Here is a 115343-nt window from a genome sequence, read left to right on the forward strand (position 1 = left end):
AGGCCGCAGTCCGAGACCAACCACCAAATCCACCGCCTCAGCCGGAGACACGGACACTCCCGCAACCGGCTACCGCCGCGAATACGCGGTCCGCCATCCCAGCAGGCCGCAGTCCGAGACCAACCACCAAATCCACCGCCTCAGCCGGAGACACGGACACTCCCGCAACCGGCTACCGCCGCGAATACGCGGTCCGCCGCCACAGCAGGCCAGAGTCCGAGGCCAGCCACCAGGTTGGGTCTCGACATCTCCGGATCAGCCGATCGCACGGGTGCTCGCGTAGTCGGCGGCCGCTGTGACGAAACGACCGGTGGCTTCAGGGTTTCCGGCCGGATGGGTGTGCAGGTACGACGCGTGCACGCGGTGGACGAGCGCACCTTCCTTGACCCGAGCACCGTCGCTCCCGTGCCAACCCCACGCAGGCGCATCCGCCGCAGTCGACACCAACCGAGTCCGATGAAACTCGTGCCCCCGCACCCGTTCCCCAGCCCGCCACAACGCGGAATCCGCCAGCGCCACCGCATCCCGGTACCCGAGGGTCAGCCGCGGCCCGAACTCCGCGTCGGCATCGACCACACCCGCCATCGGATGCCCATCGAGCGACCTCGTCAAATACAGCAACCCCGCGCACTCCGCGTGCACCGGCAACCCCTGCCGAGCCTGCTCCGCCACCGCCCGCAACAGCCCGACATTCGCTGCCAGCTCCGCCGCATGCTCTTCCGGAAACCCACCTGGCAACACCAACCCCGCTACCCCGCTTGGCAATTCGTCCCGCAGCGGATCGAACACCACCACCCGAGCCCCCGCCGCCACCAACAACTCCCGATGCTCGGCATACCCGAACGTGAACGCAGCCCCACCGGCCATCGCAATCACCGGCCCCGCATCCGGCTGCTGAGACATCCCCCGAGCGCCCACAGCATCCCCGCCAAGCTGCGACGAATTTCGCTCTGGCACAACAGTACCCGCACCGCGCGCCGCAGCAACCCGCCCAGGTATAGCAGCAGCCGCCCCGCCAGTCTCCGCGCTCTGCCCCGGCACTTCACCCGTCGCCGTCGCACCGACCGGCTCGGGCACAGCAGCATCCACCCCGCCCATCGCAGCGGTCCCCTCCGGCACAACAACCCCCGCCGAACCCATCGCAGCGGGCCCCTCCGGCACAAGCCCCGCCGAACCCATCGCAGTGGTCCGCTCGGGCACAACAGCACCCGCCTCGCCCGTCACGACGGTCCGCATACCCAGAACACCCGCCGCGCGTACCTCGGTGACGGGATCCCAGGCCGGGCCGGTGACCGCGGAGCGGGCCAGGGCGGCGATGGCGTGCAGGTCTACGTGTGCGGCAACGAGATCCGTCATCGCCGCGACGGCGGCGGTGGCGGCAGTACCGTGTTCCACGGCCGGGATGAGGCCGAGGTGGCGGGAGGGGACTTCGAGTTCGGCCATGCGTGGGAGGGAGCCGAGGACCGGGAGCCCGACCCGGTCGCAGGCAGTGCGCAGGACCTGGTCGTGGCGTTCACTGCCGACGCGGTTGAGAATCACGCCGCCGAGGCGGATTCCGCTGTCGAAGGTGGCGAACCCGTGCAGCAGTGCGGCCAGGCTCTGGCTGTGGCCGCGAGCGTCGACCACCAGCACCACGGGCGCACCCAGCAGACTCGCCACCTGCGCGGTCGATCCTTCGGCTACGGGCCCGGCATGGTTCTCGTCGATGCGGCCGTCGAACAACCCCATCACCCCCTCGACCACCGCCAGGTCACACCCGCGCGCACCGTGCTGGTACAGCGGCACAACACGTTCCGCCCCGACGAGCACCGGATCGAGATTGCGCCCAGGCCGCCCCGCCGCCAGCCCGTGGTATCCGGGATCGATGTAATCCGGCCCCACCTTGAAGGGTGCGACCCGATGCCCCACCCGCCGCAGCGCCCCGATCAATCCCGTTGCCACCGTGGTCTTCCCACTCCCCGACGCAGGCGCCGCAATCACCACCGCAGGCACGCCAACCATCAGCACCACCCCCGAACACCAGCACTCCGCCGCACCGCACCACAAGCTCGACATCCCCCGGCCACGACGGCACACACGTCGAGGCCAACCATCAGCCCGCCACGCGCAACCGCCCCCACATCGCACACCTCTTGTGCAACGAGTGGCACATGGTGGAGACCTCTACTCGCACTTTGCCGCAGCCATGTACCACTCGCGCCAGACGGCGCGAGGCAACGGGGCACCAAGTCGGATCCGCACCTGTTCTGTGCAGTCGCACCCGTTCTGGGCTGCCAAAACGGGTGCGGATGCCGAGAAAGGGTGCGGGGGTTCACCAGACGCGCATCGCACACCTTGTGCGCAACGAGCGGCGCATGGTGGAAAGCCCCACTCGCACTTTGCCGCAGCCATGTACCACTCGCGCCAGACGGCGCGACGCGACGAGGCGCAGCGTCGAATCCGCACCTGTTCTGGGCGTCCGCACCCGTTCTGGGCTGCCGGAAGGGGTGCGGATGGTGAGAAAGGGTGCGGGGGGTCACCATTCGATGCCGCGCTGGCCTTTGCGGCCCGCGTCCATCGGGTGCTTGAGTTTGGTCATCTCGGTGACGAGGTCGGCTTCGTCCATCAGGGCTTGCGGCGCGTCACGGCCGGTGATGACGACGTGCTGGTTGCCTGGGCGGCCGCGCAGGGTTTCGACCACCTCGTCGACGTCGACCCAGCCCCACTTGAGCGGGTAGGTGAACTCGTCGAGGACGTAGAACCGGTGCTGTTCGGCCTGCAGCCTGCGGGCGATCTCCTGCCAGCCGGCGAGCGCGGCGGCCGCGTGGTCTTCGTCGGTGCCCTGCTTGCGGGTCCAGGACCACCCTTCGCCCATCTTGTGCCACTCGACCGCGCCGCCGACCCCGGTCTCGTCGTGCAACGTGCCGAGGGTCCGAAAGGCCGCCTCCTCCCCCACCTTCCATTTGGCGCTCTTCACGAACTGGAACACCGCGACATCGAACCCTTGATTCCAGGCCCGCAGCGCCATCCCGAATGCCGCCGTCGACTTCCCCTTGCCCGGCCCGGTATGCACCGCGAGCACCGGCTGATTGCGCCGCTGCCGTGTCGTCAGCCCGTCGTCGGGCACGGTCTCCGGAACACCCTTAGGCATCGAATCTCCTTGTCAGTCCTCGACTCATCGGCGAGCCGACCGCATCATCCCGCAGCACCACCTCATCCGCAGTGCGCCACTGGCACCGACGCAAGCTCGTCGACTGCCTTCGCACAGCAGGCAATACCGCCGCCTCTATCGACGGCGACACCCGCACACGCGGCCCTGCCTCGCGCCGAAGTCGTGACCGCCGCGCATCCCTCTTCAGCCCGACCATCGATCGAGGGACTGAGCGCGCGTGCCCTGCGACACGCGAATCGGGCTGCCGCTGCGGAGCCGGGGTCAAGCGGCGCGCACCGCGGCCGGGCCGCCGAGGCGCCCTGATCCCGCACGCACCACATCCGCGACCGAATCCCCGGTCAGCTCAGACAATCTCAAGTATCCACCGCGCAGTTCACGGGCGAGTTCGGCGGCGAGCCCGAGCCGGATCATGCCGCGTTCGCAGTCGACGACGATCGAGGTGACCGCGTCGTTGGCGAGCAGCGCGGCCGCGGCCCGGGCCCGCGGCAGCGGGTCGACACCGCCGGTGGCGCGACCGTCGGTGAGCAGCACCAGCATCGGCCGCCGACGCGGGTCGCGGACGCGCTCACGCTGGACGATTTCGCGGGCTTTCAACAGACCCGCGGCGAGCGGCGTCTTGCCACCGGTGCGCATGCCGGACAGCCGGCGCACCGCGATATCGACCGAAGAGGTCGGCGGCAGCACCAGTTCGGCGTCCTGCCCGCGCACCGTGATCACGGCGACCTTGTCGCGGCGCTGGTAGGCGTCACGCAGCAAAGCGACGACGGCGCCGGTGACCGCGGAGAGCCGGTCTCGCGCCGCCATCGAGCCGGAGGCGTCGACCACGAAGACGACCAGGTTCCCTTCGCGCCCTTCGCGATACGCACCGCGCAGGTCGTCGGAGACCAGCTTCAATGGTCCGTCGCCACGGCCGCGGGCGCGCTGATGCGGCGCCGCCGCGAAGATGGTGCCGAGCAGGTGCAGGCCGGTGGCGGTATCGGTGCTCGGCCGGACAACGCGACCGTGCCGGGATTCCGCGCGCGAGCGGCGACCGGGCGCGCCTTCGCCGACGCCGGGCACTTCCCAGCGCGGCGGGGTCGCGGCCGCGGAAGTCGGTGCGCCGGTGCGTCCTTCACGCGCGCTCGGCCGCTGGCCGCCGCCGGGTCCGTCGGGCGGCGAGTCCGGGTCGTCGTCAGGACGCGTAGGATCCTCGGGCTGATCGAATTCTTCGGTACGCGTTGCCGACTGGTCCGTATCCGTTGCCGACTCGTTTGCGCCCGACGCCGAATCGTCCGGGCCCTGCGCCGCCTCACCGGTATCCGCCGGGCCGCGCTCCCCTTCGGGATCCCCTGCGCCCGAATCAGATTCGCGCGCCACCTCGTCGGCGGCATCCCGCATCGCGTCGTCGAGCTGTTCCTCGCTGATCCCCGGCTCGTCGAACGGATCACGCCGACGCCGGTGCGGCAGTGCGAGTTCCGCGGCGATCCGCACGTCCTCCTCGGTGACCGCGTCCGCACCACGCCACGCGGCATGCGCCGTCGCGGTCCGCGCCACCACCAGATCGGCACGCATGCCGTCCACGTCGAATGCGGCGCACAGGGCGGCAATTCGGCGCAGCTCCGCGTCATCGAGCAGCACCTGCGCCACCCGGTCGCGGGCACCGAGAATGCGGTCGGCCACCTGACGATCGGCGGGCGCATAGCTCGCCGCGAACCCGGCCGGATCGGCTTCGTAGTCGAGCCGCCGCCGCACCACCGCCATCCGCACGTCCACGTTCCGCGAGGCCGCGACGTCGACGGTGAGCCCGAACCGGTCGAGCAGCTGTGGCCGCAGCTCGCCCTCCTCCGGATTCATCGTGCCGACAAGCACGAATCGCGCCGGATGCGAATGCGAAACACCGTCCCGCTCGATGTGCACCCGCCCCATGGCCGCGGCGTCGAGCAGCACATCGACCAGATGGTCGTGCAGCAGGTTGACCTCGTCCACGTACAGCACACCGTGGTGCGCCGCCGCCAGCAGACCTGGCCGGAACGCCTGCTCGCCGTCGCGCAGCACCCGCTCCAGGTCCAGTGAGCCGACCACCCGGTCCTCGGTCGCGCCGACCGGCAGCTCGACCAGCCGGGCAGGCCTGGCGCCGGTCTCGTCGACGACGGGCGGCAGCAGCTGTGCGAGCGCCCGCACCACGGTCGATTTCGCGGTGCCCTTCTCGCCGCGTACCAGCACACCGCCGATGCCGGGATGCACCGCGCACAGGATCAACGCGAGCTGCAATCGCTCCTGGCCGACGACGGCGGAGAACGGGAAACCGGCCTCGGCGTCGGCACGGGCACGCCCGCCGGTCAGCGACAGTGTTTCGGCATGGGACAACGACACGCCCCAACTCTATGCGTCGCCACTCCAGCTCCCCGACGCCGCCACCCCGAACACGACACCGCCCCCGTCACGACGTCGTGACGGGGGCGGCAAGCGGATCAACGGCGCGCGCTCAGCCCTTGCGCATCGGGGTGTGCAGAATCCCGTCGTCCTCGAATTCCGTACCGTCGGGCTGGAATCCGTGCTTGGCGTACAGGTCGACCAGGTAGCTCTGTGCGTTCAACCGCACCGTCGCCTCACCGGCCTCCGCCAGCGCGGCCTGCAGCAGCCGCGTGGTGTACCCGTGCCCGCGCGCCGGAACGGCGGTGCACAGCCGGCCGATGCGGAAGGTCTTCACACCGTCTTCGTGCTCCTCGAGCAGCCGCAGGGTCGCAATGACCTCACCCTCGTCGTCGAGCCAGAAGTGCCGGGTTTCCGGAAGCAGGTCCAGCCCGTCGAGTTCCGGATACGCGCATTTCTGCTCGACCACAAAGACTTCGACGCGAAGTTTCAACAGCTGATAGAGAGTGGCGGTGTCGAGATCCAACGCCCATGACCGTTTGAGAACAACCGTTGACATCATCGCGTCTTGCTATCACAACTAGCCGTCAACCGCGACTCCGGCATGCTTCGGCGTGTTATCCGTACCCGCAACCAGCCCCAGCGTTTTGGAGGTCCAATCCCACACTTCGTGGAACAACGCCTGGTTGTCCGAGAGCTTCACCCCGAGCGACGGAATCATTTCCTTCAGCTTCGGTGTCCACTCGACGTATTCGCGAGGGAAGCAGCGCTGCATGACATCCAGCATCGCGGTGACACCGGTCGACGCGCCGGGCGAGGCGCCGAGCAGACCCGCGATGGTGCCGTCCTCGGCGGCGACGACGGCGGTGCCGAACTCCAGCACGCCACCTACACCCTTGCGCCGGATCACCTGGACGCGCTGGCCCGCGGTGATCAGCTCCCAGTCGCGGCCGTCGGCACGCGGAATGAACTCCGACAGCGTGTCGACCTTGCCTGCCTCCGACTTCAGCAGCTCGCTGACCAGGTACTTCGTCAGGCCGAGCTCGGTGACGCCGACGCCGAGCAGCGAGAAGATGTTGTTCGGCTTCACCGACTTGAACAGGTCGGTGAGCTTGCCGTCCTTGAGGAACTTCGGCGTCCAACCCGCGTAGGGGCCGAACAGCAGGCCAGGCTGGCCCTTGATCACGCGAGTGTCCAAGTGCGGCACCGACATCGGCGGCGCGCCGACGGCGGCCTTGCCGTACACCTTGGCCTCGTGCTGCTGGATCAGCGCCGGGTTGGTGCAGCGGAAGAACTGGCCGCTCACCGGGAAACCGCCGAAGCCGTCGATCTCCTTGATGCCGGACTTCTGCAGCAGCGGCAGTGCGCCGCCGCCCGCGCCGACGAACACGAATTTGCTGTTGACCGTTCGGGTTTCGCGGGTGCGCAGGTTGCGCACCTTCACCAGCCACGACCCGTCGGACTGCTTGCGCAGGTCGAGCACCTCGTGCCCGAACGCCAAGTCGCCGCCCGAGCGGCCGAGGTAGGCGAGCAGTTCCTGGGTGAGCGCGCCGAAGTCGATGTCGGTGCCGCCGTCGGTCCAGTTCAGCGCGATCGGCTCGGAGAAGTCGCGCCCGCGCGACATCAGCGGCAGCCGCCTGCTGAACTCGTCGGGGCTGTCGATGAACTCCATGCCCTCGAACAGCGGCTGCGGCGCCAGCGCCTCGTACCGCTTGCGCAGGTAGTCCGCGTTGTCCGCGCCGTGCACGAAGCTCACGTGCGGGATCGGGTTGATGAAGGTCGACGGCTCGGCGAGGATGCCTGCCTCCACCGCGTACGACCAGAACTGGCGCGACACCTGGAAGCGCTCGTTGATGTCGATTGCCTTGGTGATGTCCACCGAGCCGTCGGCGTTCTGCGGGCTGTAGTTCAGCTCGCACAGCGCCGAGTGTCCGGTGCCCGCGTTGTTCCACGGGTCGCTGCTCTCCGCCGCGGCGGCGTCGAGTCGCTCGAACAGGGAGATCGACCAGTCGGGCTGCAGCTGCCGCAGCAGCGCGCCGAGGGTGGCACTCATGATGCCTGCACCGATGAGTACTACATCCGTCTTTTCAGTCATGGCAGCGTTCGGCACGGGTAGATCGACTTCCTTGTCCTTCTGGGCTGGTCCACCGGGCGGATGAACCGGCCTGGGCACGATGCTTGCGTGTGTTGCCCCAGTCCTCTGCAACCACGGCGGGCCTTAGGTTACCCGCCGTTCACCTAGCCCCAATTGTGCACCTCACCACCCCGATACCCCGCGCCGAACCCGCCGAATGTGACCTAGATTAGTGGTGTGACAAAGGAAACTCCGCTTGCCGCTCCGCCGACCGAGACGCAGGAACGTGGGCTGTGGAAGGCCGATGTCCTCGGCGAGAACTACCAGCAGCGCACACTGTCGTTCGGGCCAGACCCGGACGGAGAAGGCGAGGCTGTCGCCACTTTGGTGCGGTATACGCCACCGGATAAGGCCGAGGCGACCGCGGGGGCCGTGCTGTATCTGCACGGGTTCACTGACTACTTCTTTCAGGAGCATCTCGCCGAGCATTTCGCGGGGCTCGGGTATCACTTCTATGCGCTGGATCTGCGGAAGTGCGGCCGGTCGTTGCGGGAAGGGCAGACGCCGCACTATGTGACCGATCTCGCACTGTATGACGACGAGCTGAACGAGGCGTTGCGGATTGTGCGGGAGGAGACCGGGGCGCCGGTCGTTTTGAACGCGCACTCAACCGGTGGCTTGATCCTGCCGTTATGGCTGCATCGGCTCAATCGGTCGCGCGGCACGGCCGCCGCAGGCGTGGCGGGCGTCGTGCTCAACAGTCCCTGGTTCGACCTGCACGGGCCCGCGTACTACCGGACGGTCGGCACGCCGATCATCAAGGCGCTCGGCCGGTTCCGGAAGATGATCGAGATCCCGCTCGGCAAGGCCACCACGTACGGCGACAGCCTGCACCACACGGTGGCAGGCGAATGGGACTACAACCTGGACTGGAAACCGTTACACGGCTTCCCGGTTCGATTCGGCTGGCTGCGGGCCATCCGCAACGGGCACGCCCAGCTGCACGCCGGTCTGGATATCGGCGTGCCGTCGCTGATCCTGCGGTCCCGGATGACGAAGTTCGCCCGCGAGTACGGTCCCGCCGTCGACGTGGCCGATGCGGTGTTGGACGTCAAGCAGATTCAGCGCTGGTCGGGCTGCCTCGGCGACCGGACCAACATCGTGCCGATCGACGGCGCGAAGCACGATGTGTTCCTGTCCTCGGCCGAGCCGCTGGCCCACGCTTTCGCCGAACTCGACAGCTGGCTGGACTGGCTGGCGGTCTACCGAGCCAAGTCCGGCAACGGCTCACCAGAGGCTGGTGCGTAGCACGATCTCGGTGACCAGCTCGTGGTCGGCTTCGGTCGCCACGTTGTCCACGTCGATCTCGACCACCCGGAACTCGCCGTAGACGAATCGCCCGGACGCGTCGGCGACGGCGCGTGGCAGGTTCTTGGTCACCAGGACGGTGGTCGGCAACTCGACCGGAGGGACCGTGGCGTCGGCGATGGTCCCGTCCGGGCCGATGGCCGCCGGATGCCCGCGATCGGCCACCACGAGGCTGATGAACCGCCCGAAACCGGTCGCGCACGCGCGCCACGCCAGTTCGGCGCCGGTGCCGCGCGCGGCCACGTTCGCCCACGGCACCCCGATCTCGTCCAGGATCGCCGTGACACCCGCCGGATCGAGCCCCTCGATCGACTCCACCGCGATCGTGCGCAGATCCGAGTTGTGCAATCGAGCACATACCTGGTCGTAGACGTCCACCGGATCGCCCGCATCGGGCAACAGCAGCACGCTGTGCCGGGATTGGGGCCCGTCCACCCGCACGGTCCATGCCCGGTCACCGACCGTGATCTGCCGAGATTTCATGCCGAATCACGCTACACGGGTCACCTGAACAGAGCCCATTTTTCCGGTCAGGCCAGTAGACGCATTCCGGCGCGTTCGCCCGCGCTGTGGTCGAAGGTGACGGTCAGGTCGCATCCCGCCTCGGCGCTGAGCTGCTGGACGAGCGCGTCGGCGAAGTCCGCGCCCTCGGCGGCCTGGCGCAGCGCCTGGCGCACGGTGTCGGCGCGTTCGACCACGATCTCGGTCGAGTCGAGCAGGCCGAGCAGCACGTCGGTGACGGCTTCGGGATCCTGCTGGTAGCCGCGGCGCAGCACCCAGTGGATCTCGGCGAGCACGATCATCGTGACGTAGCCGGGCTTGGATTCGGTGAGCCCCTCGATCACCTGGTTCGCCCTGGCGGACTGTTCGGGGTCGTCCTGAGTGAGGTAGCGGATGAGCACATTGGCGTCCAGACCGATCATTTCTGCTTGCCTTCCACGACGTTGCCCGCGATGGCGTCGTTCATCTGCGCGAGGCTGATCGGCGCGCCGGACCAGCCGACGATGCCCTTGAGCGACTTGATGGTTCGGGTTTCGGGCACCAGTTCGTAGGTGCCTTCGGCGGTGGGCACGAACGCGACCCTGACCCCGGCGCGCAGGCCCATGGCGACCCGGACGTCGATGGGGATGGTGATCTGCCCCTTGCTCGTCACGGTCGCGGACACCACGTTCCCCGCTCTGGTGGGTCTCTTGTCTGCTGCCATAGTGCTCACCGACCATGTTCTTCCGCGTTATCGGCCCGCGCCTTACCCGGAGCCGAATTCCTTACTGCAAGGTAAGGGGCGGTGTACGCCACGTCAACAGTTCAGGTCTGCGAAGCGGCGATCGGCTGGGTGTGCAGGGTCGGCAGGCCCGCGGGCGCACCCTCGGTGAGTAGGCGTTCGATCAGTGTGGTGTCGAGGTGCTGCTCGATGAGATCGGCGAGCAGGTCGAGCTGGGCCGAGCGCACGTCTGCGACGGAAACGTCTTCGGCGACAACGAAACCCGCGCGGCCGGCGGCTGCGGCGACCGAACGCAGCCAGGCCCGGCGGAACTCGTCCGATTCCAGCAGCCCGTGCAGGTGGGTACCCCAGATCGTCGCGCGGGCACTGCCTTCCGGTGCGCCGTCGATCTCCAACCACGCCGGATCGCCGGTGTGGACCACGCGGCCGTGGTGGATCTCGTAGCCCGCCACCGGTATCCCCGCGTCAGCGCGACCGCTGCTGCGGCGCAACACTTTAGGGTCGGCGAATTCGATGTCCAGCTCGAGCAGGCCGAGCCCGTCGACCGACCCGGCACCGGATTCCACCTGATCGACGATCCGCTTGCCCAGCATCTGATAGCCGCCGCAGATGCCGAGGATCGGCCCGCCCGCCCGCGCCCGCGCGTGCAAGGCGTCGGCGATACCGCTGCGCCGCAACCACTCCAGGTCCGACACGGTCGCCTTGCTACCGGGCAGCACCACGAGGTCGGCGTCGGCCAGCCGGGACGGCTCGCTCACCCAGCGCACCGAAACCCCTGGCTCGCAGGCCAATGCCTCGACATCGGTGGAGTTGGAGATGCGGGGCAACCGGATCGCGGCGACGGTCAGCCATTCGGTGCCCACCGGCGGCAGCGGCCTGCCGACCGGCGCGTCCGCCACGGTGCCGAGGGAATCCTCGGCGTCGATCCAGAGGTCGTCGGTGTACGGGATCACGCCGAGGGTGGGGCGTCCGGTCAGCTCGGTGAGCCGGTCCAGCCCGGGCCGGAGCAGCTCGACGTCACCGCGGAACTTGTTGATGACGAACCCGGAAATCAGTTGCTGGTCCTCGGGTTCCAGGATGGCGACGGTCCCGAACAGGTGCGCGAGCACGCCGCCGCGGTCGATGTCGCCGACAAGCAGCACTGGAAGCTCCGCCTCCTGGGCCAGCCCCATGTTCGCCAGATCCGTTGCCCGCAGATTGATTTCGGCAGGTGATCCGGCGCCCTCACAGATCACCACGTCGAATTCGGCACGCAGCGAGGCGAGTTCGGCCGCCACCACGGCGCGCAGCTCCTGCCGATGCTGAAAATAGTCCCGCGCACCAACTGAGCCGACTGCTTTGCCCCGCACCACCAACTGCGAACGCCGATCACTCCCCGGCTTCAGCAGCACCGGGTTGAATCGCACGCTCGGCTCGAGCCCACACGCCTGCGCCTGCAGCGCCTGCGCCCGCCCGATCTCCCCGCCGTCCGCGGTAACCACCGAGTTGTTCGACATATTCTGCGCCTTGAACGGCGCCACCCGCACCCCCCGCCGCGCCAGCATCCGGCACACCCCCGCCACCACCACACTCTTGCCCGCGTCCGACGTGGTGCCCGCGACAAGCAGCGCGCCTTTCACGGCTTCCCGCACACCTTTCGTTGTCCCGCACACGATTTCGCAGGCGATTTCGTGTGCGGGAAGTCAGAAAGGGTGCGACTTGTCGGGCGACCGCCGCTCACGGAAGCGTGAGGATCTCGGCGCCGGTTTCGGTGACCACGAGGGTGTGTTCGAACTGCGCGGTCCACTTGCGGTCCTTGGTGACCACGGTCCAGCCGTCGTTCCAGATCTCGTAGTCGATGCCGCCGAGGTTGATCATCGGCTCGATGGTGAAGGTCATGCCCGGCTCGATGATCGACTCGATCGCAGGCTGGTCGTAGTGCAGGATCACCAGCCCGCTGTGGAACGTCGGGCCGACGCCGTGCCCGGTGAAGTCGCGCACCACGCCGTAGCCGAATCGGTTGGCGTAGGACTCGATCACGCGCCCGATGACGTTCAGCGCCCGGCCCGGCCGGACCGCTTTGATCGCGCGCAGGGTGGCTTCTTCGGTCCGTTCGACGAGCAGCCGGACCTCCTCGTCCACCTCGCCGGCCAGGTAGGTCCGGTTGGTGTCGCCGTGCACGCCGTGGATGTAGGCGGTGACGTCGATGTTGACGATGTCGCCGTCCTCGATCACGGTCGAGTCCGGAATCCCGTGGCAGATCACCTCGTTCAGCGAGGTGCAGCAGGATTTCGGGAAACCCTTGTAGCCCAACGTCGACGGGTAGGCGCCGTGATCGCACATGTACTCGTGCGCGATCCGGTCCAGTTCGTCGGTGGTGACGCCGGGTGCGACCGCCTTGCCCGCCTCCGCAAGCGCCTGCGCCGCGATCTTGCTCGCGATCCGCATCTTGTCGATCGTCTCCGCCGTCTGCACCCAGGGCTCGCTGCCCTCGTTGACGGTCTTCTTCCACGCGTATTCCGGACGCTCGATGGTGCGCGGGACCTCGCGGGTGGGTGAGAGGGTGCCGGGGGTCAGCGGCTTGCGCGTGCGGACAGACATGCGAACAGCGTAATCGGATGTCGCCGAAGGCGTCGTCATCGGACACCGAAGCCGCACCCCGGGGCCAGGCGGAATACTCGTGGACCACGGTCCGTTTACGCTGTTGGTTGACATCGACACTACTGGAAAGAAAGAGGCTCGACCGTGGAACTGGGACTCACGACGTTCGCCGAGCTGTACCCGGTCGGCGACCGGCCCGCACCGAGCGCGGGTGAACGGCTACGGCAGGTCGTCGAGGAGGCCGTCGCCACCGAGCAGGCCGGACTCGACGTCTACGGCGTCGGCGAACATCACCGCAAGGACTTCGCCGCCTCCGCGCCCGCGCTGGTCTTGGCCGCCATCGCCGCGCGGACCGAACGGATTCAACTGACCAGCGCGGTCACCGTGCTGAGCTCCGACGATCCGGTACGGGTGTACCAGGATTTCGCGACGCTGGACGGACTGTCCAACGGACGCGCCGAGCTCATGGCCGGACGCGGCAGCTTCACCGAAAGCTTCCCGCTGTTCGGGTACGACCTGTCCGACTACGACGAGCTCTTCGAGGAGAAGCTGGCGCTGCTGCTGCACGTCCGCGAGGAGGGGCCGGTCACTTGGAACGGCAAGTTCCGTGCGCCACTACGCGACGCGATCATCTACCCGCGCACCGAGAACCGGCCGTTGCCGGTGTGGATCGCGGTGGGCGGCAGCCCCGAGTCGGTGGTCCGCGCCGGACTGCTCGGCCTGCCCCTGGCGATCGCGATCATCGGCGGCCAGCCGGCTCGTTTCAAGCCGCTGGTCGATCTGTACCACCGTGCACTCGCCGAAGGCGGACATGAGAAGCAGCCGGTCGCGGTGCATGCGCACGGCTATATCGCCGACACCGACGAGCAGGCCGTCGCCGACTTCTACGAGCCCTACGCCCTCGCTATGAGCACCATCGGCCGCGAACGCGGCTGGGGCCCGATGACCCGCGCCCAGTTCGAAGGTCTGCGCTCCAAGGAAGGCTCGCTGTTCGTCGGCACCCCGGACTACGTCGCCGAAAAGGTCGCCGACATCCGCGACACCCTCGGCCTGGACCGGTTCATGCTGCACACCAGCGTCGGCACCCTGCCGCACGAAAAGGTGCTGCACAACATCGAACTACTCGGCGAGAAAGTAGCGCCCCAGGTCCGCTGAGCACCAACCGATTTCAGCGCACCGACGGCGCCATACGGCAACCCGCCTCGGATTCGGCACGCTCCGCGAGCAGTTCGGCATAGACCGAGATGAGCGCGGCCGTGTGCCGCGTCTGGCGGGCCTGGTCGGCTTGCCCGACAAGCACTCTGCGCATGTCGACGAGCCGCGCGCGATCCGCGGCGAGCGCGACGAGCGTCGCCGCGATGGCCGCGGCAGACGGATCCGCGGTGCGCAGCCCACCGCCGAGGGGTATGAGCTCGCTCAACTCCGGGTCGCAGTAGACGATGGGCAGCCCGACCGCGACCGCAGCCAGCAGCACCGGTCCCTGCGCACCTGATTCGGAGGCCGGAACGAGCAGCACGTCGTGAATGCGCATGGCTGCCAGGCATTCCGCCTGGCTCACCTCGCCGTGCAGCCGCACCCGGTCGCGCAGTCCGTCGCGCTCGACCATCGACCAGGCCCGGGGCAGTAGTGCTCCCCCACCGCACACGTCGAGGGTGCAGGCGTCGGCGTTGTCACGCAGCGCGAGCCGGACCGCCTCGAGCATGACCACGGGGCGCTCGCGCCGCGACATTCGTCCGCACCAGAGGATGCGCAGAGGTGGAACGGCGGACAACGAATCCGGGCCGGCATCGTCCACCGCGAATATCGGCTCGCGCACCACGTCGAGCAGGTCGTCGTCGATCCCGTTGGGCACCACCCGAATCGGCGTGCGGACCCCGTGTGCGAGCAGCCGATGCGCGACCCGGTTCGTCGGCACCACCACCCGGTCGGCCGCCGGCTGCGGGAGTACCGGCCACCCGGCCCGGCTTTCGCTGCGCTGCAGTGACTTTCCGCGCGGATGCATCAGCAGATCGACCGCAGCGCGCAGCGCGAACCGACAGCGCGACCACGCCGGACACCCGAGCAATGTGTCTTGCGGACTGCGCATGGTCTGGACGACCGGAATGGCGTGCCTGCGGGCGGCCCGCAGCCCAGCAATTCCTGCACCGCCCGCAGTGTGGATGTGCACCACATCGACCGGGCCGCGGCGGGCGAATACCTGATCGATCAGCCTGGCATTTGCCTCGCTGGCACGTGCGATCGGGACGCCGCGCCAGCTGGAGACTGTCTCGAGCGGAGCGAAATCAGTTTCTACCCAGTCATTTCCGCCGGATGGTGCGAAGAGGGTGACGCGGTGTCCCAGGCGCCGCAGCGATCTGCATTGCGCGGACAGTGCCGTCTGGACGCCACCGGCACCGCCTGGCGGCACGTCGAGAAAGACCGCGATATGCAACAGCGCCTCATCCCCCGCCGATCGCGGGCGCGCCGCCCACTCGGCAAGCCCGCTGCACTGTCAACCACATGCGCCGAAAGCTACGCGGCGGCGACGCGGGCGGCCCAGCGCACCGATACGTAGATCGCTACGTATGAACTGTTCAACGCCTGTTCCGACGAAACGGCCCAAGGCGCGGTACGTAGTTCGATAAGTATCCACACGGTCGTCCGCCGACGGATTCTGCAGCAGGCTCGTCAGCATGCCGGACGGTCACACCGCGCCGGCCCGAACGCTGACCGAATTGCTCATTCGGGCCGCGGCAGCGGATCGGGCGGCTCGCGCACTACTGCGGGACCCGACCCTGCCGCCGCTGCCCAAGCCGGTGCTCGCGCCGGTCCTCCGCCTGCTGCACTCGATCCTGCCCGCGCATGTGCGCGGCGATGCGGGGGCGCCTGCCGCGCTATGGCTTTCGGCGGACGACATCAGTCTGCCGCAGGAGCACACGCAGGCTTCATCGACCCGGCCAAGGGCAATAAGTACCCGCCGACTTGGACCCTCGGCAACCCCGCCATGCGCAACGACCACGTCGCAATGATCCACGAACTGGCGCCCAAACTCCTCAGCCGCGAATTCACCGTGGTCCGCGCCTACGAGGAGGTGGTGCAGCACGCCGCACGAATGCGCGCGAAGCACGGATCAGCGGACAAAGTGCACTCCGAACCCGTCCGCCACGCCACACCGTGGTCCCCGCGCGCAGCCCCCGGCTGATGTCCCGATGCTGATGAACGTCGAAGTCGTACCGGCACACCAGAATATGGGCATCATCAGCGGGGCTGACGGTGCGCCATCCGGGCATACGCAAAGCGCTCTTCGTGATCGAGGACAAGGACCTCGACGGCGCCGACTTTCTCGGCAACAACCAGCACATCATCCTGTGCTGGGAACCACAGGAGGTCGAAGCAGTCGGCGAATTGCTCGAACCGCATGCGCGCCGCTGTCGCGTCCGCAGGCCAAGCAACCACCACCTGCTCACATTCGGCGATCGGCAACGCACGCAGCCACTCTCGAACCGCCTCTGGTTCCCATTCACCAACGTCGATGACCGTCTCCGAAGTGCTGAGGAGCTCGCACACGGTGTGCAAACCGCCGACCCGCGCCAGCAAACGATCGAACCCTGTTCGATCCGCTACCGCACCGAGCGTCGCTAAAACCTCAGCCAGCATCGGCGGCACCGGGCCCCCTCCATCGCTTTCCACACAACAGACCGCGCCACATGGGCAGCTGGTCAGGCGACGATGTCGGCGGGGACGGGGCGCATGGTGGCGGTGTCGAAGACGACACTGTCGGCGATGATCTGACCGCGCCGGACCACCAGCCGATCGGCCACCCGCACCGTGCCGTACGCCTCGGTGGCCATGTCGTACAGGATCATCGCCTGGTGGTCGTCGCCGAACGCCGCGATCACCTCGATGTCGGTGACGACCCTCGCGAAGTCGCCGAGCAGGCGCAGGGTGGCGGTGATTCCGCTGACGCGCGCGCACGGGCTCTCGAAGGTGACGTCGTCGGACAGCATCGCCGCAACGGTGCAGATGTCGCGGCGCGCCCACGCGTTGACGAATTCGATGGCGACCCGAACCGGGGTCGAATCCTGGAACATACTTCGGCCCTCCGGCAGCACTGACAATCCCATTCCGATTACCTGCGCCAGTCTGCTCAGCTTCCCATTCCTGGGACACCGCACGGATACGTACGCGGATACGTATCCGGTTATCGGGTCGAGGGCGAGGGCACCCACTGCGCGATGTCGGCACGTGCGGCCGCGAACAGCTTGTGCCGGATGTTTTCGACGTGCTTTTCGACCGTGCGGACCGAGCAGATCCGGCGCCGGGCGATCTGTGTGTTGGTCATGCCTTGCGCCACGAGCACCGCGATCTCTTGCTCGGCGCCGGTGAGGGTGTCCCACGGCGACGCCGAGCGGTCGGCCGGTTCGGGCCGCGTCGTGCGGTGGAAGGCCAGATCGAGGAACTCGTCCTGCGTCAGGTTCCGGCCGTCGGCCAGCGCGGCAGCATAGGCCGCCTCGCCGAGTATGGCGCTGGCCAGTTCCTCGCCGAGGCGATAGGCCTGCTCGATCGGCGCCACCCCCGCCACGTGCATGCCGTGCAGCTCACGCAGCTGCTGCGCGCCGCCGAGCACTCTGGCCAGCGACACCGCGTCGGCCCGGTCGCGGCGTGGATCGTCACCCTGTCGGTTGCACAGCATCCGGGTCATCGCGAACGCTGCCAGATGGGAGGCGTACATCATGGCCCAGTGCGGGACGAGTTCCCGTTGCACCGGGGGCGCCAGCTCGAGCGCCTCGGTGGGATCGCCCGCGCTGATCGCGGCGACGCCCTTGCCGATCATCGCCATGGCCGTTGCCCACTCCGCGCCCGCGGCGTGCGCGTCGTCATAGACCTGTTGCGCGGCGGCGCGAACGTCGTCCGTGGCATACCAGGCGGCAGCCAGCGTCCGGAAGAAGCTTGCCATGTGCTTTTCACCGTGGAATTCGCTTCCCGCACTGTCGAATTCACCCACCGCCGCGGACAGCAGCCGAACCGATCGCGCGGCGCCCTCGGCATAGAAGGCATACAGACCTTCCAGAAAAAGCATTGCCGCAGTATGGGTTTCCGTGGACTCAGCGCGGCAGGCGTCGAGCATTCGCCGTGCGGCGCCGACCCGGCCACTGCTCAGCGCGAGATTGCCTGCCAGCGCCATCGCCAGCCGCCTCGTCTCGCTGGGACGCTGGTCCTGCGTGCGCGCCAAGCCGGTTTCCAACCAGCCGATGGCCTCGGCACCGATGCTCAGAAAGAACGGCATCCGCAAGCGCGCGAGGCACAGCGGCAGTTCCAGTGGCGTCAGGCCCGCCTCGACCACGGTGGCCGACCAGGCCACTGCCGCACGGAGATTCGCGAGTTCGATGCGCGACCACTGCAACCAGGTCACCTCGCGCGGGCTGAACCAATCCTGCGCGGCGCGACGCGCCTCGGACAAGAAGTGCGCGTGGTGGGCCTGCCGCAGTCCCTCGATCTCGCCGAGTTCGACAGCACGCGCGTATCCGTAGTGCCGCAGCGTCTCCAGCAGCCGGTAACGGGTCGACGGACCCTCGGTTTCGGCGACGACGATGGACTTGTCCACCAGTGCGCCGAGCACTCCGACGACGTCCGTGCGCGCGACCCCCGCGCCCGAGGCGACCGCCTCGGCGGCGGCGAGATCCCAGCCGCCTTCGAAGACCGACAGCCGCGCCCACAGCAACCGCTCCGGCGCGGAACACAACTCGTAGCTCCAATCCAGCGCACCGCGCAGGCTGTGATGCAGCGGCGTCGTGCCGTGCTGCGGCCCGCCGGTCAGCATGCCGAACCGAGAATCGGGGGTGCCGCTGTCCAGCCTGGCGACGATCTCGGCCAGCGACTGGGTGCGCAGCCAGGCCGCGGCGAGCTCGATGGCGAGCGGGATGCCATCCAGTCGGCGGCACAGGGTGCCCGCTGTCGCCCGCTCGTCGTCGCCGATCGTGACGCCGATCGCCTTGGCCCGCTCGATCAGCATGTCGACGGCCTCGTAATCGGCCGGATCCGCGGGCCAGGAAGGCACGGGCGTCGGCGCCGGATAGGACAGTGGTGGTATTTGATAGGTGTATTCCCCTGCGCAGCCGAGTAATTCACGACTGGTGACGATCACGCGCAAGCCTCGCACAGCGGCGAGCAGCGCACTGACCAACGCACCGACCTGATCGGCCACGTGCTCGCAATTGTCCAGGACGAGCAGATATCCGCCATGCCGCGAAGGACTTTCGGCCACTCGGGTGCGAAACTCGGCGGCAAGCAACTCGCGCAGCGGACGCGTGGAATCGGTCTGGATCGGCAGACTCTCCGCCAGTCTGTGTGCCACCCAAGTGGGTTCGGCCGCGTGGGCTACGTCCGTAGAGCGCGACAACGTCAACCAGTGCACAGCGGTGGCGCGGTCGATGCGCTGCATGGCGTGCACGAGGCGCACCGCCAACCGCGTCTTGCCGATACCACCGGGTCCGACCAGGGTCACCAACCGCGCCTCGGCCGACAGTCCGAGCAATTCGTGCAGTTGCTCGCGCCTGCCCACAAACGAGGTCAACTCCGGCGGGGTGCCGGTCGAAGGTGCCGCGTTCCCGCGTTCCACCATGCCGAATCTCCTGACGCGAGGGTCCGCAGAGCATAACAATGTCCCACCACGCCATTTCTGGACCATTGACCGGCGAGAGCGAGGGGGAATTGCCCAGCCCCGATTCTCAGGATTGTGACACCCCACGCAGCGATTCCGCGTTCGGAATCCACCGGGCTACCTCGGCACGCGAGACGACGAACAGTTTCGCCCGAATGTGTTCGACGTGCTTCTCCACGGTGCGCACCGAACACACTCTGCTCCTGGCGATCTGCGGGTCGGTCAGCCCCTGCGCGACGAGCAACGCGATCTGTTTCTCGGTCTGGGTGAGCTCGTTCCAGGCATCCACCCGTGCTTGCTGCTCTTTGTCGCCCGGCACTGCGGTGGCTGCCGGCGCGTCCATTGCGAGAGTCAGAATATCGTCGTAGGACAACGCATAACCTTTGGCGAATGCGGCGTCGTACACCGCGCTCCCCAGAATTTCGGTGGCGAGTACCTCGCACTTCCGATCGGCCTCGACGAACGGAACGAGATCGGCCACCTCGACGCCGTACCGCTCGCGCATCCGGGCGGCACCGCCGAGCACCTCCGCGATGTGCCTGGCGTCCGCTGTGTCCCTGCGGACATCGACACCACGGCGAGCGAGCACTACTTCGGTGGCCGCCCACGCCGCGAGATGGGTGGCGTACATCATGCCCCACTGGTCACCGATTTCCCGTTGCCGCCGTTCGGTGTTCATGGCCTGAGTGGGGTCGCCGTGCCAGATTGCGCCGAGACCGCGGGCCATGACGGCCCAGGCCATCGCCCATTCGGATCCGGCCGAAGCTGTCTCCGCGAAGCAAGCCTCGGTGACCGCGAGCGCCTCCTCGTGCGGCGCGTACCAGGCGGCTGCCATGGCCTTGAACAGCAGCGCCATCTGCCGCTCGCCGCGAAAGCCGCTGCCCGCGTTGTCGAAGGCGTCGATGGCGCGGTCGAGCAAGGCCACCGCTCGCGGCGCGCCCTCGACGAAGAAGGCGAAGATGCCCTCGAAATACACCAGCGGCGCGGCGGATTCGGCGGCCGACTCGGTGCGGCACAGTTCGAGCAGTCTGCGGGCCACCGGCACCGAACCAGCGCACAACGCGATATTCCCGGCCAGCGCCATGGCCAGTGTCCGCAGCGACGCCGGAGCCGTGCCGACGGTGCGCGCCAGCCCGGTCTCCAGCCAGGCCACCGCCTCACCGGAGATGCCGAGGAAGAATGGCAGCCGCAGCCGGGCCAGCGAGACGGCCAGGTCGAGGCCGCTTGCCGCCTCGTCCGCGGTGGCGAGCGACCACGCCAGTGCCGCACGCATATTCGGCATTTCGGTCCGAATCCGATAGAGCCAATCCAGTTCCCGCGGGCCGAACCAGTCCTGTGCCGCCGCACGCGCCAGCGCCAGATAACAGTCGCGATGCCGCCGCTGGAGCGTCTCGCGCTCACCGCGCTGTTCCGCCAGCGTGTGACCGTACTGACGCAGCGTTTCGAGCAGCCGATAACGGGTGCGCCCGCCCGTGGTATCAGCGATCACAATCGACTTCTCGACCAGATCGCGCAGCAGGCCGAGGATGTCCGCGGCCGCGATACCGTCGCTGGCACAGACCATCTCGGCCGCCGCCAGGTCCCAGCCGTCCTCGAAGATCGACAGCCGGGCCCACAGCAGCTGCTGCGGGCCCGTGCACAGCCGATAGCTCCAGTCCACCGCGGCCTGCAGGCTGTGGTGCATCGGATGCGCTCCGTAACGCGGTCCGCCGGTGAGTAATCCGAAGCGCGCGTCGGTCGGGCCGCCGGTCAATCGGGCGACGATCTCCGGCAGCGATTGGCTGCGCAGCGCCGCCGCAGCCAGCTCGATGGCGAGCGGGATGCCGTCCAGCCGCTGACACAACACCGCCGCGGCCGCGTGATCTGCCTGGCCGATCACCGTGCCCGCCGCCTTGGCCCGCTCGATCAACAGGTCGACAGCTTCGTACCGTTCGCCGTTCGCGCCGGACTCCGCTCGGCTCGGATAGGTCAGCGGCGGGACGACATAGGTGTGCTCGCCCGCGCAGCCCAGCGGCTCCCGGCTGGTCGCCACGACACGCAAGCCGTCGACAGCAGTCAGGAGTTCGCTCACCAGGGCGCCGAGTTGATCGGTGAGATGCTCGCAGTTGTCCAGCACGAGCAGGTACCCGACTTGCCGCGTGCCCGCGCCTGCCGTCTGGTCCCGCAGATGATCGATCAACAGATCGCGCAGCGCATGCCCGGTGCTGATCTCGACGCCGAGTTGCGCCGCGATCTGGCGCTCCACCAGGGTCGATCCCGGCGAGGACAGCGCATGCTCCAGCACGGACAGGGTCGCCCAGCCGAGCACCATCCCCGAGTCCACCCTGCGCAGCGCCTGCACCAACCGCTGGGCCAGCCGGGTCTTGCCGACGCCACCCGGGCCGACCATGGTCAGCAGGCTCGCCTCGTCGAGCAGCGTGGCCACCTCACGAAGCTGCAGTTCCCGGCCGACGAACGAGGTCAGTTCGAGCGGCACTCCGGCAGGCTGCTCCGCCCGTGCGTTCACCGATGGTCCTCAGGTATCGCCAGGGCGTCGCCGTTCATGATGCGTCGCATTCCACGACACTATCGGCGGATCATGGGCCGAGGCGTGATTCGCGAGCACCGCCAGGTGATCGCCTGTCCAGAATGCCCGGGGAACGGGGTCGAGCTGAATCTCGGCTGGCGCTATCTCTTCCGCGGCTGATCGCGAAGTCGCCCCGACACATCACGGTCTCTTCCCGCAAATGGGGACGTTCACGAGTTCGATGACATGACACAGGACCCGTAGCTTCTATTGGACGTCCGTCCGGTATGGATTCCCTCGTTGGCGGGCGGTTCGGTGGGCGACGGTCCTGCCGGGGACCGGGTATGAGGACGGCCGCATGCGTCAAACCGAGGCACAAGAGCGTGATGCCGTCGCGGCCACCCAGGCCGCCTTGCTGGATCAGCTGGATCGATACCTGCCCGATCCCGACTATCGCGCCTACTTCCGCTGGGCGCTGTCGGAGCAGAATCCACAGCGCGCGCTGTTCACCCGGATCATCGCGCTGACCCAGCTCGGCAATCTCACCGCCGCGATGCTGGCCGACCTGCCCGGACCGGATGATTGGCCGACGCTGGTGCGGCATGCGATTCCGGTCAACGTCTACCAAGTCTTCGAGGTGGTCTCGGACAATCTCGGTATCGGTCTGGCCTTGGTGGCACCGGACGAGCCCTCCGAAACCCGTGACCTGCTCCTGCATTTCAACGCGGTCGCGGCCGCCGACCTACGCACCCCCACGAAACGACCGGCCGTCGAACTGCTCGCGCCGCTGCGCGCACGCAGCGAGCGGATCTCGGCCTTCACCCAGAGCCTGCGTCCGGACGAGCACGCACGCATCGTCGACGCGTACGCCGATTCGACCGGGCACGCATCAGCGCGGCTGGAGCGCTCGGTGTGGAGCGGCCTGGTGGCCAATCTGGAGTCCGGGCGCGACGTCCTGTCCGCGATCGCGGGTACCAGCGCCGAACCTCAGGTGCGGGCGCAGACCATCGAGCGCTATCGGGCGGTCGACCGAACCCTGCGCGAATCACGGCTAGGCCGCGACGATCTCGTCGACATCTGCCGCAACGCGATCCTCGTCACCCCCACCCTCGGCTATTTCGCCGCGGTGTTCGGCGAGCTTTCCCATCTCGACTCCGGCTATCTCGCGGCGGTGGCGGACGGCAGCCTCTTCGCCGCCTTCGACACTGCCGCTGTGCTGGTACGGCTGTTGAACGATATCGGGACACCACTGCTCCAGATGTCGCGGGACCAGCGGCACGTGTTGCTCTCCGAGCTGCTCCTGCGATACCCCGCCGACACGGTGATCACGGTGTTGGCCAAGGCGATCGAGGAGCCCGCGTTGAACAGGTTCCGGAAGGATCTGGCGCACGGGGAGTTCAACGTCTGCTTGCACCCGCTGCTGCGAGTCGATGACCTGGACGAGGGGTTGACCGAGCTCACCGACGGACTCGACCACTTCGCCGAGCTGTACGCCCGCCGCAGCACGCTCCTCGACCAGCAACTCGCCGAACTGGGGCAACGCTTGCACGACGGCAGGATCCTCGAGGTGACCCGACGGTTCGTCGACTTCCATCGACGGCTGTACACCCATCGCTACGACACCTTGGCCGGCGACTATGCGATCTGAATCCGGCACCGCGGCAACACCGTTCGCGCCGGGTCGGCTGCCGCTGCTCGGTCACCTTCCCGCGCTGGCACGGGCACCGCTGCGGTTCGTGCGCTCCTGCGACGAGCATGGGCCGGTGCTCCGGATCGGACTGGCGGGCACCAGCGCCTACCTGGTGACCGACGCGGAATTGGTGCGCACCATGTTGATTGCGCGGAGCACGCATTTCGCCAAAGGTATCCACTACGAGAAACTGGGCGAACTACTCGGCAGTTCGCTCAGCACGGTGACCGGCGTCGAGCACCGCGACCGCAGGCGGCTCATGCAGCCCGCGTTCCACCACCGGTACCTCGACGGATTCGCCGAGGTCGTCCGCAGGGCCACCGTCGAGCTCGTCGACGGGTGGCGCGACGGGCAGGTGATCGCGGTGGATACCGTCATGCGCAGGCTGGCGCTGACGATCGTCGCCGAGGCGATGTGCTCCAGTTCGCTCGATCGACGGATGATCGAAGGGGTCCAGCACGACCTTCCGGTGGTCATGCGCGGTGTGGCCTTGCGGGTCATGCTGTCGTCGGGGCTCATCGACCGCGTGCCCGTCCCGGCCAACCGACGCTTCCACGCGGCCAACCGGCGCCTGCGGGCCACGGTCGCCGAACTCGTCGCGCGGTACCGAGCCGCCGGTCTGGAACACGACGATCTGCTCTCCCTCCTGCTACACGCCCATCATCCCGTAACGGGTAAGGCGTTGAGCGACAACCAGATCTGCGACGAGATGGTGAACCTGCTGTTCGCTGGCACGGAGACCACCGGCAACGCGCTGGCCTGGCTCTGGTACGCCGTCTCCAGGCACCCCGAGGTCGAACAACGGCTGCGCGACGAAGCAAGCACGGACTGTGGCGAATACACGCGACGGGTAGTCCGCGAGACGCTGCGCCTGTATCCGCCACCGTGGCTGGTGTCGCGGCAGGTGCGCCAGCCGGTCCGGCTCGGAACCCACGACCTACCGGTCGGCGCACACGTGCTGTTCAGTCCCTATGCGATCCAACGGAACCCGGCCAACTTCCCGCATCCGGAACGCTTCGACCCGGATCGCTGGCTGCCCCACCGTGCCGCCGAATCCAACAGGCATGCCTATCTCGCCTTCGGCGCAGGGGCGCAGAACTGTATCGGCGAAGGGTTCGCGATGCTCGAGCTGACCACCGTCGCGCGCACCATCGCGTCCCGCTATCGCCTCGTCCCTATCGGCACCACGGTGGAAAAGGCTTCCGCCACTTTGATTCCCAGTCGACTGACGATGCGGATCCACACCGCGCGGTGAGTGCGACGCGAGCGAGAACGCCACGTCGCGTGGCAGAACCTCACCGGCTGCCGCCCACGGCGCGCTGCGCCGACGACGGAAACGTGCCGGTTACCGCGTGAACTCCAGCAACCACGGCCGCCGAAGTCTGCCGAAAACCTCCGGAGGCGATTCACCCAGGATCCGGAGTGTCTGGCAGTGCTGCCGGATCTGGCGGCGGCGCGACGATCTCCTGCTCGGCACCAGCGGGGGGTACGACTTCCAGAATCCGGGCGCCTGCCTGGCTCAGGACATCGTTCAGTTCGTTGTCCAGCTCGGTGACCAACCGATCGCATTCGCCGAGTTCTTTCGCGAGCTCGAAGAATTCCGGTACGCGCAGGGCCTTGTGGGCCTGATCGCGCAGCTCATCGGTGAACGTGGGATCGGCCACTTCGTCGATGGTTTCCTGGAACCAGGCACCGAACCGATCCGGATCTATGTTCCAATCCGCACACCGGGTGCGGAGCTTCTCCCGCTGGGTCATGGCCGCGCCCCATCTTCGGGCGAGGTTGTCCAACGACTCTGCCCACAGGCGCAGTTCACTCAGTGCCGATTCCTCGATCGCAGCGTCGCCCGGAGCTTGATGAAGCGCCGCGTCCAGCGCCCGAATAGTCCACATCCACCTGCTGTACCGATGGAACCGGTGGGCTTTCGATTCCGCCGAATGCAGTACGAGGTAGGCCTTTGCACATATGAGGTCTGCGCCGTCAGAACGGCCGCGGAGTGTATCCAACCTGCGCGCCTTGTCAGGCGTCACTTCATGGGGCGACCAGCCCCGCAGCTCTGCAATTGCCTGCTGGAGGGCCCACCGGTACGTGGCAAGCTCGCGCTGGTCACCTGATTTCGGTGCAACCTGCCAGATCGACACAATCCGGCTCAGCTTGTCCACTGAGCCCAGCCCAGGCATGTTCAGCCCGACTAATTCGATGCCTCGAACTCCGAACGAGTTTTCCATATTGCGGCACTCACGCCACGCCCATTCACACACGGACCACGTCGATCTTCCGATACTTGCAGAACGGCTTCCGACAAATGGAGGGCCTTGCTCGAACAGATTCAGCCCACCGTAGACAGCTCGAACAGCGTTCTGCAGAATACGGCCGACCTCACCCTCCAGACGGTCCATCTCTTTCAGTGAAAGACAAAGCGCCTCCAATTCCCGAAGCTCTGCGAACTTGGAAATCAGCGCCTTCAGACGATTCAGATCTGCATGAGAGAAAGCGACCTCGGTTACCTTTCCAGCTTCCCCGCGTCGCCGTATTTTCGCCTGGTTCGAATCATACAGGTTCGCAACAAACGATTTCAACGCAGCATCGGTGATCGCATTCGTATCAATCTGGAGCTCGGAACCGATACGCAAAGATAGTATATATCTCTGATTTACTATCTCTTGATACTCGGACCCATCCAACCGGATCAGCAGGTTCGGAAATCCGAGCTTCTGACAGAGTTCGGAGAAGCGTGCGTAGCTGCCCCCCTCCGGCAGCGATGGACGCAGTACCCGCAATCGCTGGAGCCGTTCGAAGAACAGACGTACTTTCGCGGCCAAGATATGGGCCGAATTCAATCGAGCGTCGGCCCATTCACGCATATCTCGAAGCGACGACAGCAGCAGATCGACATGCGCTGCCATCAGCTCGACCCGGTCGTGAACACGCTGGAATAGTTCCGCCCGCCGCCCTGCATCCGACAATTCTGCACTCTCAGCGATCAGAGCACGAAGAGAGCGCAGACGATCATTGAGGAGTATTCTCAATTCATATAATAGATCGGATACACTATATTTACCATTGCTACTTCGACCGTCGTCGTGATCATGGACAGGATCCGTGCCGGTTCTGTCCTCGAAAGCACGGATAAGTGCGTCGAAATGTCCGAACGGTAGCTTGAACACCGATTCCGGTGCACGTCCCCCCATAGCCAGAAGGAAGGCCTGGAAACGGATTACATTCGCTTCCAACTCGAGTTTGTCGGCAATCTTGGATATGCCGCTGACCCGACTCAAGCGATGCTCGTAATCGATTTCCGCATCGATCGCCATATCCAGAGCATGCAGCTGCGATTCGAGCACAGCTTCGTCTTCGGTCAACGCGGACGGGTCCCCTTCCCGAAGTTGATCGCGGCGATGGAACAAGTCCGCATGCAAAACCTCTGAGAACTCGTGGCCTAATGGTTCTCGCCACTCGCCTCGCACATCAAGAGCACGCAACGGAGCCCGGAGCCCGAAACGCACGTCATCCGCGTCCTGCTGGCGCCACCGCGCGTCGCGCCAAGCTTCTTTCAGGTTGTTCAGATGCCGGAGCCGCTGACCGAACAGGCTCCGCGTGCTCGCGTCCAGGGGCGCACCGGGATCATTCAGCGCTGCCTGCATGGCAGACCGGATCCAGCGGATACCTGGCCCGAAGAAGTGCGACTCTCCGCTGTCCGATGCAGTCGAGGAGCTCTGCAGCGCCGAGATTTGCAGTCCCCGAGTGACAGCTTCCATTTTGTCGAGAATGCCGTCCAGCTCGCGGTTGAGATCACGAAGTTCGGCGTCGAGTTCGGTGAAGATTTCAGGCCTTGCGTAGGGGTCCGGCACGACACCGGCCGGGTCGGCGCCGACGGACAGAGCACACACCTGTTCGACCAGATCCATGGTCGCCTCCCATTGCGACTGCTCGATCTCGTCGACGCCAACACCCAGTTCGTAGATTCGCTGTCCCCAGCCCGCGACTTGCTCTACGGCTTTTGGTGCCCAGCCAAGCTGGGTGATCTGCCGTTGCCATTTGCCGAACAAGTCCAAGACCAACTCCGCCAAACGCTCTGCGTCGGCGAGAGCACGCCGTCGCAGACTCAGGCGGCCGATCTGATCGACGAGATCGGTCACCTGCAATACTTCGAGGTATTTACTTGCGGCAGCGGCAAACTCGCCGGTCATCTGCCCGGAACCGGCAAGTCGAGACAGCAACACACAGATCACGTTGTCATCGATGGCGGAGTTGTCCGGACCGTTATTCCACGAATCACCAGGCAACAGCCGGATCAGCTGCCCACGCGCGCCGGCGAGCGCGTCGTGCCACAGCGCCGGATCCTCGTCGAGCACCTGGTCCGGATTCACCTCGTACGGAGCCACTGCCCGTCGCAGACACTCCAGTCGATAATCGAACGGATCCAGGCGGCGTCGCCACATCGAGTGCACGGCCATCAGACCGACCAGCCACAATCTTCGCTGCGCCGAGTCCGCCAACCGCTGCATGACGAAATACTCCAGCGCCCACGGCATCGACACGTCCGACCGCGCGGGCGATTCGATCTCCGGCGCAGTCGCCCACACCGGCTCCGCGGTCAGTCGCAAACGCCTCGTGTCCGGTACCGGTTTCCTGAATTCTCGGACGAATTCGGACAGCCGATCTTGCCTTTCCGTAGCGATCCAACGCCGCTCTTGTGCCGGATCCGCTATCGAGAGGTTCCACCGTCTCAGCTTCGCCACCGGAGCCGCTGGATACCAGGCGAAATGCAATGAGCCGATGCGGACCGCCAGGATTCCTACATTCCGACTCACCAATAACTCCAGAGCGCGGTCGTCCGTGCCGGTCACCACGCCCCGGAATGCGTTCAGGTCACTGACCTCGCCGGCGCTGAACCCGCTCTCGTCGGGAAGTTCTCCATACCAACGCTGCACGATATCGTCCGAAAGGTTTCGAGACCGGCAGAATTCGGTATAGATAGGGGCGATGTCTTCCGATTTTCGGAATGCCCAGAAGATCGTGACACCGTACGCAAACAGCGCTTCCGCTACCCGGACGAAATCATCGGCGGGCGTAATCCCGTCGGAAGGGATGTGCATGCGCTCACGAAATTCTTTCCACCAGCGATCGGTGGATCCCCATACATCAAATCTCTCTTTGACCATCCTTGCGACCGCATCCACGATCTTGTCCATCACATGTTCGGATGTGATATCCCACCGCGCCCGTGCCACTCGGTAATCGGCTGCCGAGTCATCTTGGCCCGGATCGGCGATGAGCGCCGCACGTACCGAGACCTCGACCCAGGCCAATACCATGCCGATCGAGTCATAGGCATTACCGCGAAGCTTATCGAGTGCATAGTCGATTATCCGGCGGTGTGCTGTGGCGAAATCGCTGTGTGCATCCTCAGCGACGGAGCCGTCGGCGGCCACACCAACAGCGGATACCGCTTCGCTGGAAAGGGATTGCCGCATTGTCCCGTCAGCTGCGCGGGCACCCCCGTCGACAGAGCCATTCCCGGCACGCTCGAGCACGGGCAAACCCGACCCGTCGGTGTACGACCCGCTCGGCCTCGGCGCGGTCGCGCTCCATGGCACCGGCGCCGCGCCTCCCCCGATGCCAAGGAAGCTGCGCACGTGATCCGACACCTCCTGGCTTTGTACCAGATCCGTCCATCCGATCAGTGATGAGGCATATCCGCGCAGGGCCGCCTCCACGTTTTCGGTGATATCTTCGACCGCCAGCAATGCAGACACGTTGTCAATGTGTATATTGCCGAATTCGTGTTCCCTGATCACGAAGTTCTCCGCCCAGCGCTGGGCCACCTTCCATGCGTATTTACCACAATACGACACCGCGTTTTCGAGGAGCTCAGAAATATTATCCACCCCTGCTCTCCCGGCTTCCAGCATGGCAAGCACGGCAACAATTCCGTACTGTTGCCGTAATGCGACATCCAATTCCAGGTTTCGGTCGTCCCCGGTATGCAGTGGGCTGAAATCCTTGGCATCGAGAACGTTCCCGAGAGCAATCCATATCGCCATGACAAAGTTGTCTTCGCCGTACCAGTTAGGAAAAGGAACCGCGCCGAGCAGCCCGAGGTTGGTCAGCAAGAAAGCACCGCTGGCATCAATGCCACTGTGCAGATAGCTCTGTCCCGCGATTCCGGCGCCGACGGTGGCAGCCGCGTCCTCCACGTGGTTGACGTCCTGTTTACCCGCGTAATGGCCGCTGATCCCGATGAACTTCGCGTCCGGAACAGGAGCCGACAGCAGTTCGGTCACCGCTTGCGAATCGACCGATACGAGTTCCCCTTGAAATATCCCGTCCCGCAACCGGATATCGTCATCGAGCAGCAGCGCGCGGTCCGACGGCGCCCCGCAAACCACCGCCACCCATTGCAACAACGTCAACACGCCCGGCTTGTTCCACTCCGGACGCCCCAGCACCTTGAAGGCCGACTCGGCGAACTGTCTCGCGGCTTCGGAGGGCCATGGCATGCTCGCCAGCAGCGCTGTGCGTCGTTCTTCGTCGATGTACACCACATCGAACGAGGCCTTGTCGATGGCTTGTCTGTTCCGGGCCCGATGCTGCGGATCGACGGAATCGTCGTAGACGAACACCGTGAATGTTCCCGGAACAACGGCGGCGATATCGTCCAGCAGCGCTGCCATGCGTTCCGGTCGGTCCTTGGTGCAGAAATGGATTGTCAGCGGCGGCAGATCCTCGACGAATTCACGGGTTTCCGGCGGAACCGGCTCGTCCCCATCCCGTTTTCGGCCTTCAGTAGAAGCACCCGACCGCACAGACACATCCGCCGTAACCGGCGCCCCGCCACTCGGTCCGTGCGCCGACTGTCGTGGCGGTGGATCTGGACCGCCTGGTTCGGGGGAAGAACTGGCCGACCACGGCGTCGTACCCGCCTGTCCGACACTGGTGTCGGCGTCATGTGTGGCGGCCGGAGGGGTCAATGCTTTCGATGGCCGCACCGGGTGGATCAGCCGCGAAGAGGCGGAATGCCATGGGCTGAGACCGGGGCGGGAACCTATCGGAAAGTCCGGCAATGCGCGCGGGCCAGGAAGGGTGACGATGTTTCCTTGGTGATCGTAGAAGACGACGAACTTATCCATATCCTCGGGCAAATCGAGAGGGGTCGGTCGGCAACCGATCTCGTATACCCATTTCCGGTTGCGGATCGCGTCGAAGAACTCGACCCTGCCGGTACGCCTGCGACTGTGGGCGATCGTGGCGACCTGCGCACCAGGCATGGCGTCGGACAGCGTGACGACGCGAGAAACACGAACTCTCGGCTGGTAGACCACAAGCAACGTCGCACCGGGCGGCATCGAAAGAACGCGCTGCTCCAGTTCGTTCCAGCTCTGCTCCACCAAGCGGAATTCGCCGCCCGCGGCGCGCTGGGCCCGCAACGGAAACTCGCCGAGTTTGCTGACCATCACTCGCTTCGAGTCGCTGAGGATCGCGCTACCGGTATTCGACTGCACGCGCGCGAGCGCACGCCCGAACCCATCGACAACGCGCTCGCGTGTTCCGTAACCGAGCAGTGCCGACGCGGCCGATGTCGCCGCGAACAGCCCGCCGACGAGCCAGCCCGTTGCAGTCGCGCCGGCCGCGGAAAGCAGGTAACCGCCGAGTACCCCGCCGACCATGCCCCCAAGGGAGTTCACCACACTGGTCGCGGCGAGTGCTCCGCCGATCATTTTCTGCGGAACGATCTGCTTCTGGTAGAGGAAGAATCGCTCGCTACTGATCATGCCTGCGACGCCTTGCACGATCGACAACGGCAGTATCAGCCATGGGTTCGTGGCGAGCGCGAACGACGCGGCGAGGACACCTCCCGCAGCCAAGCTGACAGGGTCCGCCACTTTCACGTTGATGCGGTGGCGAATGCGTTCGGGCAGCAGAAGTGCCAGCGCGGTTCCCGTGGCTCCCGCGGCGAGCAGCATGCCGGACGTCAGCGTGTCGAAGCCGGACGTGGCGAGGAGGTCGACCAATTGCATGATCCCGACTGCATTTCCGACGCCCCACGGGAACAGCAGCAACACGCTGCCGCGCAGATAGGAGTGCTGCCAGATCGCGCGCGCTCCATCGAGCATGCGAACAGGGTCTCCCGGTTCCGGCGCCACCGACGGAAGCCCGCGCAGCATCTGTAGATACAGCGCATAGGAAGCGGCATCGGCAAAGAACGGGAGCGCGGGCGAAAGACCGGCCATCGCGGGAGTGAGGAGGTTACCGACCGTGCCGGATCCGCCCCGTTCGATCACTGCCAGTGTCACCGCTCGCGACTGCTGGTCCACTGGCGCCAACCGTCGGCCATAGGTAGTTGTCGCGGCGCTGCCGATTGTGGTCGAGATGGCCAATGCGGCCGCCGAGCTGACGAGCACGGGCGCGCCGCCAGGAAGATCCGACAAGATAAGTCCACCGGTAACCCCGGAGACCGCCAAGCCAACGGTCGACGTCAGCTGTATGGTGCGCCGGTTGTCGTACCGGTCTGCGACGTATCCCGCCGCAGGCCGCGCCAGCAGTCCTGCCGTCTGGACCACCGAACTCGCGAACCCAGCCCATTGCACCGAATTCGTGAGGTGGTTGACCAAGAGCGGAACGTAGCGGGACACCCCGGCGGTGGCCGCAGCGGAAATGATCGAGCCCGTATACAGCCGGCGGAGTTGGACGTTCGCCGCCTTCTGGGACCGGTCATCCTTTCTGCCACGAATCCCTGCCAAGAACCCGCGCGCCGCCGGTTCGTCGGCAGCGGTGCCTGCCGACGCGGCGGGTTTGCCGCCAGTGCTTATCCCTCGCCAACGCTGTTCGAACTGGGCAGCACTCATGCCGAGCACACCGCCGCTCAGCACCACCGCATCGCCCGATATCGTTGAACCCGTTGCCGTGCTATAAATTTCACCTCCCGACCGGATCAATTCATCGCTCCGGCCGATCCGCAAACGTTTCGGCGGTGTCCCCCCATGTGCGCCGGGCAGCACCAACGGGTTGCGGCGCTTGTCATAGGCGACGGCCCACAAGCCGGCCAACTCGGCCGCAGTCGTCGAATAATCGCCGACAACTCCGTCGATCTCTTTACCCGGGTCCTGCAACAAGATTCGGACGTTCTCGCCGCGCTCGTCACACTCGTACTCCAGCCGAAGCGTGTGCGCGTTCACGCCATGTTCGTCCGTCGTCTGCGTGCCTTCGATCACCACGACCGAAACGCCGGAACGCTGACCAAGAGGCAAACTCTCGACCAGCCTCAGAAACGCCTCCACCACGAAACGCAACGGAGATTTCGGGTCGATCGAAAACTCTTGCGGACTACCACCGCCCAAAGCACGCACATAATCCTCGAGGAACACACCACCTAAACCGCCATAGAACTGCACCTCATCCGTCTTGCCGGTTTGCCTCCAATGGACGCCCACCACCAACTTCGCGCATTGATTCAGTGCATGACCATTGATCGGGGTATCGACCGTGGTTGGCGCAGCCTCTTCTATCGCGCCTTGTCGCACCGCGAACTTGTAGGCGGAATGCAGGAGGTTGGCGAATTCCCGGTCGAGGTCGACGGGTCCGCCGAGCGCAGCGTTCGGCTCGGCAGCGGCGATCATCAGGCAGAGTTGCAGGCACCGTTCTGCTCGTTTCAGCCCCACACTTTCGCCCGGATGCTGAGCGTATTCAATGACATGCTCGCTCAACAAGGACGCGATCAGACGGACGTCCAGGTCCTCGGGACGATTCTGGGCCTGCGCGCGCAGCGCCCCGCCCAGGACAACCGCGCGCGCAAAATCGCTGAAGGCGCGCTTCAGCAATCGGCGCAAGTGGAGTGGCCTGTCGGCGGCCCGATGCTGCTGGCGCGGCGCCGTCTCGGCAGCGTCCGCCGAATCTCCGGACAGCCAGCGCAACACATCGAGACGCCGCTTCTCGGGACGCCGGTTCACGGAGTATTCGCCGAGCGCACTCACCAGGGTCTTCAGGTCCTGATACCACCTGACGGACTGGTTTCGTTCGTCGAATGCTTCTTGCAGCTCACACAACCCGAGGTACCGTTCGGCAACACCGACCGTCTGGAACTCACCTGCGTCGACGAGCGTCTGCCGTTGCGCACGTACCAGATCTACCCGCCGCCGCTGCTCATCGAGGCTCGCCGTAATGTCCCACCCCGCAGCGACCAACTGCGAGTCGCACAGAGCGACAGCATCATCCAATGCCTCCGCGTGCTCTCCGGACGTTTCCCGGACAACCCGATAATCCAGCGGGAAGCGCCGCACATGGTCCGCCGACAGGCGCGCGAACTGCCGGGCGGCTCGATCTCGCCGACGCGTCGCCTCATCGAAAGCGGCGGCGACGACATCGATCTCGTCGACGAGCTCGGTCATGCGGATCGCCCCATGCACGAGGTCGAGCGCGGCGTCGAGGCGTCGCCGTCGCGCAGTGTGTTCCGGCGCGGCCAGCTGCCCGCGCATGCGGAGCAGGCGGACCAGTTCGTGCTCACCGTCGTCACTGACGTGCAGTTTCGCCGGATCGATGCCGAACTCCACATTCGGGCCCAAGGCGAGGCGGGTGGCCGCGTTGCGGCGCCGAGCAAGGAATTCGGCGCGCATCGGCACCAAACCGGCCCGCGCATCACCGGAACCAGGCAGCTCCGCAGTCTCCCCTGTCGGCCGCGGCGCCGAAGCGGGCACGCCGGAGAGCTCCAGGCCTATGTCTTCCAGGACTGCGTCCAAATCGACATGCAGCCAATACAATTGGTCTTCCAGCCGAGCGATCATGGTCGATTCCCGGACCAGTTCGCTCAGGTCACGGATCGGCCGGGTGATGCCGGACGTCGGATCGGTCGAGGTCTCATGGAGTGCCACGATCGGCGGCACCGCTGGTCCGGGCCGCCCGACCAGGTGGGACAGCCGTTCGTGCACGAAGAGCATGCCCGACCGTGAGACGGGCGCCTCCAGTCCGTGGTCACGCAACGACGACGTGAACCGTGCGCGGGTCGGCTCGAGCGACCGTAGTTGCCGTTCCGTGTCTTCCACCGCGATTCCGACTCGATAGAGCCGGTCGACCTGCCCCTGCATCTCCTGCAGCGCACGGCCCTTCTGGACCACCGCTGCCAGCAGGCCGTCGATCCCCTGCGGCCACATGGTCGACAAGCGGGAGATGTCGCTGAGGTGCAGTATGCCGCGGGCCTGCGCGACGAGTCCGCGAAATTCGCTCGCCTGTAGCGCCAGCTCTGCTTCCACCGCCTCGATCACGTGTGCCCACCGTTCGAGTCGACCAATCGCGTCGATCAGTGTCGACACCGCCTGCGACTCAGTGAATCGCTGTGTCGCCGTGGCGAGTTCGGGGGTCGCATCGCCTTGCTCGTTTCGCTGTACCGCTACCCGGTGCAGCCACCGGTCGTCCACTCGGCCCCGCTCGATCCCCAACAGCCGAACCAGGTTGTCGCGCGCCTGTTCGTGCTGGGTGGACCACCGCTCCCACACCTCGGAGCCGGTCTGGAGCAGCTGCCCGGGATCGGGACCGTCCGGCCCGAGCTGTGCACTGAGTTCCTTGACCAGCAGGGCGCGCCGCTGGTCGGCTCGGCGGACGGCCTCGCGCCGGGCAGCCGGCGGCAGGTACGCCGGGTTCCGGTCCTCGCCGACCGAGTCGGACGCCGCGCCCGCCCGCACTGCTCGAATCGCGATCTGTGCCGCCATCTCACCGAACAATCGATCGAGATCGCCGTCGAGGGTCACGATGTCGGCGGGGCGCTGCTCGGCATCAGCCGCCGCCCGCGCCGCCGCCACATCATCGAGCAGGTGCGCCCACTCGATCAGGTGACGTGTCCACGCGGCATTCTCCGCGCGCACTGTGTAGTCGGCAGATTCCTCCTCGGCATGGGCCTCGTCCCATCGCGCCTTGTTGACCGACTCGTCCAATGCGTCGATGGCCCGGACCCACGCGTCGTCATGATGGAACTGGCGAGCAGCGTCGACGACCGGCTCGACGCGAGACTCCAGCTGCGCCAGCGTCTCGGAGCCGGGCGCGACCTGCCACACCGACTCGACCCGCAGTCTTCGCCCCGACGAGCGGACGACCCTGGCGGCCTCCGCGCGCCGCTCGACCGCCGAATCGCGCAGTCCGGCAAGGTGGATGCCCAACGCGAACGTCCGCTCGAGCGGACGTGACTGGTGGCCGTCGGCGAATCGCACGCCGCGCAGACCGCGGACAGCGTCGGCCAGGACGGCGTCGAACTCGGCATCCAGCCGCCGGTGCTCCTCGGTCAACTCGGCGAGCTCGGCGATTCGGTGCAGCTCTAGATACCACTGCGCCGAGAACGCCCGCAGGAACAGCAGCACCGGACCGGGTATCGGGACGGTTCCGGCCCGATACAGCACCGCCAGCTCCATGAGCTTGTTCTCGCCGACCGTCTCGACCTCCTGCCCGAGCAGCCGTTCCAAGTCGGCGCGCACCACGCCCAGTGCGCCCCTTGGCCCAATCCAATTGTCCCGGTATTGCTGTGCGAGGCTCTCCAGTGCGTCCACCGCTGCGTCCTGGAGCTCCTGACCGAGAAACGACTCCACGGTGGCCCGCATGCCGACCACGGCGCGGTCGAGTCGTTGTTGCTCCCCCCGACCAGGCCGCAACTGCCAGTGCCGGAACCCGTGCACCTGCGACAGCGACTCGAGTTCCACGGCGTCCATGTCCGGCAGCCGTTTCTTCGCAACGGTCAATCGCTCGAGGCGATTGGTCAGCATGGCAATGCGATCGAACTCCCTGGCAAGGACTTCGACGGGGCGGCCGTGGCTCCTGCCGTCGGCAAGCCACGAGCGGATATCCCGCACCAGCGCACCGAGTGCATCGATCCGCTCGACTCGCCTCGCGCCGCGGTCGATATCTTCGAGGATGCCCAGAACGTCGAATCGAGCGAGGAAATCCTCGAACACCTCGGTGTATTCGGTCGGTAATCGGGTTCCCTTCAGATCCTCCGCCATCGCACGCAGGCGTTCGCTTCTGGGCGCGACCGGGTCCGGCGGGTCGGGCACGAAGCGACCCAGCTCGTCGTAGCGCGCATCGAGCGCACGCGCCCATTCGGCTCGGATCGGCGAGCCGACGCGCAGCAGTTCCGCGAGTTCGGGTCCCGACAGCGAATACCGGCGAAGAAGATCGGACTGCCGCAGAAATTCGGTGACTTCCATGACATCTGACCGGGCAAGCTCGCGCTCGGACGTCAACGAGCGACTCAGGACGGTACGACCGCCATCCACGTACTGGTGCACGATCCTGTCCACGCGGCTGTCGAACGCCGCCTGCTCGTCCCGGAGACGCTCCGCCAGTTCCGATGTCGAGCCACCCCGCGATTGCTCCTCCGCGAATTCCGACCGCGCTGTCCTGACGAGTTCTGCCTGCGTATCGAGCTCGACCAGTTCCCGCTCGAACGCAGCGAGCAGATCCGTGCGGTAGTCGTAGTCGGCGCTCGCATGGACGACAGCGTCCAACTCCTGGAGCCACCCGGTGACATAGGCCAGGTCCATGTCGGTCGCATCCACGTCATATAGCAAGGGCACCAAGCGATTTCGGACAACCTCCCGCAGCCTGGATGCTTCCAGCAGCTGATCTGATCCAGGGCCGACCTCCTGCTCGTCCAAGTCCCGGCATGCGGCGATGCGCGCGGTCAGATCAGCCGTCGCTCGTTGCTGCTGCGCACGCGCCGCGGCCAACGCTGCTGCCAAGGCGTCGATGTGCTCGATCCGGTCGCGCGAACGAGCCAGCGAAACACCGTCCACTTCGAGCGTTGGATCGATGTCGGACAACGCGTCTCGCGCGATCGCCGCCTGACGCTCGAGCTCGGCCGCCGCGTCGGCGCGCAACCGGCTCAGGTGTTCGCCCAACTCGACGTCGGGGTCGGTGGCGGGTGGTCCGCGTTCGGGCGGACGACCGGTCATGCGGTGAATCGGGAATTCGATGCCGGGACGTCCGGCAGGCTTGTCACCGGGCTCGAGCGGAATTTCGGGTTTGCCATCGGATTTGAACGCAAGTCCGTGATAGGTCGCTTTCGGACCAGCGACCACCGACAGGTGCGCGGCCCACAGGTCCACCGCAGCGTCCCCACGCACCTTTCGCACCTCAGACCCGCTCCCGTCGAGTCGCACGACTTGCTCCACGACCACGATCACGCCGTGCTCCATTTTCACCGTGAACGCGTGTGCCCCGGCGTCCCCGAAATCCACTGCGCCGATAACGGTTCCATGGGTGCGTCGCACATGCTCGATGATCGCCGCCGCGTTCGGGTATCCGCCGAGGTGCCAGTTCGCACGGCCCCACCGCGCGGCTTCCCGCCCATGGACCCCCGCCGTCCCTTGCACGATCGCGGCCCGGCGTTCCTGGGGAATGTCGAACCGGGGCCGGGTGCCCGGCCCGGTCACGGCATCGTCAGTCGCATCGTCCGTGGCGATGAAGAAACAGTTCTGTGGCACCTGGGCGATCGAATGCGAAGTGTGGGCGTCGAATTGACCCTCGCCGCGCAAGTATGTTTCGACCAGCTCGATGAACTCGCTCGGCTGCCCGACGATAAGGTCCCCGAAAAAGTTCGTCACAACGTCGTTCATCGGGTGGCCGCTGCCCTGACAGAGGTGCCACCGCTCCGGGGACGAGACGCCTATCTGCCTGTCTCGCTCGAAGTACAGCGTTCCGCGGATGGCATCGCCCAGATTCGTGCCGTATGGCGCAGCCATCATAGGGAGATGACCGGCCGAATTCAGCGACGGTAGCTGTCGAGTGTGCAATCGGTAGAGCACGTGCGCGGGATGGGACTGCGCGATCGTCGGGTCCGCGTCCACCATGCGGTACCCCAAAAGGAGGAGCTTGTCGCCGTCGATCAGTATTCCGGTCGGCTCGTCGTCCACGCCGCGCCGTCCCCACGAGAAGTCGAATGCGTTGGGGCCCAGTTGATTCAGCCAGTCGCGGAACCCTGCGGTGGTCAGGCCTGCCTGTCGATAGATCAAGTAGTGCTGCAGCAGCTGCGCATTGACCTCGCGGGGATCCGGTTTGGGCCGTGTGGCTTCGGCCTCCGCCGCGGAGATCGGCAGTGCCTCGATTCGTCCATCAGGCTGCGCTGTCACCTGTAGGTATCGCAGTGCCAGCCCCTCTCGCCACAGCGCATCGGCGAAACGCGGGCGAGCTGTCGCCAGCCGCGTCAGACTCCTCATGTGCCCACCCGCCGGTGCGGCGACGATCAGCACACCGCCCGTCGCGTTCGGCACGTACCCCACCTGGTCGGTCAGTCGGCGCGCATAGTCCACGCCCGCCAGTTCCACATTGACGACTCGCCTGGTCAGGAATCCGTCACGGGCCCACTGCGTTTCGGACAGGGCGGTAGCGAGTTCGCCGTGCTGGTCCAGAAGTTCGGTGAATTCCGCTATCCGCGAGAGGGTTTCGCTGCGGAGTGCGGCGGGACTGTCCTCGGGCAGCTGGACCGATGCCAATTCCGTCGGATGGACGCCGAGCGTGTCAGCCAAGGCTTCCCGCTCGCGTCTCAGGTAATGCTCCAGTTCTCGCTTGGCCTCGGGCTCGTTGCGTGCACGCACCACGGCTGGGTGCTCGGCACTCAGGGTGCTGGCCAGCGCATCGCATTTCTGGTCCCACGCGCGCCAGCGGTCGTGCGCCGCAGCGGCTTCGAGTATCAGCGTGCGATAGCGGTCGAGCGCATCCGGCGGCAGGACCGTGCCGAAACTTCCTGCCGTCGGCAGGGATCGGTCCGGGGCGGTCCTGGTGAGCTGGGCGCTGATGTCCCGAAGCAGAGGCATCAGCTCCGTATTCACGATATAGGTCGTGTTCGCACCTCTCTTTTCGCGGGACGTGTGCTTCCCGCCCTCGGGGAGCGCCCAGTCGAGCCGTTCGTCGACCCCCTGCTCCGGTGACGCCCACCAATCCGACCCGCCTCGCCAGATGTCGATGACCACCGAACGACCGTGGAAAGACACGATCTGCTGCCAGAAGCCACGCTCCAATCCAGCGGGCAAGTCGGAATCCCCGGCACCGGTGCCAGGCGCCTGCTCCTGGCCCGCGGCAGCGAACTGTTGCGCGACTCGGTGCAGCAACATGCTCGGATCCGGGTCCGACATCCCCTCGAACGATCCGCTCACCACGTCACTCACCGCACCGTGCCCGTCGGGCGGTGCGAGACGCCACTCGTCACCGTCGTTCGTGATCTCGACGACGGCGGTCCGGCGGCCGACCTCGACCGCGGCGCGCAAGACAAGCGATCCGCTGACCGGCCCTGGCCGCTCGGCACCCGGCTCGGCGATATCTGGAAGCACGAACTGCCGGGTGAGGGCTCTGATCAGCACCGCCGTCGGGTGCGCCACGTCCATGTCCACCGCCGTGGTTGTGGACTTCGCCAGCGCGTAACCGAAGGCCTGCAGCGTGCCGTCCTGCTCGAACATGCTTGCCGCCGTATGCGCTCCGTCGGCATCGCTTGCCTGCTCGGTCTTCGGGGCCTGCTTTGTCCTCGCGAAGACGTGTTTCGCCAGTCCGCCGACCCAGTCGCCGAACCCGACGTCGACCAACCCCAGCTGGCGAAAGCGCAGGTACTCCGCCAGCAGAATGCCTTCGATCTCGTCGACGGTCGGTTCCCGGTGCCCCCGCTCCGCTTCGCTCGCGCTACAGATCTCCGCGACCGGAATGCCGTCCGGCCCCGGTGCCACCCGCAAGTATCGCTTCTCGAACTCCGGTCGCCACAGGGCTCCGGCGAACCGCCTGTCGGCCAGTGCCAGGTCGCTCAATACCCGGAAGTGCATACCAGGAGGCGCGGCGACGACCAGGATTCCGCCGCCCGTGCCGTCGGCAGAAAATGCCACGCCCTCGGCGACCCGCTCCGCGAACGGTAGCTCGGGGTCGAGCCATGTCGTGAGCGCGTCATCGACGGCAGCGCGGGGAAGTTCCGTTCGCGGTTGCTCGTTCGACCTCGGCTGATCAGGTTCGGCGATCTCGCGGCCCGTCGGCTCGACCTCGTGAACGAAAACTCGTCCGTTCTCGTCTACGACGAACTCACGGAAATGGAAACGCGCCTGCCGACGTTGCAGATCGGCCCGAACCGCAGGCTCGACGTCGTCGAGCGCCCGATCGAGCCCGGACACCGGACCAGCGACGTACACCTGTGGCGGTTCGCCCTCGACCTCGACGACCGCAACCAGAGATGCGCGCCACTGTCCCCCTTTCTGCTCAATAACGTCACGGCGCAAGGCATCTCGCGCGACAGCGGTCGCGGCCTCCGCGCGGGTCGCGCGCTCGACGGTGTCGGCGGCGAAGAACAGCGGAAAGTAGTGGTCGAGGAGAAGCTCGCTGGTTTCTTTGACCGCGAAGGCGTCGTACCCCTCGTCGGTGAGCTCGTCGTCCTTCGTCGCGTCCCGATAGAAGGTGCCCCAGCTGACCAGGGCATCAATCGCTTCGAGCAGCTCGTGCGGGCGCAGCTCGTCCAGCTGTGCCACCTCGAGCGGTCGTGCTCGGGTCACGATCTCGCTGAATACACGGCGGCGACGGTCCGCGGCCGCCGCGACCCGCTCACCCCATGCGCGGTGCTGCGCCCGAGCCTCCTCGGTCGACTCGAATACGCTTGCCGCGCTGAGCGATACCCATTTCGACGGCCGCGGTGGCACCTCCGATCGATCTAGACCCCAACGCGCCGTCAGGCGTCCCGCGGCATCATAAATCCGCGCGAACGCGGCATCGCATTCCGCGGCAAGCCGATTGCTTTGGTCGATGTAATGGTGCAGGTCGCGCAGTCCCAGGTAGCGCGCGGCATCAGCGCGCCACTGATCGACTTTGGCCAGACGCACGTCTTCCCCTGTGCCACGCAGGTCCAATTGTCGTTGTGCCCACGCTTCATCGGCCCGCCGGACGGCGCCCGGGGTCAGTTCGGTCGGGTGCGGTATGCGGCCGATCTTCACCAGGTGGTCGGCCAGGCCGGCTGTCAGTCCGGCGAGTTCCCTACGCAGACGCCCGAACTCGGACTTCACATCCGCCGGATCCAGGCCACACACGGCCGCCAGTCCGTTACGCAGACCGTGCGCACGAACCAGCACGTCGAGTGTGTCGAGTTCCGCATCGATAGCCGAGGTCACGTCGAAGGGCTCAGCGGCTTCGTGGTCTCCGAGAGCGGGAGCCGACACCCGTTCCTGGTTCGAGGCAACGGCTCTCGCCAGCGCACGGACCCGAATCCGCTCGTCGACCGCCACCGCGTGATCCTCGACAGCCGAGGCCAGCTCTTCGAGTAGTTCGCGCTGGCTGGAGTCGGTTCCCAGCTCCTCGATCCATTGCCGCAATTCCGCGCTCGTGTAGGACGAAACATCCATTTCGAACTTCGCGGCGACCGTTTGGAGGCGTAGCTGGCAATACGCTTCCATGTTCTCGGCACGCTTCACTTCCACGCGAGCGATCTCGACCGCGTCGGCCTGGCGGTCTACCAGCCGCGTCAGCTCGAGCCCGAGCTTGTCGTCACGCAGCCGAGCGATCTCGGTCCGCACATCGATGAGTTGGCTTGGTAGCTCGATCATTCGGCCGAGTTCGAGGTAATCCATGATTACCGTGATCCGCTCGACGACGCGGTCGTCCGACCGCAATTCGCTCAGGAGCCGCAACTCGGCCAAGGGGTCTATGGAGTAGAGGTGCCCGGTGTCGCGCTGCGGCAACCGCTCCGCTGCGGCGAACACGTCGGCCAGTTTCCGATCGAGTAGATGATTCGGCGCGGCGGATGCGTCCGACGTCGCCGCCGAACCTGCGTCGACATCGACGAGTACCGCACCGATGAGGGCGAGCAGGTCGCGGAGACCACCGCCCTCTGACTCCGCCACGAGTGCGCGCCACGTGCCGGCGTCCACCGACTCCAGCCCACGCTGCAGGCGTTCGACCAGCATGACGATCTGCTGGCGCCCTTCCGGTCGGCGCAGCTGCCGAAGTATCTGCTTATCCGTCAGCTCGGACGAGCGAGCCGTCTGGTGTGTCCGCTGGTTGACATCGATCAGCCAGGCCAGCCTCTTGGCCGCTCTCTCGAACTGGTCTGTCCAATCCTCCATTTCGGCGGAGCCTGGCCACAGGTCCTTGGCGCGGGTGCCCTGCATGGCGGCTAGGTGACTCAGCTCGACATTCAACTCTTTCGCACGGGCTTCGGCGATATCGAGCGACGTGGCCAGGTCTCGCAACCTCGTGTCGATGTCCCGCTCAGCGATCTCACCTCCCGGCTCTGCCGGATCCCCGACACCGGCGACCGGACGCACCGGCGACGGTGCGACCAGGTCGATCCCATCCGTCGTCGAGTGATCGGCCGCGGAATACACAGTGCCATCGGAATACACAGTGCCATCGGGCCGGTAGACGACGGCGAACACGTCGAGCCCGGAAGGAAACTGGAAGCCGCCCTCGAACAGCTGCTTCGCGCCGCCGTCGACCAGAGGGTCCCGCCACTTGATCGCTTCAGGTTGCGCAAGGTCGTGAAAGATCAGTCGCGCGTGATCCCTGCCCCCGGCACGGCGGGCGTGCCTGCTTTCGGTCACGACGTAGGCGGCGGCACCGGGGCCCAGATTGTAGAGCAGGTCCACAAGCTGCTGCCAGGTTTCGTATGTGCCCCAGCGCTGGCTGCGAAGGGCGGACAGCAGCTGCTCCGGGTCCGTCCCGCCCAGACCTGCGTCGGGCATCGGCGGCGCATCGGCCAGATACGCGGCGACGTTCGGGTTCTCCTCCTTCAAATACTGGAAGACCAGTGGCGCGCAATCGATCGGCGTAGGCGCGCCCTGCACATCTGGTTCCTGAAATGCCCTGTCGCCGTCCGGATTTCCGGCAATTCCCGGACCGGCGACCGGTGCCGTCGGCCGCCGCGGCGTCGACTCGCGTTGCGTTGCCCCGGCGACCGGCCCGGTCGCGGACGGTCCCCTTTCCGACCGCCGCCCAGGTGGCGCCGACACTGTCTGCTTTGTCGGCGGTGGTGCGATCCCTGGCCCCGACGGCCGGTGCGGCCTTGCTGGTGGTCGCACCAGGTCGCCAGACAGGCCCAGTAGCCGCAGGCGCCTGCGCAGCTCGCCGGGACCTGTCTGCACCAACCGGCCGAGCCCGCTCCGGCCGGAATCGGGTCTTGCGGTAGGGATCCGCGCCGTCAGCTGGCTGAATCGGGTCGCGGCGTCGATCACCGACACGAGAAGCGCACGCGATTCGGCGAGCTCGATCAGGCGCTCGTCCTCCGGCGTCGCCGGGTAGGACCGGTCGTCGATCGCGGCCACGGCCGCGGCGAGCTCTTCCGCGATCCGCCGGGCGCTCACCTCTTCGGGATCGATGCCGAGCAGCTGAACCAATTCGGCGGTCCGCGAGGCTAGTTCGGCGCGCAGTCGGGCCAGCGCCGTTGACTCCGGGCCCGTCCTCCAGTGATCGATGTCGATGCCGTACTGGCGGCGGAGCTGCTCAGCCAGCTTGCCGAGTTCAGAACCCGTCCGAATCCATTGCGGCCGCAACGGAGAGGAGAACCACCACGACTCCCCCAGCGATTGCCGCGGCGCGGTCGAGCTCGTCGGCGGCGCCGGTGCGGTCTGCGGTGAATCCTCCCGATGGTCGGTCGAATCCTGTTGCACCGGTGTTAATTTCGCCACCTCAGCGGTGGTCATCGCATAACGGTCGATGGCCGCCAGCATCTCGTTCAGCGCCGCGGACGGCCCCTCCTCGGCAAGGCGGCGCAATTCCGACCAGCGCTGTTGCTGCGCAACGCTGGTACCGTCCGGCTCCAGTTCTTCCGCACGCAGCCATTCCAGCACCGGGGTCGCCCCGCGGAGCGCTTCGGCCGTTTCGCGCAGCATCGAGCCGAGTAGTTCCGCTGGGTTCTGCAACAAGCCCGCTTGCGCCGCCGGGTCCAGCCGAGCCAACCCGTCCGCGCCGAGCATGGCCAGCCAGGCTTCGAACCGATCGATCACTCGCTCGACCAGCGGCAGGCCCCACAGGCGTATCTCCTGCGGTGCGGCCTGGAACAGCTGGGCAACGTGCGCGGTCGCCGCCGCGTGCGCGTCCCTCAAATCCTGCGGCGACGCCTCCTCGGCGGCCGCAATGCGTGGCACGGTGTCGGCCGGAACCTGGACCGGCTCGGCAATCGGTTCTCCAACGGTCGACTGCGGATCTTGGTGTGGCACTGGCGGATCAGCTACCTCGTCGGCGTTCTCGTCCGAGGAGACGGCGCCGAGGATCGTGGCGCTCGGCCACCCCGCGCCATCTCGAACATCGGGCCCAGACTTGGCAGCGGCAGGCTGCTGAGACACGGGATCGGCCGCATCCGGCCGCGTCTGCGTCGAACCATCCGGCCGCGTCTGCGTCGAGCCAGGCAGTGGCGTCTCCGCCGAACCAGGCAGCGGCGTCTCCGCCGAACCAGGCGGTGTCTCCGCGTGTTCCGCACCGGCCCGCGCAGTCGTCTCGGCACCGGAATCGCCCTGCGGGGAATCGGTTTCCGCTCGCTCGCGTTGCCAGGCCTGGCGCGCTTGCTCCAGCGCCGCCTCCGCTACGGGATCGGTCCGACCCGCCAGCAAATCCGCGATTTCACGCGACTGCACGGCAACCGTCGACGACCCCGCCGCCGACCGCGCACCGGCGACTTCGTGCGGCATCGCCGCCGTCGACGACCCCGGCGCCGACCGCAGGCCGGGCGCGGAATCCGGCGCCGAATATGGCCCTGTCCCATCACCATCGGGCCCACCCGTCCGCAGGGTGGTGCGCGCACCGGACGACCGTGGGTCCGCCGCCGCGCCCACCGCTTCGGTGACCGGCATCGGGCCGGTCGGAACGCGTGGCGCCAGCCCACTTTCCGCGAGCATCGCGGCAGCCTCCGCCGACAGCGCGCTCCTACCCCTGCGGTTCGCCTGCCGTGTCTCGGCCAAGTCCTTGTCCCGCAAGTCCCGCAGCCGTTCCAGCCCAGCGTCCTCGACACGCTGGCGTCCGGAAGCGTTCGACGGCTCCGGAACCGAATACGCACCGGTCCCGTCGACGTCGTACCCACCTCGCTCGGACGACGCCGACCGGCCCGCCTCCGCCGGACCTGCGCCAGCGAGGACCAGTTCGGGTGCCTCCACACGCTTTCCGAACACCAGGTCGTCGACGGCACGTTCGAGTCGTGACACCAGATCAGGGGTGTTCACCACCTGGTCACGCACCGCTGGGGCCGGAACCGGCTCGCTGACAACAGGTTCGAGCCGCAGCATCAGACCAGGAGTCTGCACCATCCGATCGCGTGTCGCGTGCACATCCATCCACCGCTCGACCACCGCGGCATCCTCACCCACCCACTCCCGCAATCTGTTCCGCAGTTCCGCCGGCACCGCCTGCGCCGCATTCACCGCGTCACCGACCGGTACCCGGCCGTTCTCGACCTCGGCGGCCATGTCGCGACGCACGGTGTCACCGATCAATCCGCCCGCGTCCGCGCGTGCCTGCTGCGCCCAGTCGGGCAGCCGCTCGGCCCGCGCCACCTGAAGCTCCACCGCGGCACGCAACTGCGACGGTGACATCCGGTGGAACTCGGTGTCCGACAGCCCCATCCACCGCGCCAACGCCGAGCCCGCCTGGGTCCCCTCCCGCCTCAGCACCGCGAAGTCCGCCGCACGCACCTTCGCCACCGCCTCCGCCGAGGCCGCGGCACCGACTTCCACAATCTCCTTCTGCACCAAGGCATCCCGTTCGGCGTCAGTCATCTGCTCGGCCTCGGCGGCGCGTGGTGCAGGCTCGCCGTGACCGGACGCATCGGCGGTTCGCTCATGCCCATCCGGACTAGCAGTCGGGTCCGCGCCAACGGACTCGACGACCCGGGGTGCGGTCTCGCTATGGCTGGGCGCATCGACAGCCGACCGTGCCCGCTCGGCCGGACCGGTCAGGTCAGCGCCAGTGGCACCGGGTGCGCTGCTCTCGGTGACCCGCACGGCGGCAACGGGATCGGGCTGTTGGTATCGGGGATGAGCGCTGTCCCACGTCCCGTCGGCCGCGCGCGGATCCAACGCCTTGACCCGAGCATCGGCCGTCCGATATCGCTCCAGTTCGTCCAGCAGGCGGCCGACCGACGGCACGCGTTCGGTGGCGGCCGCCGTACGCACCGCCTGCCATTGCTGCTCATTCGAGGAACGTGCCGGTGGCTCTGCAAACTCTTTCTGTCGCAACCACTGCTGCACCGACCCCGACTCGCGCCACGCTGCGACATCGGCTTGCGCCTGATCGCCCACTCGTTTGGGCAGATCCGACACCACCCCTTCGCGCACTTCCGGCGACAGCTGAGCCCAGCCCTGCTCACCCAGCGATCCCACCCAGTTGTCGGACCGTCCCACCGCCCGTTCCAACGGTTCGGGTCCCCATTCACGCACCTCCTGCGGCGACCGCTCCAGCAACCGGGCAAGCTCGGCGCGCGACTCGTCCCGCGCCGCGACGGCCTGGTCGAGTTCGGCTGTGTCGCTCTCGGTTACGGCGGGATCCACTGCGGATTCCGTGCCGTCTCCATCGGCAGGCCGGTCCGCGCTGGGGGGCGGGTCCGCCGGTGCGGAGGGTGCCGCGCCGTCGGACACGGTCGGCGTCTCGGCCACCGTGGGCCCCACGGGTTCACTCGCCGAGGCCTGGGACGCGATCTCGCCGCCCGCGGCGACCGAGCTGTCGACCGTCGCTGGGCGCTCAGCGGGGTTCAGTGCTGCCGTCGGCTCGGGTTGGCGTGCGGCAGCCCTGGTTTCGGCCAGCTCCCGCTCCCGTAGAACGTTGATGCGTTCGTACAGTGCCGCATTCGGATCACCGACCGCCCCTCTCGAAGCCGTGGCGGCCACCTTGTCCGAGGAGCCGGACAGGACCTCGGCGACCGCGGGTTCACCAGTCGCTGTCAGTGCGTGCTCGCGGGTGCTGAGTGCCTCCGGCCGCGTGAGATCCGTAGTGAGCCCGATCTTTTCGTGCTGAGCCGGGTCCGGCAGCGAGGGCGGCGCCTCAGGGTGCGCCCGCGCGTGCAGGTGCGCGCTCGCCAGCCCGATGGCCACACCACTGGCCAACGCCGACATCGGCAGCCGGAACTCGCCGGTGATTCCCGCGGCGGTCGCCGCGCCACCGATGACACCGGAGAGGCCGGACACCACGGCAATCACCGCCCGCCCCAACAGGACCGGCACGTCCGCGCCGGAGACAATGGCATGTGCCGCCCGCCCGCCGAGCGCACCGCTGAGCGCGGACCCGGCGCCCGCCGCAGCGGCTATCCAGATCGCTCGCCAATCCATCGCCGCGCGATGCCCGTCCAGGATCCCCTCGATCTGGCCTTTCTGCACAACGGCCTCGATGCCACCGGCGAACACCGCGAATCCGCCTGCCTGGACGAGCAACGGCCCCGTCCATGCTGCTGCGGCGGCCACCCCGGCGCCGGCCCGTGCGGCGACAAACGCCCGGAACGCGGCCAGATGCTTCGCCCGGGCCTCACTCAAGATCCCGGTAGCGATGACCGGATTCGAACTACCGGCCGCCATCAGCTGCAACGCCGTCATCAAGGCGAAGGCTTTGATCACATACTTCTCGGTGTCGCTGTCGGTGGCACCACGATCGGTGTGGCGCCCCATGCTGTGGCAGAACTTCGCCGAATCATCAGCCACCCCGCACATCGGCGCGGCGTCGGCGACGACGCGGTCCCCGAATTCACCGTTCACCGCGGCAGGCAACCCCGCAACCTCGTCCCGCAGCCGTTGCGCGAGTTCCGCCAACTCCGCTCCGGCCTGCTGCCAGGCCGCACTGACTCGTCGCCCCGCGTCGCCGTCCATCCGCGGATATTCCTGGCCGATCACCAAGGTCCGGATCAGCTCCGGAACGTCAGCGAACGTCTCCTCCGAGGTCGTCGACACAATCAGCATCCCCCGGTGAGCCGCGCAGATTCAGATCCGCAGGATAGAACGCGACGCGATCCGCACGGGTGGACCCGTCCCCACTCTTGGGAGCGCCGCGCCGCCCACCGCATCATGCTCAGTCTCGCTCCCCTTGCCGTCGCCGGTAGCGCTGTTCGAATCCGGCCGCATAGGTCACCGGCGGCGTCGATGACGAGGAGTGCTCGACGACGCCGTCGTCGGCGACGTAGAAGATCGCCCGTCCGATCGCGATCTCCCCGCGCTGCACCGGTACATAGACCATCCAGCCCGCGCTGATGCGGTCGGCCCGCAACTGCGCGAGCGGATAGCCCGTCACGTCCAACTGCCGTTCGGTGATGTACGTACGGACCCGGACGATGGCCTCCGGTCCGGACATCCGGCGCCGGGTCTCCGTGTCCAGCGAACCGGCAATCGAGAACTGATACATCGCACCGTCGATATCGAAACGCTCCGGATCATCGAAGATTTCGCGCACCAGCTCCCTGGTCACCGCGCCGACCTGTGCGGCCGACTCGAGCGCGGCCGCCGCCGCGCGCACCCGGTCACTCGCCCGATCGGGCAGCACACTCGCCACGATGTCGGCCACCGTTTCGGCGGTCCACACCCCCGGGATCGCCGCACCGGACTGCTCCGCCGAGGGCGACTCGCCTCGATACCATCGCCCGGAATCCCACCAGTAGCAGAACGAGAGCAGCCCTGCGGCGGCGCGCGGGTTCAATACCGGGTCGGCCACCCAATCCGGTGCCCCGGCATAGGAATTCGGCATCTCGGCGCCGCCGTTGTACACCGCGTCGAGTGCGGGCGGATTCCACACACCTCCCGACAGCACGGCCCGGCCGCCAGGCAGCACGTACAGCGTTGAGCCTGCCCGCCGGGAGCTTTCGAACCAGCCGAGCGAGGGCAACACGCGCGGTCCGCGCTCGGAGCGGACCGCGACGAACGCCGCCGACAGCATCGCCCACCTGGCCCACATCACCGGCAGGTCCGGCAGTTCGTTCGTCATGGGTGTCGGCCGAACCCCCGCGTCCTGATCGGCGCGTACGGCGGCGACAGCCCGCTGCGGACTGCGAGTTTGCCGATCGGCGTGTTCGAGGTAGGCCGCCAGCCAGATGGGCAGTCGTTCCCTCGGGTAGGCCGCCAGATCGTCCCGGTACGCCTCGGGTGCGAGCAAGTGCTCGTCCGGAAACGGCTCGTCCCCGCGGTCGTAGTCGACGTCGAGCGCACCGTCGGCGCTCGACCACAGGATCAGTCGCCACCACGGTCCGTCGGTGACCCGCGCGGAGATGTCACGGTGTTGCCGCGCCAACGCCGTCATCGCCGCCGTCGGCGGCACCGATACCGGCCGCGCGTCACCGTCGAGGCAGGTGATCTCCGCGACGTCGGCCCCGACGGTCACCGCGAAAATGGCCTGCCACGAAAGGCATTCCGGGGGAACCGCCGCCGAGATCGCCGCAGCGATCTCCCGTACCAGCCGGTGCTGCTCCGCTGGATCGTCCGTCTCCGGACCCTGCACTCGGTGACCTCCTATGCGTCTGTTCGGCGGACCCGTCGGGGTTCGCCGTCGCCCGGGCGTGCCGTGCCTGCCGTCGCCGAGGGCCGCGCGGTGTCGACGAGCAGCCTGCACAACGTCTGCGCCGGTTCGGTGGCACGGTCCCCGTTGAGCATGACGTCGGTGAACGCGGCTGCCAGTGCCGCAGGGGCATCGAAGCGCCCCTTGTCGAAACTGCTGCCGCTCAACTGATCACGCCATTGCAGGTAGCCGCGCACCACCCGGGCGAGCCCTACGCGTCGGTGCCCGCCGTCCGCGAGGTACTCCGCGATCAGCGCCCGTTGCGCCCGAGCACGCGCCTGCCCCGCGCCGGCGAGATCGAAGGCGCGCCCGAACTCTCGAACCGTCGCGGTGTAGACCGGGCGGATATCCGATTGCGCAACAACCGATCCCGGCCTGTCCGCCGCTCTCATCGCCTCGGCCAGCCGAGCGGCATCCGCGAGCAGAGTGGCGTTGAGGTCGGCGGACCAGGTGCTCGCGGCGTTCCCGACTCCGGTCGACCGCCGCTCGACGCGGGCGATGGCGTGATCCCCGAGCGGAGCGATTCCGACGTGGCGCAACGCGATGACCGGAAACTTCGTGAGCACGTCGACGACGGCGGCCAGGAACGCACGGATGTAGGCCTCGTGGATACCCGGCGTATCCAGTCCAGACACCGCGATACCGTGCCGATCGGCGAGTTCTCTTGCAAGCCGCGCGATTTCGCTGTCTGCGTGTAGTTGCCTGCTCGATCGCCGCTGCTGGTCGCGGTCGGCCCGCGGCACGACTGGACGCCCCGCCCGGACGGGGCGCTTCGCTCCGGCGGGCGGGCTGACGGCTGGGCGGTCCGGCCGGGCCACTGGCGGCGGACTTCCGGCGGGCGACCCGGCCGAGGGCGCACCTCCGGACCATGGCGTCCCCGGCGGCCGCCGCGCCGACGGCGCACTGACGGCAGGCGGGCTGGCACCGGCGCGCGGCGGTGCCACGGTGTTGGTCGGCCCACCCGGAGCGGGAGCCGTCGCCGGCTTCTTCTCGCTACCCGCGGGCCTGTCGGCTTGTCGGACACTCGGCGGCACCGCATTCGATGTCGCGATCGGCTCGACCGGCCGGCGTCGGTCCTGGCCGACCGCGCGATCGCCGCTGCCTGCACCGGCCGGCGCAGCCTGCGGATCCGCTCCGCCATCGACCCCACGACTCCCCTGCCGATTCCCGCCATTCGGCGCAGGATCGGGAAAACCGTTGTGCGGCAATGGCTTTGTCGGCAATGGCATGGCTTCAGCAGCGACCTGATCCGCATCCGACTGCGGCGCAACAAGGGGAAGCTGCTCAGGCGAGGAAGGAGTCGCCGCGACATCCGGTGCGCGAACGGGTTCGGCAGGCAGATCCCCACCGAGCGGGGCCCCGGCATCCGTCTCGGTGGCCGCCTCTATCTGCTTGCCGCCCACCTGATCCATGATCTGAAAGTTCTCGGCGGCGATCATCACATCGCGGCCGAAGCCGTCCACCGACGCGGCAAACTCCGCCAATGCGGCAACGGCTTGCCGAGCGTCCGGCTCGTAGGTCTTCTCGAATGCCTTACCGGCCTCGTCGTCGCCCCACCAGCGGCCCTCCGCGTCGAGCGCGGCCCGCAACCGCGCAACGACCTGCCCGATCTCGTCGCCGATCTCCTGCATCGCCGCCCCGCGCGCGTGCAGACCTTCCGGGTCAACCCACAGCGATCGACTCACCGGCGCACTCTCCGGCTCCAGGGCGGCGGTATGGAGCCTGCGCTGCCGCGTACTTCAACGCTGCCCCTTCCTCGCGGTGCGAAAACGTAGAGACAACTGTAGGTCCGACGCCGCCGAACCAGGCCCGTCGGCAACCTCCCAGCGGTGGGAACTCAGCCTCCTGCGCCGGAAGGTTCCGCAGGCCGCAGCGCTCGACTCGGCTCGGCGCTCGAATCCGGATGCCGGAGGCCCGGACTCGACGGGACAGACCAACGACCCGTACGCGCCACCCACTGCAGCACACCGATCATGACGAGGCCGAGCACCGCCGTGGCGATGCCGACCTGCCACCCCGGCGGCCGCCAGGACAAGACCAGTTCGGCGTTGCTGGTGCCCGCCGGAATATCGACGGCGAGGAAAGTCCGCTCCACGGTTGTGAGCGGAATGTCCTTACCGTTCACCGTGATCCGATGCCCAGGCCAGTTCAGCCTGCTGAAGACGATACGGCCTCCGCTGGTCGAGCTCACCCGGCTGACGCTGGTGGCTTCATCGTGTGAAGAAGACGAGGTAGCGGTCACACCGACGGTGTGCGCGATCGCCCCGTTCTTCGTCGAGACGAGACCGTTCTCCCGTTCGAGCACCCAGATGTAGCGTTCGTGGCCCGGGTAGTCGACCCACTTCCAGCCCGCCGGTGCCTGCTGTTCCCTCGTGTTCGGATACTGCGCACGGTGCAGCACCACCCGGTCGACCTTCATCAGATCGACAATCGTTGCGCCGGTGGATGGTTCGGGCGCGAACGCGCGCCGGAACGCGTCGACACAGGTGCTGCCGTCCCATGCCATGCACAGCACCCCGGCAAAGGGCGCATGCCCGATCGGCGTGTACCCGTTCACGTAATCGAGTCCGAGGTTCTTGGCGTAGTTGCCGATGGCGAGTGATCCGTAGGCGCCGGAGATGCTTCGGTCCTCCGGTCGCAAGATCGCACGATCGGCGAGTTGCAGTGTCACGCCGTCGAAGTCGGGGAAGGCCGCCGCCATCTCCGAGCGCCGTTCCGGGAAGTTGTACGGCAGCGCGGTCGGCGGCGCGGCCGCCACCTGGGTGTAGGCGATCGGAAACATCGCGACGATCAACAGCACACACGCAACCGCTACGCCCTTGGTCCGCGCCAGCCACACCGCCGCGGCGCCGAGCGCGCCGACCGCCAACACCGCGAGGAGATGGCGCACCACGATTTCCGGTGCCGCAGAGAAGGATCGGATGAACAACAACCCGATCAACACCCCCGCCGCGATGCCGCGGCGGCGCAGCGACGCCAGCGTGCCGTGTCTGCTCAGCAGCACGCAGACCAGGACGAGCAGCGCGAGCGCGACCATCGGCAGCACGCGGGCAGGCCAGCGCAGCGGCCCGATTGCGCCGGGGCCCGCGGTCCACATCAGCACCGCGACGGCGAAAAGTATTGGCCCGCTGAGCTCCCTGACCGAATCGTAGGCCGCCCGCCAGGCGATGAACGCCAGCGCGGGAATCAGGAACCAGGCGACATAGACCATCGGCAACGGCTGCACATGCCCCCACCATGCGGTGAATGCCGGTGTCGTGCTCGGCAAGCTGGCGTTCAACGATTCCGACCACGGCACCGTCAGGAAGGGATCGTTGTGGATCTTCGCGTTGCCCCGCCAGGTCACCTGCGAGGAGAGGATCCCCGGCAGGTTGGCGCCCGCCGCGACGAGCGCGGCGGCGCCCGCGGCGAGCAGCAACCGCAGCGACGGCCCCCAGCGACGCTGGTAGATGACCTCGCCGACGGCGACCGCGACGATCATCAACCCGGCTTCCACTGCGGGGAAGGCATATTGGACCGTCAGCGCGAGATACAGGAAGAGGAATACCGGAATCGGACCGCCGCGTCCGCGCGCGTACAGCACCGCCGATGCCCACGCATGCACGATCCACGCGGTCGCGGTGTGCGAGGTGAACCAGCTCGCCTCGTCGAAGAACAGGAACCACCCGCTCAACGGAAATCCGATGCCTGCCACCGCCGACCACGGGGCACGTGCGCCGTAGGCCAGGCAGATCCGGAAGACGCCGAGCCCGGCGATGATCGAGAAGACGAGCTTCACCACCGTCGCGTAGACGGCGAGATTGTCGATCGACGGCGCAAGAAGATAGATCAGCAGCTGCGGCGGGTTGTAGATCCCGGCCTCTTCGATGGTGTAGTTGCCCGCCATCCACTCCCAGGGCACGATCCAGGGAAATCGTCCCTCGCGCAACTGCGTACCGAGATGGACCCACATCGGCGCGTACTGCGCCTCGGTGTCGTCGGTGTAGAAGTGCCGCGCGTTCGCCAGCAGCACCGCCGCGTAGCCGACGATCACGCCGATCGCGGTCACCGCCCCCCAGATTCGCGCGTCGCGCCGCGATCCCATTTCCCCGTCAAGCCTCACGAAATCGGGAGCATAAGCGAACCGGGTAAACGCGACAAAACGACCAGTACGGTCCTGGGGCGAACCGTCGCACCGAGGCTATTTGCTGAGGTGCGCCTCGAACGCGATCCGATCGCCACGATAGAGCCCGCGCACCCGTTCGATCGGCTCGCCGTCCGCGTCGAGACTGCGCCGATGCAGCAACAACAGCGGCAGCGCCGTGGTGCATTCGAGCAACGCGGCCTCACGCGGGGATGCGAGGACTGTTTCGATACGTTCAGTGGCCCTGCCGAACACCACCCCGGAGGCACGCACGGCAGCATACAACGAGGTCGTCGGATCGTAGGTGGCACGGAGGCCGGCGAACCGAGCCAGCGGCAGGTAGGTGCTCTCCAAACCGATGCGCTCACCGTCGGCGAGCAACACCCGCTCCAGGTGCATCACCGAAGTGCCCACCGGCACACCGAGATCGCGGGCGATGTCGGCATCGGCGGGCACATCGTCCCAGCCGACGAGCAGCCGGCCCGGCACGCGCCCATAGCTGATGGCGCCCTCGGTGTAGGAGCGCAGCGACAGCGGCTGCACCATCTTGGGACGCGAGACCACGGTGCCCCGGCCTTGCCGCCGAATCCGCCCCTCCACCAGCAGATCTCGCAATGCCTGGCGCACGGTCTCGCGCGCCACCTCGAACCGAACGGCCAGGTCTCGTTCCGAGGGCACCGGATCGCCCTCAGCGAGATCGTCGAGGATCGTCTCGAGTTCGGTGCGCACCCGATACGACTTCGGCAACCGATCGGGCAGCGCGAATTCCGCTCGCCCACTGTGCCTGTCGCCGGTTGTCGGCTCGGCACCGACCCTCGTCACCTCCGCTGCGTCCATGCCGACAGCGTACCCGTAATTGGTCTATACCAATTGTTAACCTAGCGTTCGCACGGGTAACACCCCTTGGTCTAGACCAATGTGCACGATATGTCCCATGCGATTGGTCATCATCGGAGGCGGGATCCTCGGCACCGCACATGCCCTGGCCGCCGTCCGCCGCGGTCACGAGGTCATTCAGCTGGAGCGCGAGACCGAGGCCCGCGGGGCAACGGTACGCAACTTCGGCCTGGTGTGGGTCTCCGGACGGTCCGCCGCGGAGCTCGAGGTGACGCTGCGATCGCGGGAGCTGTGGGAAGAGATCGGCGGCAAGGTCCCCGGCGTCGGATTCCGGCCGAATGGCTCGATCACGCTGGTGCGCACCCCCGCCGAACTCGCCGTCGCCGAGGCCGCCAGCACAGGCCCCACGGCCGAACAGCGCGGGTTCACGCTGCTCGAGCCTGCGCAGATCCAGGCGCTCAACCCCGCGCTGCGCGGGAAATTCCTTGCCGGACTGCACTGTTCGACCGACGCTGCGGTGGAGTCGCGGCAGGCGCTGCCCGCGCTGCGCGCGTACCTGACCGCCACCGGCCGCTACACCTTCCACGCGAGCACCGAGGCCAGGTCGGTCACCGACACCGGCTCCGGCGCAACGGTGCTCGATGATCAAGGCCGCCGGTTCGAGGCCGACCTGGTGCTCGCCTGCCCCGGCGCCGCACACTCCGGCCTGACCCGCGAACTGGCAGGCGTGCTCCCGGTGCGCCGGGTCCGGCTCCAGATGATGCAGACCGCGCCGCTCGACGAGCCGCTCACCACCGCCGTCGCCGACGGCGACAGCTTTCGGTACTACCCCGGCTTCGCGGGCGAGACGCTGGACGCGCTGAACCGGGAACAGTCCCAAACCGCCACCGCCGCCGAGCACAAGATGCAGCTGCTGTGCGTGCAGCGCTTGCACGGCGGGCTCACCATCGGTGACACCCACGAATACGACGAGCCGTTCGCGTTCGACGTGGACGAGGCGCCCTACGAACACCTCATCGCGGTCGCCGAGGAACTGCTCGGACGCAAACTGCCGCAGGTGATCCGGCGCTGGGCCGGCGTGTACAGCCAGACCGTCGACCCGACCGCGGTCGTCACCCGCGCCGAGGCGAGCAAGCACATCTGGGTGATCACCGGCCCAGGCGGCCGCGGCATGACCCTCGGCCCCGTCATCGGCGAAGACACCGCCGAACTGCTGAACCTGTGAGGAAGAACGTGCCAGACAACAGCATTCAACTCGTCGCCCTCGACATGGCGGGCACCACGGTCGCCGACGGCGGGCTCGTCCTGCGCGCCTTCGATGCCGCCGCCACCGCCGCGGGCATCGCGCCCGAAGGGCCCGAACGCGATTCGGCCCGCCAGTACGTCCTCGACACGATGGGCCAGTCGAAGATCGCCGTCTTCCGCGCGCTGCTCGGCGACGAAGACCGCGCCCAGCAAGCCAACCGCGCGTTCGAGAGCGCCTACGAGGCGCTGATCGACGAGGTCGAGATCACCCCGATTCCCGGTGCGGCAGAAGCGATCACCGCGTTGCGCGCCGCGGGCATCCGGGTGGCCCTCACCACCGGGTTCAGCCGCAGCACCCAGGACCGGCTGCTGAAGGCGCTCGGCTGGCAGGACATCGCCGACCTGACCCTCGCGCCCTCGGACGCAGGCCGCGGCCGCCCCTACCCCGACATAGTGCTCACCGCGGTGCTGCGGCTGCAGGCCGACGCGGTCGATCGCGTCGCGGTGCTCGGCGACACCACCAGCGATATCGCCACCGGCCTTGCCGCGGGCGCCCGAATCGTCGCAGGCACGCTCACCGGCGCGCACGACGAAGCACAGCTGCGGGCGGCGGGCGCCACCCATGTCGTGCCCTCGGTCGCCGAGTTCGCCGCGCTCGTGCTCGCCGAGCACCCATGACCCCGTCGCACCAGCGACGGTCAACCGCCCCTTCGACTCCGACACTCCTCACGAACCGAAAGTTGTAGTCATCGTGCGTACTTCGACCACGCGAGCGCGTCTCGCACGCACCCTCTCCCGGACCGCGCTGCTCATGGCCACCGCCACCGCCCTCGCGGCGACGGCGGCCTGCGGCGGCACCGGCGCCGACAGCACGGGCGGCAAGTCCGTCACCGTCTACTCCGCGGACGGCGTCGGCAGCTGGTACAAGGCCCGCTTCGCCGACTTCCAGCAGCAGACCGGCATCGCGGTCAACCTGGTCGAGTCTGGCTCGGGCGAGGTCGTCAACCGAGTCGACAAGGAGCAGGGCAACCCGCAGGCCGACGTGATGGTCACCCTGCCGCCGTTCATCCAGAAGGCGAAAAGCGCAGGGCTGCTCCAGAACAGCGGCATCGACACCAGCGCAGTGCCCGCGTCCGACAAGGACGCCGACGGCAAGTACGTCACCATGGCCAACAACTACCTGTGCTTCATCGCCAACACCTCGGTCGATGCCGGCGCGCTCACCTGGGACGATCTGCTGAAGCCCGAATACAAAGGCAAGCTGCAGTATTCGACGCCGGGCCAGGCCGGTGACGGCACCGCCGTGCTCGTCCTGCTGCAGAAGCTGCTCGGCAAGCAGGGCGCGCTCGACTACCTGACCAAGCTGCAGGCCAACAACGTCGGGCCGTCCCCGTCCACCGGCAAGCTGCAGGCCAAGGTCGACAAGGGCGAACTGAGCGTCGCCAACGGCGATGTGCAGATGAACCTGACCACCATCAAGGAGAAGGGCTCGAAGTTCAGCGTCTTCTTCCCCGCGACCGCCGACGGCAAGAAGTCGACCGTCGCCGTCCCCTACGTGATGGGTCTGGCCAAGGGCGCACCGCATCAGGCCGAGGCGAAGAAGCTGATGGAGTTCCTGCTGTCGGCCGAGGCCCAGAAGACCCTCGGCCCGGACGCTTTCGCGGTGCCTGCGCGCGCCGAGCTGCGCGACACACCGGTCACCGGCTCGGCGCCGTCGCCGAGCTCGGTGCTGAAGGGCGTCGACTTGCTCACGGTCGATTGGAACACCGTGCTCACCGATCTGGATGGCGACCTTGCCGCCTACCAGAAGGTCACCGGTAGCTGAAACCCCGTATCCGACAAGGGAGTCGACAATGCCCACTGGTGACGCGCTGACCAGGTCAGCCGCCAAGACACCGATGCGATCCGCCATCGTCGAACCGGCGATCGTCTTCGATCGCGTCGGCGTCAGCTACCGCAGCGGTCGCAAAACCACTGTCGCGCTGACCGATTTCACGCTGCGCGTCGCCGAGGGCGAGACCGTCGCGCTCCTCGGACCGTCCGGGTCCGGCAAGTCGACCGCGCTCAAGGCACTGGCCGGATTCGTCCGGCCGACCTCGGGCGCGGTCCGGCTGGCCGGGCGCGACGTGACCGACCTGTCGCCCGCCAAGCGCGGCATCGGTGTCGTCGTGCAGTCTTATGCGCTGTTCCCGCACATGTCGGTGCACAGCAACGTCGCCTTCGGGCTGAAGTCACATCGGGTGCCGCGCAGCGAGATCGGCGCGCGGGTCACCGAGGCGCTGGACATGGTCGGCATGGGCGCCTACGCGCAGCGGCTACCGAGGGAACTGTCCGGCGGACAGCAGCAGCGGGTCGCGATCGCCAGGGCATTGGCCATCCGGCCCAAGGTGCTGCTGCTGGACGAGCCGCTCGCCGCGCTCGACGCACAGCTGCGCCAGTCCATGCTCGGCGAGCTGCAACAGCTACGAAAGGCGTTGCCGGACACCGCGATGCTGTACGTCACCCACGACCAGTCCGAGGCGCTTGCCCTGGCCGACCGCATCGCGGTGATGCGCGACGCGCGGCTGCTCGACATCGACACCGCCGAAAACCTGTGGCGGCGACCGCCGTCGGACTTCACCGCTGCGTTCCTCGGCGGCGCGAACCTGCTGCCCTGCATGGTGAATCGGGTGTCCGGCGGATCGGCACTGGTCACCGTCGGCAGCAGGACGCTCCGTGCACAGGCGCCGACCCCCGGCGTCGGCCAGGAAAACTGGGCGATCGACTCCCCTGCCCTGCTGTGCGTGCGGCCGCACACGGTCCGCCTCGGCGGCACCGGCGACCGTGATGCGTTGCGCGGCACCGTCACCGCCGCGGTGTGGCGTGGCGCGACCACCCGCGTGCATCTGGCTGTCGACGGGGTCGCCGACGAGATCACCGCGGATCTGGCAGGTCACGTCGACACCGCCGTCGGCACCGTCGTCGGCGTCCAGTTCCCCGATCCGGCCGGGGTGCTCATCCCGCGCGCGGTAGGTGCGCAGCAGCCATGACCGTTCTAGAGCTGGTCCCCGACCTCGAGCCCGCCGATCGGCCTGCGCCGCAGCGCAACTGGAAGCCGGTGCTGTGGAGCCTGCCGCCGCTGCTTGTCGTCCTGTTCATCGCGGTGTACCCGATCATCCGGGTGCTCGCCGAATCCACGGTCACACCGACCGGCCGCGGCACATCGGTGTGGACCGACGTGCTCGGCTCCGAGCTGTTCCGGAACGCGTTGTGGCGCACCGTGTCCATCGCGGTGACGTCGACACTCGGCTGCCTGGTGCTCGGCACCTTCCTCGCGATCGTGCTGGCCTTCGTGCCGTTTCCCGGCGCACAGGTGGTCGGCAGGCTCATCGATACGGTGCTGACGCTGCCGTCGTTCCTGATCACCCTCGCCTTCACGTTCCTGTACGGCACAGCGGGCGCGGTGAACGTGCTGATCGGGCGGATCACCGGGAACGACAAGCCAGCCCTCGACTTCCTCTATACCCCGCTCGGGATCGTCCTCGCCGAGATCACCTTCTTCACCCCGTTCGTCGTGCGCCCGCTGCTCGCCGCGTTCGCGCAGCTGCCGAGGGAACAGCTCGACGTCGCCGCGAGCCTCGGCGCCTCCCCGTGGCGGGTGCTGCGGCAGGTGGTGCTGCCGGAAGCGTGGCCTGCCCTGGCCGCAGGCGGCAGCCTCACATTGCTGTTGACCCTCAACGAGTTCGGCATCGTGTTGTTCACCGGGGCCAAGGGCGTGCTCACGCTGCCCGCGCTGATCTTCACCCGCGGCATCGTCACCTTCGACCTGCCCGGCGCCGCGGTGCTCGCCACGGTGCAGGTGGTGCTGTCGCTGACGCTGTACATCGGATATCGGCTGGTGTTCGCCCGGTTCACCGGCGCGTCCCGTAAGGAGAGCTGACCCATGCTGGTGTGGACCAGGCGCGGCAAGGCGGTCGTGCTCGCCGTCTTCGCGCTCGTCGTGCTCGTGGTGTTCGTCGCGCCGTTCGCGACCGTCGGCGCGGCCGCCTTCGCCGGGCACTGGACCGGCGCGCTGCCGTCGGACCTCGGCTTCGCCAACCTCGGCCGCGCGCTGTCGGGTGAGCAGGCGGCCAGCCTGTCGGTGAGCCTGCAGACCGCGCTGCTGGCCGGTGCCATTTCCTTGGTGCTCGGCACCTGGGCGGCATTGGCCGCACGGGAGGCGCCGCGCTGGTGGCGGCGCTGCACCGACGCGGTGTTCCATCTGCCGGTCGCGGTGCCGTCGGTCGCCATCGGCCTCGGCGTGCTGATCGCGTTCAACGAGCGGCCGCTGCTGCTCGGCGGCACCAAATGGATTGTCATCCTTGCGCATTCGGTGCTCGTGCTGGCCTACGCGTTCAGCGCGGTCGCCGCCGCGCTCGATCGCATCGACCCCGCGTACCGGCAGGCCGCCGAGTCACTCGGCGCCGGTCCGGTCCGGGTGCTCTGCCAGGTCACCCTGCCGCTGCTGCTGCCTGCGCTCGGCGCGGCCGCCGGGCTCGCGGTCGCGCTGTCCATGGGCGAGCTCGGCGCCACCATCATGGTGTACCCGGCCACCTGGAAGACGCTGCCGGTGAGCATTTTCACGCAGACCGACCGCGGCGAGGTGTTCGACGCCGCCGCGACCACCACCGTGCTCGTCCTGGTCACGCTGACGGCGTTGATCCTGCTCGGACGCCTGCGCGGCCGCGCTGCCCTGCGCTGATGCGACCGCGCCCTAGTATGGCGTCGTGTCAGCACTTCCCCTGATTTTCACCGCGGGCTGGGCGAGCGGGGTCAACGCCTACGCCGTGGTGCTGCTGCTCGGGCTCCTCGGCCGGTTCGGCGTCGCCGACTCGGTGCCGGACGCGCTGCAGCGCACCGACGTGCTGATCGCCGCCGCCGTCCTGTTCGCGATCGAGGCGGTGGCCGACAAGATCCCCTACCTCGACTCGTTCTGGGACGTGCTGCACACCGTGGTGCGCCCCGCCTCGGGCGCGGTCGTCGCGGCACTGATTGCGGGACAGGACGGTTCGCTGCCCGAGCTGGCGGCCGGCGCACTCGGCGGCATCACCGCACTGGTGAGTCACCTGGTCAAGGCCGGGACGCGGATGGCGATCAACACTTCGCCAGAGCCCGCCAGCAACATCGTGATGAGCACCGCCGAGGACAGCGCGGTCGCCGGGATCGTGACGCTCGCCGTCTTCCACCCGCTGCCCGCGGCGCTCGTCGCAGGCACACTGCTGGTACTCGGGGTGGTGCTCGTGTTGTTCCTCGCCACCCGGATCCGCCGCTACCTTCGTCGCCGACGAGAACGCAGAGCGCAGCGCGCGGTCGCGACCTGAGCGCCCCCGCTCCATTCTTCGATTCCGCGAAACCCGGTGTGCCCGAACTATCCTCACACCAGCACGCGGATCCGTGCGAGATCGACGAAAGGCTGGCCGTCGAACCATGGCATCACCGGCGACGAAGCTCCTCAAGGACATCGAGCCGTTGTCCGCGCCACAGCGGCGACGCGCGATCGCGGCGGTCGCCGTGCAGTTGGCAGGCACGGCCGAACTCGGACCGCTGCTGACCGAGCTGGCAGCGCGTGGCCGGTACGAGCGCATCATCTCGATCCACCTCGCCGCGATCGCCGGCGACCGCGATCATCTACTGGCACAGCTCGATTCGGTGGGACAGGAGTTCGTGTCCCGCGCCGCGGTCGCGCTGATCCGAGTCGGCGCCGAACCGCAGGTGCTGGTCGAGCGGGTGCCGCGGCTGGCGCAGCGGACGCGAAAGACGCTGTACCGCGCGATCGGCCGCCGTTCGTGCGGCACCGAGCTGGCCGACGCGCTGCTGCCGGAGGTGCGGCGGCACTTCGGCGACGCCGAGGCGGCACGGGTGCTGCCGAACTGCTCCACCCCGATCGTCGCCGAGTTCCTCCCCGACCTCGCCTATGCGGTCACCGGCTGGCAGGCGTTGGGCCGCAAGCACATCGAGGTGGTGCTCGACTACCTCGAGGGCAGCGCGACGCGGGCGGGCGAGTCGCAGTGGCGCGAGTTGTGGCCGCGCATCGCCGCGACCGCGACGACATCCGCACTGCGCCATCCGGATCGGCTGCTCGCGCTCGCCGCACAGGCGGTCCGGCACGTACCGCTCGCCGGCCTCGACCGGATCCTCGGCGCATTGGCTCGCCACGATGCGGGTGCCGTCGTCTCGCTGATCCTGCATCCGAGCGGGCGGGGCACCGGGTTGGCCGGTCGCGCCCTCTTCACCGCGCTGCGCGAGCTCCCGGACGAGCGGCTGTTGCCGGTGTTCGCCGCCTACGGCGCACATCAGCGGCAGCGCTTCCTGCACACGCTGCCGCCGCATCGGCGCACCGAGGTGGTGCGGGAGGTATTCATCCAGCCAGGGGTCGACCCCGCACGACTGGACCTCGCTGCCCTCGACAGCCTGTCGAAGGACGCACGGGCGACCCTGGCCCGCGAACTTCTTGCCACGCACGGTGGCTCCGAGGACCGCTCGGTGCGCGAGCGACTGATCGCCCGGCTCACCTGGGAGGAGGCCGAACCCATACTGCGCGAGAGCATTCGGCGGCCGACTGCCGACGAGCGTGCGGAGGCCTATCCGCTGCTGGTGGTCGCGGCGATCGGCAGTCGCGATCCCGCGGTGATCGCCACCCTGCTCGAGTCGCTGCGGCGGCTGCGCAACGAGCAGGATCCGGTGCGGCGCAATGCGTTGCACGCGGTCGACAGCATCCCGCCGACGCTGTTGCGCGCCGACCATCTCTCGGCACTGGAGATCCTGGCCACCGACGCGTTACAGGCCCGCGATCGCTCGCCTGCCACCACCGACGCGGTCGGGGTGCTCGCGCGCGGATTGCTGGTGCACGGCGCCCGCGCCGATGACCCGGCGTTCACCGACGCCGCGCTCCGGCTGATCGAAAGCCTTGCGGCACACAGCAGCACGGTGCCGCTGTGGCACCTGGATCGGAATCTGCCGCGCGGCGTGGAGCATCGGCTGTTCGCGGCGCTGCGGCCGCGACTGGACAGCGACGCCGTGCGGGACGAGTGGGATCTCACGCTGCGCCTCGGCCACGGATTGGCCAGGCGCGCCTGGAATGTGGCAGCCCTGCAGCAACTGATCCTTCGGGCCTGCGGCGCCAGGAACGATCACGTCATCCGGGAAGCGGTCGACCTGGCCTTGGCCAACCCGGCCACTCGCGACGAGCACTTGGCCACGTTACTGAACCGAGACCGATCGCTGATCTCGCTACCCCGGGTGCAGCAGCTGATCGGCACGCGCCGTACGGATCTGCTCGACCTGGTGCTCGCCGGAGCCACGCCGGGGCGCTTCCTCGCACCGAAAGTGCGTCTGGTGCTCTCCTTTTCGGGTGGCTTCCATGGCTGGACGCCCCGGCAGCTCGACCTCTACGCCCGATCGCTTGCCGGTCTGGTGCGGGCCAAGGAACCGTCGCCGTGGGAGAAGGCATGGGCGGTACGCCAACTGGGCCAGCTGCCGGGCAGCTTCGAGCGCCTCGTCGGGTACCTCGACCACGCCGAGCTCACGGTGGCCGAGGCCGCGCTCACCGCGCTCGGTCGCAGCGAGGAGGCCGAGGCAGCGGTCCGGGTGCTGAGCCGGTACGTGGATTCCGACCGGGCGCGAGTCGCGGTGAGCGGCATCGCTTCTCGGGCCAGGAGCATCGGCCCCGATCGGCTCGCCGGTGCGCTCACGGCGCTGGTCGACTCCACGAAGATCACCTCGCTGAAGGAGGGCGTGCGACTGCTCGCGTCGTTGCACGCGCCGGAGGCGATGGCCTCGGTGCTGGCGATCTGGGAGCGCCCCAACCAGCATCGCGACGTCAAACGCGCGGTGGTCTTCGCCTGCCGCTGGTTGCTGGATCATGCCGAGGCCTGGCGGATCCTGGCCGAGGCCACCACGGATGCCGCGGTCGCGAGCGAGGCGCTGAATCTCGCGCCTGCACTGTTGCCGATTCCGCAGCGGGATCGGATGGCAGCGCTGGTGCGGGAGCTGGCAGGCAATGCCGATGTGCACCTCGCCGCCCAGGCCATGGGGGTGTTGGGCGCGTGGTTTCCGTGGGCGCCGGAGGACACCGGTGACCTATTGGTGCGCAGGCTCGCCGATCTCGGCGAGGTCGGCCTGTGGCAGCAGGCGGCGCGGGTGCTCGTGGCCAGCGGCTATCGGGAGCATGTTCCCGCGGCGGTCGATCGGCTGCTCGCCGCCGAGGGAGTCGACCTCCCCGGGCGCGATCTGCCTGCCCGGCAACGGCTTTCCGCGCTACTCACCGGCGTCGGCGGGCTCGGTGTCGCGGCAAGGCTTTCCGAAGAGGCGCGCACGATCGCGGTAGCGGTCGCCGAGCGGCTCGGCACCGACCCGGCCTGGCGGCGGCTCGCGATCGAGCTGTTCCTCGCGCAGATCCGCTGGGCGGACGGCGCATCGAGCGTGCGTTCCATCCAGCGGGCCTGTGAGCTCGGCCGAGGTGCGCTGGTGAACTACCCGGCCGAGCAGCTGCGAACACAGTTGACCCGCACCCTGCGGATGGTCGAATCGGACACGATGGCGGCGGTGGCACGCGAACTGTCCGTCAGTGTGGATGTGGCGACCGGCCTGGCGACCGTGGCGTTGATTTCCCAGTGCGGCAGCCATTTCGGCTGGACGCCTACCTGGGTGGACCTGCTCGCCCGCATGCGGACGCATGGGCGCAGTGATGTCCGGGTTGCGGCACACGAGGTTTTCACCGTAGCCGAATGATTGCGAAAGAAGACGAAAACCCCTGCGGGCGTGCCGCGCCAGTCGACCACGCGGCACGCCGGGCGGGGCGCCCCGTTGCGCCCGCCGTCACTGTGCAGGCGACGTGATCGTCCGAGTGCAGCCACTGGTCGGATGACTACGCTCGGGACGTCGCCTTTCGGGCAGCGACGCTGTCGGGCAGTGTCACTATTGCTCGGGCAATCGGCGGCGGCCACCGGCCACGTCGGTTACCAGATCAGTGTACCCGTCAACTAGTTCGGCCAGGTGGTACCAGTGTTTATGGGTGTTGTCACTGCGCGCGCCCTCGGCATCGATGGCCTGATTCGCGTCCACCCAGCTGCGTGCCATCCGGTCGACGACCGCGCCGAGGCTCTCGGTGTGCAGGGAAGCCCCGTTGCGATGCTGTGGAATCTCCTTGCCGATCCAGTCATTGATGTCGTCGACGAGCTCGCTTCGGCGACAATCTATTTCGATAATCATTGCGGTGTCCCGCACCTGCTGACGGCGTGCGTGTAGCTCAGCGAGCGCGTGCGCGGACCTGAGCATTTCTCGGTCCTGAAAACGCCGCCCCTGAAAGGCACACAGTAATTGCGGAGCGGTCGGCAGTACCCCCACCGTTGGAGCACTCATCGCCACACCCCAGGCTCACCCGACACCAACACGCTTTGTCCCAACATAATTGGCTCTCGATTCGGTTATCCCGGTCATCGGATCGGTTGTTCACAACTAGGCTAGCTGGATCATGCTCTTACATTTGCAAGAACGCAAGAGTGCGTCCGCACTGCTGCACCCGCCCATTCACCGGCGTGTCGCCTGCCCCAGAGTGGGCTAGCCGCAACAGAGTAGGCGCCGAACCACCCATCACATCCGTGCACGAATGAAGGCCATCGTGCCCGTCGAGCATCCCTCGAGCAACCCGCCATGCCGTGCGCCGACAAACCGTTCCCAGTTCGATATTCACACTCGATTCACACGACATACTCAGCGCGCTAAAACAATTCCTACCGGTCCGTCAATCCCGAACTGCCAGTGTCTGATAATCGACTGAGAAAACCGGCAAAGAGGACACCATGCGTAGGCTTGCCGCGTTGATGCGGGTAGACGGCCACACGGCCACTAACGAGGAGGTCGGGATGGGTTTGATCGGAGCTCTGCTCGGGTTCGTACTGACGCTGTTCATCCTGGTGATGCTCGCCAGGCTGGTCTTCGACTGGATCGACGCGCTGTCCACCGGACCGAGGCAGCCGTGGGTGAGCCGGGCCCGCGACCTGACCCACGCGGGGACCGAGCCGGTCATCGCACCGGTGCGGCGGGTGCTCAAGCCGGTGCGGACCGGCGGCTTCTCCCTCGACCTGGCGTTCACGGCGGTCTTCATCGTCGCGCTCATCCTGCGCGCGGTCGCCTACAGCCTGTAGTCGCACGAGTGGCACATGACCGAGGCATTTGCCGAGTAAGCCGCTCCACCATGTGCCACTCGTCGAGCTGAGCGGGATTGGCCCGCAAGGTATTCCATCGAAACCGGCGTAGGTCTGGCACAGTGGGCGGATGGGCCGATCCTTGGTCGTGGCGCTCCTCTCGGTGTTCGCCCTGCTGACCTCATGCGCTGCCGACGCCCCCACCTCGGAGTGGCGCGAGCTCCCCCTCCCCTCGTCCGGTGCACGCATTCTCGCGCTGACGCCGGTCGAGGGCGGGCTGCTCGCCGTCGGGTCGGTGCCCGGCCCCGAGGGCCGCGCACCGGCGGCATGGACCACCACCGACGGAAGTGATTGGCGCACAGTCACTGTCGAACCACACAGCCCCTACGCCTTTCAGACGGAACTGATCTCGGTCGGCATCGGGGATCGGATCGTTGTCCTCGGCCAGGCTTTCGGTGGCGCACACAGCAATCCACGTATGACGAGCTGGAGCGGAACCCGCACCACACTCGTCGAATACCCGCAGGCGATGGAGCTCTTCGGCGGCCCGCACGCGATCGCGGTGAACGCCGCCGCCACCCTCGGTGCCACCGATCTGCTGGTCGGCCAATGGGACGGCACGAGTGGACGATACGGCGCGGCGGTGTGGACCTCGACCGACGGCGTGCACTGGGATCGGCAGGCCGACGACCCGGCATTGGCCGCACCGCCCGGCGAGCTGACCGGCGCATCGGGCGTCGCCACCGGGCCTGCCGGTTTCGTCGTCGCGGGCAATACCTTGCGCGGCAGCGCACTGTTCCCGCTGGCATGGACATCGCCCGACGGCCGAACCTGGCAGCGCATCGACCTACCCGGCCAGGATTCGGTGGCCACCCGGGTCGGCTGCGACCGCATCGGCTGCGTCCTGTTCGGCCAAACCATCGCCGCCCCGCCGCAGCTGCTCTGCTGGCCTACCACCACCAGTTCCCCCACCACGGGCCCGTCGGGCGTCACCGTCGAGGTTTCGCAGGTGCTGCTGCGAGATCCGCAGGTATTCACCACCGTTCGCATCGATGGCACCGCCCATCTCATGACGACCAATCGCGACTGCACCGCCTGGCGCGACCTCGGGCTTCCGGTCGCCGCGGCCCAGGCACGGCTCGGCATCCTCGCGGGCGCTCTGCTCGTAGCCACCAGCGACGACGCGACCGCGAGCAGACTCTGGCTGCGCCGAACCGACGGCCTCGGCACTCCCGCATGACACCACCGCTACCCGAAAGCGGAGGTCCCGGCCGGGTGGCAAGATCAAAGACCCTGTCCCGCATATCTGGAACGTCAACTTTGGACCGGACCATTCTGGAAGGTTGTAATCTCTAAGGCTACGACCGCCCTCCCGCTGCGCTATTGCGGCAGGTTGCGGGCTCTTGGCGAACCGAAAGGGATGTTGCCATGGCAGGCAAGCGCACCGTCCTGACCGTGCGGCTGCGCAGACTGGCGGCCATGCTGCACGAGATGCGCGAACATGCCGAGCTCAGTAAAGAAGACGTGAGTTCGAAGACCGGCATCAACGTCACCACGCTGTATCGGATCGAGACCGCGCAGGCCCGCCCGCAGCGACGCACGTTGCAAGCCATGCTCGATCTCTACGGCGTCACCGACGAACAGCGCGACGACGCCATCGAGCTGCTGTCGGATGCGCTCAAGCCCGGCATGTCCCGTGCGTACGAGGGCAGCGTGTCGGAGGTGTACGCGGCCTACATCAACTTCGAGGCCGAGGCGCTGTCCGCCAGGCACTACCAGACCTCCATCATCCCAGGGCTTTTGCAGACGATGGAGTACGCGACGGCGGTGATCGACACCGGGATGCCGAAGGTCGAGGCGTCGGTGATGGAGGACCGTGCGCGAGCCAGGATGGATCGTGCCGCCAACCTGACCAAAGAGGACCCGCTCGAGCTGTGGGTGGTGATGGACGAGGCCGCGATCCGCCGCCATGTCGGCGGCACCGCCGTCATGCGCGGCCAGCTGGATCGCCTGCTCCAGGAAACCAAGCGCAAGAACGTGATCCTGCAGATCCTCCCGTTCGAGGCGGGCGCGCATCCCGGCATGGCAGGGCCCTTCACGCTGCTCGACTTCCACGATCCCGCCGATCCGGAGCTGGTGTACGTGGAGGGCATCGCCGGCGACGAACTGATCGAGGGCCATCCCGAAATCCGGCGCTTCGGCGTCATTTTCGACCAGTTGCGCGCAATGGCGCTGAGCCCGCGCGACTCTGCCGAGCTGATCACCGAGGCCGCCGCGCGATTAGGCTGATCAGGCCGGCTGATCAGGCCCGGCTGGCCCGCCGGTAGCCCACCGCCGCGGGCACCGCGAACACCACGATCGCCCCGACCGACCACGCCACCGTCGCCAGCAGCGGACCGCGGACCGGACCGCCGAGCGACAGCCCGCGCATCGCGTCGATCGCCTGCGTCATGGGCTGATGCGCGACGATCGGCTGCGCCCAGCGCGGATACGCGGCCAGCGGAACGAACCCGGTGCTGAAGAACATCATGATCGCCGAGCCGAGCGAAACCGCCTCCACCAGAGCCGATTTCGCGGCGAACACGGCAATGGCGGTGACCAGCGTGGCAAAGCCGAGCCCGTAGAGCAGCGGCACCCCGAACAGCGCGATCGCGGCAAGCACGCCCTGTTCGAAGCGGAACCCGAGTATCCCGCCCACCGCGAACAACACCATGGTGCACAACAGAATTCGCACACCCTCGGCGAGAATGCGGGACGCGAGCCCGGACGCGCGGTGCACCGGAAGTACCCAGAGCCTGGCGAGCAAGCCTTCATCACGCTCCCGCCCGAGCGTGATCGCACCGGCCAGCGATCCCGACATCACCCCGACCAGCGCGACCATCGGCACCGAGCCGTACAGCGCACTGGCCCCGGCGAACACCGAGATCTGTTTGCCGAGCACGGTATTCAGCACGAGCAGCAGCACCGCGGGAAACAGCAGCGACTGCACCATCGTCAACGGGTCACGCCACCATCGCAGCAACAGCCGCCTGGTCTGAATGACGGTCTGCGGCACCAGCAACCGCCATGTCTCGGTCCGGCCGGGCGCCATCGGCAGCGCTTCGGTCGTCATCCCGACCTCCGCATCGCGACCGCCGCGCCGAGCACACCGAACACCAGCATCATCCCCACGGCCCAGGCCAGCCCCGGCCCGAGCACCGCCCACCCGACCACGCCCGCGTTGCCGGTCGAATCACCGGCCAGCGCACGCATCCCGTAGACGAACTGTGACACCGGCTGATTGCGCGCGAAACCTTGTAACCACGAAGGGAATTGGTTCGCAGGCGCGAGCCCGGTGGAGACCAGGCCGAGAATCAGCTGCGGGAACACCAGCACCTGCGTGATCGCCTCCGGGTTCCCGGTCACGCTGCCGATCAGGTCGGCGCCGAGGCACAGCGCCACCGTCACCAGCACCGAGAACGCCACAAAACCTACTGTGTCCCAAGCACTTCCATAGAACTCGGCGCCGATCAGCCGACCGCACACCAGCGCCATCGCCAGCGAAACGACGGCACGATACAGCGCGGCCGTGATCCGCGCCGCCAGCGGCACCGCTGCGGGCATCGGCAGCGCACCGAACCGCACCGTGAGCCCGTCCTTGGCATCGGTGGCCGCCCGAAACGCCGCCGAGGTCGCGCAGAACGCCACCGCCTGCATCACGATCATCGGCAGGAGGAACTGCGCGTAGCTGCTGAGCCCATGCCCGTACCCGCTCATCACCAGGTTCAACGGCACATAGAAGCCCAGGGTGAACACCACCGGCGCCAGGACGGCGGTCACCAGTTCCCCATTGCGCCACGACGGCCGGATCAGGCGGACCGTCAGCACCCACCACTGGGCGATCGTCCCGGTCCACCCCGGGCCGACCGTCCCGATCCGCGGCCGCGACGCGACCGTCAGCAGGCTCATCTGCACGCTCTCATCCTGCGGAAGCCCGCACCGAATTGCCGGGAACCCAGCACCTGCCGCATGTCGTTGGCGGTTGTCCTAGGAGATACCGAGACAGCGGGCCATTCGGTTCACCGCATTGGTGTTTTCACATCCAAAGTAAGAGCCGGTCGACTAGTTTCAGGGCCGTGTGGGTACTTCAACCATCTGTTGACGAATACGGGAGGGGCAGCCCACATGGCCGACATCACCGCCGAGCGGACCAAAGAACCTGAACTGAAGCGGGTGATGGGCCCGTGGCTGCTGCTGCTCTTCGTGGTCGGCGACATCCTCGGCTCGTCGATCTACGCGCTCACCGGCAAGGTGGCCAATGAGGTCGGCGGCGCGGTGTGGGTGCCGTTCGTCGTCTCGTTCCTCGTCGCGCTGGTCACCGCGATGAGCTATCTGGAGCTGGTCACCAAATATCCACACGCCGCGGGCGCCGCCCTGTACACGCACAAAGCGTTCGGCATCCAGTTCTTCACGTTCATGGTGGCGTTCGCGGTCATGTGCTCCGGGATCACGTCCGCGTCGACCGCGTCGCGCGCATTCGGGGCGAACTTCTCGGCGGCCTTCGATCTGAACCTGAGTCCAGGGACGGCCATCACCCTGATCGCCTTGGCGTTCATGGTGGTCGTCGCGCTGGTGAACCTGCGCGGCGTCAGCGAAGGCGTGAAGCTGAATGTGCTGCTCACCTGCATCGAACTGACCGGCCTGCTGCTCGTCATCGGAATCGGTTGCTGGGCACTCGGTGCGGGCAACGGCGACTTCAGCAGGATCACCGAATTCGAGACGGGCGACCGGACCGCGATCGGCGGCGTCATCGCGGCGACCACGCTGGCCTTCTACGCGATGGTCGGCTTCGAAGACTCGGTGAACATGGCCGAGGAATGCAAGGAACCGAGCCGGATCTTCCCGAAGGTGCTGCTCGCGGGGCTGTGCATCACCGCCGTCATTTATGTTCTCGTGTCGATCAGCGCGGTCGCCCTCGTCCCGATCGCCCAACTCGGTCAGGGCGACACGCCTTTGCTGCAAGTAGTAAAGGCAGGCGCGCCCGCGTTCCCGACGCACGTCTTCGCCTACATCAGCATGATCGCGGTCGCCAATACCGCGCTCATCAACATGTTGATGGCCAGCCGCCTGCTCTACGGCATGGCCAAGCAGCGGGTGCTGCCGCCCCAACTCGCGCGGGTTCATGCCGGACGGCGGACGCCGTATGTCGCGGTGCTGTTCACCACCTTGCTCGCGCTCGGCCTGATCGCGTTCGTCGCCGAGGTGCCCGAACTCGGCGGCACCACCGCGCTGCTGCTGCTCGCCGTGTTCACCGTCGTCAACGTCACCGTGCTGGTGCTGCGTCGAGATCCGGTGACGCACGAGCATTTCCGCACGCCCACGGCGCTGCCGGTGATCGGGGCGTTGACGTGTGGATTCCTGGTCGGGCCGTGGACCGACCGCAATCCACAGCAGTATGTGATCGCGGGCATGCTGCTCGCGATCGGTGTGGTGCTGTGGTGCGTGAACTACCTCGTCATCCGGTTCACGCACGCCGAACCGGCCGCCGCGACACCACCGGCCGAGTAGCCCGAACTAGCAAGCACCGGAGCGGCGACATGATCATTCTCATGTCCGATCGGCCCGAATCAGCCCGTGACTCGGACCGGCACGGTGGGTAAGGTGTGCCTCGATGACCAGCATGGAAGCTCGTTTCGGTGATGCGACCCGGACCGTGCCCCTCCCCAACCCGTGGAACCTGACCACCTACCTGGCGGCGGTGGCCGCACACCGTGGCCGGTCCATCAGCCTGCACACCGCACCCAAGGCCCAGCTGACCGAGATCGGTTGCGGCGGAGGCGGTCTGTGGGTCGCGCGCAACCACGACGACATCATCATCTACGACGCCGACGCGACCGGCCGCAACGCCGACCACATCATCCTGCACGAGGTGGGGCACATGCTGTTCGGCCACGGCACGGCCGAGGCCGAGCGCACCGAACCGCTGCCGCCCGCCCTGACCGTCCTGCTGCCGTCGCTCTCGCCGCAGTCGATCAGACATGTGTTGGGGCGCAGTGAATTCGGGGTCGATCGGGAACGCGAGGCGGAGGTGTTCGCCGACATGACGATGGTCTATGCGACACTGCCGCAACGCAAGAGCCGGTCGTTCCGGCTGTTCGGACGCGGCAAGTAGATCAGCAGTCCTGATACGGATCGTCGGGTAATCGGCGGGTGCCGATGCGCAGATCGTCGATGAGGTCCTGGTAGACGTCGGCCAGTTCATCGATCCGTACCCACGCGTCGTAGAAGACCGCCTCCGGTGCGTGCGCCAACGCGGCGAACGCCTGCGCGGTCATGCCCGCGAGCCGATCCACCAGTCTGCCGACGGTTTCGGTGTGTTCGGGTGCGGCGAGCTCCGGGACCGGGGTGGCCAGGGTGACCCACCGATCGATCGTGCGGACCAGCTGGATGCGCTGGCGGTCGAGCTTGATCGCCTCGGTGGCCGGGATGCGCTCGCGGGCAAGGTGCAACTGGGCCAGCTCGCCCGCCGCCTCCAGCATCGGATGATCGTCGTGCGGGAAGCCGCGGAAGGCGGCGAGTAGCAGATCCCTGCCAGGGATCGTGCGGTCGCTGGGCACTTCAGCTCCCCCGCCCGGTCCGGCGGCACGCCCCAGCCTGCCGGCGGTGCCGTCGCCGGCCCCGCCACAGCGCATCGCGCACCCGGCACACATCGATAGCGTGAACGAGACTTCCCCCCTCCACGTCGATTTCACCTACTTCCGCTCGTCCGACACGCTCGTCTCCGCCACCTCCATACCTGCCCGTCCGCGAAACCCTGTGACCACGGCAAACGCGGAGTGACCACACCTTAATCTGCCACTCGGAACTAATATCCTGCGGCTATGCCAAACCCACCCACGCATTAATTCGGCGGGCCGGAGATCAGACCCGGCGACCAGGCCGATCTGCGATACTCGCTGAGTGGTTGGTGACGGCTCCCGCGGCGGACCGGGCCAGCGCGCCCATCGGGTCCGCCGAGCATTATGGACCGTCGGCATCCTGCTCTCGCTGGCGCTCGCCGTCGTCCCGCCGCTGGTCGACAAATCGAAAACGTTGCAGGGTGCGATCATTGTCGGCCTGCTCGGTGTCTGTATCGGATTGTTGATCGAGCAGGTGCTGCGGTTGGATCAAACCGCGGGCGATGTCCGCACCGAACTCCGTAATCAAGCCGACCAGGTTTCTGTTGCGGTGCGCGAGATTTCGCCTGTTGTCTCGGCGCCGCCGCCGTGCAAGCAATTCGTCCTCGACTATGTCTCGGCCTACCAGGCCATCGATCAGCACGGCGCGGTTCAGGTCTTCGAGGACATGCGGCGAAGCAAAGCCGAAGAGTTGCTGGCCAGCCTGCGCGAGCTGGCGAACGGCGCGGTCACCGTGAGCGTCGACGGGCCGTACAGCGTGCGCGCACGGTCGCTCGACGATGTGCAGGCCTATCGCGCGATGAGCATGGGGCCCTTCGGATTCTGGAAGGCCGCGTTCGGCCAGCGCTTCCTGGAGATCCAGCGTTCGGCGATCGCGCGGCTCGGCCTTGCCGTCGAGCGGATCTTCGTTTTCGACAGTTCCGACGACCTCGCCATCCTCGAGGACATCGTGCGCACGCATGTCGCGGCGGGTGTCGAGGTGTGGGTGGTGTCCAGGGCGTGGGTGCCGCAACATCATCGGGTACACGTGATCGACCTCGGCATGCTGAGCTTCCGCAACGGCACGAAACTGCTGTTCGAACCGCGTGGTTCACAGTATCGGCAGAGCGCGACCACCGAGCGGCTTTCGGTGGTGCCCAGCGAGATTCGCGCGGCGGAGTTCAGCTTGGAACTCATTCGGTCCGATGCCGTTCGCATTCTTGCCGATACGCCGTGGCCGCCGGTGGGGCCTGATCATCCGCACTGACCTGCCGCGTCGTGGGATACTCAGGGGTATCCAACTGGCCGAGGGGAAACGCATATGGCCGGCAGCGTTGGCCGCCCCGGGGTAACGGGACATCGCGACTGGCCTGCGGTGGAGCAGGAATCGCTGACCTCGGCCGCCTTGAATTTGTTGCTGGCCAACGAGATATCCGCCATTCGGGTGCCGAATGTGATCTCGGTGGAATCGTGTATCCGCTCGGTGGAGTCGATGCTCGGCCACGGATTCGGCTCGTACGAAAGGGTGGATTCGTCGGTCGGCCGGATCGGGGTCAGCCAGATCGAGCGCTGCGACGCACCGGCGGAGTACTTCGCGCAAGTGCCGGCGGCGGAGCGGATTCGCGACGCGATATTTCGCGGCAGACCGCATCCGGTCGAGGTCGTGCTCGCCGCCCTGAGCGCGGTGTGGCCGGGTCGCGTCGAGGTCGCGCGGTGGGGACGGCGGCGCTATTACGCGGGCGTCATCCGCGATTTCTCCGGTGGCTCCCGCATCCATTCGGACTGGGCGCCGCGAGACGCGCCGCGCTGGACCATCGGCGCTATCGAGAATCAGCTGGCCTGGAACATCTATTACCGTGCACCCCGCCGCGGCGGGGAAACGCAGATCTGGGATCGGCTGTGGACGAACGACATCGAGGTGTTCAAGAACCCGGTGTGCTGCGGCTACTCGGCCCGTGCGGTCGACGGTGTCGCCGCGCACGCCGTCGCGCCCCGAGTCGGTGAGCTGATCCTGTTCTGCCCGAGGAACTTGCACCAGGTGCTGCCCGCCACCGGTGGCGGGAAACGGATCTCGGTCGGTGCGTTCCTCGGCGTGACCAGACGCGGCGACCTCACCATGTGGTCCTGACTAGGCAGGGACGTCCGCGAGATAGTCGGGTCCGCCGACGTAGGTGGTGTGGCCGGATTCCGCGGTGCTGACGGTGGCTTCGGCTACGGCGCCGGCGAATTCGGCGACGGTGGGCAAGGCGGCCTGGGTGCGGCGCGCGGCGACGGCATCGGGATTTCGGCGCTCGAGCAGCTGGACGATGATAGTGCCGTCGATCATGTCGCCGGAGACGGTGTGCAGGGTGATGCCGCGGGTCGTCAGTTCGGGAATCATGGCGCGCAGCGCATCTTCGCCCGCGCGCTTGCTCGCGGCGATGGGTTCGTACTCGGCGGGTACTGGCTTGCGGCCGTGGAAATGCGCCTGGTGGCTGGTGACGAAAACAATGCGGGCACCGGTTGGCATGTGCGGCAAGGCAAGTCGGACCAGGCGGGTCTGCGCGTCACGGTTGATCGCCATGGCGTAGTCCGGGGCGGCGTTGCGTTCGAGCCCACCGGAGGCGTTGAGCACGAGCACATCCAGGCGGCCGAACTGTTCGGCGATGCCGTCGATGAGTGCGCGCGCGGAGTTCTCGTCGGCAATGTCGGCACCCGCCGGGGCGGCGCTGCCGCCCGCGGCGGCGATCTCTTCGGCAAGCACCGTGGCGCGCTTGAGTTTTTCGCGGTAGTTGATGAGCACGTGATCACCGCGGGCGGCGAGGGTACGTGCGGTTTCCGCGCCGATGCCGCGGGAGGCCCCGGTGATCAGAACGATGCGTCGTCCGGCTGCTGTGCTCACGGTCTCCCTCTCGATCGCGGGCGGACCGCCGGCGAATTGCTTCTAATTCAGAACCACTATGGTAGTTCTGAATGAGAAGTGCAAACGGCGCGAAGCCGCCGCGAGGCCGGGTCGATCCGGCACACGCACCACCGCTGGCCGCGATGGAACTGCTGGGCCAGCGGTGGATTTTGCGCGTGCTATGGGAGCTCGAACCCGGCAGGCTCGGGTTCCTGGAGCTGCGGCGGCGGATGGACAACTGCTCATCGAGCATGCTCTCGGTGCGGTTGCAGCACCTGCAGAGCGCAGGACTGATCGTGAAGAACGCGGACAAGTCCTACGAGCTCACCACTGCGGGAACGGAACTCACCGTCGCGCTGGCGCCGGTGTGGGCATGGTCGCAACGCTGGGAGTCGGCGCTCACTCAGTCGGACGATTCAACAAGGTGACCTTCGGCTTACCCGGCTGCAAGTGACGCGAACCTTAACCTGGTCAAAAATTCGGCGGTATGGGAACATCGCGCGAACCAACAGGTTTAGGCTGTGCGCCGTGGTCGAACCCCAACCGTCAATCGCACCCCATCCCGGCATCGCACCCCTGGCTCCGCTACTAGGCACCTGGCGCGGCAACGGTCACGGCGAATACCCGACCATCCAGTCGTTCGACTACCTGGAGGAAGTCCGGTTCGGCCACCTCGGCCGCCCGTTCCTCACCTACCGGCAGCGCACCCGCGCCGCCGACGACGGCAGGCCGCTGCACGCCGAAACCGGCTATCTGCGCTGCCCGACCCCCGATCGCGTCGAATTGATCTTGGCGCACCCGACCGGCATCACCGAAATATGCGAGGGCGCACTGAATGTCGCCGACGGTGCACTGCATTTGGAATTCGACTCCACCAGCATCGCCCGCACCAGCACCGCGAAAATGGTCACCGCCCTCGGTCGCACCTTTCAATTGAAGGGCGACACCATCGACTACACCTTGCGCATGGCCGCGGTGGGCGAGCCTCTGCAACACCATCTCGCCGCCACCTTGCGCAAAGCCGATTAGGGCACCGCGACAAGAGCGCGACAGCCTAGGCGACCGGGGTCATCCGCGAGACTCGTTCGCCACGAAATCCGGACACCCTCCGTCGCGCAGCGCCGGATTCGCAATTTTATCTGGCCGAATCACCGCTCTCCTGTAGTTGTTTCGTCATCGACGCATTCCGCGAAAAATGCGTCGCACCCGGCGGTAGTCTCACCGGGATTCACTCGATATGTGAGCTGCAACACTTTCGACTGGGCACGGCTATCAATGGCCATTATCGTGCGGTCCGCCACATGCCCTTGTTCAACGAATCGATCTCTGCCTACGGTTCCGATGTCAGCAAACTTCCAGACAACTTCGTGAAGTGAACCCTTCGCGGAGCAGCCACGACCTTCCCCCCGTCGATACCCCTGACCCGAGGGAGCCGAACAATGAAGCGTTCCACCACCATTCTGGCCAGCGTCGCGATCATCCTCAGCGGGGCGGCCGCCGTGCAGATCCTCGACGGCGGTGACGCCGGAGCCGCAATCTTGGACAACGCAGCCACCAACTCGGCGTTCAGCAACCAGGCGCCCGACTGCGCGGATCAGTAACCGGGCGGCAGCGCGGCGATCATGTCGCGGCTTACCGCGACCGCATTGTCGGAGCTGCCACCCCGCACCAGCAACGTCGCGAACGCGATGTCACCGCGATAACCGACGAACCACGAGTGTGAGCCACCGTCGACCTCGGCCTCCCCGGTCTTGCCGTACACCTCTCCCTGATCGGCGATCCGTTCGGCGGTGCCGCCGGTGACCACCCGGCGCATCATCGCCCGCAACCCGGCAGTCACCTGCGGCGTCAGGGCCGGGGCCGCGCGCTCGACCGTCGTCGTGCGCCCCGCGATCAGATAGGGCACCGGCACCGAGCCACGCGCGACGGTGGCCGCCATCAGCGCCATGCCGAACGGGCTGACCACCACCTTGCCCTGACCGATGCCGTCCTCGGTGCGCTGGACCAGCTCGTCCGACGGCGGCACCGACCCGGTGAACGTCGGCAGCCCGGCGACGGTAAAGCTCGGGCCGACACCGAGTTTCGTGGCGGTCGTGGACAGCGCGCCGCCGGACAGCCTGCTGGCCACCGTGGCGAACGCGGTATTGCACGACCGCTCGTAGGCGGTGATCATCGGCGCGTCACCGATGGTGAACAGGTTGTAGTTGGGAATCATGCGTTCCCCGATGGTGATTCGGCTCGGACACGGCAGCACCGTGTCCGGTGTGGCCAGCCCGGTCGACATCGCGGCGGCCGCGGTCACCGTCTTGAACACCGAACCCGGCGGATACTGGCCGATCGTTGCGACCGGACCGTCCTGGTCGGCGGCCCTGTTCTGCGCGATCGCCAGGATCGCGCCGGTGGACGGCCGGATCGCCACCAGCATCGCCTGCTCGGTCCGCGCATCGACCGCCCGTTGCGCGGCGTTCTGCACGTTGCGATCCACGCTGAGCGAGAACGAGGGCGCGGGTTGCGACGGCACCTCGTTCAGCACATCGGTGTCGACGCCGTTGGCGTTCATGGTGACCACGCTCCAGCCCGCCTTGCCGTCCACCTCGGCGATCACCGTCTTGCGCACCTGGGCGAGCAGGTCGGGCGCGAAGTCGCGGTCGGTGGGCACCAGGTCCCACTGCGAGGTGATCGTGACGCCGGGCAAACCGATGAGATCGGTGTTCACCTCCTCGGATTCGGCCTCGCTGAGCAACGCGACGGTGTAGGCCCCCTTCGCGGCAACGGCGGCGTCGCGAATCGACTCCGGGGTGAGCCGCTGATCGAATCGGCTCAGCACTGCGGCCAGCACGGTCGCGACCTGGCCCGGGTCCGCGGCGTCGGCCGCGGTGAACGCCACCCGGGAAACCCGGCCGGGGACCAGCACATCGCTGCCGGCCTGCTCGTTCACCCGCGCGCGCGGCGCCGGATTGGCGCGCAGCGACAATGTCTGGGTGTCACCGAGTTTCGGGTGGATGTTCGACGACGTCCAGCGCACGGTCCAGCGACCGTCGCTGCGTCCCATCTGCAATTGCCCGGTGTAGCGCCAGGTTCGGTCCTTGGGCAGCCGCCACTCGTAGGTGTAGTCGACCGTTGCGGTGTCGCCGGTGACCCTGGCCGAACCGGTGCGGGCGCTGAGCGTGTCGCCCTGCAGCTTCTCCCACGCGGAACGTAGTGCGGCACTGGCCTTTTCCGGCTGATTGGTCAGCTTCGCCGCCGCCGCGAGGTCGCGGCGCGCGAACGCATCGACGAACGCGTCCGCCGCAGGAGTCGGACCCTGCGGCGCCCGTGCGCAGCCGACGGCCGGCAGCGCGACGAGCGCGACGGCCATTGCGATGAGCAGCGGTTTTCTCACCGGATCAATCCTGGGTGCGGACACCCCGCAGGGTGCGTACGAACTGGTCGGCATCGGCACAGATGGTAGTAGTCACCGTCGGGCAAACGCGGCCGCCGCTCCGTGTTGCTTTCTACTGAACCGGTTTTCAGCCAAGCGAGTCAATCGAGCAGGATCGTGGAGAACGTCGCAATCTGCCGAAAACCGACACGGCTGTACGCCCGGCGGGCCACCTCGTTGTAGTCGTTCACATAGAGGCTCGCGGTGCGCCCGGACGCCACCACCGCGTTCGCGATGGCCGCCGTGCCCACGGTGCCGAGCCCGGTCCCGCGATGTTCCGGATGCACCCACACGCCCTGAATCTGGCCGGTGCGCCGCGACAGCGACCCGACCTCCGCCTTGAAGACCACCTCACCGTCCTCGAAACGTGCCCAGGCACGGCCGGATTCGATCAGGCTCTGAATGCGCCGCCGATACCCACGACCGCCGTCACCGGCCCGGGGATCGACCCCGACCTCCTCGATGAACATGGCGATCGCCGCACACAGATAGCGGTCGAGCTCGTCGGGACGCACCCGGCGGACATTCGGGTCCGGCGTGACCAGCGGTGGCTGCGCGAGCGCGAGCAGCGGCTGCTCGCCGCGCAGTTCGCGCTCGGGACCCCAGTGATCGGCCAGCATCTCCCACAGCGGCAGCGCCAGTTCTCGACGCCCGACCACCGACGACGCGATCCGCGGCCATCGGATCGCCCGATCCGCGAACGCGCGCAACGCATCACGGTCGCCGCGCAGCGGAACCAGATTCGCGCCCGAGAAACACAGCGACTCCGCAGGGCCGCCGCGACTCCACAGCTCACCCTGCCCACAGCGCGAGGCATCCAGACCGAACTCCTGCAGCCGGGCCGCGACCATACACGAGGCCACCGGATCGGCATCCAGAATTCGAAGGACCTGCCCCAGGTCCCGGTTCGCGAGCTGCCGCGCGGGGACGTACTTCGCCCTTCGCGTCGGCTCCAGCAGACTCCGCACGTTGACAGCCTGCCACGAAAATCTGCGATGTGGTACGGCTATGCCGAACGCAACACCGAACTCAGCCACGCGGCTGGCTGCCGTCCCCCCTGCGGAACTACCCGACGGTGACCACCGGGTCGCCTGCGCCTGCTTCCTCGCCGAGCTCTTCGGCGATGCGCATGGCCTCTTCGATGAGGGTTTCGACGATCTGTGCTTCGGGCACCGTCTTGATGACCTCGCCCTTCACGAAGATCTGCCCCTTGCCGTTGCCCGAGGCGACACCGAGGTCGGCCTCGCGCGCCTCGCCCGGCCCGTTCACCACGCAGCCCATCACGGCGACGCGCAGCGGCACCTCCATGCCTTCGAGCCCGGCGCTCACCGCGTTGGCCAAGGTGTACACGTCGACCTGGGCGCGACCGCAGGACGGGCAGGACACGATCTCGAGCTTGCGCGGGCGCAGGTTCAGCGACTGCAGGATCTGCCCGCCGACCTTCACCTCTTCGGCAGGCGGCGCGGACAGCGAGACACGAATGGTGTCGCCGATGCCTTCGGACAGCAGCGCGCCGAACGCCACCGCGGACTTGATGGTGCCCTGGAACGCCGGACCCGCCTCGGTCACCCCGAGGTGCAGCGGGTAGTCGCTCTGCGCGGCCAGCTGCCGGTACGCCTCGACCATGATCACCGGGTCGTTGTGCTTGACCGAGATCTTGATGTCGCCGAAGCCGTGATCCTCGAACAGGCTCGCCTCCCACAGCGCGGACTCCACCAGCGCCTCGGGAGTGGCCTTGCCGTACTTCTCCATCATTCGCTTGTCCAGCGAACCGGCGTTGACGCCGATGCGGATCGGGATGCCAGCGGCGCCTGCGGCCTTGGCCACCTCGCCGACTCGTCCGTCGAATTCCTTGATGTTGCCCGGGTTCACGCGCACCGCGGCGCAGCCTGCGTCGATGGCCGCGAAGATGTAGCGGGGCTGGAAGTGGATGTCGGCGATGACCGGGATCTGGCTCTTGCGCGCGATCGTGGCCAGCGCGTCCGCGTCTTCTTGCCGCGGACAGGCCACCCGGACGATGTCGCAGCCCGACGCGGTGAGCTCCGCGATCTGCTGCAGGGTGGCGTTGATGTCGTGGGTCTTGGTGGTGGTCATCGACTGCACGGAGACGGGGTGATCACTACCGACCCCGACATTGCCCACGCGCAGCTGGCGGGTCTTGCGTCGAGGAGCGAGAACGGCCGCTGGTGCGGCGGGCATCCCCAATCCGATTGTGCTGGTCACCTTCGGTGCCTACTTTCCGTTCAATGCGGGCCGTTCGCTTTCCGAGCTTAGTCGCGCACGCCGAACGACCACCCTGTGACGCCCACGACAACGTGCTGTCCCCCCAGTGCCGGCGACAGGGTACCGCGTCGGGAAAGACGCCGGAAACGAGAGTGCGCGGCGTAGGAAAAACTCACGGGAACAGGCGAATCGGGTTGACGATGTCGGCGGCGAGGGTCAACACCATGTACGCGCCGCCGATCACCACCGCGACGTAGGTGATGGGTAACAGTTTCATGTAGTCGACCGGCCCGCCGGGCGCCAGTCCGCGCCACCCGCGCAACGTGTTGCGGAACTTCTCGTAGATCACCACGGCGATGTGGCCGCCGTCCAGCGGCAGCAGCGGCAGCACGTTGAACGCGCCGAGGAAGAAGTTCAAGCTCGCCAGCATCAGCACGAACACCTGCCAGAGGCCCTCGCGCGCGCTCTCACCGCCGATGCGGCTGGCGCCGTAGACGCTGACCGGCGTCTCCGGGTCGCGTTCGCCGCCGGTCACCGCGGTCCACAGCGACGAAACCTTCGCAGGCATCTGGGCAAGCGACTGCACGGTGCGCACGGTCAGCTGGCCGGTGAACTCGGCCGACGCCGGAATCGCGGTCAGCACGTTGTACTCCGGCGGCACCGGACGCTTCAGCACGATGCCGACCTTGGTTTCCTCGGTCTTGGTCCCGTCCTTGGCGTAGCGCACCACCCGCTGCGGCTGCACCTGCACCTGGACCTGCTGTCCTGCCCGGTCGACGGTGTAGGTGATCGTGCCCTGCGCCTTCTTGGTCTCGGTGGTGAACTGGTCCCAGTTGCGCACCTTGACGCCGTTCACCGAGGTGACGGTGTCGCCTGGCTGTACGCCACCGAGTGCCGCCGGACCGACGCCGTCGCAAGGCCGCAGGGACTGGTCGGGATTCGCGTCGGCGACACACTGCAACTCGCCGACCGTCGCGCTCGGCTCGTTCAGGTCGGGCAGACCCCAGCCGACGGCGAGCACGACGATCAACAGGAAGCCGAGCACGAAGTTCATCGCGATGCCGCCGGACATCACCACGAGTCGTTTCCAGGTGGCCTGGCGGTACATGGCCCGTTCGATCTCTTCCGGGCGCAGCTCCTCCAGCGCGGTCATGCCCGCGATATCGCAGAAGCCGCCGAGCGGGAGCGCCTTGAGTCCGTACTCCGTCTCACCGCGCCGGAACGAGAACACCTTCGGGCCGAAACCGATGAAGTACCGCCGGACCTTCATGCCGGTGGCCTGGGCGGCCCACATATGCCCGCATTCGTGCAACGCGATCGAAATCGTGATGCCTAGGGCGAACAGCACGAACCCCAACGCGAACACCATGTGATTTACAGCCCTCCTGCAGTACGCAGCTCGCCTCGATGAAGTGCGGCCACCGGATCGCACCGCCACCAACCTGGACCCGCACGGCCGCGAGCACCCGGACCACAGTAACCGGACACGATCCGGCCCTGCGTCTTCAGTGTGCCAGGCAGTGGTCGGGCCGCGAGTCCTGATCGGCCGATCAGCACCCGACTACGCCTCGGCGCCGTCGTAGGCACTGGCGGCGGTTGACTCGTTTCGCTCAGGCCTGCACGCGAGCTCGCGCGAATTCGCGGGCCCAGGTATCGGCGGCCAGCACCGCGTCGAGCGAATCCGGCTCGGCACGCCACTGATCGGCGGCGTCGACCGCGGCGGCCACGGTGCGCACGATATCGGGGAAGCGGATGGCGCCGTCCAGGAAGGCCTGCACCGCAACCTCATTGGCGGCGTTGTAGACGGCGGTGACGCTTCCGCCCGCCTCCCCCGCCCGCCTGGCCAGGTCGATCGCGGGGAAGACCGCGCTGTCGACCGGTTCGAAGGTCCAGGTGGCCGCGGTGCCGAAATCGCAAGCCGCGGCAGCGCCGGGGACCCGGTCCGGCCAGCCGAGGGCCAGCGCGATCGGCAACTTCATGTCCGGCGGGCTGGCCTGGGCCAGCGTGGAACCGTCGGTGAAGGTGACCATCGAGTGCACGATCGACTGCGGGTGCACGGTGACGTCGATGCGGTCGTAGGGAATGCCGAACAGCAGGTGCGTCTCGATCAGCTCGAGGCCCTTGTTGACAAGCGAGGCCGAGTTCAGCGTGTTCATCGGGCCCATCGACCACGTCGGATGCGTCTTGGCCTCAGCCGGATTCACCGACTCCAGCATCTCCGCGGTCCAGCCGCGGAACGGGCCGCCGGACGCGGTGAGCACCAGCCGGTCCACCTCCTCGGCGCGCCCGCCACGCAGGCACTGGGCGAGGGCAGAATGCTCCGAATCGACCGGCACGATCTGGCCGGGCGCGGCGGCGCGGGTGACCAGCGAGCCGCCCGCGACCAACGACTCCTTGTTGGCCAGCGCGAGCCGGGTGCCGGACTGCAGCGTTGCCAGGGTCGGTTCCAGGCCGAGCGAACCGACCAGCGCGTTGAGCACGACATCGGCCTCGGTGCGGCGCACCAGCTCGGTCACCGCGCCTGGCCCCCCGAGCGGCAGGTCGAGCTGTTGGGCGGCAGCCGGATCGGCGACCGCGACGTTGCGCGTCCCGGTGGCGGCCATCTGCGCCGCGAGCAATGCGGTGTTGCCGCCGCGCGCGGCCAGCCCGACCACTTCGAATCGGTCGGGGTTGGCGGCGATCACCTCGAGCGCTTGGGTACCAATGGATCCGGTACTGCCGAGGAGCAGGACTCTCACGATGTCGGACACCGGTTCATTGTGGCGCACACAAAAGTACGCACCATGCTTACCCGCCTTGCCGACGCCGCCCGCTGCCGTGCACCAACCGGCGTGGCCGACTTACAACGACGCACCGTCGTATGTCACGATTACGGGCAGTAGTCCCTCGTGTGCGTACCGGAACCCGCGGTACCCGAACCAGCTAAGGAGCGATCGTGGCCGCCACGGAACTCGAACCCGCCAGCACCGAGCGCGGCATCGTCACTCACGTGGACACCGCCGAGGTTCCCTCCGCCGCGTGGGGTTGGAGCGGTGAATCGCCGCGCACGTTCCGTGCGGCAGGCTGGGTCGTCGCGCTGATTCTGGTGCTGATGGTCATCGGCAACCACAAGGGCCATGTCGAGGACATCTTCCTGATCGGCTTCGCCGTCGCCATCGTCGGCATCCTGGTGCGGGACTCGTTCCTGCGTCGCAAGCCGCGCTAGTCGCACGCTGCCGGTTTGGTGGCGTTCGTCCGTTTTGGTTATGGTGTGCGGTTCGGGTCCGCGACGTGACGTCGCGGACCTTCCTGCTGACACCGTGAGGGACCGTTGTCCAAGATCTTTTCCGCTGCTCTGCTGACCGCTGCTGCCGTCGGCTCGCTGGTCCTCGTGCCCGCCGCCACCGCGCAGGCCAAGTCTCCGGCCTGCGACACCGCCATCGACTGGATCAACGCCGCCATCGACATGTCGCCCGACGGGATGAGCGCGGACACGCTGCAGTCACTGTCGTCTCGGCTGTCGGGGCTCCCCGCCGTCGGCGCCGAAAAGGCGGCCATCGACGCCTATGCACATGCGCTCATCGACGACAACGCCGACATGACCGCTGCCACCACCGCGTTCAACGCCGTCTGCGCCAGCTGACCGACCGCCGCCGAGCGGGACTCGATCGGGTCCCGCCGTCGGTCGGGTCGCGCCCGCCGACGCGCTGTATGCCAGCGAGGCAGGCGGCAACGAAGCGGTGTTGCTCGCGAGCTAGCGTCCGCGACGCTTCGCGGGTTTCTTGGCGGGAGCCGGGCGGCGCGGAGTTCGCTTGGGTTGGGTCTTCTGTTGCGGCGGGGTCTTCTGTTGCGGCTGAGGGGTTTTCGCGCGCGGCGAGCGGGAACTGTGCGCAGAACGACCGCGGACCACGCCGACGAACTCCTCCACCAGATCGGTGGTGTCGGCCGCCAGCCAGGCCAGGGCGATCTCGGTGTCGGCCGTGTCGGTGACGGTGCGATAGACCAGGTCGCGGCGGGCGTGCAAGCGCGCGATCGAATGCGGGACAACCGCGACCCCGACCCCGGCGGCCACCAATTCGATCGCGCCCGCGACCGTGTCGATGTCGCTGGCGTCCTGCATCCGTTCCTCGGCCAGATCCGCCATGCTGACCTGCTCGAACACCGAAATCGGATGATCCTTGGGCACCACGACGACCGGCAGTTCGCGATAGAGCGGGATCGCACTCATGCCGTCCCGGTCGATCGGCAGGCGGACGAAGCACAGATCGACCCGGCCCGCGCGGACCGCGGTTTCCTGCTCCGCCATCGGCACGCCGACCACCTCGAGCGGGACGTCGGGGAACCGCTCAGCCCAGATCCTGGTCCACTTCGACACTGTGACGCCTGGCACGAAACCCACCCGCAGTCCCTGGTCGGCCGCCGGCTCCGGCCGCGCCTCGACCGCAGCGGCGCGCGCGATGAGTTCCCTTGCCTCGTCCAGCAATTCGCGGCCGTCGTCGGTCAACTGGGTCGGTTGCGCACCCGGCACGAACAGTTTCGTGCCGAGTTCGTTCTCCAAGTCGATCACCGTCTGGCTCAACCGCTGCCTGGCGATGTTCAACCCCTTCGCGGCCCTGGCGAAATGCAGTTCCTCGGCCACCGCGACGAACCAGCGCAGCCGCACGACATCGATGGACTCCAACCGGCTCATGCCAGAAAGACTAATCGGCGCTCGATCGGCGGCTGCCCGCAGCCAGCGGCGAAATCGGTCGGCCAGCGTCCGATAAGCTACCTCGGTGAGCCCGGACCAGAACCCGCAGATGATGAAGCCGTTGACCGCAGCCAACAAGCTCGGCATCTATCTTCCCGCTGCCCCCGAGACCTTCCGGAACTCCCCGCTGTCCCGCGCCGACCTCGAGGCGTTGCGCACCGACCCGCCGGAATGGCTGACCGAACTCCGGCGCACCGGCCCTTTCCCGCGCGACATCACCGCCCGCAAACTCGGCGTCTCCCACAGCGGCCTGGCCCGCGCCGAAGTCTCCGACGCCCTCACCGCCGACGAAATCACCGCCCTCCTCGCCGACCCCCCGGAATGGCTCCTCCGCGAACGCGCCAACTACGCCGAGGTCCGCAAGGAAACCGAACGCATCCAAACCAAAGAAGCCGAACGCCGCGCCGCCACCAACCGCCCCGCCAAAAACCGCGGCTAGTCGCACCCTCACATCCCGCGCACGAACTCGCGATACAGGAACTTCTGGTGCAAGCTCTCCAGGGTCCCGACATGGCGCCGGAACGGGACCAGCGCGAGCCGAATAGGCCGGGTGATCGGCAAACCGCCGGTCGCCAGTTCCGCGACGGAGGCCACCGCGTCCACCAAACCGGCCTCTGTGTCGTTCCGCTCGACCGACTCCAGGCCGAGCCGCCTGAGTAGTTGGTCGCGAACACCTTCGACGTCGAGTTCCAGTCGCCGGGCTTCCTCCTCGGATCGATACTTGTCGGGTGCGGCACAAGCACCTCGTCGAAGTAGATCAGCGATTGAACGAGCTCCGCATAGCATTGCTGCGCAAAGGGATCACGAGGTCGCGCAGGCGATCGATGGTTCTGCGACAGGATGAATTCTTCTGCGCTGATGAACGTCGTGACGTCCACCATGACCCGATTCGACATCAATCACTCCGGGATTCCGCCAAAATCTCCACGAACCATCGGACGCAATCTGGATCGCCTGCGACGGTCTCGGCGAACGTCGGCTCGCGTCGATCCAGAAAGCCCTCGTCGAGCGGCAACGGGCTCTTACCATGGCCGTCGGCGGCTGTACGTCCCATCGCCATCGCCAAGCCGATGCCTGCCACGCCGTCCCACACCTTCTGATCGGTGCGGTAGAACAGGTCGAACTGCTGATCAGGAGCATGGGTGAGCTCTGAAAGGTCAATGCAGGTCCTGACCATATCGAGTGTTTGGGACGTAGTACGGATTTTCGTTTCGCATCCGAGGGCGGCAAGGTCGGTTTCGAAACTCCGCGCCGCAGAGTTTTTGCTTCGGGTGACCGATGCCCGCCTCGGTGTCACCGCGCCCGGCAGCGGTGCCGCCGGGCGGCCATTCGCGGTCACCTCTGCGGACCAGTGAATCGAGATCGGTGTGCGGTCGGCACCGAGTTCGGGCGCAAGCACGTACCCGGCTACCGGCACTCCGGCATCGAGAAGGCATACAACACTGCAGAATTCGCGCCCGCCGGGAGAGACGAACTCACTCGTACCGTCTATCGGATCGATGACCCAGGTCGGCTCACCCGAGCTAGGCAATCCCGCGGCGTCCTCCTCTGCGACGAACCGAGAGCCGGGAGCATGCCGCTCGATCGTCTCCAGAATGAGCGCTTGAACGGCAAGATCCGCCTCCGACAGCAGCGTGTCATCGGGCTTCTTGTCCACTTGTAGCGACGCCAAACTGCCGCGGTATCGACGGAGCAACGGCAGCAACTGCTTGTCCAGCGTTTCCCACAACGACTCGACCTCGCCCACGCGGCCCTCCCGCCCACTGGTGTTTCTGCCGAGGGTAGCGGCTCGCCAGGTCACCGACAGTCGGTTCCTGCGGGTTCGACAGGCGAGGCTGGGCCTGGCCCTGTTCGGTCAGTGGATGATCGAGAGGTCTGGGGCTGGGTGGTGGGAGCAGAGGATGCGGACGTCTGGGTTGGTGGACAGGTCGCGCAGGAGTTGGTGGGTGGTGCGCGATTGGGCGCGGGAAGCTGTTGAGAGCCATTGGTATTGGCGCAGGAGCAAGGCCAGCGACGAGGACTGGTCGGCGGGGTCGAGGTAGGTGGCGTCGCCCGCGTGCAGGATCCAGGTGTCCGAAACCCGGACGGCGACACCGCAATGGCCGAGAGTGTGGCCGGGGAGCGGGACCAGGTAGATGTCGTGGTCGATGGCGCTGACACCGGGGATGTCTTTCCAGATGTCGGTGCCGGAGTGCAGGCGCCAATTCGGGTGGTGCGCCCAGATAGTCGGCCGGTAGGACATGCGGGAGCGCAGCGAGCCGTTCATCGCGACGTCGTGTTCGGTGCGGGAGACGTGCACCGTGGCGTGCGGGAAATCCATGATGCCGCTGGCATGTTCGCTGTGCAGGTGGGTGAGGACGATGTCGGTGAGGTCCTCGGGGCGATAGCCGAGTGCGCGAATCTGGTTGACCAGAGCCAAACTTGGGTCGTGCGGGCGGCGGATGAAGAACTGCTCGAAGCTGAGGGCACTCGGATCACGCAGGTGTGCGCGGCTGAGTCCGGCATCGACGGCGAGCAGTCCGTTGTCGCGTTCGACGAGGAGGCATTGGGTGGGTGCCGCGGAGACGACGTGCGGGCGCAGGGTCGCGGTGTTCAATGCGTAGACGGTCATCAGTTCTCTCGGTAATTCTTCGTAGCCCCCGCAGCTTCGCTTGGTATGGAGTTGTTGTGCGATAAGCCGACACCCGACGTTGGTAATCCGGCATCCCCGCGACATCGACACGGTAAGCGATGCCAGTTGTTACTACAACTCTTTCGGAAGATTGTCGAAACAACCGTCATATTGTTTGTAAATAGAACCGGTCATCCAAGACATTCCAGCCAAACGACTTCAGCTGCGCTTAAAGCGGATCAACGTCAGCTTCGTTTGCTGCGAAACGCGTCGAGCCCGTTGCGCTGCAGCATCGTCACCATCGTCTTCCACCACGGCCGCCGCGGATCGGGATCGAGGCCTGCCCCGAGCCGATGCAGCTGATCGGTGTGCCACTGCAGATCCAACGCCCCGTCGAAAGACCGGGCGAACGACATCTTCGCCAGCGGTCCACGCAGGCCCGCGGTGATGGGCATCGCGGCAAGCCGATCGGTCTCGGTGCCGAGCACCGACGCGGCGGCATCGGGAATGGTGCAGGTCGGCCTGCCGATGCCGACCAAATCGCAGGCGCCGGAGCCGACGGCATCGGCCATCGCGGTGACGGTGCGGAAGCCGCCGGTCACCGCCAACGGCACCGCACCGGCGACCGCCCGCACCGTCTGCGCATAGTCGAGAAAGTACGCCTCCCGCGCGCGTGTGCTGGCCGCGCGGCCGTCGCGCCCCATCATCGCCGGGGATTCATAACTGCCGCCGCTGATTTCGATCAGGTCGATGGCTTCCTCGGCGAGTTGCCCGACCACATTCCGTGATTCGTCCTCGGTGAAACCGCCGCGCTGGAAATCGGCCGAGTTGAGTTTGATGCCGAGTGCGAAACTCGGTGCGACCGTTGCCCGAATGCGGCGCACGATCTCGAGCACGAAACGCATGCGCCGTTGCGGATCACCGCCCCACCGGTCGGTGCGTTGATTCGCCGACGGCGAGAGGAACTGCGACACCAAATAGCCGTGCGCGCCGTGGATCTGCACGCCGTCGAAACCGGCGGCTTCAGCAACGCCTGCGGTCGCGGCGAACCGATCGATGATCGCTTCGATCTCGGCGTCGGTGAGCGCACGCGGGGTCGGCATGCCGGGAATCTTCGGCGCCACCGCCGACGGCGCCACCGGCCGGTGCCTGGTCGCCAGCGGATTGGCTTGGCGGCCTGGATGATTGATCTGCATCCAGATCGGCACCCCACCGTCCTTAGTGGCCTTGGCCCAGCGGGTGACCGCGTCCATGTCGCGATCGTCGTCGATCACCACGTTGCCCGGCTCGCCGAGGTGGTCCCGATCGACCATCACGTTGCCGGTGACCACCAGGCCGTATCCGCCTGCGCCCCACCGGGTGTAGAGCCGCTCCAGCCGCACGTCCGGACTGTGACCGGCATTGGCAAGGCCTTCGCTCAGCGCGGATTTCATCATCCGGTTGGGCAGCACCAGGCCGCATCGCAGGGGCAGTCGGTCGGAGAGCGTGACAGTGGCGGTCATCAGGGAATCCTTCGGTGCTGGTTCAGGATCGGCGGGCGCGCGGGGCGCGGACGGCCAGGCGTTCGGCATCGAAGGTGCGTTGCCCGTCCCGGTCGGCGGCGATAGTCATGTCTGCTCCACAGGTTCGGCGGGTACGCACCGTGGCGGCCCGCCGCGCCAAGGTACTGGTGACAGCCCGTAACGTTAAGGCGAGCGTAGTAGCACGATCGTTCTACCGCAAGGGTCCGGTCCCGTCACCACCAGGAGAACAGCGACTAGCATCGAGACATCGACGCGATAGCACGATCGTTCTATCGCGGGTCGTGAAGGAGTTGTGAGCAGATGAGATCCGGCACTCCCCCACGCGATCGGCTCATCGCGGGCACCATCGACCTGGTGCGCCGCCGCGGCGTCGCAGGCACCGGCATCACCGAACTGGTGACCTACAGCAACACCGCACGCCGCTCGATCTACCAGAACTTCCCGCGCGGCAAACAGCAGCTGATCGAGGAATCGACCCGCGTCGCAGGCCAGGTCATGACCGCGATCATCGCCGGGACCGCACCGGCGGGCGGACCGAGCGCCCGCCTCGCCGCCTTCGTGCGCAAGTGGCGCGAAACGCTCATCGCCAGCGACTTCACCGCGGGCTGCCCGATCGTCGCCGCGGCACTGGCAGGCGCGGAGGTGCCCGCCGCGCCCGCCATCGCGGCGGAATCCTTCGCGGAGTGGGAAACTCTTATCGCAGAACTACTCTCGGACGCGGGCGTCGACCAGGCGACCGCCGAGACGCTGGCCACCGTGACGGTCGCCGCCGTCGAAGGTGCGGTCGTCATGTCCATCGCCGCCCGCTCGGTCAGCCCTCTCGACCGCGTCGCCGCCCACCTCGACGCCGTGCTCGCCCCGCACCTGCCAAGTTAAGCCTGGCTTGATCGGTCTTAAGGGGGCGAGCGCAGTGGTAGCAGCTGGACATACGTCCTAGTAGCGTGCAGTCCGGTCGATCGACCACCGATCGCCGAGAGCGCCTGCCGGGAAGGTTGAACCATGCTTCGATTCAGCGTCAGACATGGCCTCGTCGCGGTACTCGCCGCAGCAGCGACGCTCGCCGGAGCGGGCATCTCCGCGTCCGCCGAACCGTACGACCCCGGCACGGTCCCCGTCAGCCAGTACGTGCCCACCGGGCCGCACGAGACGGCGAGCACCGCCGCGACCTACCCGTGCGATTCGCTGTATGCCGTCTACAACGCCTTCACTCCCCTGTTCGGCAACCATTCGGCGATGCCGTGCACCCGCGCGTTCCCTGCGGGCCTGGAGTCGCCGGTCGGCGTGAACTTCTACTACCCCAAAGACATCGCGTCGATGAGCAAGGTGCCCGCGGTCGTCTGGATCCCCGGCTTCACCAACAACCCGGGCAACTACGACGCCACCGCCCGCCTGTGGGCGAGCCACGGCTTCGTGGTCGCGATCCCCTACGACTTCGTCAACTCGCTCTACGAGATGCCGATCGCCGCCGCAACGGCGTTGTCGAGGGCCAACCACGATCCGGGAAATGTGTTGCACGACAAGCTCGATCTGAGCCGCACTGTCATCGGCGGTCACTCCGGTGGCGGTGGGGCCGCGATCGACGGCGCGAGCATCCCGCCGAACGTCTACCAGCAGATCGATCCGGAATACCGGATCATCGGCGCGGTTCCCACCGAATCGTCGCCGTATTCCACCAGCTTCCTGGTCAACGTGCCCACGCTCTACCTCACCGGTTCCGCCGACTTCATCGTCCCGGACTTCCTCCCGAGATGGACCGAATTCGAACTGAACCGCAACGCCCCCGCCTTCATCGCATGTGTCAGGGGCGCAAGCCATTTCACGCCATGGGATGACGCCGCACACAACCCGATGGCGGGCATCACGCTCGCCTGGCTGCGCTATCTGGTGGACGGCGACAAGACCGCGGCGAGCTACTTCACCGGTGCGGGCTGGAAGCTGCGCGGCGACCCCGTCGTCCAGTACGCCCTCCGCAACGAGGCCGCCGACAAGCTTCCCGCCTAGGCCGCTAACGCAGTCCGGCGGTCACCCGCCAGCCTTTCGCCCGCTCCCGTTCCCGCCCATGACAGGCCCCCGCTCGCAGCTGTGCGCTGTCGCCTCGCAATCTGTTTACTATGTGCATTGAGCCGCAATCCCAAGGTGACCGAGCGCCGCACAGTGCTGGGGCGCACCGAACAGTGGACAGGTTCGGTCGGCTGACTGCATGATGGGCAGGATGCGGCGGTGGTGGGGCGAGAGTGGGCCGATCGGGCCCGTCTCAGGGGTAACCCCTGGGGGCATTTCAGCAGTTGGGTACGGCGTCCGAAGCCGCTCCGCACGCTCCGCGTGCCGGCCGGCGCCGAGGACGAGAGATTGTGGTCGCCCCACCACGCCGTGTCCGCGATGAGCAGGCCTGCGCTGCCCGCGCCCATCGCTGCTCGCCTGGCAGACGAGTTCGGGCAATGCGGCGGCCGATGGCATCGGGACGACCTCGCCGAAGCGTTCGCCGCGGTGCTCGATCCGGTGCGCGCCGAGGAGTTCGCGGCGCGCGTGATCGGGCTCATGCCGACCGAACCGATCGACAGTGCGGTCACGTTGCGGGCGCTGCTTACCGAATTGCCTGCTCTCCCAATCGTAATCGTACAACTGGAGCCTGTTCCGAACGAATTACGTTTCGGTGCACCAGAACTCCCGGACACGGGCGCTGTCGCGCGGATGCTGAATCTCACGCCCGACGAGCTGGATTGGTTCGCCGACCACGGCGGCTGGCTTCGCCGCACCCGAGAACCGCTCGCGCACTACCGGTATCGGCGGATCCCGAAGAAGGACGGCGTGCGCTTGGTCGAGGCGCCGAAACCGCGTCTCCGGGAGATGCAACGCACCATCGCCCGGCGAATCCTGGCGGGGATACCTGCGCATCCGTCCTGCCACGGGTTCGAAAAGGGTGCCAGCGCAGCAACATTCGCTGCGCCGCATGCACGAGCAGCCGTCGTTGTCCGGTTGGATCTGCGGCATTTCTTTCCCAGCATCGGTGTCGCCCGCGTCCGCGGGGTATTTCGCGCCTGCGGGTACCACGAGAATGTCGCCACTGTGCTCGCCGATCTGTGCACCACTGCGACGGCGATCCGCGCACTCACCGGCCTCGATCACGAACAGGCGAGCCTGCTGCGTGCCCCACACTTGGCGCAGGGCGCGCCGACATCGCCGAGGCTGGCCAATCTGATCGCCCGCAACCTCGATCGCCGAGTATCCGGATATGCACGCCGACATGGCCTTACCTACACCCGATACGCCGACGACCTCGCCCTGTCCGGTCCCGCTGACACCGATATCGAGGCGATGATCTGGGCGCTGACCCAGATCATCGAAGACGAAGGCTTCGAGGTGCATCGCGACAAGACCTCCGTGCGGCGGCCGCACCAACGCCAAGTCCTGGCCGGCTTGGTCGTCAACGATCGTCCCGCGGTCGCCCGAGAGAATTACGACGCATTGCGCGCCCTCCTGCACAACTGCCTACGCACCGGCGCCGCGGCCCAAAACCGCAACGCCCACCCCAACTTTCGCGCCCACGTCTACGGTTCGATCGCCTGGATCGGCGCGACCAGCCCAACCCGTCGCCAGAAACTCTTGGACATGGCGAGGCGCGTCGACTGGACGCAGAGCGACCCCTCCGGTTCAGGGCTTGCGGCAGACGCAGCCGAGGATTTCCACGAGGGTGGTGGGTGAACCGTCGTCGAGCCAGCGTTGGATCGGGGTGAGACCTGGGTCGAGGACTTTGAATCCGTCCAAGAAGCCGGCTACGTCAGCGCACGGCCGGAGCGAAGGTCGGGACGAGCTGCCTCTGGTGGCGGCGTCGGCGTGGCTGGTGAAGCTCTGGTCGCCTTCGCTGGAGGCGTGGGTGAAAACGAGATAGCTTTCGGGGGCCATTTCGTCGCGTAATCGGGCGATGATCTGGGCCGGATGGTCCTTGTCGTGGATAAAGTGCAGGACGCCGACGATCAGAATGGCGACCGGCTGGGTGAAGTCGATCAGTTCCTCGGTGCGCAGCCGGTCGATGAGGTCGTCCGGGTGGCGGAGATCGGCCAGCATCGGCGTCGCTTCGGAGGGTGTCGCGGTCCAATGTGCGTACACGACAGGGTCGAAGTCGATGGCAACCACCCGCGACGACGGATCGACCTGCCGAGCCACCTCGGCCACCGAGGGCGAGATCGGAATGCCCGCACCGATATCGATGAACTGCCGAACGCCGGCCATGGCGGCCAGCCGCACGCCTCGCAACAGAAACCGCCGACTCATGTGGGCCAACGCTCTGGAGTCAGGGGCGACCTCTAGCACACGCTCCGCAAACAGCTGGTCTGCTTCGTAGTTGTCTTTGCCCCCCAGCATGTAGTTGTACGCTCGCGCCGAGTTCGGTGTGTACGGATCGACACCCATCGGCGGGCGACTGACGTCGGCCACTCCGCCTCCTAGATAACCAGCCGATTCTAGCAAGGGCGCAGCGGCCGACGAAGTGTTAAAGCAGTTGGAGCTGAACGACACTCCCGCCGTACGGCCACTGTGCGGTCCGCACTTCGGCGACCAGCTACCTGCAGGCGACCAGGATTTCGCGAAGGTCGCGCACTGCAAACTCGGTCACCGAACTCGGACGGCAGTCAGGCGCCAGCCTTTGCGACGAGTGCGAGTAATACGTGCGGCCAATGCGAAATGCCGCGGCCCACGGTCGTACGCAGCAAACAGCTCCGCCGCGGCATCACTGACCATCACCACGTCGACCCGCGGCGATACCGCCACACCCAAGGCGCGCCCAGGCACGAGATCATCCCTGACCAGCGTGCGCACCGCCGCCACCACCGACGCATTGGCGATGCTGTCTAGGTGCGCGACCGGCCGACGGCGATCAAGCACCTCGAGCACCACCCGCACCGCTCGTTGCGCGAAGTGCCTTGCCTCACCATCTGATTCGTCGATCAAACGCGACCTGACGTGCCCCACGTACAAGGAGCGACACTGATCAGGCATGCTCGGCCGTTGCGACCGGTCGCCATGCCCCGACGGTCGAATGTGACAAGACGACCGACTCCCACGCACCGCACCCGCAGATCGCCGATAGTCCCCCGCCGGCGGCTCAACTACGGGCGCAGGCAACGGTGCAACAAACCTATCCACGTCGATTCCCCCTCGGCTCACATCGCGTCCCCCGCGATCGGATCGCGACAGCATCCCACGCCCACCGACCCCCGTCCACCAACCAAGCGACCACTCGTGCCCGCCCGGAACCATGGCAGGCGAATTTCCAGCGACGTAGGCTGCCAAACAAGGTGACAACGCCACCGCACCATGGTCTCGATTGGTAGCCTCGGCATTCATACGGTCCGTATCGGCTTGCCGTCTCACCTCAGGAGGTGACGTGGTGTCCCTTCGAAGAATGCTGACAGCAGTGGTGCTGTGTGCCATCTCAATGCTCGGCACGGCTTCGGTCCACGCACAAACCACATCTGAACTGGGATCTTGTCACGAAGGCAGCGTGATGACCGGCCGAGTCGTTCCCGGCACCGGAAGCGTAGGAACAAACATCCGGCGCGAGGCCGCACTGAGCCAGTGCGTGAGCCCACTGCTCCCAGGAATCGACGCCGGCACATTCATCGCCAGCATCCCGTGGAGCGCTCCGGGCGCAATGAGCACCGCCCAGTTCACCTGGTCGGACGGGAGCATCAGCACAGCAACCGGTTACGGCAACGGCCTGTGGTTGATCACCGCAGGCCCGGCAACCGGCCACGGAATCCACGTCGACGTAGCAGACACCTGGAACGGCTGGTACTACACGTCGAACGACGTCGTAGTCACCTCAGCAACATTCCTGTCCTGACCGACCTGTTATCCCTCAGCCGCCAATTGCCTTCGAAACCGCTACGCCGGACCGCCGCAACACTTCTTGTACTTCCGGCCGGATCCACACCAACAGGATTCGTTCCGCCCCGGCGGCCATGGGCGATCCGATCCTGCGCTACTCAGCTCGGCGGCATACGCAGCGCGGGTAGACGCCTGGACGGGATCCTCGTCGATCAGACTGGCGTACTCAGCCAGGCCTGCGGCCGTCACGACTGATATCCGCGCCGAGTATCCGCCAGCCGATTCCCGCAACCAACGCTCGACCCCGTCTCGGTGCTCACGATGACTGCCCCATTGCTCCCCCAACTCCGGCCACAATTCGACGGCGCGCAAGAACTCGGCCTCCGGCAGATACGGTGCCGATGCGATGTCATCTCGCCACGCTGACTCCTGGTCGAACGTGAACTGCTCGAACATCGTTGACGCACGTTCCTCCGTAATACGCTGAACATCAACGCCTTCCGGCATTCCTAACAGACGCCGCACTCTCGCCCGATTTGCACCGAGCCGAGCCAGAGCCAACTGCGTGACCGGGTCCGTGTCCGGTGCATACAGGCGAAGCCGGGCCGCACCGGCCTCGAACCAACGCAATGCCTGAGCCAATTCGCCGCGCTCTTCGAAGAGCTCTCCCGCCACCTCATAGGCAGCCCAATCGCGCACCCCCTCATCGAAAACGGTGTCGAGCAGCCGCAGTCCCATGGTCTCTTTGCCGTGTTCGATCAGAAAAGACGCGTACCAAACACGGGCGTCACCAACGACATCTCCTCCGTCGGCGATCGCCTCCCGATACAACCGTCCAGCCCTGGCCGCATCACCGGCCATCACCCAGTGGTCGGCCGCCTCGGTCAGCAATTGAGCACGCTCTTGCGGATCAGCAGCCGCGTCCAGCTCGAACTGACGGGCAATATCTTCAGGCGGATCGACGTCGTGCCCCAAATCGTCTGCGGTGGTAGATAATTCGGTACGCAACCGATCGGCCTCAGCCAACAGCCGATCATGCTCGCGTTGCAAGGAGCGATACTCCTCACGTTCGGACCGGGACGGGCCAACGGGCATTGCGCTCTCCTCTCCTGGGCCCAACGCGACACAGCGTGCGCAGACGATACGCCAACCCAGGCATCATCGATTCGACAGCGCTGGAACCCTAACCTTCGGCAGCAAGCTGCCCACAGGCCGCCGCGATCTCCTGACCCCGCGTATCACGCACAGTGCACGGCACACCCTGTTCGTTGACGCGCCGAACGAACTCGCGCTCAACAGGTTTCGGCGAGGCGTCCCACTTGCTGCCCGGGGTCGGGTTCAACGGGATCACGTTCACATGCACGCGAGAACCCAACGCCTTGTGCAGCTTCTGGCCCAACATGTCTGCGCGCCACGGCTGGTCGTTGATGTCGCGGATCAACGCGTACTCGATGGAGACGCGGCGGCCGGACTTGTCGGCGTAGTAGCGGGCCGCGTCCAAGACCTCGGCGACCGGCCAGCGGTTGTTCACCGGCACCAGGGTGTCGCGCAGTTCGTCGTCGGGAGTGTGCAGGGAGACAGCGAGGGTGACCGAAAGATCCTCATCGGCCAGCTTGCGGATCGCAGGAGCCAAGCCGACCGTCGACACGACAACATTGCGCTGCGAGATACCGAAACCGTCCGGCGACGGTGACGTAATCCGCCGAACCGCGGCAACCACCCGCTTGTAGTTCGCGAGCGGTTCGCCCATCCCCATGAAGACAATGTTGGACAAACGCCCTGGCCCGCCTGCCACCTCACCGTCGCGCATGGCCGCAGCGGCCGAACGCACCTGATCGACGATTTCGGCGGTGGACAGGTTGCGGTTCAACCCGCCCTGACCGGTCGCACAGAACGGGCAAGCCATGCCGCAGCCTGCTTGGCTGGAGATGCACAGCGTCGCGCGGTCCGGGTAGCGCATGAGCACGCTCTCCAGCAGCGTCCCGTCGCCCGCGCGCCACAACGTCTTTCGCGTCTCGCCGCCGTCACAGGCGACGTGTTTGACGACCGACATCAACGGCGGGAACAGCGCCGCGCCGATCTTTTCGCGTACCGGGGCAGGCAGGTCCGTCATCTGCTCCGGGTCGGCTTGCAGCCTGCCGTAGTACTGGCGGGCGATCTGGTCGGCTCGGAACTTCGGCAGACCGAGCTCCTCGACCGCCGCCCGCCTGCCCTCGGCATCGAGGTCGGCGAGGTGCCGTGGCGGCATGCCACGGCGCGGGGCATCGAAAACGAGGGGCAGGGAGACGGTCATAGTGCTCTCATTCTCCCATCTGGGCGAATGCGCCGCACACTCGCCTGCATGAAGCTGGCCCGACATGCCAGGTTCGTTGCAAGGAAATGCGTGTGTCCGTGATAGCGGTCGGCAATGATCGACTCATGTCCACCAACGCTGAGCACCTGCCGGATCGCGACCCGGCCCTGCCGGACGACCGCGTAGCTCTTCCGGACGAGCGCACGACACCGCAGGCCCCACCTGCCACGACCACGCCGACCACGGTGCCGACCAAATCCCGCAAGTCACTGTCGTCGCGCGCGGGCAACACCTGGGTGGGGTTGATCGCGGGCGCCCTGATCCTCATCGTCCTGCTGGTTTTCATCCTGCAGAACCTCGACCAGGTCTACGTCAGCCTGTTCTTCTGGCACTTCTCCCTGCCACTCGGCGTCGCAGTGCTCCTGTCGGTCATCGGCGGCGCCCTCGTCATGGCCTTGGTCGGCGGCGTCCGCATCCTGCAACTCCGCCGCGCCGCCAAAAAGTAGCGCCCCGAAGCAGCAGTGCGTCAGCGGGACAACGCGCGAACAAGCGCGCGGACGCGCGCCGGATTTCCGCTCCACTTCCGCAGTGCATGTCCCGGCTTATCGAAGTGCTCCCGCAGCAAGCCGAGCGCCTCGGTGAATGTGGTCCCGCCAGGCCAGCGTGCTCGAGCCGCGTAGCCGCATTCCAACAACCGCCCGATGTCTTCGGCATCACGCGGGGCATACCGCTGTGCGTAAGCGAACACCTTGATGCAGATCGCGGTCGAGACATCCGGAATCGCGAGGCGAGCGGCCAGAGACGTGCCATCGGTCAGCCTGGCTTCGAGCGCAATCCACAGCGGCTCCCCCGCCAGTGCGACATGTAGTGCCGGAATCCCGTCGACAGCTATCGGTCCCGCATCGAGGTCCGGAATATGCCTGTTGGTGAACGATGGCGCCAGCAGGTCGATCGTCGCGGCGGTGCCGTTGACCGAACGCTCGAACCGATTCCCGGCTCGCGGATTGTCGTAGCCCATCCGACGCAGACGATCCAACAGCACCCCGTCGCGGATGGTGACCAGCTCGACGGCGAGGTCGGCATCTCGGGTCGCGCGCAGCGGGATCGATACCTTGCTGCACAGCGCATGAAGATTGACCATGTGCCCGCCGACCACCGCCCACGACGGCAATCCATTCGCGGCACTCGCGGTGTCGGCCAAGGCGAGATACGCGCCATCCTCGGCGCGCGATCCGCTCTCGACCTGCAACTCGATCACGCGGCACCCTCGAGCGCGCTACGCGCCGAGAGGAATCGTTGCTCGAGTTCGGCAATGGCATCGGCGGCGTCGGGCCCGCCGCTGGCCAGCAGGTGTCGAGCGACCTCGGTGATGGGTGCGAGCGGCCACACCAACGCCTGCGCTCCGCCCATCTCCGCAGCGACAGCAGGATCGAGGTGCAAGCCCCGCGGGATCGGGCCGACAGTCACGACCAAGGTCGCATCGGAGGGATCCGTGTCGACCGGAACGAAGCCCACCGACTCCAAATCCAAGCGCGTGTCGGTATGCAGGAACACGATATCCGGGATACGCCACGGCGCGACCCGGTCCGCCGCCCAATCGCCGCAGACCTGAGCCGAAACTTGCTGTGCCGACGCCTGTTCCAACGCGAGCTCGACCTGTCGCGGCATCTCGTCCAAGCTGTACCAGGAATCGATGGCTTCTGCCTTGGGTGGGCGGGCGGCGACAAGGATTTCGAACACATCGCGCGGCTGTCGAATACACCACCCGTCGGTACGCCGTTCGGTCCAGCCCCGCCTATCGGTGCCGGAGAGTATCTGCGACACCCGAGCCTGCGTCACACCGGTGGCGTCCGCGATGGTGACCTGCCGTTGTGGCGCGGGATTGCCGAGCAAGTACGACAGCACAGTTACCTCGGCGCGCGACAGCCGTTGCTCGGACATGGTGCGAGTATAAATTTTCTCCGTTGCCCGCGCAATAATTTATAGTCCCTGCTCAGAGCAGGGTTGATAGCACCAACCAGGAGACGAAGGCGGACGGGAGCATCGAGTCGAGGCGGTCCATGATGCCGCCGTGGCCGGGGAGCAGCGTCCCCATGTCTTTGATGCCGAGCTCGCGTTTGATCTGGGATTCGATCAGGTCGCCGCAGGTTGCGACGAGGACGAGGCCGACGCCGAGCACGACACCGATCATCGAGTTGGCGTCGAGCAGCAGAGTGACGGTGAGCAGGCCGCCGATGACGCTGAAGACCAGCGAGCCTGCGAAACCTTCCCAGGATTTCTTCGGGCTGATCGACGGCACCATCGGATGCTTGCCGAACAGCACCCCGGCGACGTAACCGCCGACGTCGGAGCACACCACCAGGATCATGAAGGTCAGCACCCGCAGGTTGCCGTCCTTCTCCAAGAGCAGCAGCGTCGCGAACGACGCGAGCAGCGGGATCCACGCGAGGGTGAAGATGGCGATGGCGGTGTCGCGCAGGAAGTTTCGTGGCGCGGTTTGCAGCCCGTGATCGAACAGCCGCCACACCATGCAGGTCAACGCAGTGGCCGCGAAGGCACCGGCGACGCCACTCGCACCGTACGGCCACCCGAGCCAGAACACCGCTTGCCCGCCGGCGATGAGCGGGATTCGCGGCACGAGCACGTCGGCTTCGCGAAGCCGCTTAGCCACCTCCCAGGTCGCCACACCGACGGCCACACCGACGACACCGATGAACACCAGATGCGCCCACAGCAGGATCGCGATGAGCGACAACCCGAGCCCGAATCCGACGGCGAGCGCGGCGGGCAGGTTCCGGCCCGCGCGCGACCCGGACGCGGGAGCAGCCGTCACCACCTCCGGACCGGTGGCCGGATCCTCATCGGGCATCGGAACAGCCTCGCCACCCGAGCCACCGAACGCCCACGCGGCACCGTCACCGGCGGCGCCATCGCGGCTCGCGGCCGGGGCGTGCTGACCGGACGCCACAGCGGACGCTAACGGCTCGTGACCCGATGCGTCCGCATCGTGCACGGGCTGCTGCCTCGCGTGTGCTGTGCCGTTCACCGGCCTCGGCTCCTCTGCCGCACCGGTCGCGGCGGCGTTCTCGGCCACGATTGTCCCGTCGCTCAACTCGTCGTTCCGTTCGTCCCCCGCCCGCGCGGGCCTTCGGCTGTGTTCGCTCAACGACATCCCGCCTCCCGGCCCCAGTACTCACGCCGCCGTCGGCGTCAGACCTCGAGCAGTTCAGCTTCTTTGTGCTTGACCAGTTCGTCGATCTGGCCGACATATTTGGCGGTGGTCTTGTCGAGGTCCTTCTCGGCACGCCCGACCTCGTCCTCACCTGCCTCGCCATCCTTCTGGATGCGCGACAGTTCGTCCATGGCCTTGCGGCGGACATTGCGGATCGACACCTTTGCGTCCTCCCCCTTGCCCTTGGCCTGCTTGACCAGTTCGCGGCGGCGTTCCTCGGTGAGCTGCGGCACCGAAATGCGAATGATGTCACCGTTGTTGGTGGGGTTCACGCCGAGATCCGAGTTGCGGATGGCGGTTTCGATCGGACCGAGCTGCGCCTGCTCGTACGGCTTGATCACGACCATCCGCGGCTCCGGCACCGTGATGCTGGACATCTGGGTGATCGGGGTCGGCGATCCGTAGTAGTCGACGACGATCCGGGAGAACATGCCCGGGTTGGCGCGTCCGGTGCGGATGCCCGCGAGATCGTCCTTCGCCACCGTGACAGCCTTTTCCATCTTCTCCTCGGCGTCGAAGAGCGCTTCTTCAATCACGACCGTTTCCTCCACAGCGTCGTCATCGTCATGATCCGCGGGTCGCGGGGTCAGGACCGAACCAATGTGCCGATCTTCTCACCGGCGACCGCTCGGGCGATATTGCCCTTGGTCAACAAATTGAACACCAGCATCGGCATCTGGTTGTCCATACAGAGGCTGAAGGCGGTCGCGTCGGCAACCTTCAGTCCTCGTTCGATCACTTCTTTGTGGGTGATCTCGGAGTACATGGTCGCGTCCTCGTCCACCTTCGGATCGGCGGTGAAGACCCCGTCGACCGCCTTGGCCATCAGCACCACTTCGGCGCCGATCTCCAGCGCACGCTGGGCGGCGGTGGTGTCGGTGGAGAAGTACGGCATGCCCATGCCCGCGCCGAAGATCACCACGCGGCCCTTTTCCAAGTGCCGCTTGGCGCGCAGTGGCAGATAGGGCTCGGCCACCTGGCCCATCGTAATCGCGGTCTGCACGCGCGTCTCGATGCCCTGTTTCTGCAAAAAGTCTTGTAGCGCAAGGCTGTTCATCACGGTGCCGAGCATGCCCATGTAGTCGGAGCGGGCGCGTTCCATCCCGCGCTCTTCCAGCTCGGCGCCGCGGAAGAAGTTGCCGCCACCGATCACCACGGCCACCTGCACGCCGGTGGCGACCACCTCGGCGATCTGCTCGGCGACCGTCTCCACCACGTCAGGGTCGAGTCCGACGCGGCCGCCGCCGAACATCTCGCCACCCAACTTCAGAAGCACCCGGCGATATCCTGGGCGGTCGTTCCCCGGGTCCGTCATGGGTGTTCTTCTCCTTCGGCGGTCAACGTGTTCTCGGCAGGCAAGTGCGTCAAAGAATTGGGCAGCTCGGAAAGGCTCCTCAACACGGAGCGGCCCCTATCCTGCCTCATGTGTGTTCGGCGGCATAAGAAGACCCCCCGTCAACCCGAGAATCGGTTCGACGGGGGGCCTGCTCACTGTGCTATGTGGCGGCATGCAAACCCGCACGGGGCGAGCTCAGTTGGAGCCGACCTCGAAGCGCGCGAAGCGGGTCACGGTGACCCCGGCCTCGTCGAGCAGCGCCTTCACGGTCTTCTTGGAGTCCGTGACCGACGCCTGCTCCAGCAGGACAACGTCCTTGAAGAAGCCGTTGACGCGACCCTCGGTGATCTTCGGCAGCGCGGCTTCGGGCTTGCCCTCTTCGCGCGCGGTCTGCTCGGCGATACGGCGCTCGTTCTCCACGACATCGGCCGGAACCTCGTCGCGGGTCACGTACTTCGCCTTGAGCGCGGCAACCTGCATGGCGGCGGCACGGGCGGCCTCGACCGCCGCGTCACCCTCGCCCTGGTACTCGATCAGCACGCCGACGGCGGGCGGCAGATCCGAGGCACGCTTGTGCAGGTAGGTGGCGACCGGGCCGTCGAGCGAGATCACACGACGCAGCTCGAGCTTCTCGCCGATCTTCGCGGCGAGCGCCTGCACGGCTTCGTCGGCGGTCTGGCCGCCGAGGTCGATTGCCTTCAGCGCGTCCAGGTCGGCAGGCTTCGAGGCCGCGGCAGCGGTCACGATCTTGTCTGCAAGCTCCTGGAACTCCGCGTTCTTGGCGACGAAGTCGGTCTCGGAGTTGATCTCGACCATGACGCCGCCCTTGGCGATGACCAGGCCTTCGGCGGTGGTGCGCTCGGCACGCTTGCCGACGTCCTTGGCACCCTTGATGCGCAGCAGCTCGACAGCCTTGTCGAAGTCGCCTTCGGTCTCGACCAGCGCGTTCTTACAGTCCATCATTCCGGAGCCGGTGAGCTCCCGGAGCCGCTTCACATCGGCAGCGGTGTAGTTCGCCATCGGTGGCGAGCCTCCTTCGGAGAAAGTTTCTCGAGTACTGGGCAGCGGTGATCACCATCGCACGCGTTGGTGATCACCGCTGGAACAGCGAGTTACGAGACTCAGGCCTCGGCCGGGGTCTCCACAGCGGCAGCAGCAGCCTCAGCCGGAGCTTCGGCAGGCGCCTCGGCGGCCGGTGCGGCCGACGCGAGCAGCTCCTGCTCCCACTCGGCGAGCGGCTCGCCTGCGCCGGATTCCGGCTTGTCGTCGCCCGAGGACAGACCGGCCCGCGCCTGCACGCCCTCGGCCACCGCGGAGGCGACGACCTTGGTCAGCAGTGCGGCGGAACGGATCGCGTCGTCGTTACCCGGGATCGGGTAGTCGACCAGGTCGGGATCGCAGTTGGTGTCCAGGATCGCGATGACCGGGATGTTCAGCTTGCGCGCCTCGCCGACGGCGATGTGCTCCTTGTTGGTGTCGACGACCCAGATGGCCGAGGGCACCTTGGCCATGTCGCGGATACCGCCGAGGGTGCGCTCGAGCTTGTTCATCTCACGCGTGAGCATGAGGATTTCCTTCTTGGTGCGACCCTCGAAACCACCGGTCTGCTCCATCGCCTCGAGCTCCTTGAGGCGCTGCAGGCGCTTGTGCACGGTGGAGAAGTTGGTGAGCATGCCACCCAGCCAACGCTGGTTGACGTAGGGCATCCCGACCCGAGTGGCCTCGGCCGCGATCGACTCCTGGGCCTGCTTCTTGGTGCCGACGAAGAGCACGGTGCCGCCGTGGGCGACAGTCTCCTTGACGAACTCGTAGGCCTTGTCGATGTAGGTCAGCGTCTGCTGCAGGTCGATGATGTAGATGCCGTTGCGGTCGGTGAAGATGAACCGCTTCATCTTCGGGTTCCAGCGCCGAGTCTGGTGTCCGAAGTGTGCGCCGCTGTCGAGCAGCTGCTTCATTGTTACGACAGCCATGGTGCCGTATCTCTCTTTCGTTGCCGGTTGACGCAGCGAATCGGTGATTCGTTGCCCTGGCGCCGCCGAATCGTCGGACCCCGACCACTAAGGTGGGGACCAGCCGACGATTCCCTGTCTCGTGTGAGCACTGTCGTGAACCCCTCGATGCTGGGCTCGATTCGAACAGCGCTGTTACGAACAAGTACTGGATGGCGCGCGAAGTCGGTCCGTGCAGGCACAGACCGCGTGATCAGTCTACGGGGTAGGTGCCTCACCTTCTAAATCGCCCTGTCAGCGGGTGTTCAGACGCCGGTTACGGTTCTGGAACGGAAGATGTCCACAGTTCGGATAGTTGTCCCCATTCGGGGTGGTGGGGGTATCGGGATCGTCGGGCCCGGATCAGGCTTTCCGGCATGCCAATCCATCCGATGTCGTCGGTGACGACGCTGGTGATACCGCTCTTCTTTGCGCTTGCCGTGGTGCTGGCGCCGCCGGTGGCCGGCGCATCGCCGGTCGCGGCGGCCGCGCCCGGTGGGCCATTCGGCTGGCCGCTACAGCCTCGACCGGCCATCGTGCACCGATTCGACAAGCCGGCGCAGGACTGGCTGCCCGGGCATCGCGGAGTCGATCTGGCCGGTACGCCCGGACAACCGGTAGTCGCCGCCGGAGCGGGGATCGTGGTGTTCGCGGGGACGGTGGCCGACAAGCCGGTGGTGTCGATCGATCATCCGGGTGGACTACGGACGACGTATGAGCCGGTGCATGCCGAGGTGGCGGTGGGTCGCCGCGTCGAGCGCGGTAGCCGCATCGGCACCTTGGTCGCGGGCCACGAGGGATGCGAGACCTGCCTGCACTGGGGCTTGCGCAGCGAGGGCAACGGTCGCCGCCGCGAATACCTCGACCCGCTGCGACTACTCCACGTGACGCCGCTACGCCTGAAGCCGGTGGCACCGCAGTGAAATTCGCACCACCACACGCCAGGCACCGCGACAACCGGGCGCCGCTCCTCAACTGCCGGCCCTGCTCTGTGTGGCGGCGGCCGACCCGCGGCGTGTCGAAGGAGACGTCCCGGTTTTCTTCCCAATGTCGCTGCCGCGGGTGAAGATCAGATCATGGAGCACCTCGCCGGCGAGCCGCCGTTCACCTATTCCGAAGTCGGTGCCACGAGCGGCGAGCTGCCCGAGGGATATCACCAGTTCCGGTTGCGGCGGCGGATCGGTCACGGGCGTGCACTGTTCGAACATGCGGCCGCGGAGATTCTCGCCTATCGAATGCAGAAGGGCACGGGCATCTTTCACGAGGCGTCCACCCCGCAGGCCGAGCCGGGCACCCGGTTGACGGTGCGGATCGGCGTCGGCCCGCTGAGTATCACCGCGCCGTGCCGGGTGGTGTACGTGTTGGCCGCACCGAATGAGCGCGGCTTCGCATACGGAACGCTGCCGGGGCACCCGGAGATCGGCGAAGAACTGTTCGCGGTCGAGTACGACCCGATCGACGAAGCCGTCTACGGCCTGGTGGTGGCGTTCTCACGCCCAGGCGCCTGGTACACCCGCCTCGGTGGTCCGCTGGTCCGCGTCATCCAGCGTCTTGTCGGGGTGTGGTACATCAAGACCTTGCCGACGTCGGTCTGACTCCAGGCCTCCAGACGACCCGTACTCGTTACTGCGCTGCCGCCGAGCAGCGGTAACTCGGCGGCGCAGCCGACTACAACAGGTCGCTGAGCGCCTGCGCTTGCGCGCGGAGATTCTCGGCGTGTTCCTGACGACCGAGGCTGTCGTATTCGTCGGCGGCGGTGTGCCGTTCGGCGATCTCGGCACGCACGATCTGTTCGATGTCGGCTTCGGTGAGCTCGCGGCGCGCGACTTCGGCGACGCCGAGGCCGACCGCGCTGGTTTCGATCCCGCCTGCCCGATGCTCGCCGACATCGACCGCTTCCGCGTTGTCGATGGCGCCCAGGGTCGCCCGCAGGGCAGTGATGGCCTGACGGTCGCGACCCTTCATCGCCACCGACAGTGCGGCGCGCAAGCGGTCACGCACCGGGGGCCGATCGGTCGACGGTTCGGTTGACATGATCAACACCGTAAAACAGCAGGCCAGCCCGAGTCGAGCAGGTTTCGCGGCCGCTGCGTTCCGGCAGCTCAGCCGATCATGCCGCGCGGAGTGACGATGGCGAAGTCGGGGTCCGGCGCATCGAAGACGCCGACGAGCTCCGCAAGCTTGGTCACATCGCCCTCGATCTGGATGTCACCCGCGGCCGCCGCGACACCGAAGTCGTCGCCTACCAACAGGACTCGGGTCAGCGTGGCCTTCGTCAGGGTGAACACCGCGTCGGCCTCGGGCAGCCGAACCCCCTCCGGCTGCCGAAAGTGTGTCAACCTCCCGTTGCGGAGTTCGAGGCGGTGCACCCGGTTCTCGTCGGTGATGTGCCAGTCCGCGACGACGCGCTGATTCCATGCCTTCGGCCCGTCGACACGCAACGCCATGGCGTCGAAGATCTGATCGACGGTCAGCGCCGAGAGCATCGTCGGCGCGTTGGCCTTGGTCGGTGTGCCGAAGGAGCCGTAGCGCAGTTCGTAGGCGCCGCTGAGGTAGAAGTTGCGCCAGGTGGCGTTCTCCGCGCCGTAGCCGAGTTGTTCGAAGGTGCTGGCCTGCAACGCTTTAGCGGCGTCGTTGTTGGGGTCGGCGAAGATCACATAGTTGACCACCTGGGCCACCCACCGATAGTCGCCTGCGGCGTAGGAGGCCTGTGCCTTGCGCAGCACCTCATCGACGCCGCCCATGAATTCGACGTGCCGGATCGCTGATTCCACCGGCGGGTGTTCCCACAGATGTGCCGGGTTGCCGTCGAACCAGCCCATGTACCGCTGGTAGATGGCTTTGACGTTGTGGCTGACCGAACCGTAGTACCCGCGGGTGTGCCAGGCGCCCTCGACCGCCGGTGGCAGCGTGAGCATTTCGGCGATCTCCGCGCCGACGTACCCCTGGTTCAACAGCCGCAGCGTTTGGTCGTTCAGGTATCCGTATAGATCTCGTTGCAGCGCAAGGAATTCCACCAGCCGATCGGTGCCCCACGTCGGCCAGTGATGCGAGGCGAACACCACATCGGACTCGCGGGCGAACAGTGTGATCGCCTCGGTCAGATACTTGGCCCAGACGTGCGGGTCGCGCACCAGGGCACCGCGCAGGGTGAGCAGGTTATGCAGTGTGTGCGTGGCGTTTTCGGCCATGCACAGGGCCCGGCGGTCCGGGAAGTAGAAGTTCATCTCGGCGGGCGCTTCGGTGCCGGGAGTGATCTGGAAGACGATGCGGATTCCGTCGACCGTCTCCTGCTGACCGGTGGCCGTGATGTCGACGGTCGGCGGAATCAGCGTGACCGTGCCGACCGAGGTGGTCTGGCCGAGCCCGGCACCCACCGCGCCGAGCGGCCCACGCGGCAGCACCGCGCCGTACATGTATCCGGCCCGACGCGCCATCGCCGTGCCCGCGTACACATTCTCGGCAACGGCATGTTCCAGGAACCCGGCCGGAGCCAGCACCGGACAGCGGCCCGCCGAGACATCGTCGGCGGTCGTGACTCCCAGCGCGCCACCGAAATGGTCGACATGCGAATGGGTGTAGATCAGCCCGGTCACCGGCCGATCGCCGCGATGCGCCCGATACAGCGCAAGCCCTGCGACCGCGGTCTCCACCGAGATCAGCGGATCTATCACGACCACACCGGTTTTGCCCTCGACGAGCGTCATGTTGGACAGGTCGAGCCCGCGAATCTGATAGATCCCCTCGGTCACCTCGAACAGGCCCTGCTTGATGACCAGCCCGGCTTGCCGCCACAGGCTCGGATTGACCGAGGCGGGACAGGATTCACGCAGGAAGTCGTAGGAGTCGTTGTCCCACACCACGGTTCCGTCGGCGGCGGTGACCACACCCGGCTCCAGCGCGGCGATGAACCCGCGGTCGGCATCCGCGAGATCGGCGGTGTCGGCGAACGGCATCGCGGCGGCCGCACGCTGCTGCTCCGCGGCGATGAAGTCACTCGGCTCGGTCGCTGTGCTCATGTCATCCTCCTGGGGAGTCGGGGCGGGCTGCCGGGCCGGTGTCCGAACTAAGGCCATGGATCGACGATTCCGATGACTGCCGCAATACCGGCGACCGCCACCACCACCGCGGTCGTTGCGGCAACCACACGTCGGCCGTGCGCGTAACGCCCTTCGTGCAGGCTGCGATTGCGCAGATAAGCCATGGCCGCCAGCGCTGCCATCGCGATCGCCGCCGCAATGGGCGCAAGCAGCGCGGGCCGCCACTCGCTCGTCACGGCATGCTGCAAAAACAGTGCGGCGGTGAGCATCGCGGCCACCGCCATCCGCCGCCACGCCAACGCGGTCCGCTCCGCGGCAAGCCCAGGCTTGACCTCGGCCGCACCCGCAGTCCCCGAGCTCATCGCAGCAACACCGCGACACCGGCGAGCACCGAAACGACGGCGATGCCCGCGGAGAGAATCGGCACCAGCACGGTGTCGGGCAGCGGGCGGCCCGCGCGCATCGCGGCGCCGACGCGCCGCCAATGCGCGTAGGCGCCGATCGCGATGATCACCGCCAACACCAGGCAGCTCAGCGCGAGAGCGCGTCGCACGCCGCCCATTCGGAACGGTTGTACCAGGGTGTGTACCGCGACGCCGCCGGCGAGCAGGCCGAGTGCGGTCCGCATCCACGCCAAGAACGTTCGCTCGTTCGCGAGCGTGAATCGGTAGTCGAGATCCGCTTCCCCGGCTGCCGATTCGGCGTCGGGGCTCGGGAGGGTCATGCCGTCCACATCCCGCGCGATTCCGCCGGGCTGGCACCCGGTTCCAGCACTCTGCGCTGGTCGTCGGAAGTCACGGGCACCTCTCCCACACCGGTCGGTTTCGTACTGCGAGCAAATGATCCGCTACGTCAGCCTAACCGGCCGCCCGGGGGCAGTCCACGAACCGCGCGACGCCGTGATCATGCGGTTATTCGGCGGTGCCGAAACCATTCCCGCTGGTCAAGACCTTTTATCTACCGCGATGTCGGCGGGATTTCGCTCGGCGACACACCGGGCTCACACCACGGCGGCGTCGTCGAATGTCATCGCCAATCGGGCGATGGTCGAGGTCATCAGCGCGCGATGTGGCAGGCGCAGCGATCGCAGTTCGTCGGCGATGGGGTGATCACCGAGGGCGAGGGTGGCGCCGCCGGGTCGGGCGCGCATGCCCGAGGGCGCCATGCGCCACGGCGTGCAGCGGGTGACGCCGTCGATGTGGGCGTACGCGTCGAACGACGAAGCCGCGGCGCGCCGGCGCGGAGTAGGAATGCCATGGCGGACAGTCAGATCGACGACGAGCTTGCCGTCCTGATGCAAGGCGCCGTGCCGGGTCCCCGTGTCGTGGCGAACGTCGAAGTCCGCGAGTTCCTTCGGGAATCCCCAGATGCCGCGGCCTGCCGCGAGGGTGAAGTCGCCGTCGACCGGCAGTCGGTGGATGAGCACCCCCGCGCGGTTCGTCGCCAACGCGCGAATATCACCGAGCCCACCCGCAGTGTGGTGCCGGACCATGAACGAGACACCGAACTCGTTGTAGGGACCCAGATCTCCGTCCACATACTCGACGAAAACCAGCGAACACATCGCTCGACCACCGGGCAGCCGCAGCACGCGCAGCCCGGAGTAGTCGATCACCTGCTGCGCGGCGTCGGCGGGCACCAGATAGGACGCCATGAACGCGTGGGCCAGCCGGATCTGCACCGGCATGCGCACTTCCTGACCGAGGACGGTATGGGTGCTCACTCCGAACGCCTTCCCACCGGTGCACCGAATCGCCGGATTCACCAATCCAGCGAACTAGAACGCGTGTCAGATTACCAACGTAAAGGCATGCTCTAGACCGTTACTCAAAATGAACGTGTATCGATTCGCGCTCTAGGACCCCGACACGCCGCGCAACCGGGCCTCCAGGCCGTCCAACACACACAGCAGCCCGAAGTCGAACGCCATCGCCCTGGTCGTCGCCGTATCCCTCGGCATCGTCGCGTGGTAATCCGCCCGCATCTCGGGGTAGTCCTCAGCCACCTGATCCATCATCTCCAAGGCGCTGTCGGCATCGAACTCGACATCGCCGTACGCCTTGGTCCAAGCGATCTCCGGCGTCACCTGTCCGAGCACGTAGCAAAGCACGGTGCCGCTGGCCATGTAGATGTCGATGCCACGGAATCCCGCGCCGTAGTAGGCGCGACGCAGTCGGTCGGTGACTCGCAACGCCTTCGGACCCATGCTCGGCAACCGCCCGACCAGGCCGGCCGACCACGGATGGGCCCGCATCGTCGCCCGAAAGTTGTAGGCGAACGTCGTGAGCACCTCACGCCACGGCGCATCATCGGATTCCGGCGTTTCCACCATGCCCCAGAACTCGTCGAGCGCCAGCTCCAGCAGTTCTTCCTTGTTCGCGACATACCAGTACAGGCTGGTCGCACCCGCGCCGAGCTTGGCGCCGATCTTGCGCATGCTCAACGCTTCGAGCCCCTCGGCGTCCAGGAGCGCCACCGCGGCTTCGACGATCTGATCACGGTGGAGTCCCGACGCCTTCGGTTGCCGGGGTTCGCGGAGCCATACCGAAGAGAACTGCTTGGTCACGGGCCAATCTTATATTCATTCGCACACTGTTCGAGACTATCGTACGCTGTGCGAGTGGAATCGAACGCTGTACGAGACCCCCGCCGCTGGTGGATTCTGGGGGTCCTTTGCCTGTCCCTGCTGGTGCTGATGATCGACGGCACTGTGCTCAATCTCGCTATCCCGTCACTGATTCGGGAACTAGGCGCAACACCGTCGGATATCCAATGGATCCTGGACGCCTACATCCTGGTCTTCGCCGGACTCCTGCTCACCGCGGGCAGCCTGTCCGACAGATTCGGCAGGCGACGGATGCTGATCATCGGTCTCGCCGCGTTCGGGGTGGCCTCGCTCGGCGCGGTGCTCGCCACCGAACCCTGGCAGGTCGTCGCCGCCAGGGTGGCGATGGGCGTCGGCGGCTCGCTGGTGATGCCGTCGACGTTGTCCATCCTGATGACCACCTTCGCCGAGGACGAGCGCCGCAAGGCGATGGCGGGCTGGAGCACCGTGTCGATGGTCGGCATCGTCGCCGGACCGACCCTCGGTGGCTTTCTGCTGCAGCACTTTTGGTGGGGTTCGGTGTTCCTGCTGAACATTCCGGTGGCGATCCTCGCCATCGTCGCCGCGCTGGTGTTGATGCCGGAGACCACCGGTGAACAGCGACCGGTCGACCTGATCGGTGTGCTGCTCTCCGTCGTCGCGCTGGTCTCCACGGTCTACGTGATCATCGAGCGAGAGTGGAACATCGGCATGATCGCGCTCGCCGCGCTGGCGGCGGTCGCGTTCGTGATGTGGGAGAGCCGATCGGCGCATCCGATGCTGCCGCTTGCGGTGTTCCGCAATCGCGACTTCAGCGGGACCTGTTTCACCCTGCTGCTCATGGTGTTCGGCATGGGTGCGGTGATGCTGATGCTGACCCAGTACCTGCAGTTCGTGCTCGGGTACGGCCCGATGAAGGCCGGGTTGGCATTGCTGCCCTATGCGGTGGCGGCCGCCGTGTGCAACGGGCTCGGCGCGACGCTCGGCAAGAAGCTCACCAACAAGACGCTGATCGTGTCCGGACTGCTGGTCATGGGCCTGGCATTCGCGATCCTCGCGATGGGCGAGGGGTACCTGTGGGTTCTGGTCAGCATGCTGGTCATGGGTGTCGGCGGCGGTCTGGCAGGCCCAGCCGCCTACGCCGCCATCATGAGCGCCATCCCGCTCGAGCACGCCGGTGTCGGCTCGGCCATGAACGACACGCTCCAGCAGGTCGGCATGGCGATCAGCATCGCGATCCTCGGCAGCGTGCTCGCCGGCGTGTTCACCGAACACATGCCCGCCGACGCACCGGCCGCGGCCCGCGAATCCATCGGCGCCGCCTTCCAACTCGGCTTCGACGAGCCCGCCAAGGCAGCCTTCACCGCGGCCATGTCCACCGGCTCCTGGATCAGCGCGGGCTTCAGCGTCGCCGCCGCGCTACTGGGCGCAGCCCTGCTCCGCGCCCGCAAGCCGGCCGAACAGCCGCAAGCCGACACGGTGGAAGTCGGCTGACCGCCCGGCCGTCCCTGTCACCACAGGGGCGGCCGCGGCAGGCCGAATCCACTGCGCCGCAGACGGATTGCGGTGCGTCACGTGCCGATCGACGGTCCGTCACGCGCCGATTTGTGGTGCATCAGGCACCGATTGCGGTGCATCAGGCACCGATTGCGGTGCGTCAGGGCACCGATTGCGGTGCGTCAGGGCACGATTGCGGTGCGTCATGCGCGGGGGTGGGCTTGGTCGTGCACCTTCTTGAGACGTTCGATCGAGACGTGGGTGTAGAGCTGGGTGGTGGCCATGCTCGCGTGGCCGAGGAGTTCTTGGACGATGCGAAGGTCGGCGCCGCCCTCGAGCAGGTGGGTGGCCGCGGTGTGGCGCAGGCCGTGCGGACCCATGTCGGGCGCGCCGGGAATGGCCGAAACCACCTCGTGCACCACGGTTCTGGCTTGGCGCTGGTCGAGCCGCTTGCCGCGACGGCCGAGCAGGAGCGCGCGGCCGGACTCCCCGGTCGCGAAGGCTGCGCGACCATGCTGGAGCCACGCGCCGATCGCCTCGTCCGCGGGGACGCCGAAGGGCACCGAGCGTTCCTTGTTGCCTTTGCCGAGCACCCGGACCACTCGGCGTTCCCGGTCGACGTCCTCGATGTCGAGTCCGCAGAGCTCGCTGACCCGAATGCCGGTGGAGTACAACAGTTCCACGATGAGCCGGTCCCGCAGCGCCATCGGGTCGTGCTGCGCGGCACCGGATTCGGCCGCTTCCATGACACCGATGGCTTGCGGTTGGCCGAGCACGGCGGGCAGCACCCGATGCGCCTTCGGCGAGCCGAGCCGAAGGCCGGGGTCGACGGCCAGCCGTCCGGTGCTGGTCAGCCACGCGGTGAAGGTGCGCGCGGACGACGCACGGCGCGCCATGGTGGTCCTGGCCACCCCCATGGCCGCCTGCTGCGCGAGCCAGGACCGCAACAGCAACAGATCCAGTTCGCGCACTGCCGAATCCGCAGACCGCTCATACAGATGCGCCAGCAGCGAGCGCGCATCCCCGAGATAGGCACGCACGGTGTGCGCCGATCGATTCCGCCCGAGCCGCAGATGCCTGCTGTACTCGGTCAGCAGTGCTTCCAGATCCTCGGGTAGCTCGTCCATCTCACCACCGTCGCGACCGTTGTCGTTCTTGGCAAGCCACCGCGCCGATCGAGCGCGCGCGGCCGGTACCGACCAGTGCCATACATGGGTGACTTTCCTTCGGGTTGGTTGGCATGGGTCAGGTGTCCTTCGGGGTGCGGTGCGTGGTCGCCTTGCGGAACCAGCCGCTGTCGTCCGAGCCGACGAGTCCGGCGAGGTCGAGGGCGGGTAGGGCCGCGCGGACGGCAGCCAGCGGCAGTCCGGTCTGGTCGGACAGTTCGCGTGGCAGCCGGGATCCGATCGCCGGGAGGGCGGCGAAGACCAACGCCTCGTCGCCGTCGAGCGTGTCCGCCGGGCTCGTGGCCGAGCCCGCGGTGCCGGGCAGCGATAGCCGCAGCGGGCCCGCCTCGTCGATCACCTCCTCGGCGCGGGTGACGAGGACGGCTTCGCCCTCACGGATCATCCGATGGCAGCCGACCGAGGCGGCCGACGTGACCGGACCGGGGACGGCCAGCGCCGGACGGCCAAGGCGTCGTGCCCATTTCACCGTGTTGCGCGCACCGCTGCGCAGACCGGCCTCGATGACAAGGACACCGTCGGCCAAGGCCGCGACGAGCCGATTGCGCGCGAGGAACTGGTGTTTGTGCGCGGTGGTCCCCGGCGGATATTCGCTGACCACCAAGCCGGTTTCGGCGATCTCGGCCAGCAACCGATCGTGCTGCGCCGGATACGGACGGTCGACGCCGCAGGCCAGCACCGCGATGGTGGCGCCGTCGACCGCCAACGCCGCACGATGTGCCATCGCGTCGATGCCGAAGGCCGCGCCGGACACGATCGTCCAGCCTTGGGCCGCAAGGTCACCCGCGATCTCGCCGGTGACGTGATTGCCGTACCCGCTACTGCATCGCGAGCCGACCACCGCGAGCGCGCGTTCGCTCGACTCCAGCAGCGACCGTGGGCCGCGCACCCACAGCACGAGCGGCACCGCCCCGTCGCGGTCGCGGCCTTCCTCCAGTTGAGTC

General features: G+C 67.1%; 93 protein-coding genes (1 of these 93 running past the window's edge). 39 read left to right on the forward strand and 54 right to left on the reverse strand.

Annotated elements, in window-relative coordinates:
* Positions 1-255: 255 nt before the first annotated feature.
* From ACGFNJ_RS27955 to mqo, 5 genes are all read right to left on the reverse strand, one after another.
* Positions 256-2001 (reverse strand): cobyrinate a,c-diamide synthase, encoded by a 1746-nt coding sequence (locus tag ACGFNJ_RS27955; RefSeq protein ID WP_393454359.1) that lies wholly within the window; start codon positions 1999-2001, stop codon positions 256-258.
* A gap of 514 nt (positions 2002-2515) precedes the next feature.
* Positions 2516-3130 (reverse strand): cob(I)yrinic acid a,c-diamide adenosyltransferase, encoded by a 615-nt coding sequence (gene cobO / locus ACGFNJ_RS27960; RefSeq protein ID WP_393454362.1) that lies wholly within the window; start codon positions 3128-3130, stop codon positions 2516-2518.
* 282 nt (positions 3131-3412) lie between these two features.
* Positions 3413-5497, reverse strand: coding sequence for a magnesium chelatase subunit D family protein (locus ACGFNJ_RS27965; protein ID WP_393455338.1), 2085 nt, complete (start codon positions 5495-5497; stop codon positions 3413-3415).
* 118 nt (positions 5498-5615) lie between these two features.
* On the reverse strand, positions 5616-6065 hold the full coding sequence (locus tag ACGFNJ_RS27970) for a GNAT family N-acetyltransferase (protein WP_393454365.1): 450 nt from the start codon (positions 6063-6065) through the stop codon (positions 5616-5618).
* 18 nt (positions 6066-6083) lie between these two features.
* On the reverse strand, positions 6084-7598 hold the full coding sequence (mqo, locus tag ACGFNJ_RS27975; protein WP_393454368.1) for a malate dehydrogenase (quinone): 1515 nt from the start codon (positions 7596-7598) through the stop codon (positions 6084-6086).
* A gap of 216 nt (positions 7599-7814) precedes the next feature.
* Between mqo and ACGFNJ_RS27980 the strand changes: the two genes are divergently transcribed.
* The gene (locus ACGFNJ_RS27980) at positions 7815-8885 is read left to right on the forward strand and encodes an alpha/beta hydrolase (protein WP_393454371.1); all 1071 of its coding nucleotides are present in this window, start codon (positions 7815-7817) and stop codon (positions 8883-8885) included.
* Here ACGFNJ_RS27980 and ACGFNJ_RS27985 read toward each other — a convergent pair.
* The 5 genes from ACGFNJ_RS27985 to map form a co-directional block, all read right to left on the reverse strand.
* Positions 8865-9428: an alpha/beta hydrolase gene (locus ACGFNJ_RS27985; protein WP_393454374.1), complete on the reverse strand. Its 564-nt coding sequence runs from the start codon at positions 9426-9428 to the stop codon at positions 8865-8867. The genes ACGFNJ_RS27980 and ACGFNJ_RS27985 overlap by 21 nt on opposite strands.
* Positions 9429-9475: 47 nt before the next feature.
* Entirely contained in the window at positions 9476-9868 is a 393-nt protein-coding gene (locus ACGFNJ_RS27990; protein WP_393454377.1) for a PIN domain-containing protein, read from the reverse strand.
* A complete protein-coding gene (locus tag ACGFNJ_RS27995) occupies positions 9865-10149 on the reverse strand; it encodes an AbrB/MazE/SpoVT family DNA-binding domain-containing protein (RefSeq protein WP_393454380.1) in 285 nt (94 codons plus the stop codon). The genes ACGFNJ_RS27990 and ACGFNJ_RS27995 overlap by 4 nt, the downstream gene beginning before the upstream one ends.
* A gap of 101 nt (positions 10150-10250) precedes the next feature.
* Entirely contained in the window at positions 10251-11786 is a 1536-nt protein-coding gene (locus tag ACGFNJ_RS28000) for a cobyric acid synthase (protein WP_393455341.1), read from the reverse strand.
* Between the two features lie 97 nt (positions 11787-11883).
* The gene (map, locus tag ACGFNJ_RS28005; RefSeq protein ID WP_393454383.1) at positions 11884-12747 is read right to left on the reverse strand and encodes a type I methionyl aminopeptidase; all 864 of its coding nucleotides are present in this window, start codon (positions 12745-12747) and stop codon (positions 11884-11886) included.
* 144 nt (positions 12748-12891) lie between these two features.
* Between map and ACGFNJ_RS28010 the strand changes: the two genes are divergently transcribed.
* On the forward strand, positions 12892-13902 hold the full coding sequence (locus ACGFNJ_RS28010) for an LLM class flavin-dependent oxidoreductase (protein ID WP_393454386.1): 1011 nt from the start codon (positions 12892-12894) through the stop codon (positions 13900-13902).
* A gap of 13 nt (positions 13903-13915) precedes the next feature.
* Here the strand turns inward: ACGFNJ_RS28010 and ACGFNJ_RS28015 are convergent, their stop codons facing one another.
* Complete coding sequence (locus ACGFNJ_RS28015; RefSeq protein ID WP_393454389.1) at positions 13916-15178, reverse strand: glycosyltransferase; 1263 nt, start codon at positions 15176-15178, stop codon at positions 13916-13918.
* 444 nt (positions 15179-15622) lie between these two features.
* Between ACGFNJ_RS28015 and ACGFNJ_RS28020 the strand changes: the two genes are divergently transcribed.
* The gene (locus tag ACGFNJ_RS28020) at positions 15623-15928 is read left to right on the forward strand and encodes a hypothetical protein (protein WP_393454392.1); all 306 of its coding nucleotides are present in this window, start codon (positions 15623-15625) and stop codon (positions 15926-15928) included.
* 56 nt (positions 15929-15984) lie between these two features.
* Here ACGFNJ_RS28020 and ACGFNJ_RS28025 read toward each other — a convergent pair whose 3' ends face one another.
* The 4 genes from ACGFNJ_RS28025 to ACGFNJ_RS28040 form a co-directional block, all read right to left on the reverse strand.
* Positions 15985-16383: a hypothetical protein gene (locus tag ACGFNJ_RS28025; RefSeq protein ID WP_393454395.1), complete on the reverse strand. Its 399-nt coding sequence runs from the start codon at positions 16381-16383 to the stop codon at positions 15985-15987.
* Positions 16384-16445: 62 nt separating this feature from the next.
* Positions 16446-16850 (reverse strand): nuclear transport factor 2 family protein, encoded by a 405-nt coding sequence (locus tag ACGFNJ_RS28030; protein WP_393454398.1) that lies wholly within the window; start codon positions 16848-16850, stop codon positions 16446-16448.
* Positions 16851-16927: 77 nt separating this feature from the next.
* A complete protein-coding gene (locus ACGFNJ_RS28035; RefSeq protein WP_393454401.1) occupies positions 16928-19348 on the reverse strand; it encodes a LuxR C-terminal-related transcriptional regulator in 2421 nt (806 codons plus the stop codon).
* A gap of 106 nt (positions 19349-19454) precedes the next feature.
* Positions 19455-21893, reverse strand: coding sequence for an ATP-binding protein (locus ACGFNJ_RS28040; protein WP_393454404.1), 2439 nt, complete (start codon positions 21891-21893; stop codon positions 19455-19457).
* 358 nt (positions 21894-22251) lie between these two features.
* Here ACGFNJ_RS28040 and ACGFNJ_RS28045 point away from each other — a divergent pair, with 358 nt between their 5' ends.
* Both ACGFNJ_RS28045 and ACGFNJ_RS28050 read left to right on the forward strand, forming a co-directional pair.
* The gene (locus ACGFNJ_RS28045; protein WP_393454407.1) at positions 22252-23541 is read left to right on the forward strand and encodes a hypothetical protein; all 1290 of its coding nucleotides are present in this window, start codon (positions 22252-22254) and stop codon (positions 23539-23541) included.
* Positions 23531-24838: a cytochrome P450 gene (locus ACGFNJ_RS28050; RefSeq protein ID WP_393454410.1), complete on the forward strand. Its 1308-nt coding sequence runs from the start codon at positions 23531-23533 to the stop codon at positions 24836-24838. Before ACGFNJ_RS28045 ends, ACGFNJ_RS28050 begins: the two co-directional genes overlap by 11 nt.
* A gap of 151 nt (positions 24839-24989) precedes the next feature.
* Here ACGFNJ_RS28050 and ACGFNJ_RS28055 read toward each other — a convergent pair whose 3' ends face one another.
* A complete protein-coding gene (locus tag ACGFNJ_RS28055; RefSeq protein WP_393454413.1) occupies positions 24990-40136 on the reverse strand; it encodes an MFS transporter in 15147 nt (5048 codons plus the stop codon).
* A 444-nt stretch (positions 40137-40580) separates the two neighbouring features.
* On the opposite strand from ACGFNJ_RS28055, the gene ACGFNJ_RS28060 reads away from it, so the two are divergent.
* The 5 genes from ACGFNJ_RS28060 to ACGFNJ_RS28080 all read left to right on the forward strand — a co-directional run bounded on the left by ACGFNJ_RS28060 (position 40581) and on the right by ACGFNJ_RS28080 (position 48456).
* Positions 40581-41240 (forward strand): hypothetical protein, encoded by a 660-nt coding sequence (locus ACGFNJ_RS28060; RefSeq protein WP_393454416.1) that lies wholly within the window; start codon positions 40581-40583, stop codon positions 41238-41240.
* 93 nt (positions 41241-41333) lie between these two features.
* Positions 41334-41843 (forward strand): hypothetical protein, encoded by a 510-nt coding sequence (locus tag ACGFNJ_RS28065; RefSeq protein WP_393454419.1) that lies wholly within the window; start codon positions 41334-41336, stop codon positions 41841-41843.
* 3984 nt (positions 41844-45827) lie between these two features.
* The gene (locus tag ACGFNJ_RS28070) at positions 45828-46094 is read left to right on the forward strand and encodes a hypothetical protein (protein WP_393454422.1); all 267 of its coding nucleotides are present in this window, start codon (positions 45828-45830) and stop codon (positions 46092-46094) included.
* A gap of 16 nt (positions 46095-46110) precedes the next feature.
* Positions 46111-46320, forward strand: coding sequence for a hypothetical protein (locus ACGFNJ_RS28075; protein ID WP_393454425.1), 210 nt, complete (start codon positions 46111-46113; stop codon positions 46318-46320).
* Positions 46321-47583: 1263 nt separating this feature from the next.
* The gene (locus tag ACGFNJ_RS28080; RefSeq protein WP_393454428.1) at positions 47584-48456 is read left to right on the forward strand and encodes a hypothetical protein; all 873 of its coding nucleotides are present in this window, start codon (positions 47584-47586) and stop codon (positions 48454-48456) included.
* A gap of 99 nt (positions 48457-48555) precedes the next feature.
* Here the strand turns inward: ACGFNJ_RS28080 and ACGFNJ_RS28085 are convergent, their stop codons facing one another.
* From ACGFNJ_RS28085 to ACGFNJ_RS28100, 4 genes are all read right to left on the reverse strand, one after another.
* The gene (locus tag ACGFNJ_RS28085; protein ID WP_393454430.1) at positions 48556-49971 is read right to left on the reverse strand and encodes a hypothetical protein; all 1416 of its coding nucleotides are present in this window, start codon (positions 49969-49971) and stop codon (positions 48556-48558) included.
* 11 nt (positions 49972-49982) lie between these two features.
* A complete protein-coding gene (locus ACGFNJ_RS28090; protein WP_393454433.1) occupies positions 49983-51713 on the reverse strand; it encodes a hypothetical protein in 1731 nt (576 codons plus the stop codon).
* A gap of 152 nt (positions 51714-51865) precedes the next feature.
* Complete coding sequence (locus tag ACGFNJ_RS28095) at positions 51866-54112, reverse strand: hypothetical protein (RefSeq protein WP_393455344.1); 2247 nt, start codon at positions 54110-54112, stop codon at positions 51866-51868.
* A gap of 96 nt (positions 54113-54208) precedes the next feature.
* The gene (locus tag ACGFNJ_RS28100) at positions 54209-54988 is read right to left on the reverse strand and encodes a GntR family transcriptional regulator (protein WP_393454436.1); all 780 of its coding nucleotides are present in this window, start codon (positions 54986-54988) and stop codon (positions 54209-54211) included.
* 97 nt (positions 54989-55085) lie between these two features.
* Between ACGFNJ_RS28100 and ACGFNJ_RS28105 the strand changes: the two genes are divergently transcribed.
* The 8 genes from ACGFNJ_RS28105 to ACGFNJ_RS28140 all read left to right on the forward strand — a co-directional run bounded on the left by ACGFNJ_RS28105 (position 55086) and on the right by ACGFNJ_RS28140 (position 64981).
* The gene (locus tag ACGFNJ_RS28105) at positions 55086-56213 is read left to right on the forward strand and encodes a TIGR03364 family FAD-dependent oxidoreductase (RefSeq protein WP_393454439.1); all 1128 of its coding nucleotides are present in this window, start codon (positions 55086-55088) and stop codon (positions 56211-56213) included.
* Positions 56214-56221: 8 nt separating this feature from the next.
* Positions 56222-56911, forward strand: a complete 690-nt coding sequence (locus ACGFNJ_RS28110; RefSeq protein ID WP_393454441.1) for a phosphonatase-like hydrolase — start codon at positions 56222-56224, stop codon at positions 56909-56911.
* A gap of 133 nt (positions 56912-57044) precedes the next feature.
* Positions 57045-58058: a 2-aminoethylphosphonate ABC transporter substrate-binding protein gene (locus ACGFNJ_RS28115; protein ID WP_393455347.1), complete on the forward strand. Its 1014-nt coding sequence runs from the start codon at positions 57045-57047 to the stop codon at positions 58056-58058.
* 73 nt (positions 58059-58131) lie between these two features.
* Positions 58132-59262, forward strand: coding sequence for an ABC transporter ATP-binding protein (locus ACGFNJ_RS28120; protein ID WP_393455350.1), 1131 nt, complete (start codon positions 58132-58134; stop codon positions 59260-59262).
* Positions 59259-60152, forward strand: a complete 894-nt coding sequence (locus ACGFNJ_RS28125; RefSeq protein WP_393454444.1) for a 2-aminoethylphosphonate ABC transporter permease subunit — start codon at positions 59259-59261, stop codon at positions 60150-60152. Before ACGFNJ_RS28120 ends, ACGFNJ_RS28125 begins: the two co-directional genes overlap by 4 nt.
* A gap of 3 nt (positions 60153-60155) precedes the next feature.
* On the forward strand, positions 60156-60953 hold the full coding sequence (locus ACGFNJ_RS28130; RefSeq protein ID WP_393454447.1) for an ABC transporter permease: 798 nt from the start codon (positions 60156-60158) through the stop codon (positions 60951-60953).
* 25 nt (positions 60954-60978) lie between these two features.
* Positions 60979-61572, forward strand: a complete 594-nt coding sequence (locus ACGFNJ_RS28135; protein ID WP_393454450.1) for a DUF4126 domain-containing protein — start codon at positions 60979-60981, stop codon at positions 61570-61572.
* A gap of 106 nt (positions 61573-61678) precedes the next feature.
* A complete protein-coding gene (locus ACGFNJ_RS28140; protein ID WP_393454453.1) occupies positions 61679-64981 on the forward strand; it encodes a hypothetical protein in 3303 nt (1100 codons plus the stop codon).
* Positions 64982-65167: 186 nt separating this feature from the next.
* On the opposite strand, the gene ACGFNJ_RS28145 is transcribed toward ACGFNJ_RS28140, so the two are convergent.
* Positions 65168-65527 (reverse strand): DUF4254 domain-containing protein, encoded by a 360-nt coding sequence (locus ACGFNJ_RS28145; RefSeq protein WP_393454456.1) that lies wholly within the window; start codon positions 65525-65527, stop codon positions 65168-65170.
* Positions 65528-66051: 524 nt separating this feature from the next.
* On the opposite strand from ACGFNJ_RS28145, the gene ACGFNJ_RS28150 reads away from it, so the two are divergent.
* The 3 genes from ACGFNJ_RS28150 (at position 66052) to ACGFNJ_RS28160 (ending at position 68685) form a co-directional block, all read left to right on the forward strand.
* Positions 66052-66396 (forward strand): YggT family protein, encoded by a 345-nt coding sequence (locus tag ACGFNJ_RS28150; RefSeq protein WP_393454459.1) that lies wholly within the window; start codon positions 66052-66054, stop codon positions 66394-66396.
* 130 nt (positions 66397-66526) lie between these two features.
* A complete protein-coding gene (locus ACGFNJ_RS28155) occupies positions 66527-67636 on the forward strand; it encodes a hypothetical protein (RefSeq protein ID WP_393454462.1) in 1110 nt (369 codons plus the stop codon).
* A gap of 188 nt (positions 67637-67824) precedes the next feature.
* Positions 67825-68685: a helix-turn-helix domain-containing protein gene (locus ACGFNJ_RS28160; RefSeq protein WP_393454465.1), complete on the forward strand. Its 861-nt coding sequence runs from the start codon at positions 67825-67827 to the stop codon at positions 68683-68685.
* 13 nt (positions 68686-68698) lie between these two features.
* On the opposite strand, the gene ACGFNJ_RS28165 is transcribed toward ACGFNJ_RS28160, so the two are convergent.
* On the reverse strand, positions 68699-69508 hold the full coding sequence (locus ACGFNJ_RS28165; RefSeq protein WP_393454468.1) for an ABC transporter permease: 810 nt from the start codon (positions 69506-69508) through the stop codon (positions 68699-68701).
* Complete coding sequence (locus ACGFNJ_RS28170; protein ID WP_393455353.1) at positions 69505-70344, reverse strand: ABC transporter permease; 840 nt, start codon at positions 70342-70344, stop codon at positions 69505-69507. Before ACGFNJ_RS28170 ends, ACGFNJ_RS28165 begins: the two co-directional genes overlap by 4 nt.
* Before the next feature lie 216 nt (positions 70345-70560).
* Between ACGFNJ_RS28170 and ACGFNJ_RS28175 the strand changes: the two genes are divergently transcribed.
* Positions 70561-71943, forward strand: a complete 1383-nt coding sequence (locus ACGFNJ_RS28175) for an APC family permease (protein WP_393454471.1) — start codon at positions 70561-70563, stop codon at positions 71941-71943.
* Positions 71944-72046: 103 nt separating this feature from the next.
* The gene (locus ACGFNJ_RS28180) at positions 72047-72547 is read left to right on the forward strand and encodes a hypothetical protein (protein ID WP_393454474.1); all 501 of its coding nucleotides are present in this window, start codon (positions 72047-72049) and stop codon (positions 72545-72547) included.
* A gap of 1 nt (position 72548) precedes the next feature.
* Here ACGFNJ_RS28180 and ACGFNJ_RS28185 read toward each other — a convergent pair whose 3' ends face one another.
* The gene (locus ACGFNJ_RS28185) at positions 72549-72992 is read right to left on the reverse strand and encodes a DUF4254 domain-containing protein (protein ID WP_393454477.1); all 444 of its coding nucleotides are present in this window, start codon (positions 72990-72992) and stop codon (positions 72549-72551) included.
* 343 nt (positions 72993-73335) lie between these two features.
* On the opposite strand from ACGFNJ_RS28185, the gene ACGFNJ_RS28190 reads away from it, so the two are divergent.
* The gene (locus ACGFNJ_RS28190) at positions 73336-74298 is read left to right on the forward strand and encodes a hypothetical protein (RefSeq protein ID WP_393454480.1); all 963 of its coding nucleotides are present in this window, start codon (positions 73336-73338) and stop codon (positions 74296-74298) included.
* Between the two features lie 54 nt (positions 74299-74352).
* Positions 74353-75159 carry a hypothetical protein gene (locus ACGFNJ_RS28195; RefSeq protein ID WP_393454483.1) on the forward strand — a complete coding sequence of 269 codons (807 nt, stop codon included), beginning with the start codon at positions 74353-74355 and terminating at the stop codon, positions 75157-75159.
* Here the strand turns inward: ACGFNJ_RS28195 and ACGFNJ_RS28200 are convergent, their stop codons facing one another.
* Entirely contained in the window at positions 75160-75912 is a 753-nt protein-coding gene (locus ACGFNJ_RS28200) for an SDR family oxidoreductase (protein ID WP_393454486.1), read from the reverse strand.
* A 71-nt stretch (positions 75913-75983) separates the two neighbouring features.
* On the opposite strand from ACGFNJ_RS28200, the gene ACGFNJ_RS28205 reads away from it, so the two are divergent.
* From ACGFNJ_RS28205 to ACGFNJ_RS28215, 3 genes are all read left to right on the forward strand, one after another.
* On the forward strand, positions 75984-76340 hold the full coding sequence (locus tag ACGFNJ_RS28205; RefSeq protein ID WP_393454489.1) for a winged helix-turn-helix transcriptional regulator: 357 nt from the start codon (positions 75984-75986) through the stop codon (positions 76338-76340).
* A gap of 100 nt (positions 76341-76440) precedes the next feature.
* Positions 76441-76941, forward strand: a complete 501-nt coding sequence (locus ACGFNJ_RS28210; RefSeq protein WP_393454492.1) for a peroxynitrite isomerase — start codon at positions 76441-76443, stop codon at positions 76939-76941.
* A 410-nt stretch (positions 76942-77351) separates the two neighbouring features.
* Entirely contained in the window at positions 77352-77513 is a 162-nt protein-coding gene (locus ACGFNJ_RS28215; protein ID WP_393454495.1) for a hypothetical protein, read from the forward strand.
* On the opposite strand, the gene ACGFNJ_RS28220 is transcribed toward ACGFNJ_RS28215, so the two are convergent.
* The 5 genes from ACGFNJ_RS28220 to dxr form a co-directional block, all read right to left on the reverse strand.
* A complete protein-coding gene (locus ACGFNJ_RS28220) occupies positions 77507-79270 on the reverse strand; it encodes a penicillin-binding transpeptidase domain-containing protein (RefSeq protein ID WP_393455356.1) in 1764 nt (587 codons plus the stop codon). The two genes, ACGFNJ_RS28215 and ACGFNJ_RS28220, sit on opposite strands and share 7 nt — an antisense overlap.
* A gap of 164 nt (positions 79271-79434) precedes the next feature.
* Positions 79435-80301, reverse strand: coding sequence for a GNAT family N-acetyltransferase (locus ACGFNJ_RS28225; RefSeq protein WP_393454498.1), 867 nt, complete (start codon positions 80299-80301; stop codon positions 79435-79437).
* A 97-nt stretch (positions 80302-80398) separates the two neighbouring features.
* Positions 80399-81556, reverse strand: a complete 1158-nt coding sequence (ispG, locus tag ACGFNJ_RS28230; RefSeq protein WP_069161815.1) for a flavodoxin-dependent (E)-4-hydroxy-3-methylbut-2-enyl-diphosphate synthase — start codon at positions 81554-81556, stop codon at positions 80399-80401.
* A gap of 172 nt (positions 81557-81728) precedes the next feature.
* Positions 81729-82925, reverse strand: coding sequence for a M50 family metallopeptidase (locus ACGFNJ_RS28235; RefSeq protein ID WP_393454501.1), 1197 nt, complete (start codon positions 82923-82925; stop codon positions 81729-81731).
* Positions 82926-83166: 241 nt separating this feature from the next.
* On the reverse strand, positions 83167-84324 hold the full coding sequence (dxr, locus tag ACGFNJ_RS28240; RefSeq protein ID WP_393454504.1) for a 1-deoxy-D-xylulose-5-phosphate reductoisomerase: 1158 nt from the start codon (positions 84322-84324) through the stop codon (positions 83167-83169).
* 167 nt (positions 84325-84491) lie between these two features.
* Here dxr and ACGFNJ_RS28245 point away from each other — a divergent pair, with 167 nt between their 5' ends.
* Together ACGFNJ_RS28245 and ACGFNJ_RS28250 are read left to right on the forward strand one after the other, a co-directional pair.
* A complete protein-coding gene (locus tag ACGFNJ_RS28245) occupies positions 84492-84761 on the forward strand; it encodes a DUF2631 domain-containing protein (RefSeq protein WP_393454507.1) in 270 nt (89 codons plus the stop codon).
* A gap of 105 nt (positions 84762-84866) precedes the next feature.
* Entirely contained in the window at positions 84867-85178 is a 312-nt protein-coding gene (locus tag ACGFNJ_RS28250) for a hypothetical protein (protein WP_393454510.1), read from the forward strand.
* 111 nt (positions 85179-85289) lie between these two features.
* On the opposite strand, the gene ACGFNJ_RS28255 is transcribed toward ACGFNJ_RS28250, so the two are convergent.
* The gene (locus tag ACGFNJ_RS28255) at positions 85290-86225 is read right to left on the reverse strand and encodes a LysR substrate-binding domain-containing protein (protein WP_393454513.1); all 936 of its coding nucleotides are present in this window, start codon (positions 86223-86225) and stop codon (positions 85290-85292) included.
* A gap of 85 nt (positions 86226-86310) precedes the next feature.
* On the opposite strand from ACGFNJ_RS28255, the gene ACGFNJ_RS28260 reads away from it, so the two are divergent.
* Positions 86311-86724 carry a DUF5997 family protein gene (locus ACGFNJ_RS28260; RefSeq protein WP_393454516.1) on the forward strand — a complete coding sequence of 138 codons (414 nt, stop codon included), beginning with the start codon at positions 86311-86313 and terminating at the stop codon, positions 86722-86724.
* 8 nt (positions 86725-86732) lie between these two features.
* Here the strand turns inward: ACGFNJ_RS28260 and ACGFNJ_RS28265 are convergent, their stop codons facing one another.
* The 4 genes from ACGFNJ_RS28265 to ACGFNJ_RS28280 form a co-directional block, all read right to left on the reverse strand.
* Entirely contained in the window at positions 86733-86879 is a 147-nt protein-coding gene (locus ACGFNJ_RS28265) for a hypothetical protein (RefSeq protein ID WP_393454519.1), read from the reverse strand.
* Between the two features lie 301 nt (positions 86880-87180).
* Positions 87181-88032, reverse strand: coding sequence for an inositol monophosphatase family protein (locus ACGFNJ_RS28270; RefSeq protein ID WP_393454522.1), 852 nt, complete (start codon positions 88030-88032; stop codon positions 87181-87183).
* Between the two features lie 108 nt (positions 88033-88140).
* The gene (locus ACGFNJ_RS28275; RefSeq protein WP_393454525.1) at positions 88141-88896 is read right to left on the reverse strand and encodes an MBL fold metallo-hydrolase; all 756 of its coding nucleotides are present in this window, start codon (positions 88894-88896) and stop codon (positions 88141-88143) included.
* Between the two features lie 245 nt (positions 88897-89141).
* The gene (locus tag ACGFNJ_RS28280) at positions 89142-90398 is read right to left on the reverse strand and encodes an NADH:flavin oxidoreductase/NADH oxidase family protein (RefSeq protein WP_393454528.1); all 1257 of its coding nucleotides are present in this window, start codon (positions 90396-90398) and stop codon (positions 89142-89144) included.
* A gap of 321 nt (positions 90399-90719) precedes the next feature.
* Between ACGFNJ_RS28280 and ACGFNJ_RS28285 the strand changes: the two genes are divergently transcribed.
* From ACGFNJ_RS28285 to ACGFNJ_RS28295, 3 genes are all read left to right on the forward strand, one after another.
* Positions 90720-91295: a TetR/AcrR family transcriptional regulator gene (locus ACGFNJ_RS28285; protein WP_393454531.1), complete on the forward strand. Its 576-nt coding sequence runs from the start codon at positions 90720-90722 to the stop codon at positions 91293-91295.
* 123 nt (positions 91296-91418) lie between these two features.
* Positions 91419-92420, forward strand: coding sequence for an alpha/beta hydrolase (locus ACGFNJ_RS28290; protein ID WP_393454534.1), 1002 nt, complete (start codon positions 91419-91421; stop codon positions 92418-92420).
* 378 nt (positions 92421-92798) lie between these two features.
* Positions 92799-94121 (forward strand): reverse transcriptase family protein, encoded by a 1323-nt coding sequence (locus tag ACGFNJ_RS28295; RefSeq protein ID WP_393454537.1) that lies wholly within the window; start codon positions 92799-92801, stop codon positions 94119-94121.
* Here ACGFNJ_RS28295 and ACGFNJ_RS28300 read toward each other — a convergent pair.
* Positions 94071-94853: an SAM-dependent methyltransferase gene (locus ACGFNJ_RS28300; RefSeq protein ID WP_393454540.1), complete on the reverse strand. Its 783-nt coding sequence runs from the start codon at positions 94851-94853 to the stop codon at positions 94071-94073. The two genes, ACGFNJ_RS28295 and ACGFNJ_RS28300, sit on opposite strands and share 51 nt — an antisense overlap.
* Before the next feature lie 174 nt (positions 94854-95027).
* The gene (locus ACGFNJ_RS28305; RefSeq protein WP_393454543.1) at positions 95028-95849 is read right to left on the reverse strand and encodes an Rv3235 family protein; all 822 of its coding nucleotides are present in this window, start codon (positions 95847-95849) and stop codon (positions 95028-95030) included.
* A 148-nt stretch (positions 95850-95997) separates the two neighbouring features.
* On the opposite strand from ACGFNJ_RS28305, the gene ACGFNJ_RS28310 reads away from it, so the two are divergent.
* The gene (locus ACGFNJ_RS28310; protein ID WP_393454546.1) at positions 95998-96261 is read left to right on the forward strand and encodes a hypothetical protein; all 264 of its coding nucleotides are present in this window, start codon (positions 95998-96000) and stop codon (positions 96259-96261) included.
* A gap of 41 nt (positions 96262-96302) precedes the next feature.
* Here the strand turns inward: ACGFNJ_RS28310 and ACGFNJ_RS28315 are convergent, their stop codons facing one another.
* Entirely contained in the window at positions 96303-97340 is a 1038-nt protein-coding gene (locus ACGFNJ_RS28315) for an SEC-C metal-binding domain-containing protein (protein ID WP_393454549.1), read from the reverse strand.
* 88 nt (positions 97341-97428) lie between these two features.
* On the reverse strand, positions 97429-98538 hold the full coding sequence (gene rlmN / locus ACGFNJ_RS28320; protein WP_393454552.1) for a 23S rRNA (adenine(2503)-C(2))-methyltransferase RlmN: 1110 nt from the start codon (positions 98536-98538) through the stop codon (positions 97429-97431).
* A 125-nt stretch (positions 98539-98663) separates the two neighbouring features.
* Here rlmN and ACGFNJ_RS28325 point away from each other — a divergent pair, with 125 nt between their 5' ends.
* Positions 98664-99044, forward strand: coding sequence for a lipopolysaccharide assembly LapA domain-containing protein (locus ACGFNJ_RS28325; protein ID WP_393454555.1), 381 nt, complete (start codon positions 98664-98666; stop codon positions 99042-99044).
* Between the two features lie 20 nt (positions 99045-99064).
* On the opposite strand, the gene ACGFNJ_RS28330 is transcribed toward ACGFNJ_RS28325, so the two are convergent.
* The 7 genes from ACGFNJ_RS28330 to rpsB all read right to left on the reverse strand — a co-directional run bounded on the left by ACGFNJ_RS28330 (position 99065) and on the right by rpsB (position 105076).
* Positions 99065-99796 (reverse strand): hypothetical protein, encoded by a 732-nt coding sequence (locus ACGFNJ_RS28330; protein WP_393454558.1) that lies wholly within the window; start codon positions 99794-99796, stop codon positions 99065-99067.
* Entirely contained in the window at positions 99793-100479 is a 687-nt protein-coding gene (locus ACGFNJ_RS28335; RefSeq protein WP_393454561.1) for a MarR family transcriptional regulator, read from the reverse strand. Before ACGFNJ_RS28335 ends, ACGFNJ_RS28330 begins: the two co-directional genes overlap by 4 nt.
* A 52-nt stretch (positions 100480-100531) precedes the next feature.
* Positions 100532-101407: a phosphatidate cytidylyltransferase gene (locus ACGFNJ_RS28340; protein WP_393455360.1), complete on the reverse strand. Its 876-nt coding sequence runs from the start codon at positions 101405-101407 to the stop codon at positions 100532-100534.
* A gap of 341 nt (positions 101408-101748) precedes the next feature.
* On the reverse strand, positions 101749-102306 hold the full coding sequence (frr, locus tag ACGFNJ_RS28345; protein ID WP_069161862.1) for a ribosome recycling factor: 558 nt from the start codon (positions 102304-102306) through the stop codon (positions 101749-101751).
* A 50-nt stretch (positions 102307-102356) separates the two neighbouring features.
* Positions 102357-103085: a UMP kinase gene (gene pyrH, locus ACGFNJ_RS28350; RefSeq protein ID WP_069161792.1), complete on the reverse strand. Its 729-nt coding sequence runs from the start codon at positions 103083-103085 to the stop codon at positions 102357-102359.
* 216 nt (positions 103086-103301) lie between these two features.
* Positions 103302-104126, reverse strand: coding sequence for a translation elongation factor Ts (gene tsf, locus ACGFNJ_RS28355; RefSeq protein ID WP_393454566.1), 825 nt, complete (start codon positions 104124-104126; stop codon positions 103302-103304).
* 101 nt (positions 104127-104227) lie between these two features.
* Positions 104228-105076 carry a 30S ribosomal protein S2 gene (gene rpsB, locus ACGFNJ_RS28360; RefSeq protein ID WP_393454569.1) on the reverse strand — a complete coding sequence of 283 codons (849 nt, stop codon included), beginning with the start codon at positions 105074-105076 and terminating at the stop codon, positions 104228-104230.
* Between the two features lie 395 nt (positions 105077-105471).
* Here rpsB and ACGFNJ_RS28365 point away from each other — a divergent pair, with 395 nt between their 5' ends.
* Positions 105472-106017, forward strand: coding sequence for a M23 family metallopeptidase (locus tag ACGFNJ_RS28365; protein ID WP_393454572.1), 546 nt, complete (start codon positions 105472-105474; stop codon positions 106015-106017).
* Positions 106018-106170: 153 nt separating this feature from the next.
* Positions 106171-106689, forward strand: coding sequence for a DUF1990 family protein (locus ACGFNJ_RS28370; RefSeq protein WP_393454575.1), 519 nt, complete (start codon positions 106171-106173; stop codon positions 106687-106689).
* Positions 106690-106762: 73 nt separating this feature from the next.
* Here ACGFNJ_RS28370 and ACGFNJ_RS28375 read toward each other — a convergent pair whose 3' ends face one another.
* The 6 genes from ACGFNJ_RS28375 to ACGFNJ_RS28400 all read right to left on the reverse strand — a co-directional run bounded on the left by ACGFNJ_RS28375 (position 106763) and on the right by ACGFNJ_RS28400 (position 111700).
* Entirely contained in the window at positions 106763-107128 is a 366-nt protein-coding gene (locus ACGFNJ_RS28375; protein ID WP_393454578.1) for a hypothetical protein, read from the reverse strand.
* A gap of 68 nt (positions 107129-107196) precedes the next feature.
* Positions 107197-109113: an alkyl/aryl-sulfatase gene (locus tag ACGFNJ_RS28380; protein ID WP_393454581.1), complete on the reverse strand. Its 1917-nt coding sequence runs from the start codon at positions 109111-109113 to the stop codon at positions 107197-107199.
* Positions 109114-109160: 47 nt separating this feature from the next.
* On the reverse strand, positions 109161-109496 hold the full coding sequence (locus ACGFNJ_RS28385; protein ID WP_393454584.1) for a DUF202 domain-containing protein: 336 nt from the start codon (positions 109494-109496) through the stop codon (positions 109161-109163).
* Positions 109493-109858, reverse strand: coding sequence for a YidH family protein (locus ACGFNJ_RS28390; RefSeq protein ID WP_393454587.1), 366 nt, complete (start codon positions 109856-109858; stop codon positions 109493-109495). The genes ACGFNJ_RS28385 and ACGFNJ_RS28390 overlap by 4 nt, the downstream gene beginning before the upstream one ends.
* 276 nt (positions 109859-110134) lie before the next feature.
* A complete protein-coding gene (locus ACGFNJ_RS28395; RefSeq protein WP_393454590.1) occupies positions 110135-110857 on the reverse strand; it encodes an acetoacetate decarboxylase family protein in 723 nt (240 codons plus the stop codon).
* A gap of 132 nt (positions 110858-110989) precedes the next feature.
* The gene (locus ACGFNJ_RS28400; RefSeq protein WP_393454593.1) at positions 110990-111700 is read right to left on the reverse strand and encodes a TetR/AcrR family transcriptional regulator; all 711 of its coding nucleotides are present in this window, start codon (positions 111698-111700) and stop codon (positions 110990-110992) included.
* A 54-nt stretch (positions 111701-111754) separates the two neighbouring features.
* Between ACGFNJ_RS28400 and ACGFNJ_RS28405 the strand changes: the two genes are divergently transcribed.
* Entirely contained in the window at positions 111755-113212 is a 1458-nt protein-coding gene (locus ACGFNJ_RS28405) for an MFS transporter (protein WP_393454596.1), read from the forward strand.
* Between the two features lie 206 nt (positions 113213-113418).
* On the opposite strand, the gene ACGFNJ_RS28410 is transcribed toward ACGFNJ_RS28405, so the two are convergent.
* Positions 113419-114342 carry a tyrosine recombinase XerC gene (locus ACGFNJ_RS28410; protein WP_393454599.1) on the reverse strand — a complete coding sequence of 308 codons (924 nt, stop codon included), beginning with the start codon at positions 114340-114342 and terminating at the stop codon, positions 113419-113421.
* A 118-nt stretch (positions 114343-114460) separates the two neighbouring features.
* On the reverse strand, positions 114461-115343 hold the 3' portion of the coding sequence (gene dprA / locus ACGFNJ_RS28415) for a DNA-processing protein DprA (protein WP_393454602.1). 245 nt of this gene lie beyond the right edge of the window; the window shows 883 of its 1128 coding nt (coding positions 246-1128); its start codon lies off the right edge, out of view — the gene reads right to left on this strand; the stop codon is at positions 114461-114463.

Source organism: Nocardia sp. NPDC049149 (assembly GCF_043197455.1).
Taxonomy (GTDB): Bacteria; Actinomycetota; Actinomycetes; order Mycobacteriales; family Mycobacteriaceae; genus Nocardia.

What these genes read in the sequence shown, in the direction of transcription:
- ACGFNJ_RS27955 (WP_393454359.1), bottom strand. Translation starts at nt 2,001, where the DNA reads ATGGTTGGCGTGCCTGCGGTGGTGATTGCGGCGCCTGCGTCGGGGAGT.
- cobO (WP_393454362.1), bottom strand. Translation starts at nt 3,130, where the DNA reads ATGCCTAAGGGTGTTCCGGAGACCGTGCCCGACGACGGGCTGACGACA.
- ACGFNJ_RS27970 (WP_393454365.1), bottom strand. Translation starts at nt 6,065, where the DNA reads ATGATGTCAACGGTTGTTCTCAAACGGTCATGGGCGTTGGATCTCGAC.
- mqo (WP_393454368.1), bottom strand. Translation starts at nt 7,598, where the DNA reads ATGACTGAAAAGACGGATGTAGTACTCATCGGTGCAGGCATCATGAGT.
- ACGFNJ_RS27985 (WP_393454374.1), bottom strand. Translation starts at nt 9,428, where the DNA reads ATGAAATCTCGGCAGATCACGGTCGGTGACCGGGCATGGACCGTGCGG.
- ACGFNJ_RS27990 (WP_393454377.1), bottom strand. Translation starts at nt 9,868, where the DNA reads ATGATCGGTCTGGACGCCAATGTGCTCATCCGCTACCTCACTCAGGAC.
- ACGFNJ_RS27995 (WP_393454380.1), bottom strand. Translation starts at nt 10,149, where the DNA reads ATGGCAGCAGACAAGAGACCCACCAGAGCGGGGAACGTGGTGTCCGCG.
- map (WP_393454383.1), bottom strand. Translation starts at nt 12,747, where the DNA reads ATGTCTGTCCGCACGCGCAAGCCGCTGACCCCCGGCACCCTCTCACCC.
- ACGFNJ_RS28020 (WP_393454392.1), top strand. Translation starts at nt 15,623, where the DNA reads ATGGCTTTCGGCGGACGACATCAGTCTGCCGCAGGAGCACACGCAGGC.
- ACGFNJ_RS28025 (WP_393454395.1), bottom strand. Translation starts at nt 16,383, where the DNA reads ATGCTGGCTGAGGTTTTAGCGACGCTCGGTGCGGTAGCGGATCGAACA.
- ACGFNJ_RS28030 (WP_393454398.1), bottom strand. Translation starts at nt 16,850, where the DNA reads ATGGGATTGTCAGTGCTGCCGGAGGGCCGAAGTATGTTCCAGGATTCG.
- ACGFNJ_RS28035 (WP_393454401.1), bottom strand. Translation starts at nt 19,348, where the DNA reads ATGGTGGAACGCGGGAACGCGGCACCTTCGACCGGCACCCCGCCGGAG.
- ACGFNJ_RS28045 (WP_393454407.1), top strand. Translation starts at nt 22,252, where the DNA reads ATGCGTCAAACCGAGGCACAAGAGCGTGATGCCGTCGCGGCCACCCAG.
- ACGFNJ_RS28050 (WP_393454410.1), top strand. Translation starts at nt 23,531, where the DNA reads ATGCGATCTGAATCCGGCACCGCGGCAACACCGTTCGCGCCGGGTCGG.
- ACGFNJ_RS28065 (WP_393454419.1), top strand. Translation starts at nt 41,334, where the DNA reads ATGGTGCAGGTCGCGCAGTCCCAGGTAGCGCGCGGCATCAGCGCGCCA.
- ACGFNJ_RS28080 (WP_393454428.1), top strand. Translation starts at nt 47,584, where the DNA reads ATGGCCACACCACTGGCCAACGCCGACATCGGCAGCCGGAACTCGCCG.
- ACGFNJ_RS28095 (WP_393455344.1), bottom strand. Translation starts at nt 54,112, where the DNA reads ATGGGATCGCGGCGCGACGCGCGAATCTGGGGGGCGGTGACCGCGATC.
- ACGFNJ_RS28100 (WP_393454436.1), bottom strand. Translation starts at nt 54,988, where the DNA reads ATGGACGCAGCGGAGGTGACGAGGGTCGGTGCCGAGCCGACAACCGGC.
- ACGFNJ_RS28105 (WP_393454439.1), top strand. Translation starts at nt 55,086, where the DNA reads ATGCGATTGGTCATCATCGGAGGCGGGATCCTCGGCACCGCACATGCC.
- ACGFNJ_RS28115 (WP_393455347.1), top strand. Translation starts at nt 57,045, where the DNA reads ATGGCCACCGCCACCGCCCTCGCGGCGACGGCGGCCTGCGGCGGCACC.
- ACGFNJ_RS28120 (WP_393455350.1), top strand. Translation starts at nt 58,132, where the DNA reads ATGCGATCCGCCATCGTCGAACCGGCGATCGTCTTCGATCGCGTCGGC.
- ACGFNJ_RS28125 (WP_393454444.1), top strand. Translation starts at nt 59,259, where the DNA reads ATGACCGTTCTAGAGCTGGTCCCCGACCTCGAGCCCGCCGATCGGCCT.
- ACGFNJ_RS28130 (WP_393454447.1), top strand. Translation starts at nt 60,156, where the DNA reads ATGCTGGTGTGGACCAGGCGCGGCAAGGCGGTCGTGCTCGCCGTCTTC.
- ACGFNJ_RS28140 (WP_393454453.1), top strand. Translation starts at nt 61,679, where the DNA reads ATGGCATCACCGGCGACGAAGCTCCTCAAGGACATCGAGCCGTTGTCC.
- ACGFNJ_RS28145 (WP_393454456.1), bottom strand. Translation starts at nt 65,527, where the DNA reads ATGCTCAGGTCCGCGCACGCGCTCGCTGAGCTACACGCACGCCGTCAG.
- ACGFNJ_RS28150 (WP_393454459.1), top strand. Translation starts at nt 66,052, where the DNA reads ATGCGTAGGCTTGCCGCGTTGATGCGGGTAGACGGCCACACGGCCACT.
- ACGFNJ_RS28155 (WP_393454462.1), top strand. Translation starts at nt 66,527, where the DNA reads ATGGGCCGATCCTTGGTCGTGGCGCTCCTCTCGGTGTTCGCCCTGCTG.
- ACGFNJ_RS28160 (WP_393454465.1), top strand. Translation starts at nt 67,825, where the DNA reads ATGGCAGGCAAGCGCACCGTCCTGACCGTGCGGCTGCGCAGACTGGCG.
- ACGFNJ_RS28165 (WP_393454468.1), bottom strand. Translation starts at nt 69,508, where the DNA reads ATGACGACCGAAGCGCTGCCGATGGCGCCCGGCCGGACCGAGACATGG.
- ACGFNJ_RS28170 (WP_393455353.1), bottom strand. Translation starts at nt 70,344, where the DNA reads ATGAGCCTGCTGACGGTCGCGTCGCGGCCGCGGATCGGGACGGTCGGC.
- ACGFNJ_RS28175 (WP_393454471.1), top strand. Translation starts at nt 70,561, where the DNA reads ATGGCCGACATCACCGCCGAGCGGACCAAAGAACCTGAACTGAAGCGG.
- ACGFNJ_RS28180 (WP_393454474.1), top strand. Translation starts at nt 72,047, where the DNA reads ATGACCAGCATGGAAGCTCGTTTCGGTGATGCGACCCGGACCGTGCCC.
- ACGFNJ_RS28195 (WP_393454483.1), top strand. Translation starts at nt 74,353, where the DNA reads ATGGCCGGCAGCGTTGGCCGCCCCGGGGTAACGGGACATCGCGACTGG.
- ACGFNJ_RS28205 (WP_393454489.1), top strand. Translation starts at nt 75,984, where the DNA reads ATGAGAAGTGCAAACGGCGCGAAGCCGCCGCGAGGCCGGGTCGATCCG.
- ACGFNJ_RS28215 (WP_393454495.1), top strand. Translation starts at nt 77,352, where the DNA reads ATGAAGCGTTCCACCACCATTCTGGCCAGCGTCGCGATCATCCTCAGC.
- ACGFNJ_RS28220 (WP_393455356.1), bottom strand. Translation starts at nt 79,270, where the DNA reads ATGGCCGTCGCGCTCGTCGCGCTGCCGGCCGTCGGCTGCGCACGGGCG.
- ACGFNJ_RS28235 (WP_393454501.1), bottom strand. Translation starts at nt 82,925, where the DNA reads ATGGTGTTCGCGTTGGGGTTCGTGCTGTTCGCCCTAGGCATCACGATT.
- ACGFNJ_RS28255 (WP_393454513.1), bottom strand. Translation starts at nt 86,225, where the DNA reads ATGAGCCGGTTGGAGTCCATCGATGTCGTGCGGCTGCGCTGGTTCGTC.
- ACGFNJ_RS28275 (WP_393454525.1), bottom strand. Translation starts at nt 88,896, where the DNA reads ATGACCGTCTACGCATTGAACACCGCGACCCTGCGCCCGCACGTCGTC.
- ACGFNJ_RS28280 (WP_393454528.1), bottom strand. Translation starts at nt 90,398, where the DNA reads ATGACCGCCACTGTCACGCTCTCCGACCGACTGCCCCTGCGATGCGGC.
- ACGFNJ_RS28285 (WP_393454531.1), top strand. Translation starts at nt 90,720, where the DNA reads ATGAGATCCGGCACTCCCCCACGCGATCGGCTCATCGCGGGCACCATC.
- ACGFNJ_RS28290 (WP_393454534.1), top strand. Translation starts at nt 91,419, where the DNA reads ATGCTTCGATTCAGCGTCAGACATGGCCTCGTCGCGGTACTCGCCGCA.
- ACGFNJ_RS28295 (WP_393454537.1), top strand. Translation starts at nt 92,799, where the DNA reads ATGAGCAGGCCTGCGCTGCCCGCGCCCATCGCTGCTCGCCTGGCAGAC.
- ACGFNJ_RS28305 (WP_393454543.1), bottom strand. Translation starts at nt 95,849, where the DNA reads ATGGCACACAGCACCACTGCTGTCAGCATTCTTCGAAGGGACACCACG.
- ACGFNJ_RS28315 (WP_393454549.1), bottom strand. Translation starts at nt 97,340, where the DNA reads ATGCCCGTTGGCCCGTCCCGGTCCGAACGTGAGGAGTATCGCTCCTTG.
- rlmN (WP_393454552.1), bottom strand. Translation starts at nt 98,538, where the DNA reads ATGACCGTCTCCCTGCCCCTCGTTTTCGATGCCCCGCGCCGTGGCATG.
- ACGFNJ_RS28325 (WP_393454555.1), top strand. Translation starts at nt 98,664, where the DNA reads ATGTCCACCAACGCTGAGCACCTGCCGGATCGCGACCCGGCCCTGCCG.
- ACGFNJ_RS28335 (WP_393454561.1), bottom strand. Translation starts at nt 100,479, where the DNA reads ATGTCCGAGCAACGGCTGTCGCGCGCCGAGGTAACTGTGCTGTCGTAC.
- ACGFNJ_RS28340 (WP_393455360.1), bottom strand. Translation starts at nt 101,407, where the DNA reads ATGCCCGATGAGGATCCGGCCACCGGTCCGGAGGTGGTGACGGCTGCT.
- pyrH (WP_069161792.1), bottom strand. Translation starts at nt 103,085, where the DNA reads ATGACGGACCCGGGGAACGACCGCCCAGGATATCGCCGGGTGCTTCTG.
- tsf (WP_393454566.1), bottom strand. Translation starts at nt 104,126, where the DNA reads ATGGCGAACTACACCGCTGCCGATGTGAAGCGGCTCCGGGAGCTCACC.
- rpsB (WP_393454569.1), bottom strand. Translation starts at nt 105,076, where the DNA reads ATGGCTGTCGTAACAATGAAGCAGCTGCTCGACAGCGGCGCACACTTC.
- ACGFNJ_RS28365 (WP_393454572.1), top strand. Translation starts at nt 105,472, where the DNA reads ATGCCAATCCATCCGATGTCGTCGGTGACGACGCTGGTGATACCGCTC.
- ACGFNJ_RS28370 (WP_393454575.1), top strand. Translation starts at nt 106,171, where the DNA reads ATGGAGCACCTCGCCGGCGAGCCGCCGTTCACCTATTCCGAAGTCGGT.
- ACGFNJ_RS28375 (WP_393454578.1), bottom strand. Translation starts at nt 107,128, where the DNA reads ATGTCAACCGAACCGTCGACCGATCGGCCCCCGGTGCGTGACCGCTTG.
- ACGFNJ_RS28380 (WP_393454581.1), bottom strand. Translation starts at nt 109,113, where the DNA reads ATGAGCACAGCGACCGAGCCGAGTGACTTCATCGCCGCGGAGCAGCAG.
- ACGFNJ_RS28385 (WP_393454584.1), bottom strand. Translation starts at nt 109,496, where the DNA reads ATGAGCTCGGGGACTGCGGGTGCGGCCGAGGTCAAGCCTGGGCTTGCC.
- ACGFNJ_RS28390 (WP_393454587.1), bottom strand. Translation starts at nt 109,858, where the DNA reads ATGACCCTCCCGAGCCCCGACGCCGAATCGGCAGCCGGGGAAGCGGAT.
- ACGFNJ_RS28410 (WP_393454599.1), bottom strand. Translation starts at nt 114,342, where the DNA reads ATGGACGAGCTACCCGAGGATCTGGAAGCACTGCTGACCGAGTACAGC.